The sequence below is a fragment of the Streptomyces cinnabarinus genome (genome assembly GCF_027270315.1).
Taxonomy (GTDB): Bacteria; Actinomycetota; Actinomycetes; order Streptomycetales; family Streptomycetaceae; genus Streptomyces; species Streptomyces cinnabarinus.
Genome location: NZ_CP114413.1, coordinates 6,947,778 through 7,062,385, shown reverse-complemented (window position 1 = coordinate 7,062,385; position 114,608 = coordinate 6,947,778). Strand labels below are relative to the sequence as shown.

At 72.0% G+C, this 114,608-nt stretch carries 98 protein-coding genes and 1 pseudogene (2 of these 99 cut by a window edge); 57 read left to right on the top strand and 42 right to left on the bottom strand.

Annotated features, from left to right (window positions below):
• The 7 genes from STRCI_RS32000 to STRCI_RS31970 all read left to right on the top strand — a co-directional run.
• Positions 1-765: the 3' portion of a D-arabinono-1,4-lactone oxidase gene (locus STRCI_RS32000; protein WP_269662433.1), read on the top strand. The gene continues 486 nt to the left of window position 1, outside the view; only the last 765 of its 1,251 coding nucleotides appear in the window; its start codon lies off the left edge, out of view; it ends in the stop codon at positions 763-765.
• A 91-nt stretch (positions 766-856) separates the two neighbouring features.
• Complete coding sequence (locus STRCI_RS31995) at positions 857-2,086, top strand: ROK family transcriptional regulator (protein ID WP_269662432.1); 1,230 nt, start codon at positions 857-859, stop codon at positions 2,084-2,086.
• An 11-nt stretch (positions 2,087-2,097) separates the two neighbouring features.
• A complete protein-coding gene (locus STRCI_RS31990; protein ID WP_269662431.1) occupies positions 2,098-3,942 on the top strand; it encodes a glycoside hydrolase in 1,845 nt (614 codons plus the stop codon).
• A 182-nt stretch (positions 3,943-4,124) separates the two neighbouring features.
• A complete protein-coding gene (locus STRCI_RS31985) occupies positions 4,125-5,390 on the top strand; it encodes an ABC transporter substrate-binding protein (protein WP_269662430.1) in 1,266 nt (421 codons plus the stop codon).
• A gap of 23 nt (positions 5,391-5,413) precedes the next feature.
• On the top strand, positions 5,414-6,379 hold the full coding sequence (locus tag STRCI_RS31980; protein ID WP_269662429.1) for a carbohydrate ABC transporter permease: 966 nt from the start codon (positions 5,414-5,416) through the stop codon (positions 6,377-6,379).
• Positions 6,376-7,206, top strand: a complete 831-nt coding sequence (locus tag STRCI_RS31975) for a carbohydrate ABC transporter permease (protein ID WP_269662428.1) — start codon at positions 6,376-6,378, stop codon at positions 7,204-7,206. The genes STRCI_RS31980 and STRCI_RS31975 overlap by 4 nt, the downstream gene beginning before the upstream one ends.
• 37 nt (positions 7,207-7,243) lie before the next feature.
• Positions 7,244-10,096 (top strand): glycoside hydrolase family 2 TIM barrel-domain containing protein, encoded by a 2,853-nt coding sequence (locus tag STRCI_RS31970; RefSeq protein WP_269662427.1) that lies wholly within the window; start codon positions 7,244-7,246, stop codon positions 10,094-10,096.
• A gap of 48 nt (positions 10,097-10,144) precedes the next feature.
• Here the strand turns inward: STRCI_RS31970 and STRCI_RS31965 are convergent, their stop codons facing one another.
• The 4 genes from STRCI_RS31965 to STRCI_RS31950 form a co-directional block, all read right to left on the bottom strand.
• A complete protein-coding gene (locus tag STRCI_RS31965; protein WP_269662426.1) occupies positions 10,145-10,870 on the bottom strand; it encodes a hypothetical protein in 726 nt (241 codons plus the stop codon).
• 7 nt (positions 10,871-10,877) lie between these two features.
• Complete coding sequence (locus STRCI_RS31960; protein ID WP_269662425.1) at positions 10,878-11,501, bottom strand: sigma-70 family RNA polymerase sigma factor; 624 nt, start codon at positions 11,499-11,501, stop codon at positions 10,878-10,880.
• 529 nt (positions 11,502-12,030) lie between these two features.
• Positions 12,031-12,546, bottom strand: coding sequence for a hypothetical protein (locus STRCI_RS31955; protein WP_269662424.1), 516 nt, complete (start codon positions 12,544-12,546; stop codon positions 12,031-12,033).
• The gene (locus tag STRCI_RS31950) at positions 12,543-14,252 is read right to left on the bottom strand and encodes a PHP domain-containing protein (RefSeq protein WP_269662423.1); all 1,710 of its coding nucleotides are present in this window, start codon (positions 14,250-14,252) and stop codon (positions 12,543-12,545) included. The genes STRCI_RS31955 and STRCI_RS31950 overlap by 4 nt, the downstream gene beginning before the upstream one ends.
• Before the next feature lie 271 nt (positions 14,253-14,523).
• Here STRCI_RS31950 and STRCI_RS31945 point away from each other — a divergent pair, with 271 nt between their 5' ends.
• Positions 14,524-15,834, top strand: a complete 1,311-nt coding sequence (locus tag STRCI_RS31945) for a jacalin-like lectin (RefSeq protein ID WP_269662422.1) — start codon at positions 14,524-14,526, stop codon at positions 15,832-15,834.
• A gap of 37 nt (positions 15,835-15,871) precedes the next feature.
• On the opposite strand, the gene STRCI_RS31940 is transcribed toward STRCI_RS31945, so the two are convergent.
• Entirely contained in the window at positions 15,872-18,184 is a 2,313-nt protein-coding gene (locus STRCI_RS31940; protein ID WP_269662421.1) for an ABC transporter permease, read from the bottom strand.
• Positions 18,181-18,882, bottom strand: coding sequence for an ABC transporter ATP-binding protein (locus STRCI_RS31935; protein WP_269662420.1), 702 nt, complete (start codon positions 18,880-18,882; stop codon positions 18,181-18,183). Before STRCI_RS31935 ends, STRCI_RS31940 begins: the two co-directional genes overlap by 4 nt.
• Positions 18,883-19,019: 137 nt before the next feature.
• On the opposite strand from STRCI_RS31935, the gene STRCI_RS31930 reads away from it, so the two are divergent.
• The 3 genes from STRCI_RS31930 to STRCI_RS31920 all read left to right on the top strand — a co-directional run bounded on the left by STRCI_RS31930 (position 19,020) and on the right by STRCI_RS31920 (position 21,149).
• Positions 19,020-19,847 carry a sensor histidine kinase gene (locus STRCI_RS31930; protein ID WP_269662419.1) on the top strand — a complete coding sequence of 276 codons (828 nt, stop codon included), beginning with the start codon at positions 19,020-19,022 and terminating at the stop codon, positions 19,845-19,847.
• Positions 19,844-20,503 (top strand): response regulator, encoded by a 660-nt coding sequence (locus tag STRCI_RS31925; RefSeq protein WP_269662418.1) that lies wholly within the window; start codon positions 19,844-19,846, stop codon positions 20,501-20,503. The genes STRCI_RS31930 and STRCI_RS31925 overlap by 4 nt, the downstream gene beginning before the upstream one ends.
• A 64-nt stretch (positions 20,504-20,567) precedes the next feature.
• Entirely contained in the window at positions 20,568-21,149 is a 582-nt protein-coding gene (locus STRCI_RS31920) for a TetR/AcrR family transcriptional regulator (RefSeq protein ID WP_269662417.1), read from the top strand.
• On the opposite strand, the gene STRCI_RS31915 is transcribed toward STRCI_RS31920, so the two are convergent.
• Together STRCI_RS31915 and STRCI_RS31910 are read right to left on the bottom strand one after the other, a co-directional pair.
• Complete coding sequence (locus STRCI_RS31915; protein ID WP_269662416.1) at positions 21,138-21,890, bottom strand: isocitrate lyase/PEP mutase family protein; 753 nt, start codon at positions 21,888-21,890, stop codon at positions 21,138-21,140. The two genes, STRCI_RS31920 and STRCI_RS31915, sit on opposite strands and share 12 nt — an antisense overlap.
• Before the next feature lie 67 nt (positions 21,891-21,957).
• Entirely contained in the window at positions 21,958-22,326 is a 369-nt protein-coding gene (locus tag STRCI_RS31910; protein ID WP_269662415.1) for a VOC family protein, read from the bottom strand.
• 81 nt (positions 22,327-22,407) lie between these two features.
• Between STRCI_RS31910 and STRCI_RS31905 the strand changes: the two genes are divergently transcribed.
• Both STRCI_RS31905 and STRCI_RS31900 read left to right on the top strand, forming a co-directional pair.
• A complete protein-coding gene (locus STRCI_RS31905; RefSeq protein ID WP_269662414.1) occupies positions 22,408-23,793 on the top strand; it encodes a hypothetical protein in 1,386 nt (461 codons plus the stop codon).
• A 224-nt stretch (positions 23,794-24,017) separates the two neighbouring features.
• Complete coding sequence (locus tag STRCI_RS31900) at positions 24,018-25,568, top strand: MSCRAMM family protein (protein WP_269662413.1); 1,551 nt, start codon at positions 24,018-24,020, stop codon at positions 25,566-25,568.
• Here the strand turns inward: STRCI_RS31900 and STRCI_RS31895 are convergent.
• Both STRCI_RS31895 and STRCI_RS31890 read right to left on the bottom strand, forming a co-directional pair.
• Complete coding sequence (locus tag STRCI_RS31895; protein ID WP_269662412.1) at positions 25,555-27,273, bottom strand: DUF2264 domain-containing protein; 1,719 nt, start codon at positions 27,271-27,273, stop codon at positions 25,555-25,557. The two genes, STRCI_RS31900 and STRCI_RS31895, sit on opposite strands and share 14 nt — an antisense overlap.
• A gap of 63 nt (positions 27,274-27,336) precedes the next feature.
• A complete protein-coding gene (locus STRCI_RS31890) occupies positions 27,337-28,374 on the bottom strand; it encodes a rhamnogalacturonan acetylesterase (RefSeq protein ID WP_269662411.1) in 1,038 nt (345 codons plus the stop codon).
• Between the two features lie 190 nt (positions 28,375-28,564).
• On the opposite strand from STRCI_RS31890, the gene STRCI_RS31885 reads away from it, so the two are divergent.
• Positions 28,565-30,238: a rhamnogalacturonan lyase B N-terminal domain-containing protein gene (locus STRCI_RS31885; RefSeq protein ID WP_269662410.1), complete on the top strand. Its 1,674-nt coding sequence runs from the start codon at positions 28,565-28,567 to the stop codon at positions 30,236-30,238.
• 18 nt (positions 30,239-30,256) lie between these two features.
• Here the strand turns inward: STRCI_RS31885 and STRCI_RS31880 are convergent, their stop codons facing one another.
• Together STRCI_RS31880 and STRCI_RS31875 are read right to left on the bottom strand one after the other, a co-directional pair.
• On the bottom strand, positions 30,257-31,669 hold the full coding sequence (locus tag STRCI_RS31880; RefSeq protein WP_269662409.1) for an RICIN domain-containing protein: 1,413 nt from the start codon (positions 31,667-31,669) through the stop codon (positions 30,257-30,259).
• 1 nt (position 31,670) lies between these two features.
• Positions 31,671-32,753 carry a glycoside hydrolase family 43 protein gene (locus tag STRCI_RS31875; protein WP_269662408.1) on the bottom strand — a complete coding sequence of 361 codons (1,083 nt, stop codon included), beginning with the start codon at positions 32,751-32,753 and terminating at the stop codon, positions 31,671-31,673.
• 203 nt (positions 32,754-32,956) lie between these two features.
• On the opposite strand from STRCI_RS31875, the gene STRCI_RS31870 reads away from it, so the two are divergent.
• Together STRCI_RS31870 and mmuM are read left to right on the top strand one after the other, a co-directional pair.
• Positions 32,957-34,528 carry an FAD-dependent monooxygenase gene (locus STRCI_RS31870; RefSeq protein WP_269662407.1) on the top strand — a complete coding sequence of 524 codons (1,572 nt, stop codon included), beginning with the start codon at positions 32,957-32,959 and terminating at the stop codon, positions 34,526-34,528.
• Between the two features lie 75 nt (positions 34,529-34,603).
• The gene (gene mmuM, locus STRCI_RS31865) at positions 34,604-35,521 is read left to right on the top strand and encodes a homocysteine S-methyltransferase (RefSeq protein ID WP_269662406.1); all 918 of its coding nucleotides are present in this window, start codon (positions 34,604-34,606) and stop codon (positions 35,519-35,521) included.
• 29 nt (positions 35,522-35,550) lie between these two features.
• Here the strand turns inward: mmuM and STRCI_RS31860 are convergent, their stop codons facing one another.
• Complete coding sequence (locus STRCI_RS31860) at positions 35,551-37,131, bottom strand: carboxylesterase/lipase family protein (RefSeq protein WP_269662405.1); 1,581 nt, start codon at positions 37,129-37,131, stop codon at positions 35,551-35,553.
• A gap of 215 nt (positions 37,132-37,346) precedes the next feature.
• Between STRCI_RS31860 and STRCI_RS31855 the strand changes: the two genes are divergently transcribed.
• Together STRCI_RS31855 and STRCI_RS31850 are read left to right on the top strand one after the other, a co-directional pair.
• Positions 37,347-38,369: a hydroxyacid dehydrogenase gene (locus STRCI_RS31855; RefSeq protein ID WP_269662404.1), complete on the top strand. Its 1,023-nt coding sequence runs from the start codon at positions 37,347-37,349 to the stop codon at positions 38,367-38,369.
• 116 nt (positions 38,370-38,485) lie between these two features.
• Positions 38,486-39,550, top strand: coding sequence for a LacI family DNA-binding transcriptional regulator (locus tag STRCI_RS31850; RefSeq protein ID WP_269662403.1), 1,065 nt, complete (start codon positions 38,486-38,488; stop codon positions 39,548-39,550).
• A 3-nt stretch (positions 39,551-39,553) separates the two neighbouring features.
• Here the strand turns inward: STRCI_RS31850 and STRCI_RS31845 are convergent, their stop codons facing one another.
• Complete coding sequence (locus STRCI_RS31845; protein WP_269662402.1) at positions 39,554-40,204, bottom strand: ThuA domain-containing protein; 651 nt, start codon at positions 40,202-40,204, stop codon at positions 39,554-39,556.
• A gap of 88 nt (positions 40,205-40,292) precedes the next feature.
• On the opposite strand from STRCI_RS31845, the gene STRCI_RS31840 reads away from it, so the two are divergent.
• Positions 40,293-41,309 carry a DUF5954 family protein gene (locus STRCI_RS31840; protein ID WP_269662401.1) on the top strand — a complete coding sequence of 339 codons (1,017 nt, stop codon included), beginning with the start codon at positions 40,293-40,295 and terminating at the stop codon, positions 41,307-41,309.
• A 12-nt stretch (positions 41,310-41,321) separates the two neighbouring features.
• Here the strand turns inward: STRCI_RS31840 and STRCI_RS31835 are convergent, their stop codons facing one another.
• Entirely contained in the window at positions 41,322-41,912 is a 591-nt protein-coding gene (locus STRCI_RS31835) for a hypothetical protein (RefSeq protein WP_269662400.1), read from the bottom strand.
• A 62-nt stretch (positions 41,913-41,974) separates the two neighbouring features.
• On the opposite strand from STRCI_RS31835, the gene STRCI_RS31830 reads away from it, so the two are divergent.
• Together STRCI_RS31830 and STRCI_RS31825 are read left to right on the top strand one after the other, a co-directional pair.
• Entirely contained in the window at positions 41,975-42,607 is a 633-nt protein-coding gene (locus tag STRCI_RS31830; RefSeq protein ID WP_269662399.1) for a VOC family protein, read from the top strand.
• A 65-nt stretch (positions 42,608-42,672) separates the two neighbouring features.
• A complete protein-coding gene (locus STRCI_RS31825; protein WP_269662398.1) occupies positions 42,673-43,074 on the top strand; it encodes a VOC family protein in 402 nt (133 codons plus the stop codon).
• Here STRCI_RS31825 and STRCI_RS31820 read toward each other — a convergent pair.
• Both STRCI_RS31820 and STRCI_RS31815 read right to left on the bottom strand, forming a co-directional pair.
• Positions 43,054-43,731, bottom strand: coding sequence for a helix-turn-helix domain-containing protein (locus tag STRCI_RS31820; protein WP_269662397.1), 678 nt, complete (start codon positions 43,729-43,731; stop codon positions 43,054-43,056). The genes STRCI_RS31825 and STRCI_RS31820 overlap by 21 nt on opposite strands.
• A gap of 2 nt (positions 43,732-43,733) precedes the next feature.
• Positions 43,734-44,669: an AraC family transcriptional regulator gene (locus STRCI_RS31815; RefSeq protein WP_269662396.1), complete on the bottom strand. Its 936-nt coding sequence runs from the start codon at positions 44,667-44,669 to the stop codon at positions 43,734-43,736.
• Positions 44,670-44,749: 80 nt separating this feature from the next.
• Between STRCI_RS31815 and STRCI_RS31810 the strand changes: the two genes are divergently transcribed.
• A complete protein-coding gene (locus tag STRCI_RS31810) occupies positions 44,750-45,604 on the top strand; it encodes an NmrA family NAD(P)-binding protein (protein ID WP_269662395.1) in 855 nt (284 codons plus the stop codon).
• Between the two features lie 3 nt (positions 45,605-45,607).
• On the opposite strand, the gene STRCI_RS31805 is transcribed toward STRCI_RS31810, so the two are convergent.
• On the bottom strand, positions 45,608-46,756 hold the full coding sequence (locus STRCI_RS31805; RefSeq protein ID WP_269662394.1) for a YihY/virulence factor BrkB family protein: 1,149 nt from the start codon (positions 46,754-46,756) through the stop codon (positions 45,608-45,610).
• A 98-nt stretch (positions 46,757-46,854) separates the two neighbouring features.
• On the opposite strand from STRCI_RS31805, the gene STRCI_RS31800 reads away from it, so the two are divergent.
• The 22 genes from STRCI_RS31800 (at position 46,855) to STRCI_RS31700 (ending at position 71,982) form a co-directional block, all read left to right on the top strand.
• Complete coding sequence (locus STRCI_RS31800; protein ID WP_269662393.1) at positions 46,855-48,495, top strand: acyl-CoA dehydrogenase family protein; 1,641 nt, start codon at positions 46,855-46,857, stop codon at positions 48,493-48,495.
• Between the two features lie 262 nt (positions 48,496-48,757).
• On the top strand, positions 48,758-50,020 hold the full coding sequence (locus STRCI_RS31795) for a GAF domain-containing protein (RefSeq protein WP_418953394.1): 1,263 nt from the start codon (positions 48,758-48,760) through the stop codon (positions 50,018-50,020).
• A gap of 150 nt (positions 50,021-50,170) precedes the next feature.
• The gene (locus tag STRCI_RS31790) at positions 50,171-51,334 is read left to right on the top strand and encodes a hypothetical protein (RefSeq protein WP_269662391.1); all 1,164 of its coding nucleotides are present in this window, start codon (positions 50,171-50,173) and stop codon (positions 51,332-51,334) included.
• Positions 51,335-51,351: 17 nt separating this feature from the next.
• Positions 51,352-51,924 carry a GNAT family N-acetyltransferase gene (locus STRCI_RS31785; protein WP_269662390.1) on the top strand — a complete coding sequence of 191 codons (573 nt, stop codon included), beginning with the start codon at positions 51,352-51,354 and terminating at the stop codon, positions 51,922-51,924.
• 125 nt (positions 51,925-52,049) lie between these two features.
• Complete coding sequence (locus tag STRCI_RS43410) at positions 52,050-52,133, top strand: putative leader peptide (protein ID WP_310591794.1); 84 nt, start codon at positions 52,050-52,052, stop codon at positions 52,131-52,133.
• A gap of 128 nt (positions 52,134-52,261) precedes the next feature.
• Positions 52,262-53,959, top strand: coding sequence for a nitrite/sulfite reductase (locus STRCI_RS31780; RefSeq protein ID WP_269662389.1), 1,698 nt, complete (start codon positions 52,262-52,264; stop codon positions 53,957-53,959).
• Complete coding sequence (locus STRCI_RS31775) at positions 53,956-54,135, top strand: hypothetical protein (RefSeq protein ID WP_015656997.1); 180 nt, start codon at positions 53,956-53,958, stop codon at positions 54,133-54,135. Before STRCI_RS31780 ends, STRCI_RS31775 begins: the two co-directional genes overlap by 4 nt.
• The gene (locus STRCI_RS31770; RefSeq protein WP_269662388.1) at positions 54,132-54,842 is read left to right on the top strand and encodes a phosphoadenylyl-sulfate reductase; all 711 of its coding nucleotides are present in this window, start codon (positions 54,132-54,134) and stop codon (positions 54,840-54,842) included. The genes STRCI_RS31775 and STRCI_RS31770 overlap by 4 nt, the downstream gene beginning before the upstream one ends.
• Entirely contained in the window at positions 54,839-55,414 is a 576-nt protein-coding gene (cysC, locus tag STRCI_RS31765) for an adenylyl-sulfate kinase (RefSeq protein ID WP_269662387.1), read from the top strand. Before STRCI_RS31770 ends, cysC begins: the two co-directional genes overlap by 4 nt.
• On the top strand, positions 55,411-56,349 hold the full coding sequence (cysD, locus tag STRCI_RS31760) for a sulfate adenylyltransferase subunit CysD (RefSeq protein ID WP_269662386.1): 939 nt from the start codon (positions 55,411-55,413) through the stop codon (positions 56,347-56,349). Before cysC ends, cysD begins: the two co-directional genes overlap by 4 nt.
• A gap of 2 nt (positions 56,350-56,351) precedes the next feature.
• A complete protein-coding gene (locus STRCI_RS31755) occupies positions 56,352-57,680 on the top strand; it encodes a sulfate adenylyltransferase subunit 1 (RefSeq protein ID WP_269662385.1) in 1,329 nt (442 codons plus the stop codon).
• A 128-nt stretch (positions 57,681-57,808) separates the two neighbouring features.
• On the top strand, positions 57,809-58,912 hold the full coding sequence (locus tag STRCI_RS31750) for an aliphatic sulfonate ABC transporter substrate-binding protein (RefSeq protein WP_269662384.1): 1,104 nt from the start codon (positions 57,809-57,811) through the stop codon (positions 58,910-58,912).
• 32 nt (positions 58,913-58,944) lie between these two features.
• Positions 58,945-59,733, top strand: coding sequence for an ABC transporter ATP-binding protein (locus STRCI_RS31745; RefSeq protein WP_269657090.1), 789 nt, complete (start codon positions 58,945-58,947; stop codon positions 59,731-59,733).
• Positions 59,720-60,607, top strand: coding sequence for an ABC transporter permease (locus STRCI_RS31740; protein WP_269662383.1), 888 nt, complete (start codon positions 59,720-59,722; stop codon positions 60,605-60,607). Before STRCI_RS31745 ends, STRCI_RS31740 begins: the two co-directional genes overlap by 14 nt.
• A gap of 5 nt (positions 60,608-60,612) precedes the next feature.
• Complete coding sequence (locus STRCI_RS31735) at positions 60,613-61,353, top strand: sirohydrochlorin chelatase (RefSeq protein ID WP_269662382.1); 741 nt, start codon at positions 60,613-60,615, stop codon at positions 61,351-61,353.
• A gap of 98 nt (positions 61,354-61,451) precedes the next feature.
• Entirely contained in the window at positions 61,452-63,557 is a 2,106-nt protein-coding gene (locus tag STRCI_RS31730) for a hypothetical protein (protein WP_269662381.1), read from the top strand.
• A gap of 2 nt (positions 63,558-63,559) precedes the next feature.
• On the top strand, positions 63,560-64,801 hold the full coding sequence (locus STRCI_RS31725) for a TRAFAC clade GTPase domain-containing protein (protein WP_269662380.1): 1,242 nt from the start codon (positions 63,560-63,562) through the stop codon (positions 64,799-64,801).
• Entirely contained in the window at positions 64,798-67,299 is a 2,502-nt protein-coding gene (locus STRCI_RS31720) for a GTPase-associated protein 1-related protein (protein ID WP_269662379.1), read from the top strand. Before STRCI_RS31725 ends, STRCI_RS31720 begins: the two co-directional genes overlap by 4 nt.
• The gene (locus STRCI_RS31715) at positions 67,296-68,933 is read left to right on the top strand and encodes a TRAFAC clade GTPase domain-containing protein (protein ID WP_269662378.1); all 1,638 of its coding nucleotides are present in this window, start codon (positions 67,296-67,298) and stop codon (positions 68,931-68,933) included. The genes STRCI_RS31720 and STRCI_RS31715 overlap by 4 nt, the downstream gene beginning before the upstream one ends.
• A 179-nt stretch (positions 68,934-69,112) precedes the next feature.
• A complete protein-coding gene (locus tag STRCI_RS31710) occupies positions 69,113-69,775 on the top strand; it encodes a vWA domain-containing protein (protein ID WP_269664698.1) in 663 nt (220 codons plus the stop codon).
• Entirely contained in the window at positions 69,769-70,641 is an 873-nt protein-coding gene (locus tag STRCI_RS31705) for a protein phosphatase 2C domain-containing protein (RefSeq protein ID WP_269662377.1), read from the top strand. The genes STRCI_RS31710 and STRCI_RS31705 overlap by 7 nt, the downstream gene beginning before the upstream one ends.
• A 3-nt stretch (positions 70,642-70,644) precedes the next feature.
• Positions 70,645-71,982, top strand: a complete 1,338-nt coding sequence (locus STRCI_RS31700) for a protein kinase domain-containing protein (protein WP_269662376.1) — start codon at positions 70,645-70,647, stop codon at positions 71,980-71,982.
• 1 nt (position 71,983) lies between these two features.
• Here STRCI_RS31700 and STRCI_RS31695 read toward each other — a convergent pair whose 3' ends face one another.
• The 4 genes from STRCI_RS31695 to STRCI_RS31680 all read right to left on the bottom strand — a co-directional run bounded on the left by STRCI_RS31695 (position 71,984) and on the right by STRCI_RS31680 (position 75,484).
• Positions 71,984-72,307 (bottom strand): hypothetical protein, encoded by a 324-nt coding sequence (locus STRCI_RS31695; RefSeq protein WP_269662375.1) that lies wholly within the window; start codon positions 72,305-72,307, stop codon positions 71,984-71,986.
• Positions 72,308-72,334: 27 nt separating this feature from the next.
• On the bottom strand, positions 72,335-73,831 hold the full coding sequence (locus STRCI_RS31690) for a hypothetical protein (RefSeq protein ID WP_269662374.1): 1,497 nt from the start codon (positions 73,829-73,831) through the stop codon (positions 72,335-72,337).
• 63 nt (positions 73,832-73,894) lie between these two features.
• Positions 73,895-74,917, bottom strand: a complete 1,023-nt coding sequence (locus tag STRCI_RS31685) for a ketopantoate reductase family protein (protein WP_269662373.1) — start codon at positions 74,915-74,917, stop codon at positions 73,895-73,897.
• A gap of 18 nt (positions 74,918-74,935) precedes the next feature.
• Positions 74,936-75,484 carry a DUF1697 domain-containing protein gene (locus tag STRCI_RS31680; protein WP_269662372.1) on the bottom strand — a complete coding sequence of 183 codons (549 nt, stop codon included), beginning with the start codon at positions 75,482-75,484 and terminating at the stop codon, positions 74,936-74,938.
• A gap of 459 nt (positions 75,485-75,943) precedes the next feature.
• Between STRCI_RS31680 and STRCI_RS31675 the strand changes: the two genes are divergently transcribed.
• Positions 75,944-78,208 (top strand): MMPL family transporter, encoded by a 2,265-nt coding sequence (locus STRCI_RS31675; protein ID WP_269662371.1) that lies wholly within the window; start codon positions 75,944-75,946, stop codon positions 78,206-78,208.
• Between the two features lie 78 nt (positions 78,209-78,286).
• Here the strand turns inward: STRCI_RS31675 and mgt are convergent.
• The 5 genes and pseudogenes from mgt to STRCI_RS31650 form a co-directional block, all read right to left on the bottom strand.
• Positions 78,287-79,520 (bottom strand): annotated as a pseudogene (gene mgt, locus STRCI_RS31670) (macrolide-inactivating glycosyltransferase).
• Positions 79,521-80,333, bottom strand: a complete 813-nt coding sequence (gene erm, locus STRCI_RS31665) for an ErmE/ErmH/ErmO/ErmR family 23S rRNA (adenine(2058)-N(6))-methyltransferase (RefSeq protein ID WP_269662370.1) — start codon at positions 80,331-80,333, stop codon at positions 79,521-79,523.
• A 254-nt stretch (positions 80,334-80,587) separates the two neighbouring features.
• Complete coding sequence (locus STRCI_RS31660) at positions 80,588-81,859, bottom strand: ABC transporter substrate-binding protein (RefSeq protein WP_269662369.1); 1,272 nt, start codon at positions 81,857-81,859, stop codon at positions 80,588-80,590.
• Entirely contained in the window at positions 81,859-82,692 is an 834-nt protein-coding gene (locus STRCI_RS31655) for a carbohydrate ABC transporter permease (protein WP_269662368.1), read from the bottom strand. The genes STRCI_RS31660 and STRCI_RS31655 overlap by 1 nt, the downstream gene beginning before the upstream one ends.
• Complete coding sequence (locus STRCI_RS31650; protein WP_269662367.1) at positions 82,689-83,606, bottom strand: carbohydrate ABC transporter permease; 918 nt, start codon at positions 83,604-83,606, stop codon at positions 82,689-82,691. Before STRCI_RS31650 ends, STRCI_RS31655 begins: the two co-directional genes overlap by 4 nt.
• A 171-nt stretch (positions 83,607-83,777) precedes the next feature.
• Here STRCI_RS31650 and STRCI_RS31645 point away from each other — a divergent pair, with 171 nt between their 5' ends.
• On the top strand, positions 83,778-84,641 hold the full coding sequence (locus STRCI_RS31645) for a phosphotransferase enzyme family protein (RefSeq protein WP_269662366.1): 864 nt from the start codon (positions 83,778-83,780) through the stop codon (positions 84,639-84,641).
• Between the two features lie 18 nt (positions 84,642-84,659).
• Here the strand turns inward: STRCI_RS31645 and STRCI_RS31640 are convergent, their stop codons facing one another.
• Complete coding sequence (locus STRCI_RS31640; RefSeq protein WP_269662365.1) at positions 84,660-85,565, bottom strand: LysR family transcriptional regulator; 906 nt, start codon at positions 85,563-85,565, stop codon at positions 84,660-84,662.
• Positions 85,566-85,645: 80 nt separating this feature from the next.
• On the opposite strand from STRCI_RS31640, the gene STRCI_RS31635 reads away from it, so the two are divergent.
• The 3 genes from STRCI_RS31635 to STRCI_RS31625 are packed head-to-tail and all read left to right on the top strand — an operon-like array spanning position 85,646 to position 87,746.
• A complete protein-coding gene (locus tag STRCI_RS31635) occupies positions 85,646-86,638 on the top strand; it encodes a DMT family transporter (RefSeq protein ID WP_269662364.1) in 993 nt (330 codons plus the stop codon).
• A complete protein-coding gene (locus STRCI_RS31630) occupies positions 86,548-87,120 on the top strand; it encodes a YbaK/EbsC family protein (RefSeq protein WP_269662363.1) in 573 nt (190 codons plus the stop codon). The genes STRCI_RS31635 and STRCI_RS31630 overlap by 91 nt, the downstream gene beginning before the upstream one ends.
• A gap of 29 nt (positions 87,121-87,149) precedes the next feature.
• Positions 87,150-87,746: an SMI1/KNR4 family protein gene (locus STRCI_RS31625; protein ID WP_269662362.1), complete on the top strand. Its 597-nt coding sequence runs from the start codon at positions 87,150-87,152 to the stop codon at positions 87,744-87,746.
• A gap of 22 nt (positions 87,747-87,768) precedes the next feature.
• Here STRCI_RS31625 and STRCI_RS31620 read toward each other — a convergent pair whose 3' ends face one another.
• The 4 genes from STRCI_RS31620 to STRCI_RS31605 form a co-directional block, all read right to left on the bottom strand.
• Entirely contained in the window at positions 87,769-88,491 is a 723-nt protein-coding gene (locus tag STRCI_RS31620) for a 3'-5' exonuclease (RefSeq protein ID WP_269662361.1), read from the bottom strand.
• Between the two features lie 134 nt (positions 88,492-88,625).
• Entirely contained in the window at positions 88,626-89,864 is a 1,239-nt protein-coding gene (locus STRCI_RS31615) for an SAV2148 family HEPN domain-containing protein (protein WP_269662360.1), read from the bottom strand.
• A gap of 112 nt (positions 89,865-89,976) precedes the next feature.
• Complete coding sequence (locus STRCI_RS31610) at positions 89,977-91,299, bottom strand: copper amine oxidase (protein WP_269662359.1); 1,323 nt, start codon at positions 91,297-91,299, stop codon at positions 89,977-89,979.
• 64 nt (positions 91,300-91,363) lie between these two features.
• On the bottom strand, positions 91,364-92,185 hold the full coding sequence (locus STRCI_RS31605; protein ID WP_269662358.1) for a Tat pathway signal sequence domain protein: 822 nt from the start codon (positions 92,183-92,185) through the stop codon (positions 91,364-91,366).
• A gap of 180 nt (positions 92,186-92,365) precedes the next feature.
• On the opposite strand from STRCI_RS31605, the gene glgX reads away from it, so the two are divergent.
• From glgX to STRCI_RS31590, 3 genes are all read left to right on the top strand, one after another.
• Entirely contained in the window at positions 92,366-94,486 is a 2,121-nt protein-coding gene (gene glgX, locus STRCI_RS31600) for a glycogen debranching protein GlgX (RefSeq protein ID WP_269662357.1), read from the top strand.
• A 78-nt stretch (positions 94,487-94,564) separates the two neighbouring features.
• Entirely contained in the window at positions 94,565-96,910 is a 2,346-nt protein-coding gene (gene treY / locus STRCI_RS31595; protein ID WP_269662356.1) for a malto-oligosyltrehalose synthase, read from the top strand.
• Positions 96,911-97,236: 326 nt separating this feature from the next.
• Positions 97,237-98,487, top strand: coding sequence for a M14 family zinc carboxypeptidase (locus STRCI_RS31590; protein WP_269662355.1), 1,251 nt, complete (start codon positions 97,237-97,239; stop codon positions 98,485-98,487).
• Between the two features lie 52 nt (positions 98,488-98,539).
• Here STRCI_RS31590 and STRCI_RS31585 read toward each other — a convergent pair whose 3' ends face one another.
• From STRCI_RS31585 to STRCI_RS31575, 3 genes are all read right to left on the bottom strand, one after another.
• A complete protein-coding gene (locus tag STRCI_RS31585) occupies positions 98,540-99,016 on the bottom strand; it encodes an SSI family serine proteinase inhibitor (RefSeq protein WP_269662354.1) in 477 nt (158 codons plus the stop codon).
• Positions 99,013-100,359 carry a M14 family zinc carboxypeptidase gene (locus tag STRCI_RS31580; RefSeq protein WP_269664697.1) on the bottom strand — a complete coding sequence of 449 codons (1,347 nt, stop codon included), beginning with the start codon at positions 100,357-100,359 and terminating at the stop codon, positions 99,013-99,015. The genes STRCI_RS31585 and STRCI_RS31580 overlap by 4 nt, the downstream gene beginning before the upstream one ends.
• Positions 100,360-100,513: 154 nt before the next feature.
• Positions 100,514-101,065 (bottom strand): DUF1707 and FHA domain-containing protein, encoded by a 552-nt coding sequence (locus tag STRCI_RS31575; protein ID WP_269662353.1) that lies wholly within the window; start codon positions 101,063-101,065, stop codon positions 100,514-100,516.
• A gap of 173 nt (positions 101,066-101,238) precedes the next feature.
• Between STRCI_RS31575 and treZ the strand changes: the two genes are divergently transcribed.
• The gene (gene treZ / locus STRCI_RS31570) at positions 101,239-102,984 is read left to right on the top strand and encodes a malto-oligosyltrehalose trehalohydrolase (protein ID WP_269662352.1); all 1,746 of its coding nucleotides are present in this window, start codon (positions 101,239-101,241) and stop codon (positions 102,982-102,984) included.
• Between the two features lie 7 nt (positions 102,985-102,991).
• Here the strand turns inward: treZ and STRCI_RS31565 are convergent, their stop codons facing one another.
• From STRCI_RS31565 to STRCI_RS31545, 5 genes are all read right to left on the bottom strand, one after another.
• Positions 102,992-103,939 carry an aminoglycoside phosphotransferase family protein gene (locus STRCI_RS31565; protein ID WP_269662351.1) on the bottom strand — a complete coding sequence of 316 codons (948 nt, stop codon included), beginning with the start codon at positions 103,937-103,939 and terminating at the stop codon, positions 102,992-102,994.
• Positions 103,940-103,990: 51 nt separating this feature from the next.
• Positions 103,991-105,118 carry an aminopeptidase P family protein gene (locus tag STRCI_RS31560; protein WP_269662350.1) on the bottom strand — a complete coding sequence of 376 codons (1,128 nt, stop codon included), beginning with the start codon at positions 105,116-105,118 and terminating at the stop codon, positions 103,991-103,993.
• Between the two features lie 95 nt (positions 105,119-105,213).
• Positions 105,214-105,837, bottom strand: coding sequence for a LysE family translocator (locus STRCI_RS31555; RefSeq protein WP_269662349.1), 624 nt, complete (start codon positions 105,835-105,837; stop codon positions 105,214-105,216).
• Positions 105,838-105,915: 78 nt separating this feature from the next.
• Positions 105,916-106,524, bottom strand: a complete 609-nt coding sequence (locus tag STRCI_RS31550; RefSeq protein WP_269662348.1) for a PDZ domain-containing protein — start codon at positions 106,522-106,524, stop codon at positions 105,916-105,918.
• Positions 106,525-106,674: 150 nt separating this feature from the next.
• Positions 106,675-107,559: a LysR family transcriptional regulator gene (locus tag STRCI_RS31545; RefSeq protein ID WP_269662347.1), complete on the bottom strand. Its 885-nt coding sequence runs from the start codon at positions 107,557-107,559 to the stop codon at positions 106,675-106,677.
• An 87-nt stretch (positions 107,560-107,646) separates the two neighbouring features.
• Between STRCI_RS31545 and STRCI_RS31540 the strand changes: the two genes are divergently transcribed.
• A complete protein-coding gene (locus tag STRCI_RS31540) occupies positions 107,647-108,360 on the top strand; it encodes a CTP synthase C-terminal region-related (seleno)protein (protein ID WP_269662346.1) in 714 nt (237 codons plus the stop codon).
• A 93-nt stretch (positions 108,361-108,453) separates the two neighbouring features.
• Entirely contained in the window at positions 108,454-109,992 is a 1,539-nt protein-coding gene (locus STRCI_RS31535) for a hypothetical protein (RefSeq protein ID WP_269662345.1), read from the top strand.
• On the opposite strand, the gene cyc2 is transcribed toward STRCI_RS31535, so the two are convergent.
• Positions 109,989-112,157, bottom strand: a complete 2,169-nt coding sequence (gene cyc2 / locus STRCI_RS31530) for a germacradienol/geosmin synthase Cyc2 (protein ID WP_269662344.1) — start codon at positions 112,155-112,157, stop codon at positions 109,989-109,991. The two genes, STRCI_RS31535 and cyc2, sit on opposite strands and share 4 nt — an antisense overlap.
• Positions 112,158-112,351: 194 nt before the next feature.
• On the opposite strand from cyc2, the gene STRCI_RS31525 reads away from it, so the two are divergent.
• Together STRCI_RS31525 and STRCI_RS31520 are read left to right on the top strand one after the other, a co-directional pair.
• Positions 112,352-113,179: an alpha/beta fold hydrolase gene (locus tag STRCI_RS31525; RefSeq protein WP_269662343.1), complete on the top strand. Its 828-nt coding sequence runs from the start codon at positions 112,352-112,354 to the stop codon at positions 113,177-113,179.
• Positions 113,176-114,438 carry a cytochrome P450 gene (locus STRCI_RS31520; protein WP_269662342.1) on the top strand — a complete coding sequence of 421 codons (1,263 nt, stop codon included), beginning with the start codon at positions 113,176-113,178 and terminating at the stop codon, positions 114,436-114,438. The genes STRCI_RS31525 and STRCI_RS31520 overlap by 4 nt, the downstream gene beginning before the upstream one ends.
• A gap of 3 nt (positions 114,439-114,441) precedes the next feature.
• Here STRCI_RS31520 and STRCI_RS31515 read toward each other — a convergent pair whose 3' ends face one another.
• Positions 114,442-114,608: the 3' end of a damage-control phosphatase ARMT1 family protein gene (locus STRCI_RS31515; protein ID WP_269662341.1), read on the bottom strand. The gene runs 1,000 nt beyond the window's last position; only the last 167 of its 1,167 coding nucleotides appear in the window; its start codon lies beyond the right edge, outside the window; the stop codon is at positions 114,442-114,444.

Genomic DNA, 114,608 nt, shown 5'->3' with positions numbered 1-114,608 from the left:
GGCGCGCTCGGTGTCGTCACCGCGCTCACCCTGGACCTGGAGCCCGCCTTCGAGGTGGAGCAGCATGTGTTCACCGAACTGCCGCTGGAGCGGCTGGAGTTCGAGACGGTGGCCAGGGCCGCGTACAGCGTGAGTCTGTTCACCGACTGGGCCGCGCCGGGCTTCCGGCAGGTGTGGCTCAAGCGGCGCACCGACCAACCGCTGGCCGACTTCCCGTGGGCCGCGCCCGCGACCGAGAAGCTGCACCCGGTGCCGGGCATGCCCGCGGTCAACTGCACCGAGCAGTTCGGCGTGCCGGGACCCTGGCACGAGCGGCTGCCGCACTTCCGGGCCGAGTTCACCCCGAGCAGCGGCGCCGAGCTCCAGTCGGAGTACCTGCTGCCCCGGCCGTGCGCCATGGACGCGCTACGGGCGCTGGACGCGATCCGTACGGTGGTGGCGCCGGTGCTCCAGACCTGCGAGGTGCGGACGGTGGCCGCCGACGAGCAGTGGATGTCTCCGTCGTACGGGCGGGAGACGATGGCGCTGCACTTCACCTGGGTCGAGGACGCGACGGCCGTGCTGCCCGTGGTGCGGCGGGTCGAGGAGGCGCTGGCGGGTCTTGAGGCCCGGCCGCACTGGGGGAAGGTGTTCACCATGGCGGCCGAGGAGCTGCGTGCGCGGTATCCGCGGGTCGGTGACTTCCGGGAGCTGGTGCGGTCGCTGGACCCGGGCGGCAAGTTCACCAACGCGTTCGTGCGCGACTTCCTCCACCCCCTTTCCTAACCCCTTGTCGAAAGTCCCTCGCAGGCCATAGCCTTGCGCCGCGCCGGTGCTGATGTCGACCCGGCCCGCGAGAAGGGACGGACGGCACCTCATGAAGCGCACCTCACGTGACATCCGCACCGCGAACCGCTACGAGGTGCTGCGCCAGATCATCGCCGCGTCACCGACCTCCCGGCAGGAGCTGGCGGCCGCCACGGGGCTGAGCCTCGCCACGGTCGCCACGCTCGTCGGCGAGCTGCTCGACCTGCGGATGATCACCGAGGTCGGCTTCGAGGACTCCGCGGGCGGGCGCCCCCGCGGCCTGGTCGCGGTCAACGCGTCGGGGGGCGCGTTGATCGGCGTCGACATCGCGGAGACCTACGTCCATGTCGAGCTGTTCGACCTCGCGCTGAACGTGCTGGCCCGCGCCGAGGAGGACGTACGCCCCGGCGAGTCCCTGCCCGAGCAGGTGGTCGGCCATGTCGCCTCCGCCGTCGGCTCGGTGGTCGCGCAGGCCGGGGTCGAGGGCTCCCGGGTGCTCGGCGTCGGGGTGAGCGTGCCGGGGCAGGTGGACCGCGCCACCGGCACCTCCGAGTACGCGCCCAACTGGGACTGGCACGAGGTGCCGCTGCTCGATCTGCTCACCGAACACATCGCCTACCCCCTCTACCTGGACAACCCGCTGCGTGCCTCCGCGGTCGCCGAGCTCTGGTTCGGGGCCGCGCGCGGGCGCGGGGACGCCGTGGTGATCAACCTCGGCACCGGCGTGGGCGCCGGGCTCGTCCTCGGCGGGGCGCTGCACCGGGGTGTCAGCAACAGCGCCGGCGAGTGGGGCCACACCACGATCGTGCTGGACGGCCGGCTGTGCCGCTGCGGCAAGCACGGCTGCGTGGAGGCGTACGTCGGAGCCTCCGGGATCATGCTCACGCTGCGGGAGCTGAGCGCCGACAGCGCGCTGCTGCACCCGGAGGACCAGACGGCCACCATCGCCGCGCTGGCCCGGCGTGTCGAGGCGGGCGACCCGGTGGCGCTCAAGGCGGTCCGTGACACCGTCCGCTATCTCGGCGCCGGCATCGCCGACCTGGTCAATCTGTTCAACCCCGAAGTGGTCGTGCTCAGCAGCTGGGTCGCGACCGCCCTCGGCGAGCCCCTGGTCGCCGAGGTCCGCGAGGCCGTCGCCCGGCACGCGCTGCCGCGGCCGATGGCCGCCACCGAGATCGTCCTCTCCCCGATCCCCACCGACCCGGTGTGCCTGGGCGCGGCCACGTTCGCGCTGGAAGGCGCCCTGCGGACCGTCGGGCAGAGGCAGCCCAAGAGGAGCCGTACCGCACCACCTTCATGACGACGGAAGGGATGCACGTGACTCACCCCCGCACCAAGAGACCGGCGCTGCTCACCGCGGCGGCCGCGCTCGCTGTCGCAGGCCCCCTCATATCCGCCCCCCATGCCGCATCCGCGTCGGCCGCAACCCCCATGGCGGCCGAAGTGTCCCCGTACTCCGCGCAGACCATCGACAACATCGGTGCCTCCGGCGCCTGGTGGGTCAACGACCTGAAGAACTTCGACCCCAAGGTCCAGGCCAGGGTGGCGAAGCTGTTGTTCTCCTCGGAGGGACTCGACCTCAGCAACTACCGCTACAACATCGGCGGTGGCGGCATCGCGGTCACCACCCCGTCCCGCGCCCCGGAGGACTTCCGCAACGACGACGGGAGTTATGACTGGTCCAAGGACAAGGGCGGCCGCACCTTCCTCGCCTACGCCGCGAAGTACGGCGTCGAGGACCTGGTCGCCTTCGTCAACAGCGCCCCGGCCGAGTGGAAGACCAACGGCAAGAGCTGCGGCGGGTATCTGAAGGCGGAGAACGAGCAGGACTTCGCGAAGTACGTCGCCGATGTCACCGACCACTTCGCCCGTCTCGGCCAGAAGTTCGACTGGATCAGTCCCTTCAACGAGCCCACCAACAGCTTCGACTCCTGCGGCCAGGAGGGCATGCTCGTCGATGTCTCCCAGCGCGACGACATCGTGCGGGCGCTCGGCGCCGAGCAGGAGGCGCGCGGGCAGCGGACCGGCATCATCGCCGACGAGGCCACCAGCACGGTGAAGTTCAACGACGAGGTCCCGCGGTGGATCAGCGAGCCGGGCACCGCCCAGTACGTCGACAAGCTCGCCCACCACACCTACGACAACCCCAGCGACGCCAACCGGGCGAAGGTCTACGAGACCGCGAAGAAGGTCGGCATCGAGTCCTGGTCGACGGAGATCTGCTGCTTCGGCAAGGGCGGTACGGGCTGGGCACAGGAGTACGACCCGAGCATCGACGGCGGCCTGAACCTGTCCCGGATCATCCACAAGGACTTCGCGGTCGCCCATGACTCCGCTTTCCACTGGTGGGTGGCCCTGTCGGAGATGATCGGCACCGACCCGTACGCCAAGAACGACGCGGGCTGGAACGACGGCCTGATCTACTACGACCCGGACTACGCCACCAACGGCAACCAGACCCTGTACTTCACCAAGCGGTACTACGCGCTCGGCCAGTACAGCAAGTTCGTCAAGCCGGGCTCGGTCGCGCACAACGTGACCGGGGTGCCGGAGGGTGTCGAGGTCAGCGCCTACGACCGCAAGGGCAAGTGGGTCGTCGTGGTCAACAACCACAACACGACCGACACTTCGCTCGACCTGCACTTCAACAGCCGGACACCACTGCGGGCTTCGCAGGCCGTGCGGACCTCGGCCACGGAGGACTGGGCGCACGTCGCCAAGCCCTCGGTGAGCGGTGGCACGGTGTCGGCCTCGCTTCCGGCGCGGTCCGTCACGACGTATGTCCTGGACCAGAAGGCCAAGGGCAGTTCGGCCGTCACGGGCGCCTGGCAGGGCAAGCAGTCCGGGAAGTGCCTGACGGCGGCGGTGACGATCAGCACCTGCGACAGCGGAGGCGGGCAGGAGTGGTCGTACGACCGGAGGGGTGCGCTGAAGGGCTCCAACGGCTATCTGACGGCCGGGAGTTCGGGGCTGACCACGAGCGCCGCCTTCGCCGGTGACGCCGGCCAGCGCTGGCTGCTCAACGCCAACGGACAGATCGTCAGCGAGGCCACGGGCCAGTGTCTGGACGTCGGTGGACAGGCCACCGCGGACGGCAGCGAGGTGGGTCTGTGGACCTGCAACGGCGGGACCAACCAAGCCTGGTTCCGGCAGTAACCGGTAACGCCTGAAAGGGAGTTGCGGGCCGCTGGTGCGCCGGCCCGCGACTCCGTCGCGTCCGGAATTCCGAACGCCGCGCAACGCTTCGAACAGACTTCGTCCAACCCCTTGCCGAAGCATTAGCCGAAGGTTAACGTCCCGCACCGCAAGAGCAGCAGCACGAGAGACAAGGACGTCAGATGTCGGCACTGAGCAACAGCAACTGGGACCGCCGCACCGTTCTGCGCGCCGCCATGGGTCTGGCCGCCGCGGGTGGCCTCGCCGCGTGCGGGGGCAACAACGGCCGTGGCGGCGGGTCGGGTTCGGGCACCAGCCTGACGCAGTACTTCCACGCCTACGGCGAGGCGGGCACCGAGCAGGCGATCAAGAAGTACGCGAAGGCCTACGACAAGGCGAACGTGTCCACGCAGTGGATCACCGGAACCAACTTCGAGAGCAAGCTGTTCTCCGCCCTGCTCACCGACAACGCGCCGGACGTCTTCGAGTTCCACCCGCAGATCCAGCTCGTCCGCAGCGGCCAGGTCGCCGATCTGAGCGACCTGATCAACCCCGTCAAGGACGACTTCAACCAGGCCGACATCGCCTCGCACACCATCGACGGCAAGATATGGGGCGTCCGCATGATCGACGACCCCCAGTTCTTCTACTACCGCAAGTCGATGCTGGCCGACGCGGGCGTCGAACCGCCCACCACGCTGGACGAGTTGGTCGAGGCGGCCGCGAAGCTCACCACCGACAAGGTCAAGGGCGTCTTCCTCGGCAACTCCGTCACCCCGGTGATGAACCCGCTGATCTGGTCGACGGGCGCCGACACCCTCGACGACAAGAACCAGATCGCGTACCACACGGACGCGGTCGCCGACGGCCTCGGCAAGCTGCGGACGATGTTCAAGGACGGCCATATGCTCCTGGACGCGCCCGCCGACTGGTGGGACCCCTCCGCCATCACCCAGGGCCTGGTCGCCATCCAGTGGTGCGGCATGTGGGCGATGCCGGTGATCGAGAAGGCGCTCGGCGACGACGTCGGCATCATCCCCTTCCCGTCCTCGGCGCCGGCCGGGAAGCAGGCGGTCACCAACGGCGGCTGGTCGATGTTCGTCAACGCCAAGTCCAAGCACCTGGACGAGGCGAAGGAGTACGTCAAGTGGCTGTGGATCGACCAGAAGGAGTACCAGGAGGACTGGGCGCTGTCCTACGGCTTCCACATCCCGCCGCGCACCTCGCTCGCCGAGTCCGCCGACAAGCTGAAGTCGGGCCTGGCCGCCGAAGGGGTCAAGCTCTTCAACGAGTTCGGGCACTTCGACAACCCGGCCTGGACACAGGCCATGATCGTCGCCCTGGAGGGCGTCATCGCCGACGCCGTGCGCAAGGGCGGCAGCCCCGAGGCCGCGCTCGACAAGGCCGACAAGACGGTGAACCGCGAGCTGAAGAAGCTGTTCGGATAGGCCGGCGGAAAGAACACCACGTCATGTCGACGACCACCGCGCGCGGTGTCGCCAAGAGCCCCGCCGCCGACGAGACCCCCGCGGTCCCGCGGCGGCGCGGGGTCCGTGGCCGCACCCTCAACTTCTGGCTGTTCACCGGCCCGTTCCTGATCGGGCTGGTAATCTTCGTCTACATCCCGATCGGCTGGAGCGCCTACCTCTCCTTCTTCGAGGCGCGCTACACCGTCACCCCCAGCGAGTTCATCGGCTTCGAGAACTACTCGTACATGCTGACGAACGACAAGTTCGTCGAGTCCCTGATCACCTTCACCGTCTTCGCCGCCATCGTCGTCCCCATCACCTGGGCGCTCTCGCTGGGCCTCGCGCTGATGGTGCACCGGATCCGCTTCATGAAGGCGTTCTTCCGGTCGGTGTTCTTCCTGCCGACGGCGGTCAGCTTCGTGGCCGCCTCGCTGATCTGGAAGATGTCCGTCTTCAGCGGCGTCCGCTTCGGCCTCGCCAACACCGTACTGAGCTGGTTCGGCGTGGAGAACATCGCCTGGCTGGCCGACCCCAACCCGCCCTGGTACTGGCTGGTCATCGTCACCGTACGGCTCTGGCTCCAGTCCGGCTTCTACATGATCCTGTTCCTGGCGGCCCTGCAGAACATCCCGCCGGAGCTGTACGAGGCCGCCGCCATCGACGGCGCCAAGCCCGGCTGGCAGACCTTCCGTCACATCACCCTGCCCCAGCTGCGGGCCACCTCGACGGCCGTGATCCTGCTCCTGCTCGTCGCCGCCTACCAGGCCTTCGACGAGTTCTTCAACCTGCTCGCCAAGACCACGTGGGGCCGACCGCCCCTGGTCGAGCTGTACTACACGGCCCTCGGCGAGAACCAGGACTACGGCGCCGGCAGCGCGGGCGCCATGATCCTTACCCTGCTGATCTGCGTCGTCACCCTGCTCCAGGGGAAGATCATGGGCTTCGGACGGGGTGAGGAGGCCAAGTGAGAACCCGACGGACGACCACCACGGGCCTGTACATCGCCACCGGCTTCGCCGCCTTCCTCTTCCTCGTCCCCTTCTATCTGATCGTCCGCAACGCCCTGTCCACGGACGCCGAGATCACCGGCGAGAACTGGAAGTTCTTCCCCACCGACATCCAGTGGGGCAACTTCACCGAGCTCTTCGACGACCCGACCGTGCCTTTCGGCCAGTCCCTGTGGAACTCCGCGGTCGTCGGCGTCCTGCACACCCTCGGCACCCTGCTGGTGTGCTCACTGGCCGGGTACGGCCTGGCCCGCATCCCCTACCGGCACGCCAACAAGATCTTCTACGCCGTCCTGGTGACCCTGATGGTGCCGACCGCCGTCACCTTCGTGCCCAGCTTCGTGCTGGTCTCCTCGCTGGGCTGGGTCTCCACGCTGCGCGGGCTCGTCATCCCGGGCCTCTTCTCCGGTTTCACCTGCTTCCTGTTCCGGCAGTACTTCCTCGGGTTCCCCAAGGAACTGGAGGAGGCGGCACGCGTGGACGGGCTCGGCTACTGGGGCGCGTACTGGCGGATCGTGGTGCCCAACTCGCTGAACTTCTTCGCGGCGATCGCGACGATCACCTTCATCAGCGGCTGGAACGCCTTCCTGTGGCCCCTGGTCATCGGCCAGGACCAGGAGGCGTGGACGGTGCAGGTGGCGCTCTCCTCCTACATGACCAACCAGACCGTCAACTTCCATCTGATCTTCATGGCCACCGCCGTGTCCATCCTGCCCCTGGTGTTCGTGTTCCTGTTCCTCCAGCGCTGGCTGGTGCAGGGCGTCGCGCAGACCGGCATCAAGGGCTGACGACCAGCCTTCAAGACCTTCCGAGACCTGGAGTCCGATGTCTTTCCGCACCACCACCTACGTCGAGGACGTCTCACCGGGCCGCGGGGCCCTGCCGCCCCGCACCCGGTACGCGTCCTCCGACGCGAAGTCCCTCTCACTCAACGGCCGTTGGAGCTTCCGGCTGTCGGCGACGGCGGACGCCGAGGACGACTCCTTCGCCGCCGAGGGGTACGACGCCACGGACTGGGCACCGGTGACGGTTCCCGGCCACTGGGTCCTCCAGGGGCACGGTTCCCCCATCTACACCAACCACCTCTACCCCTTCCCGGTGGACCCGCCGTACGTCCCGACGGACAACCCCACCGGCGACCACCTGCGCCGCTTCGACCTCCCCGAGGACTGGCCCGCGGACGGGGACGCGACGATCCGCTTCGACGGCGTGGAGTCCTGCGCCCGGGTCTGGCTGAACGGCACCGAGCTGGGCGAGTTCAAGGGCTCCCGGCTGCCGCACGAGTTCGCGGTCGGGCACCTGCTGAAGGCGGGCGGCAATGTGCTGGCCGTCCGGGTCCACCAGTGGTCCGCGGGCTCGTACCTGGAGGACCAGGACCAGTGGTGGCTGCCCGGCATCTTCCGCGACGTCACCCTGCTGAACCGCCCGGCGGGCGCCGTCGGCGACTTCTTCGTGCACGCCTCCTACGACCATGTCGGGGGCGCGGGCACGCTGCGGGTGGACTCGGCGGCCGAGGGCCGGGTGACCGTGCCGGAGCTGGGTCTCGACCTCGCGACCGGGGAGTCGGCGACGGTGCCGGTGGAGCCGTGGACCGCCGAGACGCCCCGGCTGTACGACGGGGTGCTGGCCACCGAGGGCGAGCGGGTCCCGCTCAGGATCGGCTTCCGCACGGTCGTGCTCGAAGACGGCCTGATCAAGGTCAACGGCACGGCGCTCCTCTTCAAGGGCGTCAACCGGCACGAGTGGCACCCGGAGCACGGCCGCGCGCTGGACCTGGCGACCATGCGCGAGGACGTGCTGCTGATGAAGCGGCACAACCTCAACGCGGTCCGCACCTCCCACTACCCGCCGCACCCCGCCTTCCTGGATCTCTGCGACGAGCTGGGCCTGTGGGTCATCGACGAGTGCGATCTGGAGACCCACGGCTTCACCGAGCAGGACTGGCGCGACAACCCCGTCGACGACGACCGCTGGACCCCGGCCCTGCTGGACCGCGCGGCCCGGATGGTCGAGCGGGACAAGAACCATCCGTCGGTGATCCTCTGGTCGCTGGGCAACGAGGCCGGCACCGGGCGCGGCCTGACCGCGATGGCGGAGTGGATCCGTGGCCGCGACCCCGACCGCCTGGTGCACTACGAGGGCGACGGGGACTGCCGGGACACGGATGTGTACTCGCGGATGTACGCCTTCCACGACGAGGTCGAGCGGATCGGGCGGGGCCTGGACGGCGGCACCCGCAAACGGCGCGAACTCCCCTTCATCCAGTGCGAGTACGCCCACGCCATGGGCAACGGTCCGGGCGGACTCGCCGACTACCAGGAGCTGTTCGAACGGTACGAGCGGCTCCAGGGCGGCTTCGTCTGGGAGTGGATCGACCACGGCATCCGCCACCCCGAGCTGGGCTACGCCTACGGCGGCGACTTCGGCGAGGAACTGCACGACGGCAACTTCGTCTGCGACGGGCTGGTCTTCCCCGACCGGACGCCGTCCCCGGGTCTGGTCGAGTACAAGAAGGTCATCGAGCCGGTCCGCTTCGAGGGCGACGGCGCCGACGGCACCGTACGCCTGGTCAATCGGTACGACTTCGCCGATCTGTCCGGGCTCGCGCTGGAGTGGGCGTACGAGGTGGACGGCCTGGCGGTGGAGGCGGGCACGCTGGCGATGCCGCGGCTGGCGCCGGGTGCCTCGGCCGATGTGAAACTGCCCGAAGCCCCCGCCCACGGCCGGGGCGGCGAGGCGCTCTGGACGGTGCGGGCGGTGCTGGCCGAGGACACCGCGTGGGCGCCGCAGGGGCATGAGGTGGCCTGGGTCCAACTCCCGGTCACCGAGCGGGTGAAGCCCTCGGTGGCGGCGGGCGTCGCGCCCGTCTCGGGCGAGCGGATCGTCCGCCTCGGCCCGGGCGCCTTCGACGCCCGTACCGGCGCGCTGCTGCGGGTCGGCGGCGTCGAGGTGGGCGCGCCCCGGCTGGACGTGTGGCGGGCGCCCACCGACAACGACGACGGCGCCGAGTGGCAGACGGACCTCCGCCACGGGCTGCTGTGGCGGAAGTTCGGCCTGCACCGCATGCAACACCGGCTGGACGGCGTGGAGTCGGGCACCGACGCGCTGACGGTACGGACCCGGGTGGCGCCCGCCGCCTGGGAGATCGGCCTGGACACGGTGTACCGCTGGACCACCGACGGCGATCGGCTGCGGCTGACGGTGTCGGTGACCCCCCAGGGCGACTGGACGGTGCCGCTCCCCCGGCTCGGCGTCCGGTTCGCCCTGGCCGGGGCCGACGCGGTGCGCTGGCTCGGGGGCGGTCCGGGTGAGGCTTACCCCGACTCCAAGTCAGCGTCCAGGCTGGGCCGTTGGGAGTCCACGGTGGACGGCCTCCAGACCCCGTACGTCCGCCCGCAGGAGAACGGCGCCCGCGCCGACGTGCGCTGGGTGGAGCTGGGCGGACTGCGGATCGAGGGCGACCCGGAGTTCTGGTTCACCGCCCGCCGCTGGACCACCGAGCAGCTCGAAGCAGCGCGGCACCTGACCGACCTCACGCCGGGCGACCGGGTCTGGGTCAACCTCGACCACGGACAGCACGGCATCGGCTCCCAGTCCTGCGGCCCCGGCCCGCTGCCGCGCTACTTCCTGCGGGCCGAACCGGCACAGTTCTCGTTCGTCTTCTCGGAGGTGAGCTGAGCGGCGCCATCGAGGTCCGGGCAGTCACCCGGACCTTCCGCACCACGGCTACACCGGGGTGAACGGCTGACCAGGGGGCGGGGTCAGCTCCGCCCAGTGGTCGGCGAGTGCCGGGACGGGCTGGGGGACGGGACCGAGTCCGCCGTGGTGCGGGGTGTCGAGATCGTGCACCGCGTCCTGGACCGCGCGTTCGGACAGGGCCGGGGGCGGGGCGGGCAGGGTGTAGTGGACGGTGTGGCCGCCGTCGGTGTCGGCGTGGTGCGGGACGGGCGTGTAGCCGTTCCAGTCGATGCCGTTGAGGCGGTGTATCTGGTCGGCCCAGTGCTGCGCGTCGCGCAGTTCGCCGTGGCGCAGATGGTGCAGGTACAGACAGAGCGCCGCGGTGACGCTGCCCGCACCGGCGGCGTACTGCCACCAGAACTGGGCGCCCTCCTCCTGTCCGGCGAGATGGAGCAGACAGGCGAAGGGCAGGGCGCCGTCGGGGTCGCGGCTGGCGTCGAAGGCGGTGATGCGGCGGGCGGCACCGTCGTGATGGACGGTGCCGCGGCACAGCAGACGCAGATCGCGCGCCGCCTGGTCGTGCAGCGCGGCGGGCGCCGGACGGTCCTGTCCGGCGCCGCTCGGCAGGGCGGAGAAGAACCGCACCCAGCGCAGCTCGTGCAGCTGACGGGCCAGGCGGTGCCGGGCGGACTCCAGGTCGGCGTGGGTGTACTCGCCCCGGAAGACACGCGCGCGGCGCAAGGCCTCCTCGATGCTGCGCGGGGTGCGGCTCATGCGTGGGTCACTCCTTGTCGTCGTCGGGGGTGGCGTCGGACCGGTACCCCATGGCGGCGGCCAGCCGGTGTTTGGCGGTACGGCGGGTGGAGCGGACGGTGGCCTCGCTGATGCCCATGATCAGGGCGGTGTCACGGGTGGCGAAGCCGAGGGCGTCGCGCAGCACGAGCACGTCGAACTGACGCTCGCTGAGCCGGGTCATCCCCCGGTACAGCCCCATGCCCTCCTCCAACTCCGCGAACTGCTCGCCGTATTCGGCATGGAAGGTGGAGCGGAAGGCGCCGAGCAGGGGTGCGCTGGCGGCGCTGATGGCGCGGGCGAAGGCGAGCGTCTCGGTGGTGGCGGGGCTACGGCCCTGCGCGGCGAGTTCGCCGTGCACGCGCCGCTTGAACAGGGCCCAGGCGAATCCGCCGGGGTTGTCCATGACCTCCAGACGGCCCCAGATGGTGGCCAGATGGACGAAGGTGGTGTCCACCAGCCGGCGGGCGGCGGTGGCGTCGCCGAGGTGGATCCGGCCGTACTCCAGGCAGGCCCGGTCGTAGCGGGCCTGGAACGCCCAGAACTCGGGGGGCATGACGGATCGGTGGGTGCGGGTCGTGGGTCCTGCGGGGTCGGGGGCGGGACTGGTCATCGGCGGCCTCCGGGGGTCGGGGTGGCCGTGGTCACGGGGGACTGGGGCTGATCGCTCAGGGCGGATGCCCCAATGCGGACTCCGGCGCCGAGGAGGCGTCGCACTAAGAACCACACGTCGGGCGCGTAGGAGCGCGCCGCGGCGGCGATGGCCAGCACGAGGCCGGCTACGTCGTAGTTCACAGTGGGTGTTTTCCTTCACTTTCCGACGGTGCCGTACCGCTCCGTCCCCCGTGTCGTTGCGGGCCGGACACCTGGAGCCTGGTTGCTCTGGAAAACAGATAAGCGGATCCCACCCGCCAAACGTGCAGCCCGCCGAGCAGATCTTCCTGACGGAAGGTACCCCTCCGCCTACTGTCGGGTATCCCCGCCTTTGCGCCCGCTCACCTCTCACGCCCCCGAGCTGGGGTTCCGTCGAATCCGATGAACTCCGACCACCGTTTGCGCGAACGTGACACACCAGCAACTACTTTGACGGTGTGTCACAGATCACGTTTGGTCGTTGCTGATACCAATGCGCCGGTTCGGGCTCAGTGGTCCGCGCAGCACGGGGTCGGGTCCCGCACCTCGAAGGGGACCAGGACCCCGCCCACCGCGGGCATCGCGGAGAGCACCAGGGCGCCGTCCTGCCAGTGCGGGCGGACGTGGTCGCGGGTCATGAGGCGGGTGTCCGGGCGCGGGGGTTCCGCGGCGCCCAGGACCGTCACACGGTCGATCGCGGAGCGGTCGAGCAGCTCCGTGATCGTCAGCGTGCCGGTGAGCGCCGCGGAGCCGGGGTACGCCACGGCACGGCCGACGGCGTCGGGGACGCCGTCGCGCACCTCGTGACCCTGGCCGGTGAGCGCCTCCCGGGCGGTGCGCAGGAGGGGCTCGGACGGCCAGGTGAAGGACAGCGCGACCCGCGGCCGGTCCCCGCGCACCAGGTGCGTGCAGCCGAACGCACCCTCGGGGAGGGTGAGTTCGGCGGCCAGCCGGAGCAGCAGGTGATCGGCCGCGCGCAGGTCCCGCAGCTCCGGGTCGACGGTGAGGGCGTACCCCTGGGTCACGACGGCAGGACCCACACCGGGTTGGAGTAGAACCACAGGTCCACCCACGGGTCGGCGTCACCGACGACGTCGATCGCCGGACCCGCGGGGTCGACCGCGGCGCCCCTCGCGCCGACCGCGGACCGGTTCCCGTCGGTGCCGCGCAGCCGGACGTACAACGGGCGGTCCACCCGGCCGAGTTCGTAGGTGAGGCGGACGGTGCCGGACGCCTTGTCCACCTCGTAGGACTTGACGACCTTGGCGGTCGGCGCGGTGAGGGTGTCCCGGTCGGACGCGGCACCGGTCATGTCGCCCTGGATGACGTCGACGCGCGCCAGCTTGGGCAGGAAGCCCGCCCAGTTGGGGCCGTCGGCCGGCGCGATGTCCACGCTCAGCGTGACCTTCGTGCCCTTCTTCACGTGCAGCGCGCCGCCCAGCGTGGCCCAGCGGCTGCCGCCGGCGACCCGGACGTCGAGGCCGCTGATCAGCTGGCCGTGGTCGACCCAGATCCGCCCGGCCCGGATGCCGTCCATGACGGCGGCGTAGGAGAAGCCGTCGGCGCCGACGTGCGTACGGCTGTACTGGCCGGGCCAGTAGTCGCCCTGGGTGACGTCGATCTTGCCGCCATAGACCGGGTCGTCGTAGCGGCCGTTGGTGTTGAAGTCGCCGCCGCCGCGACCGGCGGTGTCGGCGTAGACCTGGTGGGAGTCGGAGTTGGCGGTGATCCACCAGGGCTTGCCCTCGGCGAGGAGGCTGTCCCACAGGCCGCCGACGGTCGCCGTCATCCAGTCGAAGCCGCCCCAGGTGCGGTAGCTCTCCGGCGGGTACCCCGCGTAGGAGTTGGCGCTGGGGTTGTTGTCGTAGATGCCGCGGGCGCGGGCCATGCCGAGCGGGGCAGGCAGACCCGCGGCCTGGTGGCCGGGGGCGCCCTCGAAGCCGACGGCGATCTGGCGGTCCGCGCCGGTGGCGTCCCGCCAGCCGCGGATCTCGTGCGGGGAGTCGACGCCGCGCCGCGCCGGGTGGTTGGCGAGCATCAGCGCGTCCTTGACCTTGCGCCGCTGCACTTGCTCCGCGAGGAAGTTCAGGCCCGCGATGGCGAGGGCCTCGTTGGCGGGCGTGGAGTCGGAGGCGCCCTTGACGCTGCCGTCGTAGTCCGTCTCGAACTGCTTGAGGACGGAGACCTCGTTCCTGCCCGGGTGGACGAAGACCGTGCCGTGCTCGGCGGCCGGGATGTTCCACTCCAGGCCCTGGAAGACGAGGGTGTCCTCGTAGGCCGAGCGGGCCTCCTGGATGTCCGGGTTGACCTTCTCGACACCGATCTTGGCGTGCGTGGTGCTGCCGTGGTCGGTGATGACCAGCCAGTCCATACCGTGCTTGGCGCCCTGACGGACCTGGTCGACGACCCGGTACTTGCCGTCACTGCTGTACTGGGTGTGGATGTGGTGGTCACCGGCCAGCCACAGGAAGCCCTTGCTCCGGCGGGTGCGGCTGACACCGTTGTCAGCGGCGGCGGCCGGGGTCTGACCGGCCAGCACACTGCCGGCGGCGAGACCCGCGCCGAGCAGGCCCGCGCGGCGCAGCAGCGAACGGCGCGACTGCTGCTCGGGGGTGAGCGCCTCATCGGGGACGTTGACGTCGAAGGCGGCGGGCAGCGGCGTCACCTCCGCGTGGTGGTGGTCGTGGTCGTGTCCGTGGTGATGGTGGTGGTGATGATGCCCGTGGCCCATGACGCCCTCCCAGTTGCCGCCGACTGCCCGCGGCCGACTCCGCGGCGCGATCACGCCGCGTGTGGAGGATCGAGGCGAAACATGAACGCTGAACAAGCAACGTGCAGCCGTCGAGTGCCCCCCACACGGCGGAACCCCCACGCCCCTCACAGATTCCCCAACTAATGTTGCACGTAACACCAGTTGACATCGAACCTGAGCTCCGTTCAGCTTCACTGGCAACCGCTTGCTACCACTCACCTCTCCCTCACCCCACGGAGCCACCCCCACCATGAGACGAGTCCTCGGTACCCTCGCGGCCGCCGCGCTGGCCCTCACCGGCCTCGCCGCCGCCCCCGCGGAAGCGGCCACTTCCGGCACCTTCGACGTCCTGACCTACAACATCGCGGGCCTCCCCCTCGGCCTCGGCGACAGCGACCCCGAGACCAACACCCCGCTGATCGGTCAGCGCCTCGGCACGTACGACCTGGTCAATGTGCAGGAGGACTTCAACTACCACGCCTCCCTGTACGCCAACGACACCCACCCCCACCGCACCGCGACCAGCGGCGGCGCGGGCCTCGGCGACGGCCTCAACACCCTGTCCGACCACGCCTTCGAGGACTTCGAGCGGGTCGACTGGAACGACTGCACCAACGCGGACTGTCTGACCCCGAAGGGCTTCACGCTGGCCCGGGTCCGGCTCGCCGAGGGCGTCTTCGTGGACCTGTACAACGTCCACACCAACGCCGACACCACGGACGCGGCGCTCGCCGCCCGCCGCGCCAACATCGAGCAGCTGTCGGACTTCATCCAGGCCAACTCGGCCGGGAACGCGGTGATCGTCATGGGCGACACCAACACCCGGTACACGCGCGCGGGTGACAACATCCGCACCCTGCTGTCGGAGAACGGTCTCACCGACCCGTGGGTCGACCTGGTCAAGGGCGGTACGGCGCCCGCGCAGGGCAGCGAGGCGCTGGTCTGCGACGCGGCGGCGCCGACGAACGACTGCGAGGTCGTCGACAAGGTCCTCTACCGGGGCAGCGACCTCGTCTCGCTCAACGCCACCCGCTACAACAACGAGTGGGCGTCCTTCCTGCGCTCCGATGGTGAGCACCTCTCCGACCACTTCCCGCACTCGGTCGATTTCTCCTACACCGTCAACTCCTCGCTGCGGGCGAGCGACTTCTTCGGCGGCCCGCACGGCACGGCCTTCAACGACGCGGACGACCTCCCCACCACGCCCGCTCCCCACACCCTCACCCTGCGCGGCGGTTCCCGCCTCGACGCGGTGGCGCTCGCCCACGACGGCGGTACGACGCTGAGCCACGGCGGGACCGGCGGCACCGCGGCCTCGCTGACCCTTGCCTCCGGTGAGCACCTCACCTCGGTGAAGCTGACGCAAGGCCAGAAGGACGGCCGTACCCGGATCTTCTCGGCCGCCTTCGGCACCGACAAGGGGCGGAGCGTGACCGCCGGTACGGCGACGTCCGAAGCGAAGACCTTCACGGCGCCGTCGGGCTGGCAGATCGTGGGCTTCACGGGGCGGTCCGGGGATGAGATCGACAAGTTGGGGGTGCTGTACGCGCCGATCGGCTGAGTGCGGGAGGGGGCTGCGGAGTCGGTCCGCGGCCCCCTCATTCGTTGCGCAGCACCTCCGCCACCGTCAGCCGCCCCGCCCGCCGGGCCGGGACCAGCGCCCCCAGTACCGCGATGACGACCCCGGCGAGGGCCAGGCCCGCGAGCGCCGGGGCCTGCCAGACGTCCGTCATGTAGCCGGGCAGGGTGATGTCCACGGCGTCCGCCATGCGCGGCACGACCAGCTCGTGCCCGGCGATGCCGAGCGGTACGCCGAGCAGGGAGCCGAGCGCCCCGAGCACCGCCATCGAGGTCACCGTCATCGCCGTGACCTGGGCCGGAGTCATGCCGATGGACTTCAGCATGCCCAGGTCCCGGCGCCGGTCATGGGTGTTGAGGACAACGGTTTTGAAGACGCCCAGCGCGGCGACCAGGGTGAGCATCAGGGTGAGTGCGGTGGCGGAGCCGATGATGGTCTGGGTGACGGAGTTGGAGCCGGTCGGGGTCGGGGAGACACCCGGGTCGGCGGCGCGCGCGGCCCGCGCGTAGGCGTCCGGGTCGGCTCCGTCGCGCAGCCGCACGTGGTAGGCGATGGGGTCCTCGCCGGGCGCCAGGGCCCGCAGCGTCGCCCAATCGGCAATGATCAGCTGGGAGTTGCTCTCCATCGCCTCCCCGACCACGAGCACCCGTTCGCTGCGGTCGCCGCGCTCCAGACGCAGGTGGTCGCCGACGCGCAGTCCGTTCTGGCGCAGGAAGGCGGATCCGGCGACGATCTCGCCGGAGGCCCGCGTCCAGCGGCCCTCGGTGAGCACGGTGTCCAGGCGTGGCCGGTCGCCCCGGCGTCCCTCCAGCATCACCTCGTGCGAGGAGCCGGCCATCCGGACGTCGACATCGGCCCGCGCGGTGACCTCCCGCGCCCCTGGCAGCCCGGCCAGCAGGTCGTGCAGCGCCCGGTCGTCGTGCGAGGGCAGGACCTCCCGGCCGTCCTTGAAGTTACTGGCGTACACCGTGACCTGGTAGGCGTCGCGGCCCGCGGTCCCGAACCGCTCCATGGTGGTGGCGAGGCCGGTCGCGAAGGTGACGGTCGCCGCCCCGAGGACCACCGCGGCCAGGGTGAGCGCGCTGCGTCCCGGGCGGGCGAACGGCAACCCCACACCGAGGCTCACCGCCCGGGGCAACCGGCTCCCGGCCAGCCGCCGTTGGACGCCGAGTGCCCGCCCGGTCCGTGGTGCGCTGCCCGCGCTGATCGCCCGCGCCGCGGACATCCGGTGCGCGCGCAACGCCGGTGCGAGGGCGGCCAGTACGCACACCGCGGGCATGCCGAGCAGGGCGAGGACGTTGACCCAGGCGGGGACGGTCACACTGTCGTGGAAGATCCCGGCATCCGGCCCGGTGAACACGAACTCGAAGAAGGGGCGCGCCAGCAGATTGCCCACGGCCGTGCCCAGGGCACAGCCCAGGACCGCCGGGACGGAGATCATCGTGAGGTACACGGCGACGACCTGCCCCGGCGTGAACCCGATGGACTTCAGTACGCCGATGTGCCGGAGCCCGGAGATCACGGCGCCGCTGACGACGTTGGCGATGATGAGCACGGCCACCGCGATCCCGAGGATCCCGAAGGCCATCAGATAGGGCGTGTACGCCCGTGCCGCGCTGCTCACCCGGTCCTTGAGGGTGAGGTAGGACCGGGAGGCGGTGAGCGCGTCCGCGGGGAGCGCCTCCGTCACCGTGGCGAGCGAGGAGCGCAGCCGGTCCTCGGAGGAGGCGTCGGTGAAGCGGAACAGCAGCTGCGTGGTCTTCGGGCCGAGGGCGGCGGCCTGTTCGGGGGTGACCCAGGCGTCGGCGGTGCGGCTGAGGTCGAAGGCGAATCCGACGATGGTGAGCCGGGGGCCGGAGGGGACCTGAAGGGACTTGCCGAGGTCGTCCGCGGCCCAGTCGGAGTCCCGGTTGAGGACGATCTCGCCGGGGCGCGTCGGCCAGCGGCCCGCCCACACGTCGAGCCGGTCCACGGGGGCGTCGGGTCCGGCCCGGCCCACCACCGTGATCTCGCTGCCGAGGCCGAAGTTCATGGAGTTCTGCGGCAGTGCGACCGAGACCTCGGCGTAGGGACCGGCGACGGCCTCGACCCCGGGCTGCCGGGCCGCACGCGCGAGTGCCGCGTCGGACACCGTGTCCCGGTCGAAGGCGGCGACGACATGCGGGCCGCGCTGCTTGCCGAACGCCTTGTCGAAGGGGGCCGAGGCGGCATCGACCAGGCCGAGGGCGACCACCATCGCCGCCGTGGAGGTAAGGGTGACCAGCGCGATCACCAGCGTCTGGAGCCTGCGCCGCCGTACCGCCGCGCGCGCGGCCCGCCAGACCGCCCTCATGCGGACGGCTCCAGGCTGTGCTCGCCGGCGACCCGGCCGTCGGCGAACTCGACGATCCGGCTAGCGCAGCGCCGGGCCAGATGCGCGTCGTGGGTGACCAGGACGAGGGTCTGACCGATCTGGTTGAGGTCGATCAGCAGGTCCATCACCTGCTCGCCCGAGCGGCTGTCCAGGGCGCCGGTCGGCTCGTCGGCCAGCAGCAGGGCGGGGCGGTTCATCAACGCCCTTGCCACGGCGACGCGTTGCCGCTCGCCGCCGCTGAGCACCGCCGGGTAGGCGTTGCGCCGGTCGGCGATCCCGAGCTCCTCGAAGAGCTCCAGGGCGCGGCGGCGGGCCTGGCGGGCCGGGCTGCCGGTCAACTGGGCGGCGAGGGCGACGTTGTCGAGCGCCGAGAGGTCGTCGATGAGATTGAAGAACTGGAAGATCATGCCGATCCGGCGCCGCCGGTACAGCGCGAGCCCCTTCTCCGACAGTTCCCCCACACTCTCCCCGTGCACGACGACCGACCCGGCACTCGGCCGGTCGAGCCCCGCGATCATGTTGAGCAGCGTCGACTTTCCGCACCCCGAGGGCCCCATCACCGCCACGGCCTCCCCCGCCGCGATCCGCAGCGACACCCCGTCCAACGCCGTGGTCTCGCCATACTCCTTGCGCACTCCGTCGAGTCGTACGACGACCCCGCTGTCCTCTGTGACCATGGCGAGGACGCTACGGGGCACTGCGGTTGCGGGCATCCGTCCCCGGATGGCAGTCGGCGGCCCGTCTCATCCCTGGGATGCAGGCCCTGCATCTCCCGGCCGATGCACACCGGTCGGCCGTCTGCCAAGGTGAACTCGTGTGGGAGTCAATGGTGCTGGTGGCGGCGGGTGCGGCCGTGCTGGGTCTTTCGGTGGCGCTGATCCGGACGCGCCGCCGGTGGCGGGCCGCGGTCGGTGAGCGGGGCTGGCTGCTGGAGCGTGAGCGGGAGACCGCCGCGCAGGCCGCCGTCACGGCCGAACGGGACCGTATCGCACGGGAGTTGCACGACATCGTGAGTCACAACGTCAGCCTGATGGTGGTGCAGGCGAGTGCGGCCAGGGAGGTGCTCGGCACCATGCCGGACGAGGCGGCGACGGCCCTGCGCGCGGTGGAGGACGCGGGACGCGGGGCGATGACGGACCTGCGCCATCTGCTCGGTGTACTGGCGCCGTCGCCGGACGGGGAGGACGTCGAGGAGGATGAGGGCGGTACAGCGACGGTCCAGGTCCCACAGCCCGGACTCGACCGGCTCGGCACACTCGTCGACCGGGTCTCCTTCGCCGGACTGCCGGTCGAGGTACGGATCTCCGGCGAGCCGCGCCCGCTGCCGCAGGGGGTGGACGTGACGGCGTACCGCATCGTCCAGGAGGCCCTGACCAACGCCCTGCGGCACGGCGACGGCGGCAAGGCCGAGGTCACCGTGCGGTACGCCGATCACGCCCTGCGCGTCGAGGTCCTCAACACCGGCCCGAGCGTGCTGACCGGCGAGGCCCCGCCCCGGCCGGTAGGGCAAGGGCAGGGGGCGGGGCGCGGGCTGCTGGGGCTGCGGGAGCGGGTCGCGGTGTACGGCGGTGACCTGGACGCCCGGCGCCGGCTCGGCGGCGGTTACCGGGTCCGGGCGCGCATCCCGCTGGACCGCCCGTGACGGGGCCCCGGGTCCTGGTCGTCGACGACCAGACGCTGATCCGCACCGGCTTCCGGCTGATCCTGACCGCCCGGGGCATCGAGGTGGCGGGCGAGGCCGCGGACGGTGCGGAGGCGGTGTCGCTGGCCCGCGAGCTGAGACCGGACGTGGTCCTGATGGACATCCGGATGCCGACGATGGACGGCCTGGAGGCGACCCGCCGGATCCTCCAGGAGGCGCCGGAGTGCCGGGTGCTGATGCTGACCACCTTCGACCTGGACCACTACGTCTACACGGCCCTGTCGATCGGGGCGAGCGGCTTCCTGCTCAAGGACGTCACCCCGGCACACCTGGCGGCCGCGGTACGCCTGGTCGACTCCGGCGACGCGCTGCTGGCCCCGTCCATCACTCGCCGCCTGGTGGAGCGCTTCGCCTCGGCGGCCCCCACGCCCGCGCCGCCCGCCTCCCTGTCGGCGCTCACCCCACGGGAGCTGGAGGTCCTGACGCTGCTGGGCCGGGGCCTGTCCAACACAGAGCTGGCCGGGCACCTGACCCTCAGCGAGGCGACGGTGAAGTCCCATGTGGCGCGCATCTTCTCGAAGCTGGCCCTGCGTGACCGGGCGCAGGCGGTGGTGCTGGCGTACGAGACGGGTCTGGTGCAGCCGGGAGCGACCTGAGCCGCCGGCGGATCCCTAAGGGTCTTAGCTTGTAGGCTAGTGCCCCCAGTATTGGAGGTCACCGATGCCCCGCGCGGGTCTCACCGCTGACCGCATCACCGCGGCCGCCGCCGATCTGGCCGACGAGGTCGGCTTCGACAAGGTCAGTCTGTCAGCGCTGGCGCGGCAGTTCGGCGTGAAGGACGCGAGCCTCTACTCGCATGTGCGCAACCTCCAGGACCTCCGGACGCGGATCGCGCTGCTCGCGGGCGGGGAGATGATCGACCGGATCGCCATGGCGGTCGCCGGCCGTGCGGGCAAGGACGCGCTGGCGGCCTTCGCGGACGCCTACCGCGAGTACGCCCTGGAGCACCCGGGCAGATACGCGGCGACCCAGATCCGCGTCGACCAGACCGTGCTGACGGACTCCCCCGCGCTGCGCCGCACCGCCGAGATCACCTACGGCATGCTCCGCGCCTACGGCCTGGAGGAGCCCGATCTCACCGACGCGGTACGCCTGTTGCGCAGCACCTTTCACGGCTACTGCGCCCTGGAGTCCACCGGCGCCTTCGGCGCCCCCAGGGACGTACGCCGCTCCTGGGAGCGGGCGGTCGAGGCCCTGCATGTGGCACTGGAGAACTGGCCGGGGCAGTCGCTACACCACTAGCCCCTGCACTTGGGCGTACGTCGGTGTCCCGCCGCACGGAGTCCGCCCGGCCCGGATGTCGGTGGCCGTCTCCACCGCCGCGCCGAGCGCCCGCCGGTAGAGCAGCGAGCCCAGGCTGACGCGGCGGACGCCGAGGTCGGCGAGGTGGGAGAGAGCCGGGCCGGTGGGTGAGTACAGGATGTTCAGGGGGGCGTGGAGGTGTCGGACCAGGGTGGCGATGCGCGCGGGGTCGGACAGCCCGGGGACGAACACTCCGTCGGCGCCCGCCTGTTGGTAGGCGTCGAGCCGACGCAGCGTGTCCCGTTCGTCCCCCTCCCCCAGCCAGTGGGTGTCGGTGCGCGCGTTGACGAACAGGTCCGGTGCCGCCTTCTTCACGGCCGCGATCTTCGCCGCGTGCACCGCGGCGGATCCCGAGCCGTCCTCCAGGTTGATCCCCACGACCCCCACCACGGCCAGCTGCCGGGCGAACTCCCCCACCGCGTCCGGGTCCTGGCTGAAGCCGCCCTCCGCGTCGACGGAGAGCAGGAACGGCCCGTTGCCGAGGGTGAGGGCGAGCCGGAGGGTCTCGTCGCGTGTCACCGACGCCCCGTCCGGCAGCCCCGCCCCCGCGGCGACGGCCAGGCTCGTGGTGGCGACTGCCCCGAAGCCCTCGGCGACCAGCGCCAGGGCGGAGGCGTGGTCCCAGGCATTGGGCAGGAGCAGCGGTTCACCGGTGTGGTGGAGACGGGCGAAGGGGGTCATGACCGCACCGTAGGCCCGGGTGGCTTCGGCCCCGGCCGAACAATGACCGGAGCCGCGCCGGTGACCGTCAGCCCGCCCGCTCCGTCGCGCTCCGCAGCACGCAGAACTCGTTGCCCTCGGGGTCCGCCAGAACCGCCCAGCCCGTGCCGTCCGGGTTGCGTCGGTCGGCTTGCAGGGTGGCGCCGAGGGCGAGGACGCGGTCGATCTCCTCGTCGCGGCTGCGGTCCTCCGGCTGGAGGCAGAAATGCAGCCGGTTCTTGACGGTCTTGGCCTCCGGCACGTTGATGAAGAGCACCTTCGCCTCCTCGATCAGCACCTCCTCGTCGCCGGGCCTGTCGTCCTCGTGCACGGGCAGGTCCAGGACCTTCGACCAGAACTGGGCGAGTGCGTAGGCGTCGGTGCTGTCGACGGTGGTGTGCCGGATCACGGAAGTCATGCGCGCGATTCTCATCCGGACCCGGCACACCCGGCAACGAGATAACGGCAACCTTCCCGCCCCCGGCGGCAACCACCCGGCATGACATCAGCACGACGCACTCCGTCCCGCCACCGCCGCATCCGCGCCGCCCGGAAGCCCGCCATAGGCGCGCTCGCGGCGGCCGGACTGCTGGCGGGCGCGTGGTACGCCACGGCCGGGGCGGCGACGTCCCCCACCCTCGCCGTCACCAGCACCACCGTCAGCCTGCCCGCCAAGTTCCCCTATCTCTCCGCCGGTTACAACAACACGCGGGAGTGGACCCGTACCGCTACGGCCGTGGCGCCGAACGGGAGTCTGCGGGTGGCGTGGCCCGCCTCGGACGGGATCCATGTCACGCCGCTCACCTCGGCGGGGAAGCGGTCGGGGGCGGACACGGTGGTCAAGGGGGCCAAGGAGGTCGGGGGGCTGGTCGCGCACGACGACGGGTTCGCGCTGCTGACCCGGGTCGCCGACAGCAACAAGTGGAAGGAGACAGCGGCGGCGATCGTCCGTTACACGGGCGGCAAGAAGACCTGGTCCACCAAGCTCACGGGCACGGCCTCCCACGACACGGCCCCGCTGCTGGACGGCCAGCTCACCTGGAACGGCACCAAGTACGGCGCGTACTTCGTCGTGCACGGCGCGGGCGGCTTCGCCGACGGTCACTTCGGGGACAAGCTGTCCTACGTCAGTGCCAAGGGCAAGAAGCTGAGTGGCGGCTGGAGTTGGGGGTGCAGCCACAACGAGGGCGTCGCCCTGCACCCGGAGAAGACCGGCGCCTTCACCTCCCTCTGCTTCGACGACTGGCGCTCCGGCCTCTTCGTCTCCACCGGCATCGGCGCCCCCGACACCGCGCCGGTGGTCCAGCGGGAGCAGTGCTGGGCGGGCTACTGCGGCGGCACGTTCGCGGGCCGCACCGGCGACCTGGTGAAGTCCTCCACCGGCCGCTACGCCACCGCCTTCGCCTCCCGCGGCGCGGCCTCGGCCGCGAAGAACCCGGACGACGCGAGCGGGCGGGGGTGGACCGTGAAGCCGAAGACCAGCACGCATCAGGTGGCGGTCGTCTTTCTGAAGAACCGAAATGCAGGTCCCGGAAAGGCAATTTACCTTTCGAACACCAAGGGCACCGAACATGTGAATGTGCGCCTCGCCCCGTACGGCAAGGACCGGCTGCTGCTTTCCTGGGAATCCCTGAAGAACGCCAAGTGCGCGAAGGGCACCTGCACCGGCACCTTCGCCGGGACGCATCTGCGGCTCATCGACTGGAACGGCAAGTTCCGGAGCGCGGACAAGGTGGTCACCGCCCGGATCACCGGCGACCTGGCGGTCCAGAAGGACGGGACGCTGAACTGGGCCTACGCCCCGGTCGCACCGTCGTACAACACGACGCTCACGGGGGCGTCCCCGACCACGACGACCCTGAAGGTGGGCCGCCTCAAGCCATAGGGAGAAATGAACTTGTTTCTTCATATGCGGAATGGGTTGATTGGCTCCCTCGAATTGCCGTGTTCGGGTGCCTTGATTCAGCGCGGCGATGGAAATCCGTAAAACGAGGCCTTTTGACGTGCTACCACTGCTGGGCAGTTCACGCACCTCGGGAGGACCTAGCAGTGACCGATTCCCTGCATGTATCCGTGCGGACAGGCAAGCGACGCAGACGCGGCGGGTCCGTGGCCTTCAGGACGGCGGCCACGGCCGTCCTGCTCGGCTGCGGACTTCTCTCGGCCAGTGTGGCAGTGGCCCAGGCGCCGCCGCCCAGCCTGGCCGGCAGCGGTTTCGAGATCGACACCGACGCCAACCTCGTCGTCGACAACCCCAACAGCCCCGACGACTGGGACAGCGTCGCCGAGATCCGGGTACCGGACAACGCGATCGGCAACGCTGACACCTCGTTCGGCCAGGGAGCCAAGGAGGACAGCGCGGTTCCGTCGGTCGTCGACGGCGGTATCCCGCCGAACAAGAGCGATCTGCGCTTCTTCGGCGTCTACCAGGAGGGGGCCAGCACCACCGGCTTCCTCAACATGTTCTGGAGCCGGGTCCAGGAGCCGACCGGCACCACGAACATGGACTTCGAGTTCAACCAGTCCGAGACGCTCAGCACCAACGGCGTCACCCCGGTGCGGACCACCGGCGACGTGCTGATCACCTACGACCTGTCCCAGGGCGGCACCCGGCCGGTCATCTCGATCCGGACCTGGACGGGCAGCGCGTGGGGGCCCGCCACCAACCTGACCAGCCCACCGATCAGGGCCGCCGCCTCGATCAACACCACCGCCATCGCGGCCGGGGACAGCGACGGACTCGGCGCCCTGGACGCCCGTACCTTCGGTGAGGCGCAGATCAGCCTGGCCGCGGTCCTCGGCGGCAACGGCACCACCTGCAAGTCCTTCGCCTCGGCGTATCTCAAGAGCCGCGCCTCGGACGCCTTCAACTCCGCGCTGAAGGACTTCATCCCCCCGCAGAGCGTCGACATCTCCAACTGCGGCAGCGTGCAGATCAACAAGACGGACGACCAGGACGAGGAGCTCGACGGAGCCGAGTTCACGCTCTACAAGGACAACGCCCCCCTCAACGGCACGCGTGGTGACGAGGACACGGCCACGACCTTCAAGTGCACGACCGTGAACGGCACCTGCACCATCGACGACGTCCCGCAGGGCGAGTACTGGGTGCACGAGACGGTCGTCCCGACGGGCCACGACCCGGCACCCGACCAGCATGTCACCGTCGTCGCCAACGAGACGGAGACGCTGAACTTCTCCGACCCCCGCCAGATGGGCGCGATCCGCGTCACCAAGGTCCGCAAGCACGCCGCCAGCGGTCCCGGTGACCACGCCCACGAGGGGATCACCTTCACGCTGAGCAACGGCGCCACCGCGACGACCGACGCCAACGGTCAAGCATGCTTCAACAACCTGCCGTTCGGCACCTACACGGTGACCGAGGGCGACCACGCGGGCTACGCGGACAACGCGCCCAAGGAGGTGACCGTCGACTCCAAGGCGAGCTGCACGGACAACCCGTACAACGGCGAGACGGTCTCCTTCCGCAACACGCCACTGACGGACCTCACGCTCACCGCCATCCCCCAGGTGACGGGCGCCACCCAGTCCGAGTTCTCCTGCAACGGCCAGACGGCCACCAACGTGACACCCACGTCGGCGACCTTCCCGGACCTGCCGCCCGGCACCTACACCTGCACGGTGGTCATCGACCCGTGACCTGACCGTCCTCGGGGTGCCCCGGCCGGGTCCGTCCCGGCCGGGGCACCTGCACGTCGAGACCCGTCTCGGTGCCGTCTTCCCAGGTCACGTGCAGCTCCGTGCCGGTCACGACGACCGAGACCAGATCCGCCAGCGGGCGCGGATCCGGCTGCGCGGTGAGCCTGGCCAGGGCGACGAAGAGGGTGGCGTCCGCTCCGGTGACTCCGGTGAGCGAGTCGTCGAGGCCGACGAGCGGCCGCAGTTCGGCCCGTACGCCGTCCGGCGCCGCCCACCCGGTCACCCGCACCGGTGTGCCGGGCTCCGCGCCCGCCACCAGGTACGCCCTCACCTCCACGGCTCCACGCACCAGCACCGCGCTCGTCACCCTCGCCCCGGAGGCCACCGTGTGCCGCGACGCCGCCCAGTCGTCGCCGGCGCCCAGGGGCTCGATGCCGGTGCGGCTCGGGTCGTCGCCGACGAAGACGCTGTTGTCGTGCGCCGGGGACGGCTCCGTCGTCGTGGAGTACGCGAGCCGCGAATAGTAGGGGTCGTAGTCGGCGTGCTCGCTGCCGTGGTTGTGGAGGCGGACCAGGCCGTCGGAAGTCGTGGACTGGAGAAGCCAGTTGGGCGGGGCGATCGGGTACGCCGAGTCCGGGCCCTCCGCCGGGGATGCTTCCTCGGGTGCCGTCCAGACCTCGTGGTCGGGTGGGAGCAGCAGACCCAGGAACCCTTTGCTGGCCCAGTACGGGGACGCGGGGCCGGAGTAGTCCTGGAGCACCGCGGGGTTCGGGCCGTGCCAGCCCAGGGTGAGCAGGCCCCGGTCGTCCACCGCGCCGCGCTCCAGGAAGTGGCGCAGGGCGCCCGAGGCGAGGCGCCGGGTCTGCCCCGGGGGCAGGGGGGTGTGGCCGGTCAGGGCGCCCAGCCACAGGGGGGCCGTGGTCGCGAAGCGGTACGTCAGGGAGCGGCCCTGGTGCATCGGGGCGCCGTCGGCGGCGAACAGGTGGGCGTAGTCCGTCAGATGGCGGGAGAGCCTGCCGCCGTAGAGGTTCAGGAGATCGGCGTCGTCCGACAGCCATGCGTGCAGCATCGGGTAGAGATGCATCGCCCAGCCGTTGTAGTAGTCGAACTTGCGGCCGTCGCCGTCGGTGTACCAGCCGTCCCCGAGGTACCACTGCTCGATGCGTTCCAGGCCGCGGTCGATCGCCTTCCGCGAAGCCTCCGGCTCGTGGTCGATCGACTGGAGGAAGCCGCCCACCGTCACCGGGAACAACTCCCAGTTGCACGGCCAGGGTTCGGCCGTCAGCGCGTCGCCCAGCCACTGGGCCGCGCGCTGCTGCACGGCGTCGTCCAGGCGGTCCCACAGCAGGGGGCGGGTCAGGCGCAGGGCCAGGGCGATGGACGCAGCCTCCACCAGGGGCTGGCTGCGGTGCTGAACGCGGGGCCAGGCGCCGGCGGCACCGGCGGCCAGTCCGTCGGCGTAGCGCTCCAGGGCCGTCTCGTCCCGGCTGAAGGCGGCCAGCAGGAGCGTACGGGCGTAGCCCTCCAGGCCGTCGGAGAGGCGGCCGGAGAAGCTCTGCCGGTCGCCGGGGAGGTGGTAGAGGGCGCGGTCGGCGGTGGCGTACGGCTCCACCCCGGCGAGCAGGACGTCGGCGGCCGCCTCCCAGTGCGCGCGGGTGAAGCCGGTCCGGGGGCTCAGGGCGCGGTCGTCGGCGGGCAGGTCCATCAGCGGCGTTCCTTCCAGCAGTGGCCTGAGGCGCCCCGGTTCCGGTCGGGACGCCTCAGGGGTTCATCCCACCCGCACAAGGCCCTCGGGCACCAGACCCCGGTCGAGAAGTTCGTCGCGGACGATCTCCGCGTACGCCGTGGCGCCGCGGACCGAAGTGTGGGTGTTGTCCCGTTTCTCGTTGTACAGGTACAGGGACTTGGAGCCCTCGACGCCGAGCGACTCGACCAGCGCCTTCGTCCGGGCCGTCAGGTCGATCAGCGGGACCGACCTGTCGGCGGCGACCGCACGGATGACCGCCGGATGGTCCACACCGAGGCCGTTGACCAGGAGCGCGGTGCCGTTGTCGAGGGTCCCGTCGGAGTTGAACCAGCGCCGCACGATCGGGGTGACGAGCACGGGCTCGCCGCCCCGCTCCCGGACCCCGGCCACCAGCGCCTCCAGGTTGGCGCGGTAGGTCGCCTCGTCCGTCGTCTTGTCGTTGTGGGCGAGCTGGATCAGCACGAGGTCGCCTCGGCGGATCTGCGGCTGGACCGTCGCCCACAGCTGCGGGTTCCCCAGATAGGTGACCGTACTCTCCCCGGAATCCGCGTAGTTGGCGACCGAGAGTCCCTTGCGCAGGTACTGCGGAAGCCGCTGGCCCCAGCCGGTGTAGGGGTCGCCGGGCTGGTCGCAGACGGTGGAGTCGCCGACCAGGAAGATCTGCCGGGCGTGCCGGGCGGGGGTCACCCGGATGCCGGCCAGCGCGGGCGCCGAGCCGCCGATCGCCAGGTCGAGGCCGGGAGTTCCGGCGGCGCCGGTCGGTTCGCCCTCGGGGGTGCGGACGTTCACGGTGAAGCTGCGGGCGACGCGTTCACCGGCGGACGCGGCCGTCTCGGGGAGCAGGGCGCGCCGCGTCTCGCCGGTGACGGACGTGCTCGACTCCGCGTCCCCGCCGAGCAGCACCCGCACCTCGTACGTGCCGGGCGGGACGTCGAAGTGGCAGGCGCCGGCGGTGCAGTTGGCGAGGCCACCGGCCGGCCCGGCGGCCTGCGCGGGTACGGCGCTCAGGCCCGCGCCCAGCGTCACCGCCACCAGCACCCCGATGTTGAAACGTCTCACTCGCGCCTCCTCCGTCACGGCGACCAGTCCTGGCGCTGGACCGTACCGCCATTGGCAAGCGCTTTCTAGACTTTGGCTCAGATTTACAAGGTTGCCAACATCCAGGCAGCGAAAGCCCTTTCGCGAAATCGATTCAACTGTCAACCTCGGTCACACCCGCCCCCACACACACCTCCCGAAGGAGGCACCCATGGCTCCCCCCATGCCCGCGTCCGGACCGGTCGGCCGCCGTACCTTCGTCCTCGGCGCCGCGGCCACGGCAGGCACCGCGGCCCTCGGCGGCACTGCCTCCGCCGCCGCCTTCGGCTGGAGCGACGACGGCTCGAACTACGTCGTCGACACCGGCGCCAACCTGGTCTTCAAGGTCAGCAAGTCCAACGGCGACCTGTCCTCGCTGGTCTACCGGGGCGTGGAGTACCAGGGCTACGACGGCAAGAACTCGCACATCGAGTCCGGCCTCGGCTCCTCCACCGTCACCATCGCCCAGTCCGGATCGACGGTCCTGGTCTCCGTCACCTTCGGCACGCTGAAGCACTACTACGCGGCCCGCAGCGGCGAGAACAACATCTACGTGTGGACCAACAAGGCCGACACATCCGTGTCCGCGACCCGCTTCATCCTGCGCGTCAAGGCCGGGCTGTTCCTCAACGACGAGCCCGATTCCTACACTTACGCGCCCACCACCATCGAGGCCTCCGACGTCTTCGCCAAGTCCGACGGCCAGACCCGCTCCAAGCACTACTCCAAGCGGCGGGTGATGGACTACGACTACGTCGGCTGGTCGGCCGGCGGGGTCGGCCTGTGGATCGTGCGCAGCAATCATGAGAAGGCCTCCGGCGGCCCCTTCTACCGCTCGCTGCTGCGCCACCAGAGCGCGGACGGCGGCGGCCTGTACGAGATCCTGCACTACGGCCAGAACCAGACCGAGGCGCAACGCTTCGGCCTCCAGGGCCCGTACGTCATCGCCCTCACCGATGGCGGCGCACCCTCCTCCGCCCTCTTCCCGGGGCCCCTCACCACCTCCTGGGCGGACTCGCTCGGCATGTCGGGCCACGTCGGCGCGAGCGGCCGGGGCCGGGTGGCCGGGGTCGGCATCAGCGGCCGGAACACGGCGTACGCCTACACCGTGGGCCTCGCCAACTCGGCCGCCCAGTACTGGGGTTCGGCGCGCGCCTCGGACGGCTGGTTCTCCATCCCCGGAGTGCTGCCGGGGACGTACACGCTGACCGTCTACAAGGACGAACTCGCCGTGCACACCGGCTCGGTGACGGTCAGCGCGGGAGCGACGACCACCCTGAACACGATCGCGATCCCCTCCTGCAACGACCCCTCCAACGCGAGCGCGATCTGGCGGATCGGCGACTGGAACGGCACGCCCCGAGGGTTCAAGAACGCCGATCTGATGACGTACGCGCACCCGTCCGACGTCCGGGCCGCCGCCTGGACGGGGAACGTGGTGATCGGCAGCGGCAGCGAGACCTCCGCCTTCCCCTGCTACCTCTGGAAGGACGTCAACAGCGGGATCGTCGTGTACTTCCGGCTCACCGCCGCGCAGGCCGCCGCCGCGCACACCCTGCGCATCGGCGTGACGACGGCCTACGCCAACGGCCGCCCGCAGGTCGTCGTCAACGACACCTGGACGTCCGCCATCCCCTCCCCGCCCACCCAGCCGAACACCCGGTCGCTGACCAACGGTTCCTACCGCGGCAACAACCACACCTTCACCTACAGCGTCCCGGCCTCCGCCTGGCTGACGGACACCGGCGCCTACAACACGCTGCGGATCAACGTGGTGAGCGGTTCGGGGACGACGTCCTATCTCAGCGCCGGCACCTCGATCGACGCGATCGACCTGCTGGCCTGAGGCTGACCCAAGACGGAGTCAACTCCCGTGCGTCCAGTGCTGGTTCGCGCCTCCGTTGCAGGTGTACGTGATGATCGCGGCGGAGTTGGCGGCGGACGCGCCGTTCACGTCGAGGCACTCGCCGCTCGCGCGGGAGACGACGTTGACGTAGGAGCCGGTGGTGGTCACCGACCACTGCTGGTTCGTCGCCGAGGCGCTGCAGTTCTCCTGGGTGACCGTGCTCGAGTTCTCCTGCAGGCACAGGGAGCTGTGCCGGGCCATCAGCCGGTAGTAGCCGCCGCCGACGGACTTGAACCAGTACTTCTGGTTGTTGCCGCCGTTGCAGTCGTACTGCTTGATCTGGGCGCCCTGCCACTGCGACTGGCTGGTCACATCGGCGCACTTGGCGGAGTGCCGGGCGATCAGCGTGTTGTACGTGGCGCTCGTGCCGTTGACCGCACCGGTGGCCGTGTCGATCGTAACCTCCGGAGTCCAGGACATGGACATCGTGGTGGAACTCGGGAAGGTCAGCGGCAGCCACACATAGCGGGAGTCGTTGACGGTCCCGCCGAAGGAGTTGCCCCAGCGGTCGCCGAGGTAGAGATAAGAGGTGGCCGAACTCCCCTGCATGGGAAGGACGTACGCGGTCTGCGAGCCGTAGGTGGTGGAGTCGCCGATGTTGGTCATGGCGGTCCAGGGACCGGCGAGGGACGTCGCGGTGGCGTACTGCTGCTGGTTGGGGCTCCAGCCGGTGGCGCCCGAAGTGAGCATGAAGTAGACGCCGCCCCGCTTGAACAGCGCCGGGGCCTCGCGGTGGCCGCCGTGCCAGGGGTCGGCGACCAGGGCGGCGATGCCGGTGTAGTCGGCGGTGAGCCGGTAGATGTGCAGGTCGTAGTTCTCCCGGGCGGCGGAGACCATGTAGCCCGTGCCGTCGGTGTCGACGTAGACCGTGATGTCCCGGGACATGTGCTGGCCGAGCGGGCGGAAGCTGCCCTGCCAGGTGTAGTCGCCGTCCACGGTGTCGGAGACGGCGACCGCGGCGCGCGCCTCGCTGTAGTCGACGCCGTTCTCCTTGTGCATCCACATCACGAACTTGCCGGTGGCCGCGTTGTACATGACCTTGGGCCGCTCGATGTTGGCGGTGGCCAGCTCCGGATCAGTGGCCTCGGTCAGGACGTGGTTGCGGAACTCCCAGTTCTTCAGGTCGGTGGAGCGGTAGGCGTCGACGTATCGAAAGGTGTTGTCGGCGTTGCGGTTCTCGCCGAACCAGTAGTAGTACGCGCCGACCTTGATGACTCCGCCGCCGTGTGCGTGCAGGGGGCTGCCCGAAGTGTCCGTGAACTGGATGCCGTTGGTGACGGTCTGGGGTGCCGCCTGTGCGGGCCCGGCGGCGACGAGGGCACCGGTCAGCGCCAGACAGAGGGCGAGCAGGATCGCGTACGCGCGTCTCATCTCAGGCACTCTCCTCTGTCGCGCTGTCGGCCACGGGAACGCCGAAGTCGGGTGTGCCGTCGGGGTGCCAGCCGAGGGTCTGGACGCGGGTGTGCCGGTTGGGGTCGTTCAGCGGGTCGCCGACGATCTCCTTGTACTGGCGGGCGTGGTAGACGAGGACGTCGGTGCGGCCGTCCTCGGCGACGGTGAAGCTGTTGTGGCCGGGGCCGTACTGCCGGGTCGTGTCGTTGCTGGTGAAGACCGGGGCCGGGGACTTGGTCCAGTTCGCGGGGTTCATCAGGTCGGCGTCCGCGTCGATGGTGAGCAGGCCCATGCAGTAGTGCCAGTCCGTGGCGCTGGCCGAGTACGACATGAACAGCCGTCCGTTGCGGGCGATGACCGAGGGGCCCTCGTTGACCTTGTAGCCGATGCACTCCCAGTCGAACTCCGGCGTGGACAGCCGGACTTGGGAGCCGGTGAGGGTCCAGGGGTTGGCCATCCTGGACAGCCACAGCGCGGTGTTGTTGGCCATGCCGGGCTCGTGCTGGGCCCAGGAGAGATAGCGGGTGCCGCGGTGAGTGAAGGTGGTGGCGTCCAGGGAGAAGGTCTCCCACTGGGTCCTGAGCTGGCCGCGCTCCACCCAAGTGCCCTTGAAGGGGTCGGGGTTGGCGTTCTCCAGCACCCAGATCCGGATGGCCCACACATCCTCGGCGGGCGCCGCGGCGAAGTAGATGTACCACTTGCCGCCGATGCGGTGGATCTCCGGCGCCCAGATGTGGGCGCCCATGTTCCCGGTGGCGTGCTTGCGCCAGATGACGGACTCGGCGGCGGTGGCGAGACCGCCGAGGGTGCGTGCGCGGCGCAGGATGATGCGGTCGTACTCCGGCACGGTGGCAGTGAAGTAATAAGTGCCGTCGGAGTGGCGGTGGATGTGCGGGTCGGCACGGTTGAGGACGAGCGGATTCACGTACGGAGCTGCCTTCTCGGGGCTCGGGGCGGCACTGGCCACGGTGGGGGTCGCGGCGAGGGCGGCGCCGGCCATGACGCCCTTCAGCATCAGTCGGCGACTCGGGATGTGCGGCAGGTCGTCGTCTTCGCGGGTCATACGGACTGCCTCTCGGGGGTGGGGGTGACCTCGGGACACTCACAGAGTGTTCGAAACCACGAACCGCATCTGTGATCCCGAACGCCGAAAAGGTAGAGGTGCGTTACAGGGAGGTCAACGGGTCCGGCGTGACCAAACGGCCGCCCGGCTTGGCACAGGCCGGCCCATTGCGGCTGAACTCAACGAGTGATGAGATCTATCTCATGACGGATCAGAACGTCGTCGTGGACGACGAGGTCGAGGTGTTGGTCGTCGGTGGTGGGCCAGTGGGACTCACCGCCCGTGCGTTACTGGAGCGTTGGGGCGTCGAGGTCCTGCTGGTCGAGAAGTACCGCGAGTTGTCGCCCTTCCCCCGGTCCCGGCTGGTCAACGTGCGGTCGATGGAGATCCTGCGCGGGCTGGCACTGGACGAGAAGGTCGCGGGCGCCGCCTTCCGCCCGGAGTTCGGCAGCATCCGCTTCCGGGAGACCCTCAACAGCCCCGACTACGCGGGGGCGGACTGGGTCGGGGTCAAGACCCCGATCCCCGAGAGTCCGGTGCTGGGCGTGGTCACCACGCAGGACCGGCTGGAACCCCATCTGCTGGGCGCGGCCGCCGCACCGGTGCGGTTCGGGTCCGAACTCATCGAGGTGACCGAGGAGTCCGACGGCGTCGTGGCCGAACTCCTGGACCATGAGCGGGGCGTCCGGACCCACGTCCGCGCGCGCTACGTACTCGCCGCGGACGGCGCGACCTCCACGGTCCGGCGCCTGCTGGACATCGGCACCGAGGGCCCCGGGGCGATCGCCGACGTGACCACCGTGGTGTTCGACGCCGACCTCGACCGCTGGTGCGCCCAGCACCCGGCGGGGGTGTACTTCCTCGCCCACGGTTCCCTCATCCCCCTCTATCCCGAAGGCGGTTGGGCGTGGCTCGGCCCCGTCCCCGAGGCCACGGAGGACACCGACTGGCGGGCGTATGTCACCCGCCTGCTCGACACTCCCGACGACGTGCCGGTGAACGTACTGCGCGTGCAGCACTGGGAGATGAAGGCGTTCGTCGCCGAACGCTTCGGGCACGGCCGGATCCTGCTGGCCGGCGACGCGGCACACGCCGTCCCCGTCACCGGCGGCCTCGGCATGAACGCCGGGCTGGCCGATGTGCACAACCTCTGCTGGAAGCTGGCGGGTGTGCTGCGCGGCTGGGCCGCGCCGGGACTGCTGGACACCTACGAGCCGGAACGGCACCCCGTCGCCGAGCGGACACTGCGCCAGGCGGTCGCCAACGCCCAGCTGCTGTTCCAGGTGCAGGCCCGGCGCCGGGAGCAGCTGGGCTCCGGGGCGCCATCCTCCGAACAGATCGAACTGCCCTGGTCGGAAAGGTACTTCGCACAGCTCGGGCTCATCCTCGGCGTCACCTACGACTCGGCCGCGGTGCTCCCGGACGGCAGCGCCCCGCCCGAGCCGGACGACCCGGGAACGGACTACGTCCCCACGGCGCGGCCCGGCCACCGGATGCCGCACTTCCGGCTGGGCCCGGACCGCTCCTCGCTCGACGCCCTGGGCGAGTGGTTCACCTTGTTCACGCCGGACCCCGGCGCCTGGAAGGGGCAGGAAGCCCCGTCCTGGCCGCTGCGCGTCGAGACCCTGCCGGCCGAGCACACCGACGCCTGCGGCCTCGGCCCCCGGGGAGCGGTGCTCGTCCGCCCCGACGGCCATGTCGGCGCCCGCTGGCCCGACGGCCCGCCGGGCGACCGCGCGGTGCGCGAGGCACTGGCGGTGATCACCGGCCACTGATCCCACATGACGGACGAACGGATCGCATGTTGGACGCCACCGGCCGTCCGTCCACCTTTGGACTAACGTCATGACATGACCAGCGACACCACCCTCGCCCAGGCGCTCGCAGCCGGTCCCGTCGTCCTCGACGGCGGGATGTCCAACCAGCTGGAGTCCGCCGGACACGACCTCAGCGACGAGCTGTGGTCGGCACGGCTGCTCGCCGAGCGGCCCGAGGCGATCACCGAGGCGCACCTCGCCTACTTCGAGGCCGGCGCGGACGTGGCGATCACCTCCAGCTACCAGGCCACCTTCGAGGGGTTCGCGGGGCGCGGGATCGGACCTGAGCGGGCCGCCGAGCTGCTCGCGCTGAGCGTGGAACTGGCCCGCGAGGCGGCCCGCCGGGCCAAGGCGGAGCGGCCGCTGTGGGTGGCGGCCTCCGTCGGCCCGTACGGCGCGATGCTCGCCGACGGCTCCGAGTACCGCGGCCGCTACGGCCTGAGCCTCGACGAACTGGAGCGCTTCCACCGCCCCCGGCTGGAGGTGCTGGCGGGCGCGGCACCCGACGTCCTCGCGCTGGAGACCGTCCCGGACGCCGACGAGGCCCGGGCCCTGCTGCGCGCGGTGCGCGGACTCGGCGTCCCGGCCTGGCTGTCGTACTCCGTGGCCGGTGACCGCACCCGCGCGGGCCAGCCGCTGGAGGAGGCCTTCGCACTGGCCGCCCATGCGGACGAGATCATCGCGGTCGGCGTCAACTGCTGCGCTCCGGAGGATGTGGAGGGGGCGGTCGAGACGGCGGCGCGGGTCACCGGCAAGCCGGTCGTCGTCTACCCCAACAGCGGCGAGTCCTGGGACGCGGACGCCCGCACCTGGCGCGGCGACTCCCGCTTCGCCCCGCCCCAGGTCCGCGGCTGGCACGACAGCGGCGCACGGCTGATCGGCGGCTGCTGCCGGGTGGGGCCGGAGGCGATCTCGGGGATCTCGGGGGCGTTGCGGACTCAGTCGGGGTGAACGCCTCTGGTCCACCCCTGGGAGGAGGATCAGTGCCGCCGCACCGCGCCGGGGATCCGGAGCCGCCGTACCACCGACCGCAGTTCCGTACCGCGCAGGGGTGAACCGTCTGCCGGGTCCGGTGCGGGTGCGGGTTCCTCGGACGCGGCGTCGGCGGCCCACAGGGCCAGTTCGCGGTCGCGGGGGCCGTTCACGGTGTGCGGTTCGCCCTCGCCGAAGATCCGCACCGGGTGGGTGGCGTCCCAGTGCCGCCAGCCGGGGTCGCCGTCCTCGGCGAACCGCACCCAGGCGCCGTGCATCGTGGCGGAGAGCTCGGGCGGGGCGCCCTCACCGGCGAGTTTCGCAGACTCGGGGGCCCGGCCGGTGTCGAAGACGAAGCCCAGCTCCAGGGCGTGGCAGGAGCCGAGGTCCGGTCGGTTGGACGGCCAGGCGAACTCGTAGACGTGGGTGGTGCCGGGGCGGGCGTCGGCGAGCCGGTGCAGCGGGATCCGCAGCAGATGGTCGGTGACCATCTGGCCGACGATCTCGGCGGTGCCGGCCTCGGGGTGCAGGGTGCGGTAGCCGCGGGCCACCTCGTGTCCGCAGCGGCAGCGGGCCATGGCACCGGCCAGCGCGACCGGCCCGAGCCGGTCGACCCGCTCCAGCAGCCCGCCCGGCACCAGCCACAGCCGGTACTCGTCGCGGGTCCACCCGGTCATCAGCTCGACTCCGCGGGCGGCCCCGCCCTCGACCAGCGCCTGCAGCGGATCGCCGGGCACGAGATCGCCGTCCTCGACGATCCCGAAGGCGGGCCCGCCGAGCACCGGGCTGCTGAGCCTGCCCACCTCGGCCTGGGTACGCAGCAGCAACTGCCGGTCGACCTCGGCGAAGGCGGCGGCGGTGGCGGGCACCTTCAGCCGGGTGGCCATCCGGCGCACCATCCGCCGTACCTTGTCCCGCTCGGCGACCTCCGGCGGCCCGCTCTGCAGAATCGCCCGCCGGACCAGCCCCTGCGCCTGCGGGGCGGCGAGCAGCGCGCCGGTGCTGATGGCCCCGGCGGACTGCCCGAACAGGGTGATCCGGTCGGGGTCACCCCCGAAGGCCCCGATCGAGGCGCGCACCCACTCCAGGGCGGCGAGCTGGTCCCGCAGCCCGGGATTGGCGGGGGCGTCGGGGAACAGCCCGTACCCCTCGACGCCCAGCCGGTAGTTCACCGAGACGAGCACGATCCCGTCCCGGGCGAAGTGCCGCCCGTCGTACACCGGCACACCGGAGGACCCGCGGGTCAGCGCGCCCCCGTGCAGCCACACCATGACCGGCAGCCGCGCGCCCGGGCCGGGTTCGGGCGTCCACACATTCAGGTTGAGACAGTCCTCCCCCGCCACCACCGGGTCGGACAGATACTGCGCGAAGGCTTCCGAGTACGGCGGTTTCGGCGCCGTGGGCCCGAAGACGCCGGCGTCCCGTACGCCGTCCCAGGGCTCGGGGGGCAGCGGCGGCCGGAACCGGCGGGGCCCGAAGGGGGGCGCCGCGTACGGGATGCCCCGGAAGACCGCGACATCGTGCTCGTATCTGCCACGCACAGCCCCGTAAGGGGTGCTGACCACGGGTTCCGTCCGGTCCGCCGCCATGCGCCCACCAGCCCTTCGCCACGCTTCCGCACCGTTCTCATCAGAGCATCACCTCGCCCGGATGTATTCCGGTGCAAGAGCCGACGGGCGCGGGCGCCGCCCTCGGCGCCCACGACCAGTCGCGTCATTGACCACTGTTTTCCCCCGGATCTACGGTAGAAGGCGCTTTCTGAAATGTGCTTTCCGACCCCGTTCCCTCAGCCTCCGGGAGAGCCATGCCACCCAGCCGCCCCGCCCCGCGACCGAGGGCCGTACTCGCGATGGACCCCGTCCACGCCCCCCGGCTGTTCCCCCCGGAGCTGACGGCCCGGCTGCGGCAGGTGTGCGACATCGACCCGGCACTGGTCCTGACGGACTTCACCGGCCCCTCGGCCGCGGCGGCCCTGTCGCGCACGGAGGTCCTGATCACCGGCTGGGGCGCCCCCCACCTGGACGCCGGTCTCCTCGCGGCCGCCCCCCGGCTCCACACGGTCCTGCACGCCGCGGGCTCGGTCCGCGCCCTCGTCGGCGAGGCGGTGTGGCGCCGCGGCATCACCGTCTCCAGCGCGGTCTCGGCCAACGCGCTCCCCGTGGCCGAGTACACGCTCGCCATGATCCTGCTGGCGGGCAAGGACACCTTCGCCCACCGCGACCGCTACTGCGCGACCCACACCCACCCCACCCACGCCGAGACCGCGCACACCGGCAACATGGGCCGCCGGGTCGGCGTGATCGGCGCCTCCCGGGTGGGCCGACGCCTGCTGGAGCTGCTCCGCCCCTTCGACTTCACGCTCCGCCTGCACGATCCGTACGCGACCCCCGCCGACGCGGCAGCCCTGGGAGCCGGCCTGCTCCCCTTGGACGAGCTGCTGCGCACCAGCGACATCGTCACCCTGCACGCCCCCGACATCCCCGAGACCCACCGCATGCTCGACGCCCCCCGGCTGGCCCTGATGCGGGACGGCGCGGTCCTGGTCAACACGTCCCGAGGAGCCCTGATCGACCCGGAGGCCCTCACCGCCGAGCTGGTCTCCGGCCGTCTCACCGCGATCCTCGACGTGACGGAACCCGAGCCCCTTCCCGCCGACTCGCCCCTCTACCGCCTGCCCAACGTCTTCCTGACCCCTCACATCGCGGGTTCGCTGGGCAACGAGCTGGAGCGGCTGGGCCGTACCGTCGTGGCGGAACTGGAGCGCCTGGCCACGGGCCGTCCCCCGCTGCACGAGGTGCGGCGGGCGGACCTGACGAGGGTCGCGTAGCACCGGCGGCACCGGCTCTTCCCCTGATCCTGCGGCGAACCTAGGGTAGGAAGCGCTTACTATTTCGCGCTGGTAACTTTTCATGGCCCTCGGGCGGGCCGGAGAGGTGGTTCCCGATGGTCCGTACGGGGAGTGCGAACGTGGCGGCCGGGCCGACCCTGGCGGTCGTCGCCCGCGAGGCGGGGGTGTCGGTGCCGACCGCCTCCAAGGTCGTCAACGGCCGCGAGGACGTGGCGCCCGAGACCCGGCGACGGGTCACCGAGGCGCTGGACCGGCTCGGTTACGTCCGCAGACCGCGCTTCGACGCCGTCCGGACGCCCGGTCTGATCGACCTGGTGGTGGACTCGCTGGACACCTCCTGGTCCGGCACGGTTCTGCACGGGGTGGAGGCGGCGGCGCACGACGCCGGTCTTGAGGTGGTCGTCTCGGCGGGGCAGCCCCGGGCGACGAGCGGCCGACCGGAGCGCGGCTGGCAGGAAAAGCTGACGGCGCGCGGCTCCGCCGGGGTGCTGTTCCACCTGCCCGACCTCACCGCCGCCCAGTACGGCTGGCTGGAGCAGCACCGCATTCCGTTCGTGATGATCGACCCCCTGCTGGAACCGCCGCCGGGGGTGGTGTCGGTGGGTGCGGCGAACTGGCAGGGCGGGGTCACCGCGACCGAGCGTCTGCTGGCGCTCGGCCATCAGCGGATCGCCGTGGTCGCCGGGCATCAGCGCACGCTGGCCAGTGACGCCCGGGTGGCCGGCTACCGTTCGGCGCTCGCCTCGGCGGGTCTGCGGCACCGGCCGGAGTACGTCCGGCACACCGGCTCCGACCACCGCCTCGCCCACCGGCGGACCCTGGAGCTGCTGGACCTGCCCGAGCCCCCGACGGCGCTCTTCGTCTGCTCGGACCGAATGGCGCACGGGGTCTACGCGGCCCTGGCCGAACGGGGGTTGAGCGTCCCGGACGACATCAGCGTCGTGGGCTTCGACGATCTGCCCGAGTCCCGCTGGATCACTCCCGCGCTCACCACGGTCCGCCAGCCGCTGTCGGAGATGGCGGCGACGGCCCTGCGGCTGCTGGTGCGCATGATGGACGGGGACCGCCCGGAGAGCACCCGCACGGAGCTGTCGACGCGGCTGGTGGAGCGGGCGAGCACGACGGCACCGCGGTTGTCATGGTCCACAAGTCGGAGTTAGCTCTCAGGGTTCGAGCTTCGTCGCCCAGCCGATCCCGCCCCGGAGGTGGGCGCGGAAGTCGGGGTCTGCGTAGGACTCGGCGGTGTGGCCGAGGGCGGTGTAGAAGACGCGTCCGGCGCCCTGCTCACGGCACCAGGCCAGGGGGTGGTCGGCGCCCATGCCGCCGCCCTCGTACGACGACTCGTCGGCACGCATCAACACCCGTACGGTGGCACGCGGGTTGGTGGTGAAGTCGTACCACTCGTCCGTGCAGTCCCAGACGGACGGCAGCCGGCGGGTCGCCGGGTGGTCGGGGTCCTCGATCAGGGCGCGGCCCGGCTGGAGGCGCGGGTGGCGGGCGAAGCGGGCGCCCAACAGCTCGCCGTAGTAAGGCCATTCGTACTCGGTGCAGGCCGCCGCGTGCACCCCGACGAAGCCGCCGCCCGCCTCGACGTACCCGGCCAGCCGCTCCCGTCCGGCCGGGGTCAGCACCTCACCGCTGGTGGAGAGGAACACGACGGCGCCGTACGCCTCCAGCGGCCCGGCGAGCGCGCCCGGATCCTCGGTGTGGTCGACCTCGAACTCCCCGAGCGTGCGCAGACAGTCGACGGCGGCCGGGATGGAGTCGTGCCGGTAGCCGGTCGTCCGTGTGTACACGAGCAGCCGTGGCCCCATCGGACGAGCCTAGCCCCTGGGCCCCAACGGGCCTCATGGTTGGGTCGGTTCGTCTTCCGCTCCGCGCGCGCCCCACGACAATGCGTGCATGACGGATGACTGGCGGCAACGCATCGACGCCCTCCAGGAGGAGCTGATCCGCCGGGACGACCCGGCCGCCTGGGTGCGGGAGGCCGACGCGGTGGACGCCTCGCTGCGCTATCCCCATCTCGCCCTGCGCGGACCGGTGTTCGGAGTGGCCGTGCTGGACCCCGCCGCGGGAGAGCGCTGGCGGCTGCTGAAGCCGGTGGTGGATCCCATGCCGCAGGTGGCCCGGGACAGCCTCAACTCCCATCTGTGGTTCGCGGCGAAGGACGGCCCCGACGATCCGGCGGTACGGCGTGAGCTGCTGGCCGCGGTGGCGCTGCTGGACGAGGAGCCGGTGAACGAGGTGGCGGCGTGCGGGGTCCGCTACCGGGTGGTGCGCGCCGACGAGTTCGCGCGCGGCGACGGCGCGAACCTGGAGCCGCCGAGGCCCACGGACCCGCAGCCCACCGCACCCTGCTGGGAGCGGCCCCGCCGGTACCCGCCCGGCCCCGACGTCGGCTTCGTCCTGGATCCGGGGCACGACGAGGGCCCGATGGCCGGGGCCACCCGGCTGGGGCTGCGGGACTTCTCCTACGTCGGCGCCCGCGTCCCCGACCCGGTGCGCGCCGACTCCGAGCGGGCGGTCGACTCCCACCCGGACATCGTGCTGCTGCCGGTCTCCTTCGGCGTGGTCGAGCGCGGCCCGGGCGGCTGGGAGCCCTCCGGCGGGCTCGCGGCGACCCCGCACGAGGCCCGGCGTCAGCTGTACGACGGGATGGCCGAGGTATGGGCCGTGCTGTACCGCTACGACGACGCGACGCGGGCCGTGTACGCGAAGGCGGCCGAGGAATTCCGGGCGCTCGGCCGCGCCGACGAGGTGTCGGTGGCGGACCGCCACTTCCGGCTGTGCCGGGTGGAGCGGATGCTCCGCATGGGCCCGGACGGCCCCGAGCCCGCGCGCCCCTCGGACCATGACGAGTACGGGCCCATACGGCTGCATCCGACGATGGACGAGAACGGCAAGATCGCCGAGGAGTAGGGCGGGGCCGGTTCAGCCGGTGGCGTTCTGCTCGTTGTCCGGCGCCCCGTCACCGTCCGGGGGCAGATCGCCGCGCTCCACACCGCCGCCGCTCGCGCCGCCTCCCGCACCGGTGGCCGGGAGCAGGGCGTCCAATTCGGCTTCCGACGGGCGGTGCACGGCCTGGGCGGCCTCGCGGAGCACGCCCTCGGGAATGCCGTCGCCCTTGACCCGGACCACATGGCCCTTCTTCGGTATGGCGTACTCCTGGCCGCCGTGCCAGGCGTCGCCGTCGCGTTCGCAGGTGGTGCTCGTCTCCTCGGCGCAGCGGGCGGCGGTCATCGTGCCCCGGTCCACGGAGAGTTGGAGCTGGGCGCCGTTCTTCTGGGAGACGTACACGGCGGAGAAGCCGTCGTCGCCGATCACGCCCACGGACTGCTGGGCGAGGGTGAAGCCGGGCGCCTCGGTGACGTAGACGTGTTCCGGCGCGATGCCCAACGCCGAGGCACGGGAGGCGAGTTCGGCCGGGTCGGCGGCCGGGTCGGCGGACTTCTCGGAGCCGCAGGCGGTGAGCAGGAGGGAGGAGAGGAGCAGTGTGGTCAGAACACCCCGTTGATGGATCATGCCCCTCATCCTGCCGCACACCTGTTCCATCGGAGCCGGGAATCCGCATAGCCTCGAAGCCGATGAACACGATTCCCGCCCTGTTGGACCACCTCGTCCTCGCCACTCCCGACCTGGCCGCGACGGTCGCCGACTTCACCCGGCGCACCGGTGTGACACCCGCCCCCGGCGGTGCCCATGTCGGCCTGGGCACGCGGAACCACCTGGTGGGTCTGGGCGGCGTCAGCTATCTGGAGATCATCGGCCCGGATCCGGAGCAGTCGGTGCCCGGCGCCCCGGGTCCCTTCGGTGCGGACGGTCCGACCGGCCCCCGCACGATCACCTGGGCGATCAGCCCGCCCGACCTGGACGCGGCGATCGCCGAGGCCCGCGCGCACGGCTACGACCCGGGCCCGGCGCGCCCGATGAGCCGTCGCCGCCCCGACGGCACCCTCCTTCGGTGGCGGCTGACCGACGGCGCCACCGCCCATCCGTCCGGCCTGGTGCCGTTCCTGATCGACTGGGGCGGGTCGGCGCACCCCACGGCCTCGGGTCTGCCGACGGTGCCGTTGCTGTCGATGTCCGCGAGCGCCCCGGACCCGGACGGGATCCGGCCGCTGCTGTCCCTCCTGGGCACCGGCCTCGCACTCACCGAGGGCCCGGTGGGGATCTCGTTCACGCTGGACACCCCGAACGGACCCGTGACCTTCCACTGAGCGCACGCCCCGCCATGTCCGTTTCCTTCAAGACCCATCACGCCGCCGCTGCCTACGGTGGCCCCATGACTCCACGTATCGACGCCATCGGGCTGGTGGTCTCCGACATGGCCGCCGCCGTCACCTTCTACCGCCGCCTCGGCTTCGCCTTCCCCGAGGGTGCCGAGTCCGAGCCGCACGCCGAGGCTCCGCTGCCCGGCGGGCTGCGGCTGATGCTGGACACCGAGGAGATTGTCCGCTCCCTCACTCCCGACTGGCAGCCGCCCGCCGGCACCCGGCACTCGCTGGCCCTGCGGTGCGACGACCCGGCCGAGGTGGACACCGTCTACGAGGAACTCGTCGGCGCCGGCTACCACGGCGAGCACAAGCCATGGGACGCGTTCTGGGGCCAGCGGTACGCGGTTGTGCACGACCCGGACGGCCACGGTGTCGACCTGTTCGCGCCGCTAGGGCCCGCGGCCGAGTAGCACCCCGAGCGGCACCCCCGCCAACTCCTTGACGTCCCGGGCCAGATGCGCCTGGTCGGCGAACCCGGTGCGGGCCGCCGCCTCGGCGAACGGCACCTCGGCGCGGGCCAGTTCGAGCGCCCGCCCGAAGCGCAGGATGCGGGCCAGCGTCTTCGGTCCGTAGCCGAAGGCGTCCAGGGCCCGCCGGTGCAACTGGCGTGCGCCGACCCCGAGTTCGTCGGCGGTCGCGGCGACGGGCCGGCCGGCGTCCAGGGCCGCCACGAGGCGTCGCAGCAGTGGCTCGGGTGCCTCGGCGCGCTCCAGGACCAGCTCTTCGAGCGCGGTCGGGAGGTCGGCGGCGCCCGCGATGCGGTCGTTGAGCCAGCGCACCTCGGCGGCGGGCCAGAGATCGGCGAGGTCCACGCGCCGGTCGCGCAGTTCGTGCGCGGGCACGCCCAGGAAGGCGGGCGCGCCGCCGGGGCGGAAGCGCAGGCCGTACCAGGCACCGCCGTCCTCCTCGGTGAGGTGGGCCCGGGTGTCGGCCCCGGCGACCATCAGCCGGCCCTCGTGCCAGAGCAGGTCCATGCAGCCGTCGGGCAGGACCCGACCGCCGCCCCCGGTCGGGGTGCTGGCCCACACGACGGCGCCGGACAGCCGGGCCGGCCGTTCCCGGTACATGGCTACGCCCCCCGCGCCCGATGGTCCTGCGGGCTCACCCCGTACACCCGCTTGAAGGCGCTGGACAGCGCGAACGCGCCGCCGTAGCCGACCCGTCGGGCGATCGCGTCGAGGGTGTCACCGGTGTCCCGCAGCGCGTCCGCGGCCAGGGCCAGCCGCCAGCCGGTGAGGTAGGTCATCGGCGGTTCGCCGACCAGTTCGGTGAACCGGCGGGCGAGCGCGGCCCGGGACACCCCCGCCTTGGCCGCCAGCGACGCCACCGTCCAGGGATGCGCCGGATCGTCCTGCACCAGCCGCAGCACCCGCCCGACCACCGGGTCCGCCATCGCCTTGTACCAGGCCGGCGCCGCCGCCTCGGGCCGGGAGAACCAGGCCCGCAGCGCGGCGATGACCAGCAGGTCGAGCAGCCGGTCCAGGACCACCTCCTGACCGGGTTCGTCGCGGACGATCTCCTCCATCAGATACGGCGTGAGCGGGCAGTCCCACACGTCCGCGGGGAGCGAGAGCAGCGGCGGCAGGGCGTCCAGCAGCCGTCCGCTGACCTCGCCCTGCCACAGATAGGTGCCGATCAGCATCACCGCCGAGCCGTCGAGCCGGTCACCCCAGGTGCGCACCCCGAGGTCCATGGAGCCGTTGAGGGGGCGGCCGTCGGGGTAGGAGCACTCGCCGCCCGGCAGGATCACGGCCTGCGGGGCCGTGGCAGGGTCGTCGGCGCAGGTGTACGGGTCGGGGCCACGGGCGATGGCGAGGTCGCCGGGGCCGAGCCGCACCCGCTCCCCCGTGTCCGGCGTGATCCATGCCTCGCCGCGCACCATGAGCATGACGGTCAGCGGGGCGCGGTCCTCGATCCGCACGGCCCAGGGCGGCTCGAAGCACGCGCGGATCATGAAGGCGCCACGCGCGCGTGGTCCGTCAAGAAGACCTGCAAGGGCGTCCATGGCGCCAGCGTAGACGCGCGCGCATGGGAATGAGCCGTTCGGCGATGGGCTGTTGACGCCCGCGGCCGTTGACTGGACGCATGACGACGAACACGCAGAACGCGACGAACACACAGAACACGACCGTGATGGTGACCGGCGCCTCGGGCCGTACCGGCAGCCGGGTGGCCCAGTCCCTCGGAGCGGCCGGTCTCGACGTACGGGAGGCGACACGGTCCCGGGGCTTCGACTGGGAGGACCCGACGACCTGGGCGGAGGCCCTGCGCGGCGCCGACGCCGCCTATCTGATGTACCCGTCCGACGTGGGCAGCCCGGCGGCCGCCGAGGGCGTCGGGGCGCTGGCCCGGGAGGCGGTCGGGCTGGGCGTACGGCGGCTGGTGCTGCTGTCGGCGCGCGGCGAGGACCAGGCGCTGCCGACCGAGGAGGCGCTGAGGTCGTCGGGCGCGGACTGGACGGTCGTACGGGCCGCGTGGTTCGCCCAGAACTTCAGCGAGGGCCCGCTCGCGGACGGGCTGCGCGAGGGCGGGGAGCTGGTCTTCCCGGCGGGCGAGGTCGAGGAGCCGTTCCTCGACGTACGGGACATCGCGGACGTGGTGACGGCCGTGCTGACGTCCGGGGACCGCTATGCGGGGCAGACCCTCGAACTCACCGGCCCGCGCCTGCTCTCCTTCCGCCGGGCGGTCGCGGAGGTGGCGGCGGCCACGGGCGCCGAGCTGACCTACACGCCGGTGCCGGCACCGGCGTACGGCGAGGCCCTGACCGGGTTCGGCGTCCCGCGGGAGGAGGCGGACCTCCTGATCGAGGTCTTCGAGACCCTCCTCGACGGCCGCAACGCGCATCTGACGGACACCGTCCAGGACGTCCTGGGCCGGGCGCCCCGCGACTTCGCGGACTTCGCCCGGGAGGCCTCGGCGGCGGGCGCCTGGAAGGCGTGACGGTCAGGGGCCGTCCGGCTTGTGCGGGGGGTGGGTGCTCCTGACGTGGGTGCGCAGCCGGGAGGTCACGTCCTCGTGGGGCAGGAAGCGGGACCAGCGCTCGGGGAACTCCGAGGGCATGTCGGGGTCGTCCGGGTCCTCCTGGGCGGCGGCCTCGCGGTAGGCGGCGGCGCGGGCCACGTACTCGGCGACCTGGGCCTGCCGCAGCCGCTCGTTGGCGTCGCGGGCGGCGGCCGTGGCGGCGGCCGGCCAGACCCGGTCGATCGCCGCGTTGACCGCGGCCCCGACGAGCACCGCGAACGCGGAGACACCGATCCACAGCAGGACGGCGACCGCGGCGGCGAGCGAGCCGTAGATCGTGGCGCCCTCGACGGTGTTGGTGAGGTAGATCCGCAGCAGGAAACTGCCGAGGACCCACATGCCGAGGGCGACCAGTGCGCCGGGGACGTCCTCGATCCACGGAGAGCGGACGGGCACGGAGACGTGGTACAGCGTGGTGAGGAAGGCGACGGACAGCAGGATGACCACCGGCCAGTACAGCACTTGGACGAGGGTCTCCGACCACGGCAGGATGTTGAGGACCGCGTCCGGGCCCGCCACCATCAGCGGCAGCGCGATCGAGCCGATCACCAGGGCGACCAGGAACAGCACGAAGGCGACCAGCCGGGTCTTGACGATGCCGCGGACGCCGTCGAGGCCGTACATGACGGTGATGGTGTCTATGAAGACGTTCACCGCGCGGGAGCCCGACCACAGCGCGAACAGGAAGCCGATGGAGATGACGTCGGGGCGGCCGCCCTTCATCACGTCGTCGAGGATCGGCTGAGCGATCTGCCGTACGCCCTTGTCGGACAGGACCGTGCTGGACGCCTCGATGAGGTTGGCCTCCAGGCTGGTGATGGTGTCCGTGCCGGTCCAGTCGTCGACGTAGCCGAGCAGTCCGATCATGCTCAGCAGCAGCGGGGGGACGGACAGCAGCGTGAAGAAGGCCGCCTCCGCGGCGAGACCGAGGATCCGGTACTCGATGCACGAGTTGACCGTGTCCTTGAGCAACAGCCAGGCGGTCCTGCGCTTGGAGACGTCCCGGTAGAGGGCACGTGCCCGGTGGAGTCGGCCGGACGGCCGCTGGGGGGATTCACTTGCTGGCTGCACGACCTAACGGTATCCGCCATCAGGGCTTGTCCCGTCCCGCCCCGGGACCGCCGCGTCGGTGAGATGACCGGTCCGATACGGAACGGTAGGTTCACACCATGGACGGCACCACCCACACCGTGACGAACCAGCCCCCGCCCCTGGTCGGGTACGACGTCTACACCACGGACCGGGCGCTCACCGAGGCCGTCGAGCGACATCTCGCCCCGGAGCTGCTCGACGAGGTGAACGAGGACCTGTCGGGGCTCGGCCGGTCGGCCGGTTCGGCGCAGCTCCAGCAGTGGGCGGCGCAGGCCGATGAGAACCCGCCGCGGCTGCGCACCCACGACCGCTACGGCAACCGCGTCGACGAGGTCGACTTCCATCCGGCGTGGCACCGGCTGCTCGGCAAGGGCGTGGCGGCGGGGCTGACGTCGGCCTGGAACCGGCCGGGCGGGCATGTCCGGCGGGCGGCCGGGTTCCTGGTGTGGACGCAGGTCGAGGCGGGCAGCGGCTGTCCGCTGTCGATGACGCACGCCGCGGTGCCCGCGCTGCGCACCGACCCGGACCTGGCCGCCGAGTGGGAGCCGCGGCTGACGTCCACGCTCTACGAGCGCGAGCTGCGGCCGGCCCGGCTGAAGGCCGGGGCGCTGTTCGGGATGGCGATGACGGAGAAGCAGGGCGGCAGTGACGTACGGGCGGGCACCACGGCCGCGCGCCCGCTGCCGGACGGCGAGTCCTACGAGCTGACCGGGCACAAGTGGTTCTGCTCCGCGCCGATGTCCGACGGGTTCCTGGTGCTCGCGCAGGCGCCGGGGGGCCTGACCTGCTTCCTGGTCCCGCGAGTTCTGGAGGACGCCACCCGCAACACCTTCCGGCTCCAGCGGCTCAAGGACAAGCTCGGCAACCGGTCCAACGCCTCCGCGGAGGTCGAGTTCGACGGGACCTGGGCCCGCCGGGTGGGCGAGGAGGGGCGCGGGGTGCGCACCATCATCGGGATGGTGGCGGCGACCCGGCTGGACTGTGTGCTCGGGTCGGCGGGCCTGATGCGGCAGGCCGTGGCCCAGGCGATCCACCACTGCGACCACCGCGTGGCCTTCGGCGGCAGGCTCGTCGACAAGCCGCTGATGCGCAATGTCCTGGCCGATCTGGCCCTGGAGTCCGAGGCGGCGACCACGCTCGGGCTGCGGCTCGCGGCGGCCTACGACGACGGGGGCGAGCAGGAGCGGGCGCTGCTGCGGATCGCGGTGCCGGCCGCCAAGTACTGGGTGACCAAACGCTGCACGCCGGTGACGGTGGAGGCGGCCGAGTGCCTGGGCGGCAACGGCTATGTCGAGGAGTCCGGACTGCCGCGGCTGGTCCGGGAGTCACCGCTGAACTCGGTGTGGGAGGGCGCGGGAAATGTGCAGGCCCTGGATGTGCTGCGGGCGCTGCGCCGGGAGCCGGAGTCGCTGAACGCCTGTCTCCAGGAGATCGGCCGGGCACGCGGTGCCGATCACCGGCTGGACGGCGCGATCAAGGGTCTGCTGACCGAACTCGCCGACCTGGAGGGCGTCGAGGGACGGGCCCGGCGGCTGACCGAGCGGCTCGCGCTGGTGCTCCAGGGGTCGCTGCTCGTGCGGTTCGCGCCATCGGAGGTCGCCGACGCGTTCTGCGCGTCGCGGCTGGGCGGGGACTCGGGCGCGGCCTTCGGGACGCTGCCGCCGACCCTTGCGCTCGGTGCCGTGGTCGATCGGGCTCGTGCTCTCGGACCCGTATGACCTGCGTGGACGAGATGGAGGGGGTGGTGCTGCGCCGACACGGCACCACCCCCTCGCAGGCCCGTTCGAGGCCACGAACGCCGCTCGGGACGGCGTTGCTCAAGTTTCAATCAGGCCAAGCCGGACCACCAGGGTTGCAAGGGGTTGCAACTTATTGGCCGCTGTGGGCGGACTGTGTCCCTCCGCAGAGGATGCGAGTCACTATGAGACGACCAGTCAGGAATCGGCACCATCCCGGGGAGGACCAGTGGCGATGTCACCGATGGACGTGACACAGCTGGCCGCCGTCGACTCGGCGCGCGCGGCCCGGATGCTGAAGGACATGCGCAACGCCACCCTCGCCGGACAGCGCGGACCCGTCGCGCCGCGCCCGGTGATCGAGCAGTCCTGGGGCCGGATGCTGCGCAGCGGGGTCGACCCGGACCATGACTTCCGCTCCGGGCTGCTCTCCCGCGAGGAGGTGCAGCGGCGCCGGGAGTCCTCCACGCTGCGGCATGTGCTGCCGGTGCTGCGCGAGGGGCTGCTGTCGGTCGCGGACGTCGCCCACCACATCATGGTCGTCGCCGACGAGGACGGGCGGGTGCTGTGGCGGGAGGGCAGCGCGCCGGTGCTGCGCAAGGCCGACGGGCTCGGCTTCGAGCTGGGCGCCGACTGGCGGGAGGACGTCGTCGGCACCAACGGCGTGGGCACCCCGGCCGTGGTGCGCCGCCCCGTGCAGGTCTTCGCCGCCGAGCACTTCGTCCGCAGCCATGCCACCTGGACCTGCGCCGGTGCCCCGATCACGGATCCGCGGGACGGGCGGCTGATCGGTGTGGTGGACGTCAGCGGACCGCTGGAGACCATGCATCCGGCGACCCTGGCCTGGGTGGACACGGTGGCCAAGCTCGCCGAGGCCCGGCTGCGGGAGCTGCATCTGACCTCGCTGGAGCAGCTGCGGGCGGTGGCGGCCCCGGTGCTGTCCCGGCTGGCCGGGCGGGCGCTGGTGGTGGACCGGGACGGCTGGTGCGCGGCGGTGACGGGCATGCCGTACGCCAGCCGGATCGCGTTGCCCAAGTCGCTCGCGGCGGGCCGCCGATGGCTGCCGCCGCTCGGGCTGTGCGCGGTGGAGCCGCTGGCGGGCGGCTGGCTGCTGCGGCCCGCCGACGAGCCGGTGCCGAGCGAGGGCACCCGGATCGTGCTGGATCTGTCGCAGCCGCGCCGCTGGTCGCTGACGGTGACCGGCGCCGCGGGTGCCTGGAGCCATGAACTCAGTCCCCGGCACGCCGAGTTGCTGTATCTGCTGGCCCTGCACCGGGGCGGCCGCGGCGCCGCGGGCCTGGCCGAGGACATGTTCGGCGACGCGGGCCGCACGGTGACGGTCCGGGCCGAGATGTCCCGCGTACGGCGTTATCTGGGCGGGCTGCTGGACCATCGGCCGTATCGTTTCTGCGAGGAGGCGGAGGTCGAGGTCCTGCTGCCCGAGAACCCCCACGACCTGCTGCCGCACTCGACGGCGCCGGGGGTGGCGGCGGGCCGTACCGGCTGAAGTGCCCAGGACGCCATCTTTCGCATATTTGCGAGGTCTTCGTCCGCGGCACCCTCCCGCTGCCGTAGCATCCCTTAACGGGTCACCCACCTGCTCCTGAATCAACGCACGGACCATCAGGCGCAGTTGGCTCGCCCTCGGGAGGACGTCATGACCAGGACGCGCGGCAGACACCGGCGGCAGAAGCGCGGCCGCGCACTGCGCGGAGTGCTGGCGGGCACCGCCCTGGCGCTCACCGCGGCCGCCACCATGATCAGCGCCTCCCAGGCCACGGTCGACGACAACCCCGGGGAGCTGAAGCCCCTCACCTCCCGCGCCGAGCTGAGCACCCTCAGGCTGAGCGAGGACCTGGTGCCCGAGCGGTCCCTGGACCGGCTCACCACCCGGCTGGGCCGACCCGTCGGGGTCGACACGGTGCTCGCCGACGCCGACCGCACGCTGCGCGATCCGGCCGACTGCACGGCCGCCGAGCGCGCGGCGCTACCGATAACGCCCGAGGCCACCCGCGCCTACTGCTGGGACGCCGCCGACACCCGCGGCTGGCGGTCGGGGCCGGTCACCACTTCCGGGGACGCCGACGATGACGGCCGCTGGGGCGAGCGGCGCGTTCTGCTCTCCGCCTGGTCCGACGGCACGGCCTCCCGGGTCGCGTTCGTCGACGCCACCGAACTCGACCGCCTCCGCTACACCTGGGTCGGGCTCACCGTGCCCACGGACGACGGCAGCGCCTACCGCCCGCTGCGCACGGCGGTCTCCGGCATGGTCTGGTACCAGGACAAGCTGCTGGTCACCACGCGGGACGGCGTCTACGTCCACGACATGCACCGCGTCCAGCGCGCGGCCGGGGCGGACGGTTCACGGTTCGTCCTGCCCGCCGTCGGCGTGTACCGCCCGGCCGGAGCGAGCCCCGTCGGCCTCTCCCTGGACCGCACCACCTCGCCCGACAGCCTGGTGGCGCGCGGCGGCGACCGGCTGTGGCGGTACGCCTTCAGCGCCGACCCGGGCCGCACCGGCCTGCTCGCCACCGGAAGGGCGACCGAGGCGTTCCGCTCGGGGGCGGACGGGCCCGGCGGGGTGCTGTCGCACCGCTCCCGCTGGTACGTGACACAGGCCGGCGAGGAGCACGGCACGCTGTGGCGGCAGGGCGCGAGCGAGGCGCGGGCCACATACTGCGGGGCCCATGACAGCCACCGCTGCTGGAGCGGGTCGACGTCCTCCCTGTCCTACTGGCAGGAGACCGGGGAGGTCTGGTCGCAGTCGGGGCGGACCCTGTTCGCGCTGCCGCTGAGCTCGATCGACAGATCGCTGGATTAGATGGTTCCCTGGGCGGCATGCCCAACATTCCCGTGACCACCTGGTCCCTGGAGCAGACGGACCCCGCCGACCTGCTGTCGGCCGCCGCCCCCGAGGGTGACGTGCGGATCGTCCGCTCCGAGGTCCCCTCTCCCGAGTTCAGCCGCTTCCTGTACGCCTCCGTCGGCGGCGACATCCGCTGGATCGACCGGCTCGGCTGGAGCCACGCCCAGTGGCGGGAGCACCTGGACCGCCCCGGGGTGGAGACCTGGGTCGCCCACGACCGGGGCACGCCCGCCGGGTACGTGGAGCTGAGCCCGCAGGACGACGGGGTCGTGGAGATCGAGTACTTCGGGCTGCTCCCCGCCTTCCGGGGCCGCCGCATCGGCGGCCACCTGCTCTCCTACGGCGCCGCCCGCGCCTGGGACCTCGCCGAGCGCTGGCCCGGACTGCCGGTGACCAAGCGGGTGTGGCTGCACACCTGCAGCCTCGACGGCGAGCACGCCATGGACAATTACCAGCGCCGCGGCTTCAAGCTGTTCGACACCAAGGTCGAGGAGCAGCCGGAGGTGTCCGCGCCGGGCCCCTGGCCGGGGGCATACCCCGCCTGACCTGCGCGAGGCGGTATCTCCCCGCCATGTGACCAAGGACACCCTTGTCTCGCTCTACGAGACAAGGGTGTCCGCATGATGGACGAAGCTGGACTGTGTCCAGAACGCCGTGACACGCTTCCGTCATGTCTGGAACTGGAATTGCCTTGGTGAGTCGGCGGCACGTCGACCTCGGCCGCATGTCCAGCGCCATCTGTCCGGCGCGCTGAGAGCACATTCAGCACCGCCCGGCATCTCCCCTTTTGCTTGCTTTCCCGCGCAAGGACGCGCACGTCTGTCGTGTGCCTGTGCGCAGGTCAGAGCCGCTTTCCCGCCTGTCCCGAAGGACGTATCAACCATGGCCGCCACCCCTGAGAACCCCGCCGCCGCGAGCCCGCGCCGCAAGGTGAGCCGGCACCGCGGCGAGGGCCAGTGGGCCGCGGGGCACTTCACCCCGCTGAACGGCAACGAACAGTTCAAGAAGGACGACGACGGTCTCAATGTGCGGACACGCATTGAGACGATCTACTCCAAGCGCGGCTTCGACTCGATCGACCCCAACGACCTGCGCGGCCGGATGCGCTGGTGGGGTCTGTACACCCAGCGCCGCCAGGGCATCGACGGTGGCAAGACCGCCGTTCTGGAGCCGGAGGAGCTGGACGACGAGTACTTCATGCTGCGCGTCCGCATCGACGGCGGCCGGCTGACCACGCGGCAGCTCCGCGTCGTCGGTGAGATCTCGCAGGAGTTCGCGCGCGGCACCGCCGACATCACCGACCGGCAGAACGTCCAGTACCACTGGATCCGGATCGAGGACGTGCCGGAGATCTGGAACCGCCTGGAGGCGGTCGGGCTGTCCACCACCGAGGCGTGCGGGGACACGCCCCGTGTGATCCTCGGCTCGCCGGTCGCCGGGATCGCCGCCGACGAGATCATCGACGGCACCTCGGCCATCGACGAGATCCAGCGCCGGATCATCGGCAACCCGGCGTTCTCGAACCTGCCCCGCAAGTTCAAGTCCGCGATCTCCGGCTCGCCGCTGCTGGACGTGGCGCACGAGATCAACGACATCGCGTTCGTCGGGGTGAACCACCCCGAGCACGGCCCCGGCTTCGACCTCTGGGTCGGCGGCGGCCTGTCCACCAACCCCAAGATCGGGGTCCGGCTCGGCGCCTGGGTCCCGCTCGACGAGGTCCCGGACGTCTACGAGGGCGTCATCTCGATCTTCCGTGACTACGGCTACCGTCGGCTGCGCACCCGCGCCCGGCTGAAGTTCCTGGTCGCCGACTGGGGCCCGGAGAAGTTCCGCCAGGTCCTGGAGGACGAGTACCTCCAGCGCAAGCTGACCGACGGCCCGGCCCCGGCCCAGCCCGTCGAGCGCTGGCGCGACCACGTCGGCGTGCACCGGCAGAACGACGGCCGCTTCTACGTCGGTTTCGCCCCGCGCGTGGGCCGCGTGGACGGCACCACCCTGACGAAGATCGCCGAGCTGGCCGAGGCGCACGGCTCGGGCCGGGTGCGCACCACCGCCGAGCAGAAGATGCTCGTGCTGGACGTCGAGGAGGGCCAGGTCGACTCGCTCGTCGAGGGCCTGGAGGCGCTGGACCTCACGGTCAGCCCCTCCCCGTTCCGGCGCGGCACCATGGCCTGCACCGGCATCGAGTACTGCAAGCTCGCCATCGTCGAGACCAAGGCGCGCGGCGCCTCGCTGATCGATGAACTGGAGCGCCGGATCCCGGAGTTCGACGAGCCGCTCACCATCAACATCAACGGCTGCCCGAACGCCTGCGCCCGTATCCAGGTCGCGGACATCGGTCTCAAGGGCCAGCTGGTCCTCGACGACCAGGGGCAGCAGGTCGAGGGCTACCAGGTGCACCTGGGCGGCGCGCTCGGCCTGGAGGCCGGGTTCGGCCGCAAGGTGCGCGGTCTGAAGGTGACGGCCGAGGAACTGCCCGACTACGTCGAGCGGGTCCTGAAGCGGTTCCAGGCCGAGCGCGAGGCCGGCGAGCGGTTCGCCACCTGGGCGGCGCGCGCCTCCGAGGAGGCCCTGTCATGAGCGAGCGGGCCGCCCCCTTCTACTGCCCCTACTGCGGTGACGAGGACCTGCGTCCGAGCGAGCAGGGCCACGGCGCGTGGGAATGCGCGGCGTGCAACCGGGCCTTCCAGTTGAAGTTCCTCGGGCTGCTGGCCCGGGGCCTTCAGCAGAACGAAGCAGGGGGAGACGAGATATGACGACCACTCAGGAAGACCGCGCCACCGAGGACTTGAAGGCGCTCGCCGAGCAGGCGGGCCGCGACCTGGAGGACGCCTCCGCACTGGAGATCCTCCAGTGGGCGGCGGACACCTTCGGCCGGCGCTTCTGTGTGACCTCCTCGATGGAGGACGCGGTGGTCGCCCATCTCGCCTCCCGCGCGTTGCCTGGTGTTGACGTGGTGTTTCTGGACACCGGCTATCACTTTCCCGAAACCATCGGTACACGCGATGCGGTAGAGGCGGTGATGGACGTCAACGTCATCACGCTCACCCCGCGTCAGTCGGTCGCCGAGCAGGACGCGGAGTACGGCCCCCGGCTGCACGACCGCGATCCGGACCTGTGCTGCAAGCTGCGCAAGGTCCAGCCGCTGGAGCAGGGCCTCACGGGCTACCGGGCGTGGGCGACGGGCCTGCGCCGCGACGAGTCCCCGACCCGGGCGAACACCCCGGTCGTCGGCTGGGACGAGAAGCGGCAGAAGGTCAAGATCTCGCCGATCGCCAAGTGGACCCAGGAGGACGTGGACGCCTATGTCACCGAGCACGGCGTCCTCACCAACCCGCTGCTGATGGACGGCTACGCCTCCGTCGGCTGCGCCCCCTGCACCCGGCGTGTCCTGGAGGGCGAGGACGCGCGCGCCGGCCGCTGGGCGGGCCGCGCCAAGACCGAGTGCGGACTGCATCTGTGACCACGACCCCGTTTCCGGAGAATCAGGAGAACCACGTGACGACCGGAGCCACCGTCTGGCTCACGGGTCTGCCGTCCGCCGGCAAGACCACCATCGCGTACGAGCTGGCCGGCCGGCTGCGCGAGGAGGGCCACCGTGTCGAGGTGCTCGACGGCGACGAGATCCGCGAGTTCATCTCCGCGGGCCTCGGCTTCACCCGCGAGGACCGGCACACCAACGTCCAGCGCATCGGCTTCCTCGCCGATCTGCTCGCCCGTAACGGCGTCAAGGCGCTGGTGCCGGTGATCGCGCCGTACACCGACAGCCGCGAGGCGGTGCGCAAGCGCCACCAGGAGAGCGGGGCGGCGTACCTGGAGGTGCACGTGGCCACTCCGGTCGAGGTGTGCTCCGTACGCGATGTGAAGGGCCTGTACGCCAAGCAGGCGGCGGGCGCGCTGTCCGGGCTGACCGGGGTCGATGACCCGTACGAGGAGCCCGAGTCGCCCGATCTGCGGATCGAGTCGCAGAACCAGTCCGTGCAGGAGTCCGCGGCGGCCGTGTACGCCCTGCTCAGCGAAAGGGGCCTGGCATGACGACGACCGTCTCCTCGGTCGAGGAGGGCACGCGCACGCCGTACGCCCTCTCCCACCTGGACTCGCTGGAGTCCGAGGCGGTGCACATCTTCCGCGAGGTGGCGGGCGAGTTCGAGCGGCCGGTGATCCTCTTCTCCGGCGGCAAGGACTCCATCGTCATGCTGCACCTGGCGCTGAAGGCGTTCGCGCCCGCGCCGGTGCCGTTCTCGCTGCTGCACGTCGACACCGGGCACAACTTCCCCGAGGTCCTGGAGTACCGCGACCGCGCGGTGGCCGAGCACGGGCTGCGGCTGCATGTCGCCTCCGTGCAGGACTACATCGACCGCGGCGTGCTCAAGGAGCGTGCCGACGGCACCCGCAACCCGCTGCAGACGCTGCCGCTCACGGAGAAGATCCAGAGCGAGAAGTTCGACGCGGTGTTCGGCGGCGGGCGCCGCGACGAGGAGAAGGCGCGCGCCAAGGAGCGGGTGTTCTCGCTGCGCGACGAGTTCTCCCAGTGGGATCCGCGCCGTCAGCGGCCCGAGCTGTGGAACCTGTACAACGGCCGCCACGCTCCCGGTGAGCACGTGCGGGTCTTCCCGCTCTCCAACTGGACCGAGCTGGACGTCTGGCAGTACATCGCCCGCGAGGGCATCGAGCTGCCCGAGATCTACTTCGCGCACGAGCGTGAGGTGTTCGCCCGCAGCGGCATGTGGCTGACGGCCGGTGAGTGGGGCGGCCCGAAGGAGGGCGAGACCGTCGAGAAGCGGCTCGTCCGCTACCGCACGGTCGGCGACATGTCCTGCACCGGCGCCGTCGACTCGGACGCGACCACGCTGGACGCGGTCATCGCCGAGATCGCCGCGTCCCGGCTCACCGAGCGGGGCGCGACCCGGGCGGACGACAAGCTCTCCGAGGCCGCGATGGAAGACCGTAAGCGCGAGGGGTACTTCTAAGCATGAGCACCACCACGGAACTCTCCGAGACGACCCTGCTGCGGTTCGCCACGGCCGGTTCGGTCGACGACGGCAAGTCCACGCTCGTCGGCCGGCTGCTGCACGACTCCAAGTCGGTGCTCGCCGACCAGCTGGAGGCCGTCGAGCACGCTTCCCGCAACCGCGGCCAGGACGCACCCGACCTCGCGCTGCTCACCGACGGGCTGCGCGCCGAGCGCGAGCAGGGCATCACCATCGATGTCGCCTACCGCTACTTCGCCACCCCGCGGCGCCGGTTCATCCTCGCCGACACCCCGGGCCATGTGCAGTACACGCGGAACATGGTCACCGGCGCCTCCACCGCCGAGCTGACGGTGATCCTCATCGACGCCCGCAACGGCGTCGTCGAGCAGACCCGTCGGCACGCCGCGCTGGCCGCGCTGCTGCGTGTCCCGCACGTGGTCCTCGCCGTCAACAAGATGGACCTCGTGGAGTACCAGGAGTCCGTGTTCGCCGCCATCGCCGAGGAGTTCACGGCGTACGCGACCGAGCTGGGCGTCCCGGAGATCACCGCGATCCCGATCTCGGCGCTCGCCGGTGACAACGTGGTGGAGCCGTCCGCGAACATGGACTGGTACGGCGGCCCGACGGTGCTGGAGCACCTGGAGACCGTGCCCGTCACGCACGACCTGAGCCACTGCCACGCGCGGCTGCCCGTGCAGTACGTGATCCGGCCGCAGACCGCCGAGCACCCCGACTACCGCGGTTACGCGGGCCAGATCGCGGCGGGCTCCTTCCGGGTCGGCGAGCAGGTCACCGTGTTGCCGTCGGGCCGCGCCACGAAGATCTCGGGCATCGACGTCCTCGGCGAGCCGGTCGACGTCGCCTGGACCGCCCAGTCGGTGACCCTCCTGCTGGAGGACGACATCGACATCTCGCGCGGCGACCTGATCGTGCCCAGCAAGGACGCGCCGCCGACCACCCAGGACATCGAGGCGACCGTGTGCCACGTCGCCGACCAGCCGCTCACCGTCGGCCACCGGGTGCTGCTCAAGCACGGCACCCGCACGGTCAAGGCGATCGTGAAGGACATCCCGTCCCGGCTCACGCTGGACGACCTGTCCCTGCACCCGCACCCGGGTCAGCTCGTCGCCAACGACATCGGCCGGGTGAAGATCCGGACCGCCGAGCCGCTGCCGGTCGACTCCTACGCCGACTCACGGCGCACGGGTTCGTTCATCCTGATCGACCCCAGCGACGGCACCACGCTCACCGCCGGCATGGTCGGCGAGTCCTTCGCCTCCCCGGAGCCCGTCAAGGACGAGGCCGAGGACGACGGCTGGGACTTCTGATCATGAACTCGACCGCACCGGGCGGGATGCCGCGATGTCCGCGCTGATCCCGTACCCGTACATCCGCCGTACTCCCGGCCGCGCTTCGTAAGGGCGTCGAGCCGGGTCGTCGAGAGGAACTCCTCCCCGTGCCTGCCACCCCCGCCCTGCGCCGTGCCCTCGCGGTACTGGCCGTGCTGCCGCTGCTCGCGCTCGCGGCCGCCTGCGGCTACGGCTCCCAGGCCGTGGAGAACACCGAGCAGGCGATCCCGGGGGCGGCGAAGGTCGACGGTCTGGACTCGGTGCGGATCGGCTACTTCGGGAACCTCACCCACGCGACCGCCCTGGTGGGGCGGCACGAGGGCATCTTCCAGGAGCAGTTGGGCGGTACGACGGCGAAGTACGCGGCGTTCAACGCCGGTCCCTCGGAGATCGAGGCGCTGAACTCGGGGTCCATCGACATCGGGTGGATCGGGCCGTCGCCCGCGATCAACGGCTATGTGAAGGCGGACGGTTCCAACCTTCGGATCATCTCGGGCTCGGCCTCCGGTGGCGTGAAGCTGGTGGTGAACCCGGAGAAGGTCAAGTCGCTGAAGGACGTCAGAGGCAAGCGGATCGCCACTCCGCAGCTCGGCAACACCCAGGACGTGGCGTTCCTCAACTGGATCGCCGAGCAGGGCTGGAAGGTCGACGCGCAGAGCGGCAAGGGTGACGTCGACGTCGTCCGCTCCGACAACAAGGTGACGCCCGACCTCTACCGGTCCGGGTCGATCGACGGCGCCTGGGTGCCGGAGCCGACCGCCTCGAAGCTGGTCGCCGAGGGCGGGAAGGTGCTGCTGGACGAGGCCGACCTGTGGCCCGGCGAGGAGTTCGTGATCACGAACGTGATCGTGTCGCAGAGCTTCCTCAAGGAGCACCCCAAGGCCGTGGAGGCGGTGCTGAAGGCCTCCGTCGAGGCCAACCGGTGGATCAACGCCAACCCGGAGGAGGCGAAGGCCGCGGCCAACGCGCAGTTGGCGACGGACACCGGCAAGGCCCTGCCCGCCGACGTCATCGACACGGCCTGGCCGTCCATCGGGTTCACCGACGATCCGCTGGCCGCCACGCTGGACGCGCAGGCGCGGCACGCCGTCAAGGCGGGTCTGCTGGAGCGGCCGGACCTGACCGGCATCTATGACCTGGCACCGCTGAACAGGGTCCTCAGAGCCGAGGGCGAACCCGAGGCCGACGACGCCGGTCTCGGCGTCAAGTAACGGATCCGACGATTTCCCAGGAGGTGACGACCATGGCAACCGCCCTCGCCAAGGCTGTCGGCACGGACACGTCCGTGGAGCACGCCGCGCGTATCACCCACGTCTCGAAGTCCTTCGGCGGCCCCGCCGGGCAGCAGCTCGTCCTGGACGACATCACCCTCGATGTCGCACCCGGCGAGTTCGTCACCCTCCTGGGAGCCTCCGGCTGCGGCAAGTCCACCCTGCTCAACCTCGTCGCCGGACTCGACCGCCCCAGCGCGGGCGACATCACCACCGACGGCCGCCCGGCCCTGATGTTCCAGGAACACGCCCTCTTCCCCTGGCTCACCGCGGGCAAGAACATCGAACTCGCCCTCAAACTCCGCGGCATCCCCAAGCCCGAGCGGCGCGCGCGGGCCGAGGAACTGCTGGACCTGGTCCGCCTGGGCGGGGCCTACGGCAAGCGGGTGCACGAACTGTCCGGCGGTATGCGCCAGCGCGTCGCCCTGGCCCGCGCCCTGGCCCAGGACAGCAAACTCCTCCTGATGGACGAGCCGTTCGCCGCGCTGGACGCCATCACCCGCGACGTCCTGCACGACGAACTGACCCGCATCTGGCGCGAGACGGGCCTGTCCGTCCTCTTCGTCACCCACAACGTCCGCGAGGCCGTACGCCTGGCCCAGCGGGTGGTGCTGCTGTCCTCCCGCCCCGGACGCATCGCCCGGGAATGGACCGTCTCCATCCCGCACCCGCGCCGCATCGAGGACAGCGAGGTCGCCGAACTGTCCGTCGAGATCACCGAAGAACTGCGTGGGGAGATCCGCCGCCATGGCCAGCACTGACACCACCGCCAAGGACGGCAACGACCTCGCCGGACTCGAAGCCGGCCTCGACGCCCTCGACACCGTCCAGACCACCCGCACCCCCCTGCGCGAGACCCTCCTCCGCAAGGTGCTGCCGCCGATCACCGCGGTCGCGCTGGTGCTGGTGGTGTGGCAGCTGCTGGTCTGGGCCGAGATAGCCCCCGCCTACAAGCTCCCCGCACCGTCCGCCGTATGGGACGAGGTCCAGGCGGCCTGGCTCCAGGGCACCCTGCTGGACTACATCTGGACCAGCGTCTCGCGCGGCCTGCTCGGCTTCCTGTTCGCCCTCGCCATCGGCACCCCGCTCGGCCTGCTCGTCGCCCGGGTGAAGTTCATCCGGGCCGCCATCGGCCCGATCCTCTCCGGCCTCCAGTCCCTCCCCTCGGTGGCCTGGGTTCCTCCGGCCGTGCTGTGGCTGGGGCTGAACAACTCGATGATGTACGCCGTCATCCTGCTCGGCGCGGTCCCCTCCATCGCCAACGGCCTGGTCGCGGGCATCGACCAGATCCCCCCGCTGTTCCTGCGCGCCGGACGCACCCTCGGCGCGACCGGTCTGAAGGGTGCCTGGCACATCGTGATGCCGGGCGCGCTTCCGGGCTATCTGGCGGGTCTGAAGCAGGGCTGGGCGTTCTCCTGGCGTTCACTGATGGCCGCCGAGATCATCGCCTCCTCCCCCGACCTCGGCGTCGGCCTGGGCCAGTTGCTGGAGAACGGCCGCAACAACGCCAGCATGTCCCAGGTCTTCCTCGCCATCTTCCTCATCCTCCTCGTCGGCATCGCCATCGACCTGCTGATCTTCAGCCCGCTGGAGCGCCGGGTCCTGCGCAGCCGCGGCCTGCTGGCGAGAAGGTGAGTCCCATGCGCCACACGCCGGTTCTTCTCGTCATCGCCCACGGCAGCCGCGACCCGCGGCACGCCGCGACCGTGGACGCCCTGGTACGGCGGGTGCGCTCGCTGCGCCCCGGGCTGCGCGTGGAGACCGGCTTCCTGGACTTCAACATCCCCTCCGTGCAGGGCGTCCTGGAGTCCCTGGCGGCCGAGGGCGTGCGCGACGTGGTCGCGCTGCCCCTGCTGCTGACCCGCGCCTTCCACGCGAAGGCCGACATCCCCGCGGTCCTGCGGGACGCTCCGCCGCAGCTGCGCATCCGGCAGACGGAGGTGCTCGGACCGTCCCCGCTGCTGCTCACGGCGCTGGAGCGACGGCTGTACGAGGCGGGGCTCACCCCCGCCGACAAGTCCTCGACCGGGGTCGTGCTGGCCTCGGCGGGGTCCACCGACCCGGAGGCGAGCGCGGTGATCGCAGCAATCGCGCGGGAGTGGCGGCACACCGGTTGGTGCGCCGTGCGACCCGCGTTCGCCTCCGCATCCCTGCCCCGCACCGAGGACGCGGTCCGCGAACTGCGCGCCCTCGGCTGCGCACGGGTGGCCGTCGCGCCGTACGTCCTCGCCCCCGGCTTCCTCCCGGACCGCATCGCGCGGGGCGCCGCCGGGGCGGACGTCCTGGCCGAGGTGCTGGGCCCCGCTCCCGAGGTGGCGCGACTGCTGCTGGAGCGCTACGACGAGGCCCGGGTACCGGTGCTGGCGGCCGTGGGCGCCTGAGCCCGTCCCCGCCTGGTCGGATTCGGGAAAAGCGCCTCCCTTGTCCCGGCTGTCTGCTGGGATGGTCCCTCGAGGACGAGCGGGGGAGAGCAGTTCGCGTGGCGGGTCGTGAGTTCGGGCATGTTCTGGGCCTGCCGCGGGCCCTGTCCGGGCTGCCGTTGAGCCCCTTGGCCGTCGGTTACGGCGACCTCGCGGCCGCCCAGCACGCGGCGGGATTACGGCACCTCGGCGAGGCGCTCGCCCCCGCGGGCGACTTACGTGTCCTGGACGGCCTGTACGTCCCCTCCGGTCCGCGCGGCCGACGACGGGTGGACGCGGACCTGCTGGACGACCTCGCCGGTACCGCCTCCCCCGCCGCTCGGGTGGCGGAGCTGCTGGCGGGGCTGCACCGGCGTGATCCGCAGGGGCCGCGCCGGGTCGTGCTGTACCAACTGATCTGTCTGCTCCAGGAGTCGTGCCCCGTCGCGGAGCTGGGCGTGCATCCCGACGAACGGGCCGGTCTGGTGGCGGCGGCCGGGCTGCGGCCCACGCTGGACCGGCGGCAGCGGGACGCGGCCGAGTCGGTGGCCGACGCCTGGGAGCGGCGTCGGCTGCACCGGGTGCGCGGCCTGGTGGAGCGGTTACCGCAGGGCGACCCGGGACTGGAGCGGTTACGGACCGCGCTGGAGGCCCGGTCGGCGAAGGCCGAGGCGGCTCTCGCGGCGGCGCGCCGGGCCGAGGAGGGCGGCGCGGCGGACATCGCGAGCGAGCGGTATCTGCGCGCGCTGGACCTGGCGGCCGATGACAGACGGGCCGTGCGGGGCCTGGTGCGGGTGCACCGGCCCGGACCCGAAGCCCCGTTGCGCGCCGAACTCGCCCTGGATCACATCGCGTTGGACTGGGACCGCGCCGGCTCCGACTGGCGGCTGCTGTGTCTGTACCGCACGGAGCAGGGCGCGGTCCGGGTGCGCGAGGTGCCCGCCGACGCCGCCCGGGACACGGCCGTACCTCTCGGCACCGCGGTCCGCTACGCCGTGTTCCCGCTGGAGGACGGGCGGGTGTCCGGGCCCCCGCTGGTGTCGCACCGGGTGCTGTTCGCGCCCGAGGTGGCCGGGCTGTCACTGACCGACGGACCGGGGCGGATCGCGGGAACCTGGCGGCGGCCGCCGGGAGCCGCCGAGGTGACCGTCGAGCTGGCCGGAGGGACGCGGTTGGACACCCGCGCCGACGGTTTCACCTCGACCGGGCTGCCGGTCGGCCGCCACACCCTCCGGGTCGTGTGCCACTACCGCACGCCGGACGGACGGCTCGTCCCCTCCCCCGGCGTCCGTGCCGCACACACGGTCCATCCCTGGCCCGATCCCGTCCGCACCCTCACCGCCACACCCGACGGCGACACCGTACGGTTCGACTGGACCGGAGGTGCGGGCGCCGAGGTCCGCCTGGTGGTGTGGCCGGGCCGACCACCGCTTCCCGGGGCGGAGTTGCGGACGTCGGAACTGCCGCCCGCCGTGACCTCACCGGCCGCCGGGCACTCCCGGGTCGCCGCCGTCGCCGTACTGGGCGAACGGGCGCTGGCCGGGCCCGCGGTCGACGTCGAGGTGCTCCAGCCGGTGACCGGGCTCACCGCCCGGCGGCTGCCCGACGGGGCGGTCTCGGTCCTCCTGGACTGGCCCGGGGCGACGAACCAGCTCATGGTCCGCTGGGAGGGTCCCGACGGCGCCGGCGAGCGGACCGTCACCGCGCACGCCTACCGGCGCGGCGGGCTGCGACTGCGCCTGGGGCCGGGAGAGGTGAGGCTGCGCGCCACGGCCGTGCCGCAGGCGCCGGACGGGGTGGTCGTGACCGCGGCCGGTGCCGAGACCGTGCTGCCGCCGGACACCTTCATCGGCTATCAACTCGTGCGCGACCGGCGGCGGTTCCTCGGCAAGGGCCGTACCCTGCTGAGGGTCACCCTGTCCTCCCTCGGTGGTGCGGGCGGCCCGGAGGTCCCCGAGTTCGTGTGTGTCGCCCGCAGTGGGACGCTCCGGCCGCGCAGCGCCGCCGACGGCACGACCGTTCTGCGTATCCCCGGTACCGATCTGACCCGGCACGGCACGGTCGAGCAGGAACTGCCGGCCGCGCCGCTCCCGACCCCGTACACCTTGCGCGGCTTCCTGCTGGGCGAGCACGCGGCCGCCGTGCGACTCGAAGAACCGTCCCCCGCGACCCTGGTGGTGCGCTGACCATGACGACCGTGATCTGCCCCTACTGCTTCGCCCGCTCCGCCGCGGCCAGGCTGCCCTACCGCTGTCTGATGACGCCGACCGGCGTTCGTGGCGGCAAACCCTGCGGTCCCGAACGGGACGACGTCTGGGCCGGGTTCATGGGGCCGGGAGTGCCGCCGAACGCCCGGATGCGCGGGCCCGTGTTCGGCGCGCCCCGCAGGGTCGGATGGCGGGTCGGCGCGGGCAGCAGCGTGCCGTGCCCGGGGTGCGGGGTGGGCACCACGACCCGGGTGTGCGGGTCCTGCCACAGCGACCTGCCGAGCGACTACTGCGACCACGACAGCCGGATCATCGCCCTGGTCGGGGCGAAGGCGTCGGGCAAGAGCACCTATGTCTCGGTGCTGGTCAACGAGTTGAACCACCGGGTGGGCCAGGCCTATCACGCGACGCTGGCCGCGATGGGGCAGAGCACACAGATCCGGGACCGGGAGATGGCGGAGGACCTGTACGAGCGGCTGCGGCTGCCGGACGCCACCCGGCCGGCGGCGCTCGGCTTCAACGACCCGCTTCTGTACCGCCTCAGCCTGCCCCGGCGCGGCCGTCTCGGTTCCGGGACCCGGCACACCGCGCTGGTCTTCTTCGACGCGGCGGGCGAGGATCTCGCGGGTGCCGAGGCGATGGACCGCTACACCCGCTACCTCAGCGCCGCCGACGGGATAGTCCTGCTCGTGGACCCGCTGCAACTCGGCTCGGTGCGGGACCGGTTGCCGGTCCACGACGGTCCTCCGCTGCCCGTGGTGGAGACCCCGCCGCAGCAGATCGTCGCCGACCTCGCCCGACGGCTGCACGCCCATGGCAAGGGCGGTTCCCGGGGCCGGGTGGCCACCCCGATCGCGGTGGCGGTCACCAAGACCGACATGCTCAGACCGCTCCTCGACCCGCACTCCCCGGTGCTGCGCAACGCCCCGCACCCGGACGGCACCCTCGACGAGGACGACCGGCTCGGCGTGCACGAGGAGATCCGCTCCCTGCTCACCGGCTGGGACTCGGGCGCGCTCGTGCGGCAACTGGAGCTGGACTTCGCCGAGTTCGCCCTGTTCGGGCTGTCCGCGCTGGGCGCTCCACCGCCCGCCGAGGCACCGGCGGACGTGCCCAAATCCGGTCCGCAGCCGGTCCGGGTGGAGGATCCGCTGCTGTGGCTGCTGGCCCGGCGCGGACTGCTGCCGGTGCACCGCACTTCGGGGAAGGAGCGGGTCAAGTGACCCTGGCCCAGCTGCACTACACGTCGGCGCCGCCGGGCCCGGACGGTTCGGGCTTCCGGTTCACCGCGGTCAGCGCGGGGGTGCCGCAGGGGCTGCTGCGGGAGGCGGAGCAGCTCATCGGTTACGAGCCGCCGCGCGACTGCCCGGCCCGACCGGACGCGGAGCAGCTGAAGAGCTTCCCGAAGGCCTTCTCCTTCTCGGAACTATCTGACGGCGGGCGGCTGTTGAGTCGCTCCGTCTACACCGGCGCGGACTACACCGGGCGCTGGGGCAACTTCCACGCGCACGCGCTGCATCTGCCGCCGGGGGCACGGCTGCCGGACGGTGCGCTGCCCATCACGGCCTGGGAGTCCTCCCGTTGGGCGGACAGCACGCCCACGGACGGGCGGCCCGGGCCCGTCGACCGGCTCGAACCGTCCGGGCTGCTGCGCCGGGACGGGCTGGTCTCGTTCGCGGCGTCCCGGGCCGCCTGGCTGGCGCCGTTCTTCGCCGATCTGCGGGCGGTGGCACAGGACCCGGGCGCCGGTCAGATCGTGCTCGTGGAGCACGACAGCGCGGACGTCGCCCAGTGGATCGCGCTCGCCTGCACGGTGCTGCCGCGCGAACAGGCGCACCGGCTGACCTTCACGACGTACACCCGCCGTCCGCAGCAGGCCCGGCAGCAGATCGTGGGGGCGGTGCCGTCGTCGGAGCGGATCGCCCAGGATCACCGCTACCGGGTGCACGACTGCACGGGGCTGCCGCCGTCGGAGCCGGTCGCCGACACCTGGGCGGAGCTGTGCGCCCGGATCTGGACCGCGGGGCGGCCCGATCTGTTCCGCGACTCGGGGGACGGACTGGGGCCGCTGGCGGTGGCGGCGCTGACGGCGGGCATCACCCTGCGGTCCGACGCCCGGGCGGCCGCGGCCCGGTGGGCCGCCGGGCAGGCGCTGTCCGAGGCCACGCTGAGCGCGCTGATCGCGGGGCTGTGCCAGGGCGCGGCGGACGACGACGAACCGGCCGCGCTCGCCGCCCTGTTGGAGCGGCTGGACGGACAGGTGCCCACCGCCGTCTCGGCGCCGCTGGCCGCGCAGGTACTGGCGAGCGCGGTACTCGGCGGCGGCCCGGTGCCCGCGCTGCGCCCCGGGTCGCTGACCCCGCGGGCCCATGCCGAGCTGGCCCACCGGCTGGCGCCCGCGCTGCGTTCCGGTATCGCGGACGCCGCGCAGCCCGCCGACGGACGTCCGCTCGCCCTGCTGCGGATCGCGGATCTGCTCGACGTCGACTGCCAGGATCTGCTTCCCGAGCTGGCGGGGCGGCTGGCCCGCGCCCTGGTGAAGGTGGACCCGGAGGAGCGGTCGGCCGTGGCCGAGGAGCACCCCGTGGGGCATCCCGCCCGGCCGGCGCCGGAGACCGTCGAGGCGCCCGCGCCCCGGATCGAGATCTCGGCGCTGCTGGACGCCGTGCAGGAGCACCCCGCCCTGCGGATCGCGCTGTTCGGCTCCCTGGACGCGTTGGCGGCGGCCGATCCGCCCGGTGCGGCGCGGGCGCTGGCCGCGTCGGGGCTGCCGGTCGGGCTGCACACCGGCTTCCCCCATCTGCGGATGTGCGTGCTGGCGGAGCCCGGCGGCGACCGGCTCGCCCGGTTCCACGGGGTGCTGCGGACGGCCGGGGTGTCCCCGCACGCCGACACCGCCGTACTGCGGACCGCGCTGCGCCTGGTGTGGGCCGGGACGCTGCCGACGGGACAGGAGGCGAGCCTGCTCCTGAACGAGCTGGGGTCGGATCTGCATCAGGCCGCCGGGACCAGGGACGTGCTGATCGAGGCCGCCCTCACCGCGCCGTCCGACGACCCCGACGTCCCGGATCTCGCCGTCGATCTGCTGCGCAGCTTCAGCACGGAGCTGCGGCCCGCCGATCGCCCGGCACTGCTCCTGCTGGAGTTCGCGGGACTGCTGGGCACCACCGGCGAGGGCGAGAACTGGGTCGACCATGTGCTGACGCTCCGCGACGGCACGGCCGAACCGGTGCCGGACACGGTGCTGCGGCGCGTCTGCGACGCTCTCGCGGAGCGGCTGCTGGACTCCTCGACACCGGAGAGCGAGCTGTACGCCCTGGCCAGGTCCGGCGAGCCGCGACTGCTGGCCGCGTACGAACGCGCGGCGCGCTCCTCCCGGGTGGGCGACCGGCTGCGGGTCGTCCCGTCCTACGTCGCCGCCTGCTACTGCGCGTGGAGCGCCTACTCCGGCACCCATCCCGCCTGGGACGAGACCAGTTCCGCGCTGCTGGCCAAGGTGTTGCGGCCGATCGTGAAGGCGCTGCCCGCCGAGGACGTGGCCGCGGTGGAGGCGGCGCTCGGGCGGGCCGGGCGGGGCAAGCTCGACGCGTTCCGGGCCTGGAACCGGCCCGGCGCGCTGGGGCGGCTCGCGGGGCGGCTGTCCGGGCGCGGGAAGCGCGCGGAGCCGGGCGCCGCCTGGCCCGGGGACGTGGAGCCGCCGTACCGGGGAGGCCGCCGATGACCGCCATGACGGTGGTGTGGGGCTACTTCGCGTGGTGCGGTCTGATCGCCCTGGGCGTCGGCATGGGCCGGGTGATGTGGGAGTTCCTCGGGCTCGGGGTGCGGGGGGTCTGGCAGGGCCTCGGGCCGTGGCGCACGGGCCGCCCCGACCGGCGGATCCCAGCCGTCGGCGGCGACGAACCCGCCCCGCTCGTCTACTGGTGGCGGCAGATGTGGTCCGACGGGCTGAGCGCCGCGAGCTACGGCGTCGTCGTCATGTGGACCACGCTCGCCGACCCGTGGCTGGAGCGGACCGGCAGGAACCTGTTCCGCGGCCGCCTGCCCTCGGGGTCGCGCGCCTCCTCCCCGGCCGGTGCGGTGCTGCTGGTCGTGTTCGTGGCCCCGGGCACGGCGGCGGGCGCGCTCGTGGGCACCGCCCTGGCCACCTTGCTGCTCGGGCTCTTCCTCGTGACGTTCACCCTGCTGCTCGCCCTGATCTGGCTGGGCTGCGCGGCGACCGTACCGGTGCTGCGGGGCGCCGAGCGGGCGTGGGAGCTGGCCCGGGGAGTGCGCGTCAAGTGCCCCTACCCGCAGTGCTACCGGCCCGTACCGCTGGCCGTGCACCGCTGCCCCGGCTGCGACGCCGAACACGGCTCGCTGCGACCCGGCCGCTACGGCCTGCTGTGGCACCGGTGCACCTGCGGGCGCCGGCTGCCGACGACCCGGTTCGCCAAGCGCGGGGCGCTGACGGCCCAGTGCCCGTACTGCGCCCGGCGGTTGCCGGAGGTCACCGGCTCCACCCGGGTGGTGCACACGCCGCTGATCGGCGGCACCTCCTCCGGCAAGACGATGCTGATGGCGGCGATGGTGGAGGGGCTGCACGCGTTCGCGCGGCGCGGCGAGCTCACCGTCGAGTACGCCTCGGCCGACGACCGGACCGCCGCGAACGACCTCGGTCAGGAGCTCCAGCAGACCGGTTGGGCCCGCGCGACCACCGGCGGCCAGCCGCGCGCCCTGATGCTGACGGTCACCCGGGGGCGCCGCCGTCGGCTGCTCTATCTCTACGACCCGATGGGCGAGTCGGTCAGCGAGGCCGACCGGGTGCGCGCCCAGCCCTACCTCCAGCACGCCGACGGAGTCGTCCTCGTCGCGGACGTCCTGGCCGACGCCAAGGTGCGCGGCAGGCTCGGCACGGACGACCTCGCACGGGCCAAGGCGGCCCGGCCCTCGGCGCAGGGGCCGTGGGACACCTACCAGCGGCTGGCGGGCGAACTCCAGGCACTGACCGGGCGGCGCAAGCGGCTGTCCGTGGCCACCGTCGTCACCAAGCGGGACGTCCTGGACCAGCTGACCTCCCTGGCCGTACCGGGCGCCGAGGTCGACAAGTGGCTGACGGAGATCGGGCTCGATCCGCTGGTCCGGATCCTCGGGGGCGACTTCCGGGCGGCCCGCTACTGGGCGGTCAGTGCCCGGGCCGCCACCGGCGCCGGGGCCCTGGAGAGCGAGCAGCGCCGGGCGGCCGAGCCGGTGCTGTGGCTGCTCGCCGCCTCGGGACTGCGCACCGGAGCGCTGGCCGGGCCGGGCGGCACGGCGGGACCCAGGGAGCGCAGGATCCGGCTGCGCGGCCTCCGTGACCGTGAGAGGACCCCGGCATGACCCAGGTGACCCCGTCCATCGGGCGCTGGCGGCGGGCCATGGCAGGCGTGTTCGTCGCCTCCGTCGTGCTGACGGTGCTCGGCCTGGTGGGGCTGGCGCACTGGCTGCTGGCCTGACCGCGACGGCTCAAGGAGAGGAAAAGGAGAGGAATCGGCGTGAGCGACATTCCCGGCGGGGCCATGGCCAACCGGCCGGTCCACTTCATCTGGCTGCTCGACTGCTCGTATTCGATGCAGGGCGAGAAGATCGGCCAGCTCAACTACGCGATCAGAGAGGCGATCCCGGAGATGCGGTCGGTGGCGCACGACAACCCGGCCGCCCAACTCCTGCTGCGCACGGTCAAGTTCTCCACGACGGCGCAGTGGCACCATCAGACCCCGGTCCCGGTCGACGACTTCACCTGGCAGGACGTCCAGGTGGACGGCACGACCAACCTCGGCGAGGCGCTCACCCTGGTCTCCCGGGAGCTCCAGAGCCCGCCGATGCCGCAGCGGGCCCTGAAGCCGGTGCTGGCGCTGGTGTCGGACGGGGTGCCCACGGACGACTGGAAGGCCGGTCTGAAGGCGATCGACGCGACGCCGTGGGGCCGTAAGGCGGTCCGGGTCGCCATCGCGATCGGCGCCGACGCCGACCGCTCGGTCCTCCAGGAGTTCCTCGGCAATCCGGAACTCCAGCCGCTGGACGCCAACAGCCCCAAGCAGCTCGCGGCGGCGATCCGCTGGGCCTCCACGGCGGCCGTGAAGGCGGCCTCGCAGGCGGTGGCGGGCCCGGCCGACCCGCTGGCGAAGCAGCCGTACGCGCCGCCGGTACTGGACGACGATGACGATGACGACGTGTGGTGACGCTCGGGGTGCGGCGCTGGGACACGATGGGCGACAGCGTCCAGGGCGTCGGCAAGCGGTGCAACCAGGACTGGTGGGCGTGCGAGGGCACCGGCGCCGGGGACGAGCCGCTGGTGCTGGCGGTGGCGGACGGGCACGGCTCGGCGGCGCACGCCCGCAGCGAGCTGGGGGCGCGGTTCGCCGTGGACCGGTTCGTGGGGCTCGCGGCCGGCTTCGGCCGGGCGGCCCGGGACTGCCATGAACCGGGGCGGCTGGCCCGGCTGATGGCCTACGCCCGCGACGACTTCCCGCGCGCCCTGGTGCACGAGTGGCGGTCGGCGGCGCTCGGTCACTGGGACCGGCACCGCTCGGTCGCCGACGGCGAAGCGTCCGAGCCGGAGGCGGGCGAGAAGCTGCTGCTGTACGGCACCACCCTGATCGGCGCCGTGCTCACGCCGTGGCTGTTCGTGGCCTGGCAGATCGGTGACGGCGATCTCGCGGTGGTCGAGCACGACGGTGCGCTGCTGCGGCCGCTGGCCCCGGCCGAGGAGGACCTGGGCGACGAGACGGAGTCGCTGTGCGGCGCAGAGGCCTGGCGCGCGGTGCGCACGCACTGGGCGCCGCAGTTCGACGAGGCGCGCGGGCCCCGCCTGGTCGTGCTGTCGACGGACGGTCTGTCGAAGAGTTTCGCCTCGGCCGACGGGTACCGGGAGTTCGTCGTGGGGCTGGACGACCGGTTGACGGAGGAGGGCGCGGACGGGGTGCGGGCCGTGCTGCCGCAGTGGCTGCGGCAGGCCTCGCGGTACTCCGGGGACGACACGACGCTGGTGGCCGCGCTGCGGCCGGAGCACCTGGCACTGGAAGCGGAAGAGAAGACGGAGAGTTGAGCGATGAGCGGCATGCTCGACAGCGGGACATGGCTGGCCGTGGACAACGGCGAGGAGGTCGAGATCATCGGCATGCTGGGCGCCGGTGGTCAGGGCGAGGTGTACCGGGTGCGCACGGCGGCCGGGGACAAGGCCCTGAAGTGGTACTACCCGACCTGCGCGACACCGGAGCAGGAGGCGATCGTCCAGGAGCTGGTGGAGCGGGACTTCGACGACGACCGGTTCCTGTGGCCCGAGGCGTATGTGCCCGCGCAGGGCGGTTCGTTCGGCTACCTGATGGAACTGCGCCCGGAGCGCTTCAAGGGGCTGCCCGATCTGTTCCGCCGCCAACTGCGCACCACCACACGGGCCTTGCTGACGGCCTGTCTCTACACGGTGGAGGCGTATCAGGCGCTGCACTCACGTGGCATCGCCTACCGGGACATCTCCTGGGGCAATGTCTTCCTCGACCCGGCCACCGGTGACGTGCTGGTCTGCGACAACGACAACGCCGTGGTGGAGGGCGACACGAGCGGGATCTCGGGGACGATGAAGTTCATGGCCCCGGAGCTGGTGCGCGCCGATCCGGGTGCCCGGCCGGGCACCCAGTCCGACCTGCACTCGCTGGCCGTGCTGCTGTTCATGCTGCTGATGAACCATCATCCGCTGGAAGGCAGACGCGAGTTGGGCATCCACTGCCTCGACGAGAACGCGGAGAAACGGCTGTACGGCAAGAGCCCGCTGTTCCTGTTCGATCCGGCGGACAACTCCAACGCGCCCGACCCGATGGAGCACGCGACGGTGCTGGCGACCTGGGACGCGGCGGTCGGCACCCTCCAGGACCTCTTCACCCGCGGCTTCACCACCGGACTGCGGAACCCCGCGGCCCGGGTGCGCGAGACGGAGTGGCGCAACGCGCTGCGGGCGGTGCTGGACTCGGTGGTGGAGTGCGCCTCCTGCGGGCGCGAGAACATGACCGAGCCGGGCGAGAACCCGCCGCCGAGGGCCTGTTGGGGGTGCGGGACGCGGCTGATGCTGCCGCCGCGGCTGACGGTGACGACCCCGCCGCCGCACGCCCGGCATCACATCCGGCTGCGCCGCTCGGCCCGGGTGCAGGCCCACCATCTGCTCCCGGAGCCGGCCCGGCACGACTGCTCGGACCGGAGCCTGGTGGCGGAGCTGGTCGAACACCCCGCCAAGCCGGGCCGGTTCGGCATCGCCAACCGCTCGCAGGAGACCTGGACGGGCACCCGCACGGACGGTACGTCCCAGCAGGTCGCCCCCGGCCAGACCGTACCGCTGCGCTCGGGTCTGGAACTGGACCTCGGGGGCGGGGTACGGGCGGTGGTGCGCGCCAAGTAGCTCACAGGCCCAGGACGCGTCCGATCTCCTGGGCCAGCGCCAGCCCGCCGCTGCCCGCCGCGACCCCGATGCCGATGGTCTCCAGGGCGGCCCGGATCCGCCCCCGGTCGGCCGCACGGCCGTCCTGCCCGGCACCGGCCAGCTCGCCCTGGATGACCTGGGCCTGCGGGACGAGCGCGGGGCTCTCCACCCGCAGCCGCTCGACGAGCTGGTCAGCCAGACGCAGCAGGGTCGCGGCGTCGGTGCCGTTGTTGATCTCCATCCGGCCGTGGTCGCCGAAGATCGCCGGGCCGTTGACGTTGTTGATGTGGTAGTTGCTGCCCATGTACCGGCTCCTGTTTCCGTTCCCGGGTCAGGGCTTCGCCGGCGGTTTCCCGCCGCCCGCGCCGCCGCCCCCGCTGCCGCTTCCGCCCTGCGGCCCGCCGCCCTGGGGGCCGTTGTTGTGCTGGGTGCCGCCGGCGCCGAAGATGGCGGGCCCGTTGACGTTGTTGACGTGGTAGTTCTGCGTGATGATCTTCTGCGCGTTGTCGAAGGAGCTCGTGTCGACGTTGTGGTCCTTCAGGAAGCGCTCGGTCGCGGTCAGCACACCCTGCTGAAGGCGGACGAGGTAGTCCAGCGCGTCCATGCGCTCCGCGTAGCCCGCCTGCTCCCAGTCACCGTGCAGCTCGCGCAGGCTGGTGGCGGCGCCGTAGTCGACGATGAGGTGCTGGTTCCTGACCTTGCGGCGCAGCTTGCGCAGCGCGCGCTCGTTCTTGTACAGCCAGCGCGAGCGCTCCAGCATGCGGCTGGGGGCACCCCCCAGTTCGGACCAGGTGTGGGTGGTGGCGTACTTGGTGAGGCTCCACCAGCGGTCGAAGCGGGCCAGCGGGAGGGTGTCGACCTCGTGGAAGCGGGCTTCGAGCGGCGGAATCGCGTAGGCGGCCACCTCCCAGCTGAGGCTGGGCTTGGCGAGTATCGCCCGCAGATACATGGAGACGATGAGCCGTCCGCCCTCGCCGACGCGTTCCAGGCACAGATGGGTGCGCATGCCCGCGCCGCGCTGTTGCAGACCGGCCTGGACCAGCTGCTTGGGGACGTGTGCGTTCGGACGCCCGGTGCGGTCGGGGACCAGCTCCGGGAGCAGGTAGGCGTTGCTGCCGACGACGTAGAGCCGGTTCCTGGTGCGCAGTCCGTCGAGGCCGGAGATGCTCTCCATCCGCCGGGCGACATAGGTGTGCAGGTCGATGGCGTCGAAGTCGGTGACGGCGAGTTTGGTGCCGCCCGGGCCCTCGGCCGGTTCGCTGACGTCGATGGGACCCCAGATGATCTCCCTCTCCTGGAGCCGCATACCGCTGCCGACGAACGGATTGACGAACGCCGTCTCGTCGGCGTACGGCAGGACGTTGGAGCGCTTCAGTTCGTTGAGCCGCGTCTCGGCGTCCTCCTCGACGGGCGGGGCGAGCGTCTCCGGCTTCTCGGTGCCGCGGTACACCTGCTGGGCCGCGCCCCTGGCCCGGGCCTGGGTGTGCCGGACCAGCCCCCAGGTCACGACGAGGACGCCCGCGGGGCCGTAGACCGCGACCATGACGAGGGAGCCGTGTCCGGCGAACAGGGACCACAGGGCCACCAGCAGCGAGCCGATGAACAGGGCGCCCAGCACGGCGAGTTGGCGGTCCAGCACCTTTCTGCGCCGGACGGCCGCGCGCGCGTGGCGGGCCACGGCCACGAAGTTGATGCCGAGGGTGAGTCCGATCGCGGTGAGCCGGTCGCCGGTGAGGTCGCGGTCGATGTCGCGGGCGAGGTCGTCGTGGAGGTGGACCGTGGCGCAGAACCGGCGCGTCACACCGTCCTTGCGGTACTGCGGCAACAAGGGTAAGACTCTGCCCGCCACGCCGACCCGCCCCCCTGTTGCCGAAGTCCCGCGGCTCTCACCTTAGGGACAACAGGTGCCATTTGTCGCGGAGTTGGCCATCCCGAGCAGCTCCTCCAACGGCAGTGAACCGGGCGCGCGCCCCTCTCGTGCGAAGGTGTTCGCGAGGTGCTGGAGCAGTTCGTTCAGCGGGGTCGGTACGTCGTGCAGGCGGCCGAGGAGTGCGATCTCGCCGCTGAGGTAGTCGGCCTCGATCGTGCCGGTCCCCCGGGCCAGTGACTGCCAGGAGGAACCGCCGGCCCGCTCGACCCCGCCGAGCGGGACCAGGGTGACCTTGTCGCCGCGGGCCGCCCGCTCCTCCTCGGGGCTCACGAACTCGATACCGGCCGCGTCCAGTGCGGCCACGGCCTCCGCTCGCACCTGCTCGAAGAAGGTGACCGCCTCCCGCCGCGCCGCCGGCCCGCTCACCGCCTCCAGCGCGTTGCCGATGTTGCCCAGCAGCTTGGCGTACTGCCAGCGGGTCACGTCCGGCACCACCGGCGCCTCGAAGTGGGCCTTCTCCAGGTCGGCGGAGATCCGGTGGAGGGTGTCGTCGGTGCCGCGGGGACAGCGGCCGAGGTGCAGGATCCCGGTGAGCGGGATGCAGGGTGCGGAGATCACGCCGGGTTCGAGGAAGGTGGCGGGCAGCCACACGCAGACGCCGTACACGCGCCGGAAGACCCGCAGGGCGAGGCGGGGGCCCTCCACGCCGTTCTGCGCGCACAGCACGGGCAGTCGCTCCGCGGCCGTGCCGCCGCCTTCGACGGGGGCCGCTCCCCAGGTCCGCAGCGCGGCGGCGGCGTCCTGGGTCTTCACCGCGAGGAGGAGCACGTCGTCGGGGCGCAGCGGGCCGAGTTCGTCCGGCTCCCCGACCGCCGGCAGCCGGTGGACGTACTCGCCGTCCGGTGTGGTGAGCCGCAGCCCGTGCTCCCGGAGGGCCGCCAGGTGTGCGCCGCGCGCCACCAGGACGACCTCGTGCCCCGCCCCCGCGAGCCGTCCGCCGATGGCCCCGCCGACGGCTCCTGCTCCGATGATGATGTATCGCATGCGACGAGCCTCGCACGGCTAACTACTGGTCATCTCCATGAGTTTGACCACGGTGTTCCAGTTGCGGCTGGTCGCGGTCAGGCCCTTGGTCACGCCGGGCTTCGCGAGCTGCTCGGCGAGCTTGGAGCGGCCGAGGCCGTCCGGGGCGTAGAGGTAGAGGCAGCGGTCGCCGAGGCGGAACTCCTCCGGCAGGAAGGCGGACCGGTCGATCCCGGCGAAGCGCTCCTCGTCGACCGGCTCGGAGAAGTACGTGACGTGCAGCTGCTTGCCCTCCAGTTCGGCGGCCGGGAAGGGACAGGCGTCGACGACGGCCGACAGATAGGCGTGGTCGTGGACGATGACGTCGACCGGGAACCCGAACCGCCGCTCGATCGCCGCCGCGATCCGCGCGGTCCAGGACCGCGCGTCGCCCTCCCCCGCGGCGAAGACGGCCTGGCCGCTCTGGAGGTAGGTGCGCACGTCGTCGAGGCCGAGGCCGGTCAGCAAGGTACGCAGTTCGGCCATCGGGACCTTCTTGGCACCGCCCACGTTGATGCCCCGCAGCAGCGCCGCATACGTCGTCGTCATGGGCACACCCTAGGGCCTGTCGTTTGGATCAGGCCGGCTGCAAGAAGGGGGCTGGTCGGAGGGGCCGAGCGGGGTCCGCGGCTGCGCGTGCCAGACCCCGCGACGCCGGACTGATCCAAACGGCAGGCCCTAGGTGGCCGTCGCGCCCCGTGGGGGTGGGCACGACGGCCGGGTCCGCTGGGGCGGACTGCGCTGAACTCTGGCCGATCCAAGGGGTGTGGATCAACTACTACACGCACCTGTGACTTACGCAACAAGCTTTCGTAATGACAAAGAGTCCCCAAATAGATGTAAGGGGCCTCCTCCTCCCCAGTGGGGAGAAGGCGGGGTCCAGGGGGATGATTCCCGCCGCGTTCACTTCACCGAGCAGCACGACGAGATGCCTTTATCCGCCCCATACCTTCGAAACGAAAGGTGGCGGCAGGGGGCTGCCACCGCGCACGAGGGGGCAAGCCCATCATGGGGAACGGAGACATACGGGTGCGGGGCCTGGCCGCCCGGGCAGGCGGCTGGAGCGCCCGACATCGATGGGCTGCCATCGGCATCTGGTTGCTGTTCGTCGTCCTGGCGATGGGGCTCAGCTCCGCGGTGGGCCGGGTCGACGTCGACGAGAGCCAGGCGCTCAAGGGCGAGACGAAGACCGCCGCGCAGATCATCGACGACGCCGGGATCGACGAGCCCGCCGGTGAGACCGTCCTGGTCCAGGCGAAGGACGACGGCCTGAAGGCCACCGACTCCGAGTTCCGCGCCGCGGTCACCGCGGTGATGGACGCGGTCGAGGGGACCGGCAAGGTCACCGACATCAGCTCGCCGTACGACACGGACACCGTCTCCAAGGACGGCCGCAGCGCGCTGGTGCAGTTCGACATGCGCGGGGACGCGGAGACCGCGGCCGAGCGGGTCGAGCCGGTGCTGGACGCGGTGGCGAAGGTCCAGGGCGACCACCCGGCGCTGACGATCGAGGAGATCGGCAGTGCCAGCATGATGAAGACGTTCGACGACGCGTTCGGCGACGACTTCAAGAAGGCCGAGTACTCGGCCGTGCCGGTGGCCCTCGGCATTCTGCTGATCGCCTTCGGCGCGCTGGTCGCGGCGCTGCTGCCGGTGCTGCTGGCGATCACCGCGATCATGGCGACGATGGGCCTGATGGGCATCGTCAGCCATGTCATGCCGATGGGCGATGTCGCCAACTCGGTGATGCTGCTGGTCGGTCTGGCCGTCGGCGTCGACTACTGCCTGTTCTATCTGCGCCGTGAGCGCGAGGAGCGGGCCGCCGGGCACGACTCGCAGACGGCGCTGCGGATCGCCGCCGCCACCAGTGGCCGCGCGATCGTGGTCTCGGGTGTCACGGTGTGTGTGGCGATGGCGGGCATGCTGTTCACCGGTATCGCCGACTTCGAGGCGATGGGCCTGGCCTCCCTGATCGTCGTGGCGGTCGCCATGGTCGGTTCGGTGACCGTGCTTCCCGCGCTGCTCTCGCTGCTCGGCCACCGCGTCGAGAAGGGCCGGATCCCCTTCCTGCACCCGGAGAGCAAGCTGCGCCGCAAGCGTTCGAACGCCAACCAGGACAGCCGGCTGTGGACCGCCGTCCTGGGCGCCGTGCTGAAGCGTCCGGTCGTCTCGGTGGTCGTCGCGACCGGTGCGCTGCTCGCGGTCGCCGCGCCCGCGGTCGGCATGAAGACCCAGAACCTCACGCTGGACCAGGAGTTCGGCGACTCGCTGCCCATCGTGCAGACCTACAACCGGGTCAACGAGGCCTTCCCCGGCGGCTCCGAGCCGGCCGAGGTGGTCGTCAAGGCGGACGACATCAACTCCGCCGAAGTGCAGGGCGCCCTGGCCGACTTCAAGAAGGAGGCCGTGGCCTCGGGGGCCTCGCGCGGCCCGGTCGAGATCAAGCTGCACGACGCGCAGAACCTCGCATTCGTCTATGTCCCGCTGGTCGGCGGTTCCGACCTCGACAAGGCGGGCGAGAGCCTGGAGAAGCTGCGGGACGAGGTCCGTCCGGCCACGCTCGGCAAGGTGGACGGCGTCGAGGCGCCGATCACCGGGCAGGTCGCGGGCAGCCATGACTTCAACAACCAGCTGGCCGGAGCGGTCGTCCCGGTCTTCGCCTTCGTCGTGGTCTTCGCCTTCATCCTGATGCTGCTGTCCTTCCGCTCGCTGACCATCGCGATCACCTCGATCGCGCTGAACCTGCTGTCGGTGGGCGCGGCCTACGGCATCCTGGTCGCCGTCTTCCAGCACGGCTGGGGCGCGTCCCTGGTGGGCGCGGAGGGCGTCGGCGCCATCATCACCTGGCTGCCGCTGTTCCTCTTCGTGATCCTGTTCGGCCTGTCGATGGACTACCACGTGTTCGTGGTCTCGCGGATCCGCGAGGCGCGGCTGAAGGGCCGTACGACCAACGAGGCGATCAAGCACGGTGTGGTCACCACGGCGGGCGTCGTCACCAGCGCCGCGGTCATCATGGTCGCCGTGTTCGCGATCTTCGGCACGCTGTCCATGCAGTCCATGAAGCAGATGGGTGTCGGCCTGGCGGCGGCGGTGCTGATCGACGCGACGATCATCCGGGGCGTGCTGCTCCCGGCGGTCATGGCGCTGCTCGGCGAGCGCAACTGGTACCTGCCGACCTGGATGAACCGGCTCCCGGACCTCACCCACGACGAGGCACCCGAGGTGGTCACCCGGCAGGCGCGGGACGACGAGGGGGAGCGCGTCCCGGTCTGAGCCCGACCGCATGAAAGCGGCTCGATAGAACGGAGGGCCCGTCGACTCACGGGGGAGTCGACGGGCCCTCGAGCATGTTCAGCGCGTGGGCAGTTCGGCCTCGATCAGGTCGGCCGCGCGCCGCGTACCGCCCTCCTCGGCCATCTGCGCCTGGAGCTCCTTCAGGCGCCGGGCGACCTCGGGGTCGCCGACGAGGGCGAGCGCGGTCTCCCGCAGCGCCTCGGCGGTGGCCTCCTCGGTCGGCAGGTGCCGGGCGACACCGAGCGCCTGGAGCATGTCCGCGTTGCCGAACTGGTCCACGGCCTGCGGTACGGCGATCATCGGGGTGGCGGTGGCCATGCCCTCCTGGCTGCCGCCCGCGCCGGCGTGGGTGACGAACAGGTCGGCCTGCTTCAGTACAGCCAACTGCGGCACCCACGAAGCCACTTCGACGTTCGCCGGTACGTCGCCCAGCTCGGCCGGGTCGACATGGCTGCCGATCTGGAGCACCAGGTGCCAGCCCGGCAGCTCCCCGAAGGCCCGGACGCACTCCCGGTAGAAGCCGGGCTGCTTGGTGAAGGCCGAGCCGAGCGAGACGAGGACGACCTTCTCGGCCCCGGCGGGACGCTGCCACTCCCCCTCGGCCGTGCGGTCGCCCTGGCAGGCGCCGACGAACGAGTACACGCTCTCGTCGACCCGGTCGGCGTTGGGCTGCAGCGCCTTCGGGATCAGCACCAGGGAGCGGTCGGGGCGGCCCGCGAACCGGTCCGGGTCGAGGGTGACGCCGTTCTCCTCCAGCCAGGCAGTGAAGCGGGCGTAGTAGGCGCGTCCGCGCTCGGTCTTCTTCGGCTCCGCCCACATCGGCTCGGCGATCTCCTCCTCGTACCCCTCCCAGGCGACGAGGTTCGGCGAGAGCGAGACGCAGGGCACGCCCCAGCGGTGGGCCAGGACCCGGGCCGGGTAGGAGGTGATGTCGTGCAGGACGAGGTCCGGTTCGTCGCCCTCGTAGGCCGCGACGAGCTGGGGCAGCGCCTGGATCGCGTCGGCCAGGAACGGCTCGACGTTGTCCAGCAGGGTGCTGCCCCACGCCTCCGGGTCGGCGTCCGGTCCCGGCAGGGTGGAGTTCCACCGCTTCGGCTCGGCGCCGGTTACGGCGACCTTGTCGGCGAACGCGGGCGGGATCGCGTAGGTGACCCGGTGCCCGCGCGCGACGAGCTCACGGATCACTTCGAGGCTCGGGTTCACGTGGCCGTGAGCGGCGATGGAGAACATGGCGATGTGTGCGGGTGAGGTCATGGGCACGAGAGTAAACGAGACGAGACGTCTCGTGCAACTAACTCGGTGATCCATGGCGTGACCCATGCCGCGACCCCTGCAGTGACCAATGCAGCCGAAGCCACCGCTCCGGCGCCACCTCCCCCACCAGGACCCGCCGGTCCAGGCCCGCCGCGTGGAACGCCGCGTCCACCCGGCGCCCGGGATGAACGCGGCGCAGGGAGGCGTGCAAGGAGCCGCCCACCCCCGAGAAGCCCAGTTCGACGAGGTGCCGCCAGCTCGCCTGCTCGGCGGGTCCGAGCAGCGGGGTGGGGCGCCGCTCGATGCGCAGGATCCCGGCGTCCACCCGGGGCGCGGGCCGGAACCGGGTCCGGGCGACACGTCCGACCAGCCGCCACTCGTGACGCGGCCAGCTGCGCACGGTCAGCAGGGTCCAGCTCCCGTAGTCGCCGGTGCGTTTGCGCGCGTACTCCAGCTGGGTGATCAGGGTGGCGTCGGTGAGGGCGAGGGCGCGCAGACACCAGTCGACGATGTCGGCGGTCCGCGAGAAGGGGACGTTCCCGGCGACCGAGAAGGGGGTCCGCGGGGGCCGGGCGGCGAGGAAGTCACCGCCGATGACGTGCACTTGGGGTGCGGCGGAGAAGCGGGTACACAGTCCCGGCAGGAGCCGGGAGTCGATCTCGTAGGCGCGCAGCTCGTGACAGCGGGGGGCGAGTACGGCGGTCAGCGCGCCCTTTCCGGCGCCGACTTCGAGCAGCAGGGCGGGGCGGTGGCCGGGCGGGACGGCGATGCGGGCGAAGCGATCGGCGGTGGCGCGGTCGGCGAGGAAGTTCTGCGAGAGCGCGCGGGAAACACGCGTGGGGCGGGCCATGGCCTGCGGTCCTTGTCTTCCGGGAAAGGGGAAATCGGCAGCCGAAGGCCCTGACCGGAAGACAGAGAAGGAAGTGCGGGGGCGGTCGCTGGATCAGCGGGTGAGGCTCCCCGGGCCGGTCAGGGCTCCGAGGCCGCGGCGCATCCGGATGGAGTGCGTGCAGCCCCGGCCGAGACCGGAGATGAAGATCGCGTTGAAGGCTCCCACGGACGGCACGCTAGGCGGGCGGAGTCCGGGCCCACAACCGAATTACGTCAGCGCTGATAGCGGGCGAGCACCAGGTTCCCGTCCTCCTCCAGCCGCTCGCGCAGCTCGGTGAGGCCGATCGCGCCGCTGTAGTACTCCTGGAGGGCGGGGGTGGCCACCTTGTCCTTCCACTCCGGGTAGCCCCGTACGGACTGGGCGGGTGCCGGGTGCAGATGGCCGGCGAGGGCCGTACCGGTGGCCCAGTCGTGTTCCTCGGTGTGCAGCGCCGGGTCCTTCAGTGCCGCGGTGCCGGTGGGCAGCATCCAGTCACCGAGGGCGAGCCGGACCATGTTCCGGGGCTGGAGCAGGAAGTCGATGAAGTCGGCCGCCTCCCGCTGGTGCGGACTGTCCTCGGCGATGGAGAGGGTCTGCGGGCTGACGCCCTGGGTGAGCCCGTCCGCGCCCGCCGGGGCGGGCAGCACCTGCCAGTCGAAGCCCTCGGGGGCCTGCTGCACGATCTGCTGGCGGTAGGAGAAGCCGAGCGGGACCATCGCGTACCGGCCGCCGAAGAAGCCGGGCAGGGTGTCCGAGCCACCGCTGCCCAGTGTGGTGGGCGACGCGCTGCGGTCGGTGTTGACCTGGTCGTGGACGATCCGCGGCAGCACCTCGTCGGCGGCCTCGAAGCGGACGGTGACCTTTCCGTCGGCACCGCGGTGGAGCAACTGCCCGCCGGCGGAGAGCGAGAGGTTGAGGGTGGCGGAGACCGGGTCCTTCAGCGGCCAGGCCACGCCGTACTTCCCGTCCCCGCTCAGCTCCTCGGTGATCGCCCTGAACTCCGCCCAGCTCCATGGCCGTTCGGGCGTCGGGATCCGTACGCCCGACTCCTTCAGCCAGGCCGCGTTGGCGATGAGGACCCGGGGCTCCTGGAGGAAGGGCACGCCGTAGACGCCCTCCCCGAAGGTCGCCGTGTCCCAACTGCGCTCCGGGATGTCGGACTTGAGGCGCTCGGGCAGCAGGTCGGTCAGGTCGGCGAGATAGCCGCCGTAGGCGAAGTCCGCGAGGTCGTCGGAGGCGTCGTGGATGATGTCCGGCGCCTCGCCGCCCTCGAAGGCGGTGAGCAGCTGGTCGTGGACGCTGTCCCAACTGCCCTGGACGTACTCGACCTTGACGTCCGGATGACTGGCGTTCCACTCCTTCAACAGCTCCTGGTTGACCGCGACGGACTCCTCCTGCCAGGCGAGGGACTGGAAGCGCAGGGTGACCGGGCCGTCCGCGGAGTCGCCGCCGCCCGTGCAGCCCGCGAGGAGGAGCAGCAGGACGAGGACCCAGCGGGCGCGCATCAGCTCTTCACCGCCCCGGCGAGCATGCCACCGGTGATCCGGCGCTGGATGACCGCGAAGACGAGGAGCGAGGGCAGGGTCGCGAGGAAGGCCGCGGCGGCCAGCGGGCCGAGGTCGGCGACGCCCTCGGCGCCGATGAAGTGGGTGAGGATCACCGGAAGCGTCTGTTTCTCGGGGGTCTTCAGCAGGACCAGCGCGAAGAAGAACTCGTTCCACGCGGTGACGAAGGCGAACAGCGCGGTCGCCGCGATGCCCGGCGCGAGCAGCGGCGCGACGACCGAGACGAGGGTGCGCAGCCGCCCGGCCCCGTCGACGGCGGCGGCCTCCTCCAGCTCGGTCGGCACGGCCCGGACGTACCCCACGAGCATCCACAGCGCGAAGGGCAGCGCCCAGACGACGTAGACCAGGATCAGCCCGAACAGGGAGTTGATCAGGCGGAGTTCCTTCAGCACCAGGAACAGCGGGATGATCACCAGGACCAGCGGGAACGCCTGGCTGACCACGACCCAGCCGGTCGCGGCGCGGGCGAGCGGGGTGCGGCGGCGGGCGATGACGTAGGCCATGGGGGTCGCGATCAGTACGGCGATCAGGGCGGCGGAGAAGGCGGCGACGAGGGAGTTCGACGCGGCTTCCAGGAGGGGCTGTTCGTCGAAGGCCTGGCGGAAGTTGTCGAGGGTGGGGTGCTCGGGGATCCAGGTGGGGTGCAGGCTGCCGAGTTCGCGGGGCGGCTTGAACGCGGTGGAGATCAGCCAGAGGAAGGGGAAGGCGAGGAACACGAGATACGCCAGGAGGGCCGCGTACTGGCCCACACGGGCCGTGGTGCTCGTCCTCATGTCTCCTCGCCTCCTCGCAGTCGGCCCACCAGGAACAGGGCGAGCAGGATCGAGATCAGGGCGACCATCACACAGCCCATCGCCGCCGCGTAGCCGAACTGGCCGTAGCGGAAGGCCTCTTCGTAGGCGAAGAGCATCGGCAGCCGGGTGCGGCCGCCGGGGCCGCCGCCGGTGAGGACGTAGACCAGCGCGAACGAGTTGAAGTTCCAGATGAAGTTGAGCGCCGTGATGGCGAGGGCGACGGGTCTGAGGGCGGGCCAGGTGACGGTCCAGAAGCGGCGCCAGGCGCCCGCGCCGTCCATGGCGGCGGCCTCGTGCAGCTCGCGCGGGGTGTTCTGGAGGCCGGCGAGCAGGGCGACGGTGGTAGTCGGCATCCCGGCCCAGACGCCGACGACGATGACGGCGGGCAGGGCGGTGGCGAGGCCGCTGAGCCAGTCGCGGCCGTCGCCGAGGCCCAGGTCGCGCAGGGTCTCGTTGAGGATGCCCGCGTCCGGGTTGTAGACCAGCCGCCACATCACCCCGACCACGACCTCCGGCATGGCCCAGGGGACGATCGCGAGGGCGCGGGCCAGCCAGCGCAGCCGTAGGTCCTGGTTGAGGAGCAGGGCGAGGCCGAGCGCGAGCAGGAACTGCGGGACGGTGACCCCGACGGCCCAGACCAGGCCGATGCGGAACGACTCCCAGAACAGGGTGTCGTGCAGCAGATCCCGGAAGTTGAGACCGCCGATCCACTGCGTGGGCTGGGTGCGGCCGGACTGGGAGTCGGTGAAGGCCAGCAGGATCCCGTACAGCAGCGGTCCGACGCTCAGCAGCAGGATCGGGATCAGCGCGGGCAGTACGAGGAACCAGGCCCCGCCCGCGCGCGGCCCGCCTGGCGCCGACGCCGGCCGCCGCTTCGCGGTCACCAAGCTCACCCGATCGACTCCTCGCTGCGGCCAGGGACAGTCTGACGATCTCGGACTGGGTTTGGTCATGGTCGTGACAGGCGGATGGGCCGTCAAGACACCGCGCACACGTGCCGACCTGTACGAATGCGAGACTGGCCGACGGATGACCACGCACCGAGGGCGACATGGAGGCGGACGATGGACGAGACGCGGGCCCGTGAGGTGCTCGCCGCGGCGGGCGTGCTGCCCGGCCCGGCGCGGGACGCCGCTCTCCTCGCCCTGGGCGAGAACGCCGTGTTCGCCGCCGGTGACCTGGTCGTCAAGGTGGGCCGGGACGCCGAGCTGCTGGACCGGGCCCGGCGTGAACTCGACATCGCGCTGTGGCTGGCGAAGGCGGGCGTGCCGGCGGTCCGGGCGGCCGAGCCCGAGCCGCTGCTGACCGAGGGACACCCGGTGACGGTGTGGCACCGGCTGCCGGATCCGGTACGCCCGGCGGAGCCCCGCGATTTGGCCGAACTCCTACGGGTCGTGCACGCCCTGCCCGCGCCGCCCTTCGCGCTGCCCCCGCGTGATCTGCTCGGCGGGGTGGAGCGCTGGCTGCGGCTGGCCGGCGACGCCATCGACCCGGCGGACGCGGCGTATCTGCGCGAGCGCCGGGACGGTTTCGCGGACGCGGCGAGCCGCCTCACCCCCCACCTGCCGCCGGGCCCGATCCACGGCGACGCCCTCCCCCGCAACGTCCACGCCGGCCCCGACGGCCCCGTCCTGGTCGACCTGGAGACCTTCTCCACCGACTTCCGGGAGCACGACCTGGTCGTCATGGCCCTGTCCCGCGACCGGTACGGCCTGTCCGCAGCGGCCTACGACTCCTTCGTCGCCGCCTACGGCTGGGATGTGCGCGAGTGGGCGGGCTGCCCGGTGCTGCGGGGCGCCCGGGAGACGGCGAGCTGCGCCTGGGTGTCCCAGCACGCACCGAGCAACCCCAAGGCCCTCGCGGAGTTCCGCCGCCGGGTGGCCTCCCTGCGGGACGGGGACGAGACGGTGCGGTGGTATCCGTTCTGAGCCGTGGCCGGGGCATTCTCAGGTCTCGGCCGCCTGGATCGAACGGGCCGCGTGGCGCAGTTCGGCCAGCACCGTACGGACCGCCTTCCGCGCGATGCGCTCGGGGCGGTACAGGGCATCGATATGGCGTCTCGCCCGGACTCCGCTGAGGGGTCTGAGGGTCAGGGCGGGGTGCGGGCGCATGGTCCAGCGGGGCATCAGGGCGATGCCCCCGCCCGCGGCCACGGCCTCGGCCACCACCGCGAACTCGTTGATGCGGTGGGCGAGACGGAGCCGCCGCCCGGCGGCCGCCGCGATCGCGTCGATCGTCGCCATCACCGGAAACCCGTCGTGCACGGTGATCCACGGCTCGTCGGCCACATCGCGCGGGGTGACCCGGCGCTTCGCGGCCAGCGGATGCTCCTTGGGCATGGCCACGTCCAGCGGTTCCCGCAGCAGCGTGGTCACCGTGACCGTGTCCGGCCAGGGCGGGGCATGCTCCAGACGGTGCGCGAGGACGATGTCGTACTCCCGTGTCAGGCGCGGGAAGTCCTCCTGCGGTACGTCCTCGTCGGCGAGCCTCGGCACCGGCTTGCCGGGACCGGCCAGCGCCCGCAGCAGCAGCGGGAAGAAGGAGCCGCCCGCGCTGTGGAACGCCGCCACCGACACCTCCCCGTCCGGGCGCCCCACGAACTCCTCGACGCTGCCCCGGGCGCGCGCCAGCGCCGTCTCCACCTCCACCGCGGCGCCCGCCAGCGCCTGCCCGGCGTCGGTCAGCACCAGCCGTCTGCCATGCCGCTCGGTGAGCGGTACCGGGATCGCCCGCTGGAGCAGCCGGAGCTGCTGGGAGATCGCCGACGGGGTCACCAGCAGCGCCTCGGCGACCGCCGTGACACTGCCCAGCTCACCCAACTCGCGCAGGATCCTCAGCTGCCGTTCGTCCATCCTCTCAGTGTAGGAGTGCTAAAAGATCGTTTAAGAAACTGGCACTGGGCTTCAGGGACGTTCCGGGGCACCGTAGGGGGGTGTCCGACGTCCGCCGTACCGATGCGGTACTCCTGCTGGTCGCGATCGTCTGGGGATCCAGCTATCTCTCCGCCCAGACCGCCACCGCCGCCCTGCCCGTCCTGCTGGTGCTGTTCGCCCGCTACGCCCTGTCCGCGCTCGCCTGTCTCGGCCTCGTCCTCTCCCGGCGGGGCGCGCGCCGGTGGACCCGTGCGGAGCTGCGCGCCGGGGTGCCGCTGGGTCTGACCCAGGCGGCGGTGCTGATCGTGGAGACGTACGGCGTCGCCCACACCACCGCCGCCAACGCCGGGCTCATCATCAGCCTGACCATCGTGCTCACCCCGCTCCTCGACCGCTCCGGCCGCTCCGGCGGACTGCCCGCCGCCTTCTACGCCGCCACCGGCGTGTGTGTCCTCGCCGTCGCCCTGCTGATGTCCGGCAACGGCTTCCACGCGCCGCGCCTCGGCGATCTGCTGATGCTCGGCGCGGCGGTGGTGCGGGCGGGGCATGTCGTCCTGGTCGGGCGGCTCACCGTCGGCCGGGCGATCCGTCCGCTGCACCTGACGACGGTGCAGACCCTCGTCGGGACCGTCCTCTTCCTTCCGGCGGCCGGGGCCGACCTGCCGACCCTCGTCCACGCCGACGCGGCCACCTGGACCCAGCTGGTGTATCTCGCCCTGTTCTGCAGCGTGTTCGCCTTCCTGGCGCAGACCTGGGCCGTGCAGCGCAGCTCCGCCAGCCGGGCCAGCCTGCTGCTGGGCACCGAGCCGCTGTGGGCGGTCGCGGTGGGCATCGCCCTCGGCGGTGAGCACCTCACCCCGCTCACCGGCGTCGGCGCGGCCCTGATGCTCACCGGCACCTACTGGGGGCAGGCGGTGGAGCGCACCCACCGGACGGAACACCCAACGGAAAAGGACCTCACATGCCCGAGCACGACACCTCCCCGCACGCCCCCGAGGGACGCGACACCTCCGCGCAGCACTCTGAAGGACACGACACCTACGCGCACCTGATCTCCCTCCTCGACACCTCCCGCGTCGACTACGAACTCCTCGACCACGCACCCGAGGGCGCCACCGACGCCGTCTCCGCGCTGCGCGGCCACCCCTCCTCCCAGGCCGCGAAGTGCATCGTGCTCCGGGTCAAGGTCGACCGGCGCACCACCCGGCACGTCCTCGCGGTCGTCCCCGGGGACCGCCGGGTGGACCTGGACGCCGTCCGGGACCTGTACGCGGCGCGCTACGTGGGCTTCAGCGACCCGGAGACCGCCGAGCGCCTGGCCCGCTCGGTCCCCGGCACGGTCCTCCCCTTCAGCTTCGACCCCGGCCTCGAAGTCCTCGCCGACCCCGAGGTGGTGGCCCAGCCGAACCTCTACTTCAACGCGGCCCGCCTGGACCGCTCCCTGCGCCTCTCGGGCACCGACTACGCACGGCTCGCCCGGCCCCGCGTGGAACGCATCGCGGGCACGGCGGCCGATGTCGTACCCGCGCCCTGATGTCACAACCCACCGCTAGGGTCCGGCCCATGACCGAAGACCCCATACGGGCCGAACAGACCCTCGCCGCCTGGACCCGGATCGAGACCTGGTTGCGGAAGCACGCGCCCCGCACCTTCGAGCGGTTGCCCGAACCCACGACGGAGGACCGGCTCCGCTCGCTGGAACAGGAACTCGACCTGACGATCCCGGCCGATGTGCGCGCCTTCTACCTGCTGCGCAACGGCACCGGACCGGCCTCGGACTTCGACTGGCCCACCTCCCGCGAAGACCCCGAACCGACGGGCTACTTCCTGCCCGACGGCGAGGGAGTCGGCCCCTTGGAGGACCTGAGCATGTGGTTCGAGGGCCCGGTGGCCGCCGAGCGCCTGGACGACGCCCCCGGGCAGCGGTACCTGCCGATCACCACCATCGACCCGGACGGCTTCTACGGAACCTTCGTCGACTGCACGCCGGGCCCGGGGTACGGACTGCTCGGCGGCTACGCCGAGGCCGACATCCCGAGCCCGGGGAAGACGACCTTCGCCGCCTTCCTGACCGAGGTCGCCGACGCGCTGCACGAGGGGCGGGGCTTCGGGGGCGTCGACGCCCCGCGGGTGATCGAGGGGCGCCTCGACTGGCGGTAGGCGGGCGGTCGGCGCCCCGGGATCAGACCGGCTCGTCCGCCGGCGCCCGCAGCGGCCAGGTGCCGTCGATCACCGCGTCCGACTCGCCCTTGCGGCGCAGGAAGTCCTGGAAGTCCGCCGCCCACTCGGCGTACCACTCGATCTGGCGGCGGTGCAGTTCCGCCGGGCCGAGGGCCGCGATCTTGGGGTGGCGGTCGGCTATGGCACAGGCGAGCCTGGCCGCGGCGAGGGCGTCGGCCGAGGCGTCGTGGGCGGAGTCGAGCCGGACGCCGTACTCCGCGCAGACCGCCTCCAGGTTCCGCTTGCCGCGGCGGTAGCGGTCGGCCCAGCGGTCGATGGTGTACGGGTCGATGACGGGCGCGGGGTCCTGGCCGCCGAGCCGCTCGCGCAGCGACGGCAGTCCATGGCGCCGCAGTTCGGCGGAGAGCAGGCTCAGATCGAAGGCGGCGTTGTACGCGACGACCGGCACCCCCGTCCTCCAGTACCCGACCAGGACGTCGGCGATGGCGCCCGCCACCTGGTCGGCGGGGCGGCCCTCGGCGGCGGCGCGTTCGTTGCTGATGCCGTGCACGGCGACCGCGTCCGCCGGGATCTCCACGCCGGGATCCGCCAGCCACTCCCGGCGCCCCAGCGTCTGCCCGGCCCTGACCTCTATCACGGCCCCGGTGACGATGCGCGCCTCGCGCGGATCCGTGCCGGTCGTCTCCAGGTCGAATCCGATCAGCAGCTCACGGTGCCAGCCCATGGGCGGTCCCCCTTCTTGGTGGTGCGTTCCCCCAGTGGTCTCCACCTTCCCATGAGCCACTGACAATCAGAGGACCGCGTTCCGCTTGCCGCCCGGAAGGCTCGCGTCGCCCCCCGAGACGCCCACGGGATGATTCAGGACACAGGCCGCGAATCCGCCCACGCCACCTCGAACTCCTCGCGGTAGGTCGGGAAGAGCCCGCTGTCGTCCGGCTCGCCCGACTTGACCACCCGGTTCCCGCCGCGCAGCACCAGCACCGGCGCCTCCATGCCCCGCGTGCGGCGCAGATAGGACTGAAGGACCGCGATGCCGTCCGAGCCGTCGCCGTCGACAAGGTAGGCGGTGAAGCGCGGGGTCTCGTCGTAGACCTGGATCTCGAAGGCCCCGGGGTCTCGCAGCCGGGCGCGGACCCGGCGCATGTGCAGGATGTTCATCTCCACCGAGCGGCTCAATTCCCCGCGCTTGATGCCCAGTTCCCGCTCGCGCCGCTTGACCGCGCTGGAGGCCGGGTTGAGGAACAGCAGCCGCACCCGGCAGCCGGACTCGGCGAGGCGCACCAGGCGCCGCCCGGAGAAGTTCTGGACCAGGAGATTGAGGCCGATGCCGAGGGCGTCCAGGCGGCGGGCCCCGCCGAAGATGTCCTCGGCCGGGAACTGCCGCAGCAGCCGCACCCGGTCGGGGTGGACGGCCACCACATCGCCGTACCGGTCGCCCACCAGGTCCTCGACCGCGTCGACCGGCAGCCGGCGCGCGGAGGGGACGTCACCGCTCGCGCCGAGGGCGTCCAGCAGCCGTGCCGAGGCCCGTTCGGCCTGGTTGAGCACCGCTTCGGAGAGCGCCCGGTTGCGGGAGACGACGTTCCGGGTCACCTCCAGCTCGTCCAGGGCGAGTTCGACGTCCCGGCGCTCGTCCAGATAGGGCTCGAAGCACGGCCAGTGCTGCACCATCAGCTCGCGCAGCTGCGGCAGCGTCAGGAAACTGAGGACGTTGTCGTCGGCCGGGTCCAGCAAGTAGCCCTTGCGGCGGCTGACTTCGCGTACGGCGGCCGCGCGCTGCACCCACTCCTGTCCGGCCGGTCCCGCCGCGGCGACCACCCAGTCGTCGCCGTGGACGGGTTCGTAGATGGGACGCAGTACAGCGGCCACGACCGCGCGCAGCCGCTGTTCGACGAGGTTCAGCCAGATGTAGGCCCGGCCGGCCCGTTGGGCGCGGGTCCGCACCTCGCGCCAGGCGTCGGCGTCCCAGTCCAGCTCCGGTCCGATGGCGCCCGCGTCCATGGGACGCGCCAGGGACACCGTGCCGGGCGGGACGTCTGTGGAGTTCCCCTCGTGACCCTCGTCACCAGGGGGCAGCTCCAGCCCTCCCGAGCCCACCCGCGCACCGCCTTCCGCTCCCCCGAGCACTCCCCGTCTCAACGATCAAGGAAGGGTACTCCGGGACCGGTCGGCGGTGCAGCCGGATGGACAGGGTCGTTTCCCAACTGCCTCAGTCGAGGCGGCCGTTCGCTCCGGCCAGCTCGGCGGGAGTGAGCGGATTCATAGCGGTGACGTCACGCGGGGCGAGCGAGAAGCCCTGCCAGTGGACCGGCATGGGCTGCTGGTCCTCGTCCCGGGCGATGTGGTGGAAGCCCACGTTCACCCAGACCGAGGGGTTGGTCAGGGTCTGGCCGTTGACCCACTTGTCCACCGACTTGGGGTGCCCGGTGGGGCAGTTGCCCTTGTTGTTGCTGGCGTACTGCTCGCACTTGTTGTACTGCGTGAAGTACACGTCGTGCTTGGTGAACCCGCGGCCGGAGTACTTGGCGTTGGGACCGGCGACGAGCTCGTAGGAGCGGGGGTGGCCGTCCTTGTTCTTGCCGGTCGCGCTCACCACCCGCCACCACCGCATGTTCTTGGCGTCGCCCGCCGTCTCCTTGGTGATCTTGGTGGCGGTGGTCTTGTTGGTCGGCGCGCGGTCACCGGGGGCCTGCGGGGTGACCTTCGAGTCGTACTGCTCGATACGGCCCTTGGAGGAGCCGTCCAGGCCGAAGTCGAGCTTCCAGAAGACGTTGTGGCTGTGGCTGAGCGCCCGGGCCTTGGGCCCCTTGCCTATCGGCCAGCCCCGGCCGTCCCCGGCGTCGTAGTCCTGCGGCGCCAGGCTGCCGGTGGCGCCGACGTTCAGGTGGATGGTGCCGTCGTCCGAGAAGCGCCACTCGGTGATGTACTCGTACCAGCTGACCTTGTTGACGGCGTAGACGAGCAGGTCCTTGCCCTGCTTCTGGTAGAGCTTCTGGCCGCCCTGCATGGGCTGGTTGAGCATGCGGTACGCGTGCCCACGCGCGCGTGTCGTGGTGCACAGGCCCTTGACGTTACGGGTGTCGGTGGACTCCGGCGCCCGGACCTTGACGGTCCGGATGGTGCCGCCCGGGCACTCGCCCGCGGCCAGGTTCTCCAGACCGTCGCCGAAGTAGTAGCTCGTGACGTCGTCGTACTCCTCCGAGCCGTCGTCGTACGGCACGTGGATCTGGGCGAGCTTGGAGCTGTTGAGGACCTTGATCGGCTTGCTCTCGCCGGGCGGCTGGTAGGTGATGTCCTCCAGGATCATTCCGGCCATGGCCTCGTGGCGCCAGCACATGCGCCAGGTCGTGCCGTTGGAGAGCTTCTGCTCGATGCGGTAGGCCGCGCTGCAGTCCGGGGCGGCGGCGGGCGCCGCCTTGGGCTGGGCGGTGGCCGGACCGGCGCCCGCGGCCGCGCCCGCCGTCAGGCCGGCCACGGCGAGGGCGGCCAGGGCCGTCCGCGTACGGGCCCGGCTCACTCTGTTGACGCGCATGAAGAATGGACTCCCTTGCATAAGGAGTGAAGTCGGAAAGGGTGAGGACGGAAGGGCGAGCCGGTCAGCGGTCGAGCTCGGCGACCGTGCGGGCGCTCAGGTCGATCACCAGGTGCCGCATGTCGATCCACGGCCCGTTGAGGGCCTTCGGGAACAGCCGCGTGCAGCGGTGCTCTCCGCACTTGTCGAGCGCCGCGGGCTGCGCGCCCTGAGCGGCCCGGAAGACCATGCTGTCGATCTCCAGCTGGTCCGGTGAGGTCAGCTCCTTGCCGGTGGCGTCCTTGTAGTCCGCCTTCAGACCCGCGCTGAGCGGGCTGGCCAGCAGGATCTTCACGGCCTCGGTGTTCTCGGAGCGGCTGAGCGGCGGCTGGACGCCGCGCTCGGTGCCGGTCCGCTCGACCTTGCCGGTGTCGAGGTTGACCGTCTTGATGACGAGCGTGTCGTCCTTGTAGTCGTAGAACGTCACGTCGGCGCGCCGGGGCGCGGACGGGTCGTCGAGCTCGTCGGCCTCCGGCTCGGCGAGGTCGATGCCGAGCCGCTGGGGACCGCGGTCCCCGTCGACGTCCTCGCTGGACCGGAAGAGCTGCTGGTTCAGCGCGATCTGCTCGACGCGGGTCAGTTCGTCGTCGGTGAGCGGGTCGCGCCCCGTGCCCTTGTCCCCGTCGGCCGGTGCTTCCTGGACGACGCCGGGTGCGACGGCCTGGTCCTGGCCCTCGCCCCGCGCCTGTCCCTGGGCGCCCTGCTGGGCCCCCGTGTTCGTGCCTCCCGTTTCGTCCGCCCCTGCCGTCCCCGGCAGTGTGACCGCGACCATGGCCGCGGTCCCGGCCAAGGCGATGGCCGCACCGGCCACCACCTTGCCCAGATGGCGGTGCACTGTCCTGCGCACTCGTTCCCCCTACTCCCCCTGGGTCCCCGGGAGTATGTGTCTGCCCCACTGGTTCGGCATACGGGCTATGCCTGGTCCCCCGCTAAGAGGGACCTGAGTCATAGGTGGTTCCATCACTTTCGGGGAGACTCGGAGCCAAGGCGCCCCCGGTGGCGCGCTCCACCTGAAAGAGTCGTGTCCATGCAGGTCTGGCCTGGAGAGGCGTATCCACTCGGTGCCACCTACGACGGCGCCGGCACGAATTTCGCGGTCTTCACGGAGTCCGCGGACCGAGTAGAGCTGTGTCTGCTGCACGACGACGGCTCGGAGACGGCGGTGGAACTGCGGGAGAGCGACGCGTTCGTCCGGCACGCGTATGTGCCGGGTGTGATGCCCGGGCAGCGGTACGGCTTCCGGGCGCACGGGCCGTACGCCCCCGACCGCGGGCTGCGCTGCAACTCCGCGAAGCTGCTGCTCGACCCGTACGCCAAGGCGGTCAGCGGTTCGATCCGGTGGGGCGAGGAGGTGTACGGCTATCACTTCGAGGCGCCCGACGAGCGCAACGACCTGGACTCGGCGCCGCACACCATGTCGTCGGTCGTGGTCAACCCCTACTTCGACTGGGGCGACGACCGGCGCCCGCGCACCGAGTACCACCACACGGTGATCTACGAGGCCCACGTGAAGGGCCTGACGATGCGTCACCCGGGGCTGCCGGAGGAGCTGCGCGGCACCTACGCGGCGCTGGCGCACCCGGCGATCATCGAGCATCTGACCGAGCTGGGGGTGACGGCGCTGGAGCTGATGCCCGTCCACCAGTTCGTGAACGATCACCGTCTGGTGGACATGGGCCTGAACAACTACTGGGGCTACAACACGATCGGCTTCTTCGCCCCGCACAACGCCTACGCCTCCTGGGGCGACCGCGGCCAGCAGGTCCTGGAGTTCAAGTCGGCGGTCAAGGCGCTGCACGAGGCCGGGATCGAGGTGATCCTGGACGTCGTCTACAACCACACCGCCGAGGGCAGCCATCTGGGCCCGACGCTGTCCTTCCGGGGCCTGGACAACCTCTCCTACTACCGCCTCACCGACGACCGCCGCCACTACATGGACACCACGGGCACCGGGAACTCCCTGCTCATGCGGTCCCCGCACGTCCTTCAGCTGATCATGGACTCGCTGCGGTACTGGGTCACCGAGATGCATGTCGACGGCTTCCGCTTCGATCTCGCGGCCACCCTGGCCCGGCAGTTCCACGAGGTGGACCGGCTGTCGTCGTTCTTCGACCTGGTGCAGCAGGATCCGGTGGTCTCCCAGGTGAAGCTGATCGCCGAGCCCTGGGACGTGGGCGAGGGCGGCTACCAGGTGGGCAACTTCCCGCCGCTGTGGACCGAGTGGAACGGCAAGTACCGCGACACCGTGCGGGACCTGTGGCGCGGCGAGCCGCGCGCGCTCGCGGAGTTCGCCTCCCGGCTGACCGGCTCCTCCGACCTGTACCAGGACGACGGGCGGCGGCCGCTGGCCTCCATCAACTTCGTCACCTGCCACGACGGCTTCACCCTGCACGACCTGGTGGCGTACAACCACAAGCACAACCAGGCCAACGGCGAGGACAACCGGGACGGCGAGAGCCACAACCGGTCCTGGAACTGCGGCGCGGAGGGCGAGACCGACGATCCCGCGGTGCTGGAGCTGCGGTCCCGTCAGATCCGTAACTTCATGGCGACGCTGATGCTGTCCCAGGGCGTGCCGATGATCAGTCACGGCGACGAGTTCGCGCGCACCCAGCGGGGCAACAACAACGCCTACTGCCAGGACAGCGAGCTGGCCTGGCTGAAGTGGCCGGACCCCGCGCGGGAGGACGACGGCGAGCTGCTGGACTTCACCCGCGCGATGGTGTGGCTGCGCCGGGACCATCCGGTCTTCCGGCGGCGCCGCTTCTTCCACGGGCGGCCGGTGGAGGGCACCCACGACGACCTGTCGGACATCGCCTGGTTCACTCCCGAGGGCAAGGAGATGGCCCACCGGGACTGGAACTCCGCTCAGGCCTCCGCGCTGACGGTGTTCCTCAACGGCAACGCGATCTCCGAGCCCGGCCCGCGCGGGGAGCGCATCACCGACGACTCCTTCCTACTGATGTTCAACGCGGCGCCGAGGACCCTGGACTTCGTGGTGCCGGTCAACCACGGCCGCCAGTGGCAGGTGGTGGTCGACACCGCGCGCGTGGAGGGCGTGCCCGCGGGCACCGGCCCGAAGGTGCAGGCCGGGGACCGGCTGACGCTGGTGGACCGGAGCATGGTGGTGCTCCAGCGGCCGGTCTAGGCGTGGGTGCCCGCGCGTGCGGGGGCGGGTTCGGCGGACGGTGACAGGAAGGGCGGCAGGGCGGGTACGTACGTTTGCATGACACCTGAGCGACCTGACCCGGTGGCGCCCACGGCCACGTACCGGTTGCAGCTGCAGCCCGACTTCCCGTTCGCCGCCGCGGCCGAGGCGGTGCCGTACCTGGCCTCGCTCGGCGTCTCGCATCTGCATCTGTCCCCCGTGCTGGAGGCGGTGCCGGGCTCCACGCACGGCTACGACGTCGTCGACCACGCGCGGGTGCGCGAGGAGCTGGGCGGCGAGGACGGCCTGCGCGCGCTGTCGCGCACCGCGCGGGAGCACGGGCTCGGCCTGGTCGTGGACATCGTCCCCAACCACATGGCCATGGCGCCGCGGCACAACCACGCCCTGTGGGAGGTGCTGCGCGAGGGTCCCAAGTCGCCGTACGCGCGCTGGTTCGACATCGACTGGGAGGCGCAGGGCGGGCAGGTGCTGCTGCCGGTGCTGGGCGGGCCGCTCGGGCAGGAGCTGGTCCGCCTGGAGGTCGACGGCGACGTACTGCGCTACTACGACCAGACGTTCCCGCTGCGCGAGGGCACCGGGGACCTGCCGCTGCCGCAGCTGCTGGACGCCCAGTGGTACCGGCCCGCGTGGTGGCGGCTGGCCCGGACCGAGCTGAACTACCGCCGGTTCTTCAGCATCTCGGAGCTGATCGGGGTGCGGGTGGAGGACCCGGAGGTGTTCGAGGCCACGCACGACAAGATCCTGGCGCTGCTCCACGAGGGCGTGCTCGACGGGCTGCGCGTGGACCATCCCGACGGGCTCGCCGACCCCGACGGGTATCTGCGGCGGCTGCACGAGGCGACCGGGGGCCGCTGGACGGTCGTGGAGAAGATCCTCTCGGACGGCGAGCGGCTGCCCGCCGCCTGGCCGGTCGCCGGGACCACCGGCTACGACGCCCTGCGGCACATCGACGGCCTGTTCACGGACCCGGCCGGGTTCGGGGAACTCCTCGGTCAGTACCGCCGGTTCGCGGCCCCGCAGACCGACCGGGGCGGGCAGTGGGAGGCGACGGTGCGGCGGGCCGCGTACAAGGTCGTCACGCACGAGCTGGCCGCGGAGACCGAGCGGCTGACCCGGGTGGCGGAGCGGGTGTGCGCCACCTCGCCGGAGCCCGCGCTGCGCGACCGGGCGCCGTGGGCGCTGCGCACCGCGCTCCAGGAGCTCCTGGTCCGCATGGAGGTCTACCGGCCCTACGCCAGTGGTGACCCCGGCGCCGTCGTCACCGAGGAGGCGGCCGCCGAGGCGCGGCACGCCTTCGTCGTCCCGGAGGAGGCCGGTGCCGTCGACGTCGTGCGCGCGCTGGTGCTGGGGCGCGCCGGTGAGGGTCCCGACCAGGCCGAGTTCCGTACCCGGTTCGCGCAGACGGCGTCGGCGCTGCGGGCCAAGTCCGTGGAGGACACAGCCTTCTACCGCTATGTGCCGCTGCTGTCGGCGACCGAGGTGGGCGGCAGTCCGGGGAGTCCCGCGGTGTCCCCGGAGGACTTCCACACGTACTGCGCGCGCGTGCAGCGCGACTGGCCGGCCATGGGGGTCGTCGTGTCGACGCACGACACCAAGCGCAGCGCCGACGTCCGGGCCGCGCTGGCGGTGCTCACCGAGTGCCCCGAGTGGTGGGCGGACGTGCTGGCCGAGGTGACCCGCACCGGCGAGGGCGTGCCCGACGCGCAACTGGCGTGGGCGGCCTGGCAGACCGTGTTCGGGCTCGGCCCCGCGGACCCGGAGCGGGTGCGGACGGCGCTGCTGAAGCATGTGCGGGAGGCGGGGCTGTTCACCAGCTGGACGGAGCAGGAGCCGCCGTACGAGGACGCGGTGGCGGCCTTCGTCGCGGCGGGGCCCTGCGGTCCGCCGGGGGCGCATGTGGCCGCCCTGCGCGACCGGCTGGCGCCACAGATCCGGGCGAACCTGCTGGGCACGGCCCTGCTCCACCTGACGATGCCGGGCGTGCCGGACGTGTACCAGGGCACGGAGGGCGAGTACCGGGCGCTGGTGGACCCGGACAACCGGCGGCCCGCGAAGTTCCCGCCTCCGGCGGCCGGGGAGAAGGACACGGTGACCTCTGCGGCCCTGCGGCTGCGCGCCCGCCGCCCGGCTGCCTTCGGGGACGCGGCGACGTACGGCCCGCTCACCGCGGAGGGACCGGCGGCCGCCCACTGCGTCGCCTTCTCCCGCTCGGACGAGGTCGTCGCGGCGGTGACCCGGCTGTCGCTGCGACTCGCGCAGGCGGGCGGCTGGCGGGAGACGCGCCTGCCGCTGCCGCCGGGGCGGTGGGTCGACGTACTGGCTCCGGAACGGGAGTTCAGCGGGTACGCACGCGTGGAGGAGCTGTTCGGGCGGCTTCCGGTGGTGTTGCTGGAGCGGGCGTGAGGGCGTGAGGTGGGCCGAGGGGCGTGCGTCGAACCACGCGCGCCCCTCGGCTGCCTCCTCCCCCGGCTCACACCCGCGCCCGCTCCCCGCACGCACCCCGCCGGGTCGGCGCACGGTGACAGAGCCCATTCGGACTCTCCGCTCCCGGTGCCCCTGGTTCCGCTACGAGCCCGTCGACGCCCCACCGCTCCCACCGGCACCTTCCGTCCGGCCCGCCGACGGCGAGTGCCCCTGGGCGCCCCCTGGAGCCTCCCCCTGGATGTCCTTGACAGTGCTCGACGGCCGTGGGGTACTGCGGATTGCGAAGCCGGGCGGATGTGACGGGGGTGAGTCTCCTGCCGGAGCTGCGCTACCCCACGGTGACCGAAGTCGTCTCCTCGGCCCGGGCGTTGGCGGCCCAACGACCGGGCCTGTGCACTCTGCGGCAGGTGGGTGTGTCGCGGGCGGGCCGCCCTCTGCACCTGATGTCCGTGGGCCGCGCCCGCCCCGCCGTGCTGGTGGTCGCGGGGGCCCACGCCAATGAACAGACCGGCGGCCCGACCCTGCTGGCGCTCGCCGAACGCGTCCTGCACGAACGGGCGTTACGGGCCGACACCTCGTGGCACTTCCTGCTCTGCGCCGACCCCGACGGGACGAGCCTGCATGTCACGCCGGCGCCGCGGAACCTGTTCGACTACCACCTCGGGTTCTTCCGGCCCGCGGGCCCGGAGCAGCCGGAGTGGTCGCCCGCCGTGCTCCCGCCGGACCGGCTGCCGCCCGAGACCCGCGCCCTCACCGGCGTCATCGACGAGGTGCGGCCCTACCTCCAGGCAACCCTGCACGGCACCGATCTGGGCGGCAGCTGGGTGCAGTTGACGAAGGACGTGCCCGGTCTCGCCGAGCCGTTCGCCAAGTCGGCGGCGGAGCTGAACATCCCGGTGGAGACGGGCGCCTCGGACGCCGCGGGCTGGCCCGCGTCCGGGCCCGGGGTGCATGTGATGCCCGCGCCGGGGGCGGGGGCCGCCTACCCGAGCATGCCGGACGACGCACGGCACAGCACCTGGCACCACGTCCACCGGTACGGCGGACTGACGGCGGTCGTGGAGGTGCCGATGTGGGCGAGCGACCTGGTGGACGACCCGGTACCGCATCCGGCGCCGGCCGCGGCGCTGCGGCGGCTCGCGGACCGGCTGGTGCGGGACGCGCTGGAGGTGGAGCGGGTGTACGCCGACGCGCTGCCCCGGCTGAACGGCCTCGACGGGCCGCTGTTACGGGCCGCGCGGTGGGCGCTGGAGCTGGTGCCGGGGCTCGCCGCGGACTGGCGGCACACGGCGCCCGCGGACAACACCCGCGCGTACATCGGCAGTGTGGACGCCTTCGCACGCCGGCTGCCGTTGCGGTCCGCGGCGATGCTGCTGCGGGTGCTCCTTGCGGCCGACGACCGTGCGGCGCCGCGTCTGGAGCGGCTCGTGGCGCAGTGGAGCAGTTCCTTCGAGCGGCGCTTCAGGGCCCGGTGGGTGCCCTTGGCGCACCAGGTCGAGCACCAGTCCCGCACGGTCGTGGCGGCGGCGCTGCACGCGCGTGACCGGGCGATGTGAGTGCCGCCGGGCCACGCGCGCGTACCCGGGCGCGGGTGCCGCCGCCGGGCGGTCAGTCCAGGCCCGGCAGCCCGGCGATCCGACCGCTGTCGAGGGCGAACACCGCCCCGGTCCAGGCCGCCATCTCGCAGGAGTTGCCGAAGGTCCGCGCGTACTCGACCGGCCGGCCGTTCCACTGGCCGCTCGCCCTGGCGGTGACCGGCGCGTAGATCATCGGGCAGACGGTGTCCTCGGGCCCCAGGGCGTCGATGTCGCCGTGGACCGCCGCCAGGTCCCGGCAGGCCTCCGCCGCGCGCCCGTGGCCCTGGGGCGGGTCGCACATCAGGAGGGTGCCGCGGGTGTCGCTGGACTGCTCGTCGCCCGTGGTGAGCGTGAGCCGGAGCCAGTTGCCCGGGAGGGTCTCCAGGTCGGCGGCGTGCGCCGGGACCGTCGCGAGGACGAGGAGCGAGGCCGCCGCCGACAGGGCCCCGCGGACCCCGGCCCGTCCCGCCTTCGCGGTGCCCGCCTTCACAGTGGTGGAAAGTGTCATTCCCGATGCATCGGCACTGCGGCCTCGGAACCCCACCCGGACTCACCCGAACGGGAGGGCCCGCCCACGTGCCGCGCGGCCAGGTCGAACGCGGCGAGCACCACCCGCGACTGGTACTCGACCTGGCGCGCCACCGGGATCCAGCGCGCCCCGCAGCCGTCGCGGTAGTCGTCGCACCAGGCGTCGATGAGCCGGTCCAGCTCGGGCAGCACCCCGGCCGGGTCGCTCCCCGCACCGGTGACCAGTTGGTGCAGCAGGCCCGCGGTGCGCAGCGCGAGGCGCCGCCCGGCGATGCGCAGGGTGGCCAGGTGGGCGGTGCTCAGCGGGGGGAGCGGCTGGGCGTCGGCGGTGACGATGTCGGGGTCCCACGCGTCGGCGAGGCCGGGGCAGACCAGTAAATAGTCGTCGACCGGGGCGAGCAGCCGCTCCGTGTCGGGCGTGGTGGGCAGCCGGTGGCGGGTGCGGGCCAGCAGCCGGGCCAGCAGCCGGGAGTCGTGCCGCAGGGTGCGGCTGACCGTGCGCAGGAAGGTCGCCGCGTCGGCCGGTGTGGTGTCGTCCTCCACTGTGGCCACGCCCCACATGGGTGCCTCCACCACAGCCGTCACGGTGCCGTACCGGTAGGGGTGGAACCAGGTCGACTCCACCGCGGCCTCGGTGATGGCCGCGGCCAGATCGCCCCGGCGGGGCGGCGGGATCCGGTAGACGGCGGGGCCCAGGCGGGGCCAGTACAGGGTGTCGTACGGGCCGAGTTCGCGGGGGATGCCGAGGCGGGCCGCGGTGTGGGCGAGGCGGCGGGAGAAGCCGGGCAGGTCGTGGGTCAGCTCGACGAAGCCCCCGCCGACGTCGACGCCGTGCAGGGAGCACTGGAGGAGGGGCCGCAGTTCGTCCTGGAGGGCGAGCAGGGCGCGGGTCTCGGGCAGCGCGGCGTGGTCGGCGCCGTCGGGCAGCCACTCGGGCTGCTCCAGGAAGCCGGGCCGGAAGAAGTTCCGGAAGTAGCGGCCGAGGGTGTACGGGCCGTGCAGCCAGCCCTCGTTGCGGCGCAGTCCGTCGGGGTCGAGGCAGAGCAGGAGGTTCCAGGTGGCGTCCGCCTGGCGGCGGGGGTCGGCCAGGACGCGTTCGGCGAGCCGGAGCACGGTGGCGCCGCCCACGGGTTCATTGGCGTGCGGGCCCGCGACGACCAGGGCCTGACGGGGGCCGTGGCCTACGGAGAGCAGCCAGAGCGGGGTGCCCGCGCGGGAGGTACCGGCGCGGCGCAGGCGCGCCTGGGAGGGGTGGCGGGTGACGAGCGTGGCCGCCCGGGCGCCGAGTTCGTCGACGGTCGGGTAGCGGAGAAGTGGCAGCAGGGCGCACCTCCGCGAGCCGGTGCCGTCGGTTCACTTGATGTGCATGAGGTACGCACAGTCAGTCACGACTTGTGGTGGTGCGTCAACAGTCGTGCATGTACAGGGATTTCACCCACCGCACCCCGTAAAGCCAAGGCCAGAGCTAAGGTCCGGCTTAGTTCACGGCGAGCCGGAACGCCATCTGCCCGAAGCCGACCTGATCGCCCTCGCGGACGACGGCCGCCCCGATGACCCGCCGGCCGTTCACCGTCGTGCCGTTGGTCGAGCCGAGATCCCGCAGCACCCAGAGGCCGCCCTGGCGGCTCAGCTCGGCATGCACCCGGGAGACCGTCTCGTGGGCCAGCCGCAGTCCGTTGGCCGGGTCGCGCCCGATCCGCAGCGGATGGCCGCCGCCGGGGTGCGGCAGCAGCAGCTTGGGCAGCCGCTCGGCCTGCCAGGCCCTGCGCAGCCGTACGCCGAAGCCGGACACGGCCTCTACGGTGCCGAAGACCAGGCGGGAGAACTTGCTCTCCTGGGGCAGGTCGGCGGTCAGGGCGAGCAGTTCGTCGGAGCGGCGGGCGGCGAGGGCCAGTTCCATGCGGCGGATGAACGTGTCGTGCGAGAGCCGGCCCATGGCGACGCCGTCCCGCAGCACGCTCAGCGCTTTGTCGCGCTCCGCGTCGGAGAGCCGCGCGGGGTACGTGTTGAACTCGAAGGACGACGTCACGCTCGTGATTGTCGGTCAGCGGCGCCGGAGTGTCCAGAAAACGAGAAAACCACCGCCACGCACGCGTATCCGACGACACCTGCCGCAAAAGGGAAGATTCAAAAGCGGATTGATCTCGTTTGAAGCACCATGGACGGGCTACATCACGGTGAGCAGACGAAGGGGAACCGTCCGTGCAGTTCGAGGTGTGGGCACCGCAGGCCGGCCGTGTGACGCTCCATTACGGGGACGCCACGCGCGCGTTGGAGCGCGATCCGGAGCGAGAGGGCTGGTGGCAGGGGGAGGCGGAGGCGGCGGACGGCACCCGCTACGGCTACGCGCTGGACGACGGGCCGGTGCTGCCCGACCCGCGCTCGCGCCGCCAGCCCGACGGGCCGGACGGACACAGCGCGGTCGTGGACCACGGCGCCCACGCCTGGCGCGTCGAGTGGGCCGGACGCCCGCTGCCGGGCGCGGTCCTGTACGAGCTGCACGTGGGCACGTACACCGCCGAGGGCACCCTGGACGCGGCCGCCGAACGGCTCGGGCACCTCGTCGAACTGGGCATCACCCACGTCGAGTTGATGCCGCTGTGCCCCTTCCCCGGCCGGCACGGCTGGGGGTACGAGGGGGTCTCGCTGTGGGCGGTGCACGAGCCGTACGGCGGGCCCGCGGCGCTGAAACGGTTTGTCGACCGGGCGCACGAACTCGGGCTCGGGGTCGTTCTGGACGTGGTGCACAACCACCTCGGCCCCTCGGGCAACTACCTGCCGGCCTTCGGGCCGTACTTCACCGAGACCCATCACACCCCGTGGGGCGCGGCCGTCAACCTGGACGCGCCCGGCTCCGACGAGGTGCGGGACTACTTCGTGGGCAGCGCGCTGGCGTGGCTGCGCGACTACCGGATCGACGGGCTGCGGCTCGACGCGGTGCACGCGCTGCGGGACACGCGCGCGTGCCACTTCCTGGAGGATCTGTCGGCGGCGGTGGACGCCCTCGCGGCGGAGGTGGACCGGCCGCTGTTCCTGATCGCCGAGTCGGACCTGAACGACCCGCGGATCATCACCCCGCGCGGGGAGGGCGGCCTCGGGGTCCAGGCGCAGTGGAACGACGACTTCCACCACGCCCTGCACACCGCGCTGACCGGCGAGTCCCAGGGCTACTACGAGGACTTCGCGCGCTCCCCCTTCGCCGCCCTCGCCAAGACGCTCACCGGCGGCTACTTCCACGACGGCAGCTATTCCGGCTTCCGGGGCAGGCATCACGGGCGGGCGCTGGACCGGGCGCGGGTGGCCGGGCACCGGCTGCTGGGCTACAGCCAGACCCACGACCAGGTCGGCAACCGCGCCCAGGGCGACCGGCTCGCCGCCACCCTCTCCCCCGGCCTGCTGGCCTGTGCGGCCACCCTGACGCTGACCGCTCCCTTCACACCGATGCTGTTCATGGGCGAGGAGTGGGCGGCGGGCACGCCCTGGCAGTTCTTCACCGACCACACCGACCCCGAACTGGCCGAGGCGGTACGGCGGGGCAGGCGCCGGGAGTTCGCCGCGCACGGCTGGGCCGAGGAGGACGTACCCGACCCGCAGGACCCGGCGACCCGGGACCGCTCCTGCCTGGACTGGTCCGAGCCGGACCGCGAGCCCCACGCACGCGTACTGGCCTGGTACCGGCGACTCATCGCGCTGCGCCACGAACAGCCCGACCTCACCGACCCCGACCTCGCCGACACCAAGGTGGCCCACGACGAGCGTCAGCGGTGGCTCGCCTTCCGGCGCGGGGACGTCCGGGTGGCCGTCAACCTCGGCAAGGACCCGGCCCGGATCCCCCTGGGCCCACGCCACGCGCGCGTACTGGCCGCGTGGGAGCCGGTGGAGGCGCCCGGCGCGGACGGTGTGCTGCACCTGCCCGGGGAGTCGGGTGTGGTGCTGCTTCAGGAGTGAGCGGGGCTCAGGACCCACCATCCGCTTCGCCGTCCTCGCGCAGCTCGGTCACGCGTTCCAGCAGGATCGCCTCCCAGGCCAGGTCGAGTCGGCGGCGCAGTTCCGGGAGCGGGGTGCGGCCGGGGCCGTCGAGGGCCTCGGCGAGGTGGAGGACCGTGTCGCAGCGGGCCAGCCACAGGCCGCGGAGGCACGGGCGGGCGCCGTAACCCGCCAGGGTGGCGGCGCGGACGGCGGCCGGGGAGCCGACGGCGCGGGCCAGGCCGGCGATGTCCTCGGCGGGGTCCCCGACGACCGCGTCGGTCCAGCCGAGCACACCGCGCACCCGCCCGTCGGCACTCACCACGAGGTGCTCGCCGGTCAGGCCGTGGTGGACGAGGACGGCGGTGGCGGGCTGGGCGGCGAGCTGGACCGCGGCCGCCTGGGTGAGCTGGTGCATGCGGGCGGGGTCGAACTCGTCGGCGGCGGCGAGGCGTCCGGCGGCCCGCTCGGCGCTGCGGCGCAGCGCCTCCAGGGAGCGCGGGCCGGTGCGCGGCACGCCGAGGGACTCGGCCTGCCGGACGGGCACGTCGCGCAGGCCGGTGAGCAGTCCGGCGAGATCGGCCTCGCCGACCGCGGACACGTCGTGCACCTCGGCCGAGCCGCCGGGCACCTTCGTGTCCAGCGTGTAGCTCAGTCCGGGCGCCCACTCGCCGTGCGCGACGCTCGTCGGCACGGCGACCGGGACATGGCCGCGCACAAGGTCGCGCAGCCGCAGCTCGCGGCGCTGCCGGACGGCCCCCTCGCGGTCAGGTGCGAGCCGCAGCACATGGCGGGCGCCGACCCACCACGTCGCGGGTCCGCCGCCCTCGGCGACGGGCCGGACCTCGGGTCCTGCGGAGTCGTCCGCGCCCTCCTTGAGCAGGGAACGGACCAGTCTGCGGACGGTGTCCGCGGTGGGTGTCGGTGCCTGGGTCATGGGTCGCGCCGTGGGTCGCTGGAGGGGTGCCGGAACTGCTGGGAGACCGTCTCAGTCCACTATGACCATCTCGCGGGTGGTCTCGTTGAGGCGTCGGCCGCCGTCCTCGGTGACCGTGACGATGTCCTCGATCCGGACCCCGAACCGCCCGGGCAGATAGATGCCGGGCTCCACCGAGAAGCACATGCCGGGCACCAAGGGCTGTTCCTCGCCCTCGATCATGTACGGCGGCTCGTGCGTGGTGACGCCGATGCCGTGCCCGGTGCGGTGGATGAAGTACTCGCCGTACCCGGCGTCCGTGATCACCGCGCGGGCGGCCCGGTCGACCTCCTGGCACGCCCCGCCGGGCCGTACCGCGCGGAAGCCCGCCTCCTGGGCCTCGCGCACGATGTCGTGCACCCGGCGCTCCTCCTCGGTCGGCTCCCCGACGTGGACGGTGCGGGAGGTGTCGGAGCCGTAGCCGCCCAGGAGGCCACCGAAGTCGAGGACGACCATGTCGCCGCGCTCGATGACGCGGTCGCCCGCCTCGTGGTGCGGGTTGGCGCCGTTCGGGCCGGAGGCGACGATGGTGAAGTCGACCGTGCTGTGGCCGTGCTCGCGCAGCAGCCGGGCCAGGTCCGCGGCGACCTCGGACTCGTGGCGCCCGGCGAAGGAAACCTTCCGGATCTCCTCGTACGTCGCGTCCGCGGCAGCGCCCGCCGCCGCCAGCCGCTCCAGTTCCGCCGCGTCCTTGACCGCGCGGAGCATCGGCAGCGCCTCGGTGAGGGAGGCGTAGGAGGAGCCGGGCAGGGTGTGCGCGAGGCCCAGCAGATGCATGGCCCAGGCGTTGTCGCTGATGCCGAACCGGCCGCCGGAGTCCAGCAGGGCCGCGGTGGCGGCGTAGGGGTCCTTGCCGTCGGTCCAGTCGCGCAGGGTCAGCGCGGGCGCGCCGGCCGCCTTGGCGGCGTCGGGGGCCTCCAGCGCGGGGACGATCAGGGCCGTGTCCTGGCCGGGGACGAGGACCAGCAGGGTGAGCCGTTCGGTGACGGCCGTGGGCGCGTAGCCGGTGAGCCAGACCAGGTCGGGGCCGGGGGCGACGAGCAGCCCGGCCAGACCGGCGTCGGCGGCCGCCCGCGCGGCGCGCTCCATACGGGCGCGGTAGTCGTCGGCGGTGAAGGGAGCGGGCGTACGAGCGGTCATCCGGGCCTCCCTGGGCGGGGTGAAGGTGACTACGGGCAGCATCCTGCCCGGACGGCGGGGGCGGCGCGAGCCGGTCGGCACTCTTGCCCGGACTCTCAGCCCTCCAGGGCCATGCGGACGCCGAGGAGCAGCAGGACGCCTCCGGACACCTGTTCAAGGCGTCGGCGCACCCCCGCGCGGGACAGCAGGCTCTTCATCCGGCCGACGAACCACACGTACAGGCCGTAGTAGCCGATCTCGTAGACCGCCCAGAGCGCGGCCAGGCCGACCATGGCCGGCAGGTGGGGTGCGCCGTCGGGGACGAACTGCGGCAGGAAGGACAGGGCGAAGACGGCCGCCTTGGGGTTGGCGAGGTTGAGCAGCAGCCCCGCGCGGTAGGAGGCCCAGCCGCTGCGGGCGCCATCCGGCGCGGCCTCGTTCTCGGGTTCCTCCCGGCTGCGGCGGGCCGCGCGCAGGGTCTGGACGCCGAAGCCGACGAGGACGACCGCGCCGACGACGCGCATCACGTCGTACGCCACCTCGGAGGCCGTGAGCAGGGCGGTGAGGCCGAAGGCGGCGACCACGCCCCAGACGAAGACGCCGGTCTCGTTGCCGAGCACGGTCAGGAAGCCGGAGCGGCGGCTGTGCAGGGACTGCCGGATGATCAGGACGGTGCTGGGTCCCGGCGAGGCGGCCACCAGGGTGCAGGCGCCCAGGAAGGCGACGAGAGTGGTCAGCATGGGGGTCATGGTGGCCGGGACGGGCCCGTGGGGACAGGGGTTTTCCCGGCGCGGTCGGGAGACCGGATCCCGGACCGGTCAGGTGACGACCCCCGGAACCACGGTGAGCTGCTGGTAGCCGCCGCTCGCATGACGCACGGTCAGGGTGACCTCGCTGCCGGGCTCGGCGTCGGCCACCGCGCGGGCGAGGTCGGCGGCGGTGTCGATCCGGGTCCGGCCGAAGACGAGGAGGATGTCGCCGCGGACCAGCCCCGCCGAGTAGCCGGGGCCGGGCACGTGGACACCGACGACCCGGGCGCCGGCCTTCTCGGCGTCCACCGCCTCCACGCCGAGGGTCGCACCGGCGGGCGCGGGCGCCGGGCCGGGCGTCGCGGACAGGGTGGGCCGGGGCCCGAGCGAGGCGGAGGGGGCGCCGTGGGCGCGGGCGCCCGGCGCCGCCGTCGTCGCCCCCTGCCCGGCCTGCTGGAGTTCGGCGAGTCTGCTCATGCCGATCACGGTGGCGCCGACGGTGCCGAGGCCGACGCCGGACAGCACCAGGACCGTGCCGACGAACAGGGCGAACAGCAGGGTCGTGAGCCGGCGTCCGCGCCGGCGCGCGGCGTGCGGGCGGCGGGCGGCTGCCTTGCGGGGGGAGCCGGCGGGCTCCTGGCCGGGCATCGGCTTGGGACGCAGCGCGGTGTGTTCCATGCATCGCCTCCGGCTGGCGGACTACGGTTCGGCTCCGGCTGAGGACTACCCGGGGCGCCGGCGCACGACCTGCCACGAACGAGTGAGACTGACGCCCGGTCAGAAGCGGAAGCTTCAGGTGCGGAGGCCCGGTCAGGAGCGGAAGCCCGGTCAGGAGCGGAAGCCAGACCCCTCCTCGGACGTCAGCGCGACCGCCAGCTCCCGTGCCGCGCCCTGGAGTGCGCCCGCGTGCACCAGTTCCGCGCGGTGGACGAGCCGGGGATCGGTGACCGGTACGGCGACCCCGCCCGGCACCCCGGTCGCGGCCGTGCGGGGCAGCAGGGTCAGACCGTGGCCCGCGACGGCCAGCGCGGTGAGGACGCGCAGGTCGGTGCCCTCGTAGCGCAGGGCCGGGCGGAAGCCGTGGCCACCGCCCGCCGCGCGGAGTTGGGCGAGCGGCAGACCCGCGTCGGGGGCGTCCAGCCAGCGGGCGTCGACGAGTTCACCGAGACGCAGATTGGGGCGCCGGGCCAGCGGGTGTGCCGCGGGCAGCAGCACGCACACCGGTTCCTCGCCCGCCCCGCGCGTGGTCAGCGGTGCCACGTCGGGCAGCCGCAGCGGATCGCTCGGGGCGGCCAGGCCGTCGACGAGTCCCAGGTCGGCGCCGCCCGTGGCGACGGCGGCCGGGATCGCGTCCCGGGTCAGCACCTTCAGGGTCACCCCGGCGGCCGGGAGCGCAGCGAGGACCCGGGGTCCGAGGGCGGTCGGCGCGGCGGCGAGCGTCAGCCCGTGGGCGGGCGCGGCGGCCAGCCGTACGACGTCGGCGCGGGCCGCGTCCAGGCGCAGCAGCAGCGGGCCCGCGTGCTCCAGCAGGCGCTCGCCCGCCGCGGTGGGCGCGACCGGGCGGCGGGTGAGGAGCGGGGCGCCGAGGTCCTGTTCGAGGGCCGCGATGTGCTGGGACACCGCCGACTGGGTGTAGCCGAGTTCGCGGGCGGCCTCGGAGAAGGAGGCGAGGCGGGCGACGGTGACATAGGTGCGCAGCAGATGCGGGTCCATGGCCACCAGCATCGCATCAGCTCTGCTTATCGGGGGTGCAGCAATCATCGTTGGACGTGAACTCGCGTGGCGCCCAGGATGAACGGCATGACCGAGACCCTCGCGCGGATCGCCCTGGTCGGCGACCGCTCCCCCAATGTCGTGTCGCACACCCGCATCCCCCAGCTCCTCGACGCCCTCGCCGCCCGTGAGCGGCTGCTCCTGGACGCCTACTGGATCCCGTCCGAGCAGGCGGGCGAGCCGGGCGCCGTGGACGGCTTCGACGCGGTGTGGGTGGTGCCGGGCAGCCCGTACCGCAGCGAGGCCGGTGTGCTCGCGGCGATCCGCACCGCACGCGAGCGGGGCATCCCCTTCCTCGGGACCTGCGCCGGGTTCCAGCACGCGCTGCTGGAGTTCGCCCGCCATGTCTGCGGCCTCACCGACGCGGCGCACGCCGAGACCGACCCGGCCGCCGAGGACCCGCTGATCGAGCCGCTGGCCTGTTCGCTGGTGGGCCACGAGGGCGTGGTGGTGGTCGAGCCGGACTCGCTGGCGTGGTCCGTGATCGGCGCGGAGCGGACGGTCGAGCGGTACTTCTGCGCCTACGGTCCCTCGCGCCGCCTCGACGCCCTGAGCGCGCACGGCCTGCGCTTCTCCGGGCGCGACGAGGACGGCCAGGTCCGGATCGCCGAACTGCCCGGCCACCCCTTCTTCCTGGCCTCGCTCTTCCAGCCGGAGCTGTCCGGCGACGGCTCCCGCCCGCACCCGATGGTCACGGCGTGGGCCAGGGCAGCCGTGGAACACGCGGGTCAGCCCGTGTGACGAGGGCGGGCGAGGCCCGGTGAGGGGGCTGGCGAGGCCGTGCGAGAGGGCTGGCGAGGCCCGTTGTCAGTGGCGCCTGTTACGTTCTGTGACATGACCGATCACGCGCTGCGAACGCTGCGGCAGAACCCGCGCCTGGCCGAACTGGCCGCGTTCCCCTTCGAGTTCGACCTGAGCCGTGCCGACCACGGCCATGGCGAGCCGGTCCGCCTCGCCTCGGGCGGACCGATAGAGGTCGTCGCGGGCACGGGCGCGGGCGGTACGTACTTCGTGTGCGCGGACGGCTCGATGCTCTACGCCGACTCCGAGGGCGGGGCCGGAATCATCGGCTCCAGTGTCGAGGAGGCGCTCCAGGTGGTGCTCGGCCTGCCCTGCTGGTTCGACTTCGTGGACCTGTCGCCGCTGGACGGCGAGGAGGTGATCCTCGCGCGGGTCGCGCAGGCCGAGGAGGAGATGCGCGAGGACTGCAGCCTCGACGAGACCCGGGCCGAGCTCCGTGCCGCCCTGGGCTTTCCCGAGCGTTCCCCGGTCGAGCTGGTGACCCTGCTGCACACGGCTCTTCTGCGCACGGAACCCGACTTCCTGCTGCTCACCGAGGACGAGGGCTTCGCCCACCGGCTGCTGGACGAACACCCACGCCCACCACTGTGGGAACCGGTGCTCGCCCGAGGCCGCGCGGATCTGGCCCTGCTGCGGACGAGCGACCCCGCCGGCTGGGACCCGGTGGCCGGGGATCCCGTACGGCGTCGGCTCGCCCTGCGGGCCGCGCAGTTCGACCGGGCGGACGGAGATCTGGAGCTGCTGCGGTATCTGCTCCGGCGCGAGACCGAGTCGTCGATGACGGACGAACTGCGGCTCGCCGCGGTCCTCGTGGGGCGGTACGGAGACATCGGCGATCTTCCGCTGCTGTACGAGGTCCGGGAGACGGACTACGACACGCACTGCGGCCTCAGCGAGATCCCCGAGCCGGGCGCGGACGCCGCTGAGCTGCTGCGCTGGGCCGAGGAGCTGGACGAGTGCATGTTCGGCACCGACCCGGCCGACGAACCACTGGCGACCTGGACCGAACTCGCCCTGGACCAGGGCCTGACCGAGCTGGCCCGGGTGGCACTGATCCGCGCGCTGGACGAGGTCTTCCTGGACCAGAGCGTCCTGCGGCGGCCCGGTGATCCGACCCGGCTGGAGATGTCCCGGATCAGCGGGCTGGCCGTCGAGTTGGAACAGGCGGGCGACCTCGCTCAGGCGCTGCGCGCCCGGCGCTTGCACGTCACCCTCCAGGAGACGGCGTGGGACCGGATCTCGGGGCGTCTCGACCAGGCCCGGCTGGAGCGGGTCTGCGGGCAACTTCCGCAGGCCATCGGCACATTGGCCGCGATACGCACCCTCCTGGCCGACCCCGGCGACGACTCCCTGAGGTACTGGGACCAGGTGAACTTCGGCCGCTTCATAGCCAGGGAGCACTACGCCCTGACCCGGGCCCTCGTCGACGCCGACCTCCCGGAGGAGGCTCGCACCCTGCTCGCCGCGGCCGACGCGATACTCGGCGAGCTCTCGGGACAGGGCATGCAGAGCCAACGGGAGCTCGCCGAGGAAACGGCGGAGCGGGTGCGGGACTTCAGGGACCTCGGCTAGAGGCTTGCGCTGACGGGCACGGCCGGCGCCCGGCCCGGCAGGAAGCCGTGGGCCCGGCGGGACAGGTACTCAGGCTTGTAGCGGTCGACCGAGCGATGCCAGTTCAGGATGCCCGCCATCCAGTTCCGCAGGTCGGCCACATAGGCGTCCATGGCGTCCCGCGCCTCGCCGGAGAGACCGAAGTCGTCGTACACGACCGGCAGTTCATGCGCGACGACATGCTCGAACTGCCGCATGCGCTGGGTCAGCAGATCGTTCACGACACCGAGCGCGGTCGGGTAGTCGCAGCCGAAGAAGTTCTGCACGACGAGGATCGAGTTGTGGATCTCGCCCTCGTACTGGATCTCCTTCTGGTACGAGAAGACATCGTTGAGGAGACAGCCGTAGTCCATGGCGGCGTTCTCCAGGGAGCGCACCGGACCGCTGCGGTACACCTCCGGGGGGACCGCGGGGCCGTGGCCCATCCGGCACAGGGCCATGGTGAGATCGGAGCCGAAGGTGGCCCGGCGCATCTCCAGGTAGTCGACCGGGTCGGGGACGCGGTGCTGGAGCTGGTTGGACAGCTCCCACACCCAGCTCTCGGTCATGACGTTCACCGCGTCCTTGAAGGTGCGCCGCTGCCCGGGCGTCATCTCCGCGGTGGTCCGGGCCCACAGGTCGACGAGTCCGCGCTCCATGGCGTTGGCGGGGACGATGAGGCTCTCCTTGCCGTCGACGGGCATGCAGTCGGCCAGGCGGCGCGTGGTGAGGTGGGCGGCGGCCAGGTCGCGGCGGTTGCCGAAGACGAGGGGGTAGTAGTCATCGCCGTAGGTGCCCCAGGCCAGCCAGTGCGCGCTGAGGTCGAGGGCCTCCTCGGTGGCGTCGGGGTCCAGGCCCGCCGAGCACAGCGCGAGGTCGGCGGCGGCGAGCCGGTCCTCGTCCCAGACGCCCTCCGTCAGGATCCCCATGCGGTGGGACCAGTCGACCAGCCGCTGCCGGGCGCCGGGCAGATGCGGGCACAGCTCCACCTGGAAGGGCATGTGGATGTCGGGGATGAGGGACGGCCCGACGTTCTGGAACGGCACATGCGTGTAGGCGCGCAGGCGTTCGGCACCTGCCGAGGCGAGCAGGGCGCCGATGTCGGCCGCGGAGGTGCCGGGGCCGGTGAGGCCGTGCCAGGGGTTGGTGGAGCGGGCACGCTCGTTCATGTACCGGCTGGAGCGCAGATGCCATTCGTGGCCGCCGGACTGCCAGTCCTGGAGGCCCTGGGTGTAGGCGGCGACCGCGGCGACCTCGTCCGGCGTCAGACCCCGTTCCACGGCCAGCGCGGGGACCTCTGTGAGGGCGGTGTGCTCGAACTGGTGGAGCCGGGAGGTGAGGACGTCGTTGACGGCTTCGGCGGCCTCCTGGGTCGTACAGCCGAAGAAGGTCTCCAGCACCAGGACGCCGTTGCTGAGTTCGCCCTCGTCGTCGACCTCGCGCTGGTAGGAGAAGAGGTCGTTGCGCAGGTGCACGGCGTCCGAGAAGGTCTCCATCAGCACCCGCATGGGCCTGGACCCGGAGACGGAGTCGGGGACCTCGGCGCGCGCGTACTCCACGAGTCCGGCCGACCAGGGTGCGCCGCCCACCTTGCGGCGCATCTCGATGTACTCGACGGGGTTGGCGATCCGCCCCTCGTTGATGTTGGACAGCTCCCACATGGACTCGTTCAGCAGATGCTCGGTGGCGACGGCGAAGCGGCGGCGCCAGTCGGCGGACATCGCCGGAATGGTGCGCGCCCAGAGGTCGGCGAGGCCCGCCTCCACCGGGTTCTCCGGCTCGGGCATCGCCGTCGCGGGGTCCATCGGCATGAACAGGGCGAGCCGGTCGAGATGCGCCTTGCCCGCCGCGCGGTTCTGGGTGCGCTTGAACATGTCCAGGAAGTGGTCGTCGAAGAAGAAGACCCACACGTACCAGTCGGTGATCAGGGAGAGGGCGGGGCCGTCGCATTCGGGGTGGGTGTAGGCGCAGAGCAGTCCGTAGTCATGCGCTTCGAGATCGGACTGCTCCCAGATCCCGGATCCCTCCAGCATGCCCATCTCGCGCGCCCACGCCGTCGAGTGGGCGCGCGCCTCGTCGACATGCGGGTTGAGCCGCGCGGGATACGGCATGTAGAAGTGCGGGAGTTCGAAGGGCTGCTGCGTCATGGCCGGGCCCTACCCGGGGCCCTCAACGGGCATCCGCCCGCCGGGACATGATCACACCATCGCGTGAACCGGGGACGAACCGTGAACTCCCGGGAGCCCTTGTGGCGTTCGCCTCCGCACCCGTGTGGCGGGACTGTACGCCTGCCGAACCGCGTGCTCTTGCCGAGGCCGGGCCGGGGCGCCACCGTGTTCGCATGACCTCCTTCACGCTCCCACATGAGCTGCACGGCGACGGTGCCCACAAGGTGTTCGCGGTGCATGGCTGGTTCGCCGACCGGTCCGCGTACGCGAGCGTCCTGCCCGACCTCGACACCATGTCCTTCACGTACGCGCTGGTCGATCTGCGCGGCTACGGCGAGGCGAAGGACGCCGTCGGCGCGTACTCGACGGCCGAGGCGGCGCAGGATCTGCTGGAGCTGGCCGACCGGCTCGGCTGGGAGCGGTTCTCGGTGGTGGGGCACTCGATGGGCGGGGCGGTGGCCCAGCGGCTGCTGGCGCTGGCGCCGGGGCGGCTGCGCCGGATCGTGGGCGTCTCCCCGGTGCCCGCCTCGGGGCTGCCGCTCCCGGCCGACCAGTGGGAGCTGTTCGCGGACGCGGCGCAGCTGCCGGAGAACCGCCGGACGATCATCGACTTCACGACCGGCGGGGTACGGCCCGCGGCCTGGCTGGAGCGCATGGTGGCCCGCTCCGTCGCGGTGAGCGACCCGAAGGCGTTCCGGTCCTGGCTTGACTCCTGGGCGGGGGAGGACTTCCACGCCGAGGTGGCGGGCGCACGGGTGCCCGCGCTGGCGGTCGCGGGCCGGCTGGACCCGGCGCTGTCGGCCGCGCTGCTGCGGGAGACCTGGCGGCGCTGGTACCCCTACGGCGAGGTGCGCGAGCTGTCGGGGGCCGGGCACTACGCGATGGACGAGTCCCCGCTGGAGCTGATCCAGGTGGTGGAGGCGTTCCTCGACGCGGACGACGAGGACGACGTGGACGACGAGGGCGACGAAGAGGCCGAGCCCGAGGGCGAGGAGGCGTGACCGTCCGGCCCTCCCCGCCCGTCCCCGATGTCTTCGATCCCCGGCAGTACGCCACCGGTGTCCCCTACGCCTCCTATCGCGTCCTGCGCGACCACCACCCGGTGGCCTGGCAGGACGAGCCCGAGGTGCTGGGCTGGCCGGCCGGCCCGGGGTTCTGGGCGGTGACCCGGCACGCGGACGTGGTCCGGGTGCTGAAGGACCCGCTGACGTACTCCTCCCATCTCGGCGCCACCCAGATCCGGGATCCCGACCCGGCGGACCTGCCGTTCATCCGGCGGATGATGCTCAATCAGGATCCGCCGGGACACGGCAGGTTGCGGCGCCTCGTGAGCCGGGCCTTCACCCCGGGCCGGGTCGACCGGTTCACCGCGCTCGCCGAGAAGCGTGCCCAGAGCCTGTTCGCGGGGGCCCTGGAGACGGCCCGGGAGCAGGACGGCACCGTCGACCTCGTCACCGCCGTGACCGATGACTACGCCCTGCTCAATCTGGCCGATCTGCTGGGCGTCCCCGAGCGGGACCGCGGGCTGCTGCTGCACTGGACGCAGCGGGTCATCGGGTACCAGGACCCCGACGAGTCCGGACCGCCGGTGCTGGACGGGGCAGGGAAACCGGTCAATCCGCGGTCCCCGGCGCTGCTGCGGGACATGTTCGACTACGCCGGCGAACTGGCCGTGTACAAGCGCCGGTACCCGGCGGACGACGTGCTGACCATCCTCGCGCACGACGCCGAACTCACCGGCCCCGAGCTGGAGATGTTCTTCTTCCTGCTCACCGTCGCCGGGAACGACACCGTGCGCGGCGCGGCCCCGGGCGGACTGCTGGCGCTGGCCGAGCACCCTCAGTCGTACGAGCGGCTGCGTGCGGGGGACATCGAACTCGGCCCGGCCGTCGACGAGTTGCTGCGCTGGCATCCGCCGGTGCTGAGCTTCCGCCGTACCGCCGACTGCGACACCGAGCTGGCCGGGCGGCGGATCCGGGCCGGGGACAAGGTCGTGGTCTTCCATGCCTCAGCAAACCGGGACGAGCGGGTCTTCGCTGCCCCGGACCGGCTGGACCTGACCCGTACGCCGAACCCGCATGTCTCCTTCGGTGACGGCCCGCATGTCTGTCTGGGCGCGCACTTCGCCCGGCTGCAACTGCGGGTGCTGTACCGGGAGGCGCTGCGGACCCTGCCGGTACTGCGCGGCGCGGGCCCGCCCGTCCGGCTGGTGTCGAACTTCATCAACGGAATCAAGTCGCTGCCGGTCGAGGTGACTTGAGCGTCAGCGGCGAACCTGGATCAGGCCGTGGCCGCCACTCGTGCGCCAGCGCTGTCCCTCGGCGGCGGTCAGGGCGGCCTCCGTCCCGGCGTCGAGGCCGGTGATCACCTCGGACTTCAGGGTGCGCAGCGCGGCGACGGGCCCGGGGAACCAGGCGGTGACGTCCGCGA

Coding starts and splice junctions, on each gene's coding strand:
- STRCI_RS31995 (WP_269662432.1), top strand. CDS start 857: ATGAAGCGCACCTCACGTGACATCCGCACCGCGAACCGCTACGAGGTG.
- STRCI_RS31990 (WP_269662431.1), top strand. CDS start 2,098: ATGCACGTGACTCACCCCCGCACCAAGAGACCGGCGCTGCTCACCGCG.
- STRCI_RS31985 (WP_269662430.1), top strand. CDS start 4,125: ATGTCGGCACTGAGCAACAGCAACTGGGACCGCCGCACCGTTCTGCGC.
- STRCI_RS31980 (WP_269662429.1), top strand. CDS start 5,414: ATGTCGACGACCACCGCGCGCGGTGTCGCCAAGAGCCCCGCCGCCGAC.
- STRCI_RS31970 (WP_269662427.1), top strand. CDS start 7,244: ATGTCTTTCCGCACCACCACCTACGTCGAGGACGTCTCACCGGGCCGC.
- STRCI_RS31965 (WP_269662426.1), bottom strand. CDS start 10,870: ATGAGCCGCACCCCGCGCAGCATCGAGGAGGCCTTGCGCCGCGCGCGT.
- STRCI_RS31960 (WP_269662425.1), bottom strand. CDS start 11,501: ATGACCAGTCCCGCCCCCGACCCCGCAGGACCCACGACCCGCACCCAC.
- STRCI_RS31950 (WP_269662423.1), bottom strand. CDS start 14,252: ATGGGCCACGGGCATCATCACCACCACCATCACCACGGACACGACCAC.
- STRCI_RS31945 (WP_269662422.1), top strand. CDS start 14,524: ATGAGACGAGTCCTCGGTACCCTCGCGGCCGCCGCGCTGGCCCTCACC.
- STRCI_RS31940 (WP_269662421.1), bottom strand. CDS start 18,184: ATGAGGGCGGTCTGGCGGGCCGCGCGCGCGGCGGTACGGCGGCGCAGG.
- STRCI_RS31935 (WP_269662420.1), bottom strand. CDS start 18,882: ATGGTCACAGAGGACAGCGGGGTCGTCGTACGACTCGACGGAGTGCGC.
- STRCI_RS31920 (WP_269662417.1), top strand. CDS start 20,568: ATGCCCCGCGCGGGTCTCACCGCTGACCGCATCACCGCGGCCGCCGCC.
- STRCI_RS31915 (WP_269662416.1), bottom strand. CDS start 21,890: ATGACCCCCTTCGCCCGTCTCCACCACACCGGTGAACCGCTGCTCCTG.
- STRCI_RS31910 (WP_269662415.1), bottom strand. CDS start 22,326: ATGACTTCCGTGATCCGGCACACCACCGTCGACAGCACCGACGCCTAC.
- STRCI_RS31905 (WP_269662414.1), top strand. CDS start 22,408: ATGACATCAGCACGACGCACTCCGTCCCGCCACCGCCGCATCCGCGCC.
- STRCI_RS31895 (WP_269662412.1), bottom strand. CDS start 27,273: ATGGACCTGCCCGCCGACGACCGCGCCCTGAGCCCCCGGACCGGCTTC.
- STRCI_RS31885 (WP_269662410.1), top strand. CDS start 28,565: ATGGCTCCCCCCATGCCCGCGTCCGGACCGGTCGGCCGCCGTACCTTC.
- STRCI_RS31880 (WP_269662409.1), bottom strand. CDS start 31,669: ATGAGACGCGCGTACGCGATCCTGCTCGCCCTCTGTCTGGCGCTGACC.
- STRCI_RS31875 (WP_269662408.1), bottom strand. CDS start 32,753: ATGACCCGCGAAGACGACGACCTGCCGCACATCCCGAGTCGCCGACTG.
- STRCI_RS31870 (WP_269662407.1), top strand. CDS start 32,957: ATGACGGATCAGAACGTCGTCGTGGACGACGAGGTCGAGGTGTTGGTC.
- mmuM (WP_269662406.1), top strand. CDS start 34,604: ATGACCAGCGACACCACCCTCGCCCAGGCGCTCGCAGCCGGTCCCGTC.
- STRCI_RS31860 (WP_269662405.1), bottom strand. CDS start 37,131: ATGGCGGCGGACCGGACGGAACCCGTGGTCAGCACCCCTTACGGGGCT.
- STRCI_RS31855 (WP_269662404.1), top strand. CDS start 37,347: ATGCCACCCAGCCGCCCCGCCCCGCGACCGAGGGCCGTACTCGCGATG.
- STRCI_RS31850 (WP_269662403.1), top strand. CDS start 38,486: ATGGTCCGTACGGGGAGTGCGAACGTGGCGGCCGGGCCGACCCTGGCG.
- STRCI_RS31845 (WP_269662402.1), bottom strand. CDS start 40,204: ATGGGGCCACGGCTGCTCGTGTACACACGGACGACCGGCTACCGGCAC.
- STRCI_RS31840 (WP_269662401.1), top strand. CDS start 40,293: ATGACGGATGACTGGCGGCAACGCATCGACGCCCTCCAGGAGGAGCTG.
- STRCI_RS31835 (WP_269662400.1), bottom strand. CDS start 41,912: ATGATCCATCAACGGGGTGTTCTGACCACACTGCTCCTCTCCTCCCTC.
- STRCI_RS31830 (WP_269662399.1), top strand. CDS start 41,975: ATGAACACGATTCCCGCCCTGTTGGACCACCTCGTCCTCGCCACTCCC.
- STRCI_RS31825 (WP_269662398.1), top strand. CDS start 42,673: ATGACTCCACGTATCGACGCCATCGGGCTGGTGGTCTCCGACATGGCC.
- STRCI_RS31820 (WP_269662397.1), bottom strand. CDS start 43,731: ATGTACCGGGAACGGCCGGCCCGGCTGTCCGGCGCCGTCGTGTGGGCC.
- STRCI_RS31815 (WP_269662396.1), bottom strand. CDS start 44,669: ATGGACGCCCTTGCAGGTCTTCTTGACGGACCACGCGCGCGTGGCGCC.
- STRCI_RS31810 (WP_269662395.1), top strand. CDS start 44,750: ATGACGACGAACACGCAGAACGCGACGAACACACAGAACACGACCGTG.
- STRCI_RS31800 (WP_269662393.1), top strand. CDS start 46,855: ATGGACGGCACCACCCACACCGTGACGAACCAGCCCCCGCCCCTGGTC.
- STRCI_RS31795 (WP_418953394.1), top strand. CDS start 48,758: ATGGACGTGACACAGCTGGCCGCCGTCGACTCGGCGCGCGCGGCCCGG.
- STRCI_RS31790 (WP_269662391.1), top strand. CDS start 50,171: ATGACCAGGACGCGCGGCAGACACCGGCGGCAGAAGCGCGGCCGCGCA.
- STRCI_RS31785 (WP_269662390.1), top strand. CDS start 51,352: ATGCCCAACATTCCCGTGACCACCTGGTCCCTGGAGCAGACGGACCCC.
- STRCI_RS43410 (WP_310591794.1), top strand. CDS start 52,050: ATGTCTGGAACTGGAATTGCCTTGGTGAGTCGGCGGCACGTCGACCTC.
- STRCI_RS31780 (WP_269662389.1), top strand. CDS start 52,262: ATGGCCGCCACCCCTGAGAACCCCGCCGCCGCGAGCCCGCGCCGCAAG.
- STRCI_RS31775 (WP_015656997.1), top strand. CDS start 53,956: ATGAGCGAGCGGGCCGCCCCCTTCTACTGCCCCTACTGCGGTGACGAG.
- STRCI_RS31770 (WP_269662388.1), top strand. CDS start 54,132: ATGACGACCACTCAGGAAGACCGCGCCACCGAGGACTTGAAGGCGCTC.
- cysD (WP_269662386.1), top strand. CDS start 55,411: ATGACGACGACCGTCTCCTCGGTCGAGGAGGGCACGCGCACGCCGTAC.
- STRCI_RS31755 (WP_269662385.1), top strand. CDS start 56,352: ATGAGCACCACCACGGAACTCTCCGAGACGACCCTGCTGCGGTTCGCC.
- STRCI_RS31745 (WP_269657090.1), top strand. CDS start 58,945: ATGGCAACCGCCCTCGCCAAGGCTGTCGGCACGGACACGTCCGTGGAG.
- STRCI_RS31740 (WP_269662383.1), top strand. CDS start 59,720: ATGGCCAGCACTGACACCACCGCCAAGGACGGCAACGACCTCGCCGGA.
- STRCI_RS31735 (WP_269662382.1), top strand. CDS start 60,613: ATGCGCCACACGCCGGTTCTTCTCGTCATCGCCCACGGCAGCCGCGAC.
- STRCI_RS31725 (WP_269662380.1), top strand. CDS start 63,560: ATGACGACCGTGATCTGCCCCTACTGCTTCGCCCGCTCCGCCGCGGCC.
- STRCI_RS31715 (WP_269662378.1), top strand. CDS start 67,296: ATGACCGCCATGACGGTGGTGTGGGGCTACTTCGCGTGGTGCGGTCTG.
- STRCI_RS31710 (WP_269664698.1), top strand. CDS start 69,113: ATGGCCAACCGGCCGGTCCACTTCATCTGGCTGCTCGACTGCTCGTAT.
- STRCI_RS31700 (WP_269662376.1), top strand. CDS start 70,645: ATGAGCGGCATGCTCGACAGCGGGACATGGCTGGCCGTGGACAACGGC.
- STRCI_RS31695 (WP_269662375.1), bottom strand. CDS start 72,307: ATGGGCAGCAACTACCACATCAACAACGTCAACGGCCCGGCGATCTTC.
- STRCI_RS31685 (WP_269662373.1), bottom strand. CDS start 74,917: ATGCGATACATCATCATCGGAGCAGGAGCCGTCGGCGGGGCCATCGGC.
- STRCI_RS31680 (WP_269662372.1), bottom strand. CDS start 75,484: ATGACGACGACGTATGCGGCGCTGCTGCGGGGCATCAACGTGGGCGGT.
- STRCI_RS31675 (WP_269662371.1), top strand. CDS start 75,944: ATGGGGAACGGAGACATACGGGTGCGGGGCCTGGCCGCCCGGGCAGGC.
- erm (WP_269662370.1), bottom strand. CDS start 80,333: ATGGCCCGCCCCACGCGTGTTTCCCGCGCGCTCTCGCAGAACTTCCTC.
- STRCI_RS31660 (WP_269662369.1), bottom strand. CDS start 81,859: ATGCGCGCCCGCTGGGTCCTCGTCCTGCTGCTCCTCCTCGCGGGCTGC.
- STRCI_RS31655 (WP_269662368.1), bottom strand. CDS start 82,692: ATGAGGACGAGCACCACGGCCCGTGTGGGCCAGTACGCGGCCCTCCTG.
- STRCI_RS31645 (WP_269662366.1), top strand. CDS start 83,778: ATGGACGAGACGCGGGCCCGTGAGGTGCTCGCCGCGGCGGGCGTGCTG.
- STRCI_RS31640 (WP_269662365.1), bottom strand. CDS start 85,565: ATGGACGAACGGCAGCTGAGGATCCTGCGCGAGTTGGGTGAGCTGGGC.
- STRCI_RS31630 (WP_269662363.1), top strand. CDS start 86,548: ATGCCCGAGCACGACACCTCCCCGCACGCCCCCGAGGGACGCGACACC.
- STRCI_RS31625 (WP_269662362.1), top strand. CDS start 87,150: ATGACCGAAGACCCCATACGGGCCGAACAGACCCTCGCCGCCTGGACC.
- STRCI_RS31620 (WP_269662361.1), bottom strand. CDS start 88,491: ATGGGCTGGCACCGTGAGCTGCTGATCGGATTCGACCTGGAGACGACC.
- STRCI_RS31610 (WP_269662359.1), bottom strand. CDS start 91,299: ATGCGCGTCAACAGAGTGAGCCGGGCCCGTACGCGGACGGCCCTGGCC.
- glgX (WP_269662357.1), top strand. CDS start 92,366: ATGCAGGTCTGGCCTGGAGAGGCGTATCCACTCGGTGCCACCTACGAC.
- treY (WP_269662356.1), top strand. CDS start 94,565: ATGACACCTGAGCGACCTGACCCGGTGGCGCCCACGGCCACGTACCGG.
- STRCI_RS31585 (WP_269662354.1), bottom strand. CDS start 99,016: ATGACACTTTCCACCACTGTGAAGGCGGGCACCGCGAAGGCGGGACGG.
- STRCI_RS31565 (WP_269662351.1), bottom strand. CDS start 103,939: ATGACCCAGGCACCGACACCCACCGCGGACACCGTCCGCAGACTGGTC.
- STRCI_RS31560 (WP_269662350.1), bottom strand. CDS start 105,118: ATGACCGCTCGTACGCCCGCTCCCTTCACCGCCGACGACTACCGCGCC.
- STRCI_RS31555 (WP_269662349.1), bottom strand. CDS start 105,837: ATGCTGACCACTCTCGTCGCCTTCCTGGGCGCCTGCACCCTGGTGGCC.
- STRCI_RS31550 (WP_269662348.1), bottom strand. CDS start 106,524: ATGGAACACACCGCGCTGCGTCCCAAGCCGATGCCCGGCCAGGAGCCC.
- STRCI_RS31545 (WP_269662347.1), bottom strand. CDS start 107,559: ATGGACCCGCATCTGCTGCGCACCTATGTCACCGTCGCCCGCCTCGCC.
- STRCI_RS31540 (WP_269662346.1), top strand. CDS start 107,647: ATGACCGAGACCCTCGCGCGGATCGCCCTGGTCGGCGACCGCTCCCCC.
- STRCI_RS31535 (WP_269662345.1), top strand. CDS start 108,454: ATGACCGATCACGCGCTGCGAACGCTGCGGCAGAACCCGCGCCTGGCC.
- cyc2 (WP_269662344.1), bottom strand. CDS start 112,157: ATGACGCAGCAGCCCTTCGAACTCCCGCACTTCTACATGCCGTATCCC.
- STRCI_RS31525 (WP_269662343.1), top strand. CDS start 112,352: ATGACCTCCTTCACGCTCCCACATGAGCTGCACGGCGACGGTGCCCAC.